Origin of the sequence: Companilactobacillus kimchii DSM 13961 = JCM 10707 (assembly GCF_001435445.1) — a bacterium.
Lineage (GTDB): Bacteria > Bacillota > Bacilli > Lactobacillales > Lactobacillaceae > Companilactobacillus > Companilactobacillus kimchii.
The window spans coordinates 57,672-173,014 of record NZ_AZDH01000005.1 but is presented as its reverse complement, the minus strand read 5'-3'; the positions used below and the strand labels follow the sequence as shown (position 1 = coordinate 173,014).

The window sequence follows — 115,343 nt, the reverse complement described above, 5'->3', positions numbered from 1 at the left end:
TAATTCTAATAAACCGGTCGATTTTCACCTTGTGTATCAACATCAGCGATACCAACAGAATCGTTTTTCAAATATTCTGGATCAGCAATAATTTTAACAATTACATCTGCCATACTTTGGCGAGAACCTGAAACACCAACATATTGGTCATTTCTGTGAGTAATCGTATATTTAACTTCATCACGATCATTCAACCATGGAAAACGTAAGGTAGTGTAAGTTAGACCAGATTCAGATAAGAGTTTGTCAGCATTAATAGCTGCGGCCAAACCACTTTGAACCATCTCATCATTCCAACGACCGAATTCACCAGGAACTTCATGATAAAGTCCTAACAAACTTGATTCGATAATACGGTCAACATTATTTTCTTTCATTGATTTGATTACGTTGTTAGTAATGACATTATCTTTAGTGTGGTCAACCATCGCAATATAAACTACGTCTTGACCTTTCATAGCAGCATTAACTGCATCGTAGTCAGCAATATCGCCGTCAACAAGTGTTACATTTTTATTATCGTCCAAATCTGCTAATCGTTGGCTATTACGTAAAAATAAAGTCAATTCTACATCTGATTGTTCTTTTAATAACCGTTCTTCAACGATACGAGCAATTTGTCCATTAGCACCTAAAATTAATACTTTTGTCATTTAAATTTCTCCTAATTACTTTAATTTAGCTAAACTTGAACCAAAGATTTGTTCAATTGTAACAGGATCACGGTGGTCAAAGAATTGACTCTCACCTTTATCCAAGTTAGCCATTGTTTGCATTTCGTCGGCAGTTAATTCGAAATCAAAGACATCAATATTTTCCTTAATTCTATTAACATGAACTGACTTAGGAATTACGACAATACCGCGTTGCAATAACCATCTTAAAATTACTTGCCCATTAGACTTGCCATACTTTTTAGCAATCTGGGCAATTGTTTCATTAGTAAAGATGTCATGTTTACCTTCAGCGAATGGTGCCCAGGCTTCAACTGTAATATCTTCTCTTTGGGCAAAGTCGACTTCTGAGTTCTGTTGATACCATGGGTTAACTTCAATTTGGTTCACAACTGGTTTGATCTCGGTCGTCAATTCCAAATTCTTCAATTGGTCAGCGTAAAAGTTTGAAACACCGATAGCACGAATCTTCCCAGCCTTATAAGCCTCTTCTAAAGCTCTCCAAGCGCCAATTGTGTCGCCATATGGTTGGTGTAAAAGATACATATCGATATAATCTACGCCTAAATTCTTCAAAGAAGTTTCAATACCCTTTTTTGCTCTGTCATAAGTGAAGTCGGAAACCCATAATTTTGAAGTGATGAACAAATCTTTGCGGTCGACACCACTTTCTTTGATAGCTTCACCTACGGCTGTTTCATTTTGATAAGCTGCGGCTGTATCGATCAAACGATAACCAGCATTAATTGCATCTAACACGGCTTGTTTACATTGCTCTAAATCTGTTACTTGGAAAACTCCAAATCCTAATTGCGGCATTTCAATTCCATTATTTAATTTAACTGTTTGCATTATTTTCTACCTCGTCGTTATTTACTTTATGAATCTTATTCTATGGCCCCAATAGCTTTTTGAAAATTACTAAATTGATATGCTAGTATACGCACTGCGTATTCTCTACCTATCAATCCTATTAAACCAACGATCAATCACCTTGTTTGAACGATCAACCATATTACCATCTACAACTAATGCTCGTTCAAAACTATTTTTTGTACTACCCTCTTGAGCAAGGATTTGCCTGATTAGATCTTCACTATCACCACTACCAAAACCACCTTGAGTCTCAAAAGGTACGATTCTCTTACCAGATAATTTAGAACCATAATTTAATAGGAAAGATTTCATCGGTTGGCTTAATGTCATGGCCCAAGTTTGATAGCCTAAAAAGACGGTTTCATACTGACTCAAATCGGGTAATTCCATATTCAATTCTGGAGGAAGATCATTTTCACGTTCAAAATTAGCGCGTGATCTGGTTTCTAGATAATCGGTAGGATATGGTTCTTTCAAAGTGATTTCTAAAATATCGCTGTTAGCTATATTGGCTATTTTACTGGCTAACAATTCAGTTGATCCTGAACGTGACCAATAAATAACAATACTTTTAGCTTTATCGGTTAATTTACGGACAGCTCCACTATTTTGATTAGTATCATCTCCATCAGAAGGAGTATAACGTCCACCTTCCCAAACTGAAAGGTCTCTACGTAATAGTTGATTTGCTCGAATATCCTGATTATTTATTTGACCTACTACCGGACCCAATTTTGACTTCATATCCATAAATGTTCCTCCTAAATGCTTATTAACTTTATGAATACATTCTATGACCAGACTTATGGTTTGAAAATTACTAGATAGATATGCTAGTATGTATGCAGCGTATACTACGAGGCATATATGATGATTGATAATTATTTACTTGAGGAATTAGTGACATTTAAAAAATATGGAACTCTGGCCGCTACGGCTGAACACTTGATGGTGACTCAACCTACTGTTACCCGAGGGATGCAAAAATTAGAAGAAGAATTAGATGTTGAAATCTTTGATCGCCAGCCTAACCGAATTACATTAACTAAAACTGGAGAGCTGGCCGCTAAAGAAGCTCAAAAAGTCATCGACCAAAACAACAGCTTTATTGATACCGTGCAAAAATACGACTATAACCACAAGAATGTCCGCATTGGTGCCGTTGCTCCTGGTCCTTTAATCCTATTACGTCACTTAAAAAGTTCTAAATTGGCTCAAGCAAAAATCGATATTGACGATAACTTAATGAATCCTAAAGACGTAACTAAAGAACTTTTGAATCACAATTACTCTTTTGTACTAACCAATCAGGAGATAATGACCGATGATATCGAGTCACGCTTTATCGGAACGGAAGAGCTTTCTGTTAATTTAAATCAATTTACTCTTTTGGCTAATAAAAAATCAGTTTCTTTTGTTGATCTTAAGGGCTTGAGCTTTATTGTCATCGCTGATATTGGTATTTGGAAAGATATTACCGAGAAACAGATCCCTGATGCTAAATTCTTGTATCAGGATCAACAAGAAGCTTTCCGGGAAATTACCAAGTATTCTGATTTCCCCTATTTCACAACTAACATTTCTAAAATTGACCGCAAATTAGAAATAGAAGGTCACGACCAAATCAACGTCCCTATTAGCGATGATGCCGCTAAAGTTGATTTTTATGCAGCCTACTTAAAAAATCAAAAGAAAAACATTAATTCTATTTTAAAAACAATGAATGAAGCTTGGGACAAACATTTAAATTAATACATTCAAAAAGACCCTTGGATCGAATCCAAGGGCCTTTTACGTATTTTTTTGTTATTCGTTGCGAATTTTTTCAAGTTTGAATTTTTCCGAATCATTATCTAACTTAATTGCTTTCAACGTTGTAACAAAGATATTCATTTCATATCCCACTAATTCCCAAAAATAATGACCTTTTTACCAGTATTTCCACCTGCTTCGAAATCTAAATGAGCTTGCTTGATATCTGGTAAATCAAATTGATAAGTCTTATCTACATGTACATCGAGTTTTCCCTGAGTATAAAGATCAATAACTTCTTCCAATTCTTTAATAGTCATAAATCCCATAGAATAAGTACCAGTAATCCCACGACGTTTTGCTTCCTCTTCATCAATCACAGCATTAACTGAAGTTATGCGACCACCTTTTTTGACAACCTGATAACTATCTGCCAATGTCTTAGGTCCTGTCAGATTAACAACCAAATCTACATCAGAGACTAACTTGGTAAAGTCTTGTGTTTGATAATCAATCGTTTCATCAGCACCTAATTGCTTCATATAGGCAATTTGTTGGGCCGATCCAGTGGCAATAACATATGCTCCAGCACTCTTGGCAAGTTGAACCGCCTTAGAACCAACTCCACCCGCTGCACCATGGATCAAAACCTTTTGTCCTGCTTTTGTCTGACCATCACGAATTGTAGCCGCATAAGCTGTAGCTACTCCTAAGTAAAAACCACCTAGTGGAACTAAATCTAAATTCTTTGGAACAGTTGCGACAACCCCCGAATCATCTAGCAAAATATATTCGGAATAAGTATTCATATAAGACATCCCAACTACATGGTCACCAACTGCAAAACGGGTTACCTTATCGCCAATCTCCGTCACTACTCCTGAGAAATCTTGTCCTAAAGAATGAGGTAGTACAGGTTTTATATCCTTAGGCATAGTTGGGAATGGACCATTGGCACGAAGAACAACATCTGGATCATTAACTCCAATTGAAGCTGTCTCAACAACTATTTGATTAGCCGCAGGTTTAGGAAGATCAACCTCAACCATATTCATAACATCTACATTTCCATAATTATTTAGCATTACTTTTTTCATAAAATCACTCGCTTTCTTTAACGTGAGTTCATTATGACTTGGTACCTTAAAATTTAAAAGTACCGATTTTTTTGATAGATACTATCTTTTTAGATTGATTTGAATCATATCAATATATTTTGAGCAAAAAAAAATTCCCGAAATATTTCGAGAATTTGATTTCTATACTTTTTCTGTTTCATACGTATCCGCAAATTTTTCTAAAGCTTTCAAAACGGGCATAAATTGTTCTCCCATTTCAGTCACTGAATATTCTACTTTTGGTGGTACTTGCGGATAAACTTTTCGATTAATTAATCCGTAACTTTCAAGCATTCGTAATTCTTTTGTTAGCTGTGCTTGTGTAACTGTTGGTAGCTTTCGACTAAGCTCACCAAAACGAAGTGTCTGTTGATGCAAGAAATACATAATAACCATATTCCATTTACCACGAACAATCTTCTGAACTCCAGCCACCGGGCAATCTATAAATACTTCTTCATCTGTCTTTTTCATAAATGTCTCTCCAATACTATCTATTTTGATAGTACCTTTATTTTCTTTGGTAACATCGAAAATATTATATACACTTATCATGGAAAACAACAAGTATCCTAACCTTAACAAAAGGCCCTTGGAATTTTACCTCCAAGGACCCTTTGTTAGATTAATGTTCCATTAAATTAGTTTTTGGAACTATTTGCATACGAATTTCTAATCCTAGACCCTGTGCATACCGATTTAATGTCGCCAAAGACGGTGTTGATTCCATTCGTTCAATTTTTGCTAATTGGGGTTGTTTCATACCAATACGTTTCGCCAGATCACGTTGGGTTAATCCCTGATTAATTCTTTCAGCTTGTAAGTAACTTAAGGTATCAATTATTGTTAATTCACTTTTAGGAATAGATGTGATGTTCTCTTTAAAATTTCTCCATGTGGTCATATTCTATCTCCCTTTCCGTTCGTACCAATCATCTAATTTATCCAAAGCCTTCTGGACTTCCTTGATATCTGTCTTATTTTGTTTCTTAGTATAATGATGTAATAGTATAAATTTATTACCTTGCCAACTAGCATAAAAAAATCGCTCTGGAATTGGTCGTAATTCCATTAGTGGGTACTTATATCCCTTTAAAAATTTTGCCTGTGGTTCATTTAATTTATTTCCTAAGAGTTCTAGCATATTTACTTGATGAATAATTTTCTTTAATAAAGCTTTATCACTTTTTTGATTGCTGTTGTCCAAATGTTGAAGAAATTCATTTACTTCACTGACACCATTCTCATCCTCATAAAAGATCACTTCATATGCCACAACTCTGCTCTCTTTCTTTTTTTGATAACTATTTTGCTATCAAAAATTATAACATATTTTCTTACTCAATAGAAAAACTACGATTCAGCTTTTTTTATAAAAATGGTACCTAAATGTAATAACAAAAAAATAATTATTCATAGCATGACTGAAATCATGAATTGAGTAATCATTTTTATATAAAATATTTTATTTATCATTTAATTAATCGTTAGCATGAACATCAAAAGCGTTCAAAAGCATTTCTTCAACGCCGTCATCATCAGGATTGTGCATTCCTTTACCATTACGATCCAAAGCACGGATGGCATCCATTTCATCTGATGTTAGAGCAAAATCAAAGATTTCCTTGTTTGATTTAATACGTGCTTCATGAACTGATTTAGGAAAGACGATCACACCTTCCTGATGTTCAAAACGAAGGATAATTTGACCGACGTCCTTGCCATATTTCTTAGCTAAATCATTCAACAATGGTTCGGCAAACAAATCTTTACTTCCTTGACCTAGTGGAGCCCAAGCTTCAAGTGTTACATGAGCATCAGCCATAATCTTACGCAATTCTTTTTGTTGAAAATAAGGATTGTATTCAATTTGATTAACACTTGGCATTGTAGCAAAGTTTGGTACCCACTTGTTCCAGATCTTAGGTGTCATATTTGAAACACCAATTGAACGAATCTTACCGGCAGCCTTAGCTTCTTCCATCGCCTTCCAAGCTTCATCAACTTTGCCGTATGGTTGGTGAATCAAGTAAAGATCCATATAGTCCAAACCTAATTTTTGAAGTGATGTATCAATAGCTTTTTTAGCATCTTCATAAGCAAAATCTTGAAGCCATAATTTTGAAGTAACCCAGATTTGATCACGAGAAATACCACTATCTTTGATAGCTTTGCCAACTTCTTGTTCGTTAAAGTAAGCTACCGCTGTATCAATGTGACGATAACCTAATTTCAAAGCATCACTAACTGCTTTATAAGTTGAACCGTCAGCGGGAATTTGGAAAGTACCGAATCCGAATGATGGAATTTCTGTACCATCGTTTAATTTAAAGTTTGTAATGTCTGTCATATGATTGAACCTCTCTTTAATTGTTCATTTCTTAATCAATGACATTAGTATAAAACCAGATCCAGAATAAAAAAATTACTAAAATGGCATAGTAGTATGCGTTATACACATACTATAATTTTTACCTTTGTATGCAATCATACTTTAGATTTAGTAACATATTTGATTTCCAATTTAGTGCCAGTGGCTATAGCAATTTCATTTAATACATCCAAACTTACATTAACTTTTCTCGTTTCAATTCGTCCTATTGTTGATTGTGGTTTACCAATATACTTTGCAAACTCTCGCTGAGACATTCCCAAAGTAGTTCTCAGATTCTTAACTGCCAGGGCCACATCAAGTCTCCTTAATTCTTCTTTATACAATTTAGAAAATTGTGGATTCTTTTCACTTCTATCTTTTATATAATCTTCCAATTTACCCATAACTTACACCGTCTTTCAAAAGGAGTGAATACTAAATATCATGATTTTTTAAGTATTCACTCCTACGTTTCTTAGCTTTCTTTATTTCAACCAAAGGAGTTTTTTGACTTTTCTTTGTAAATCCGTGTGTTATTAAATAAACATATTTTGTTTCAATTTTAAAATAAATAATTCTTTGAATATTATTATGCCAAGATGATCTTATTTCATAAAGACCATCTGTAGATTTTAATTTCTTTGTCCAGTTCATTTTCATGGATACTTCAATGCCGTGTTCTTATATCTTTTCCAACAGGTTCAAAATCTTTACAGCTTCTTGATCCGGCATCTGATCAAGATATTTTTTAAACTCCTTCCAATTAATGAAATCAAATTCAAAACCTCCACTTTTTTCATAATATTTTCCTACATATTTGAATGGCATATTTATGATATGCATGACTGCTATCATAAATCTACTTTGATGTATTACTAATTCAGCACTACTTCTAAATTACGAAAAAAAAGAAGGCCTCTCGGCCTTCCTTTTTATATTTAAAATCATTCATTCTATTTCTACTTAATACCAAGCATTAGTGTCTAAATAAACACCTTCAACTTTTTTTACCCATTCATTTGTTGCTACTCGATAATAAACATTTCCGGCTGGATCAATAGCCTCTTTATCGGCTAGCCATGAAGTGTCCTTTTGAAGCGCACGATTCTTTATAACTTCACGATCGATATTGTAAAGCTTGTAATAAGAACTAGCTTCATTGACATTGACGATACCTTTAATATTTTTAATAAAGGTTACGTCGCGTGAGTCGATCCACTCATTTGTCGCAACACGATATTGTTTAACCCCTGCACGATTTGTACGGTATTGATCTGTTAACCATGAAGATTGTTCAATTAAAGCACGCTTATTCACTGTTTCATTAGCACGATTTTTCAATGAATAATAGGCTTGTCCAATAACCGTTCTAACAACACCAGGATCTTTGTAATATGTCCAGTCATCTTCATTATCAATTAAGTATACATCGCGAGAATCAATCCATTCGTTTGTCGCAACACAATATTGTTTAACCCCTGCACGATTTGTACGATATTGATCAGTTTTCCATGAAGTATTCTTATCTAATTCACGGTTCTTAATCATTTCGTTAGCACGATTATTCAATTGATATGAATCTTGACCAGTCTTAGTTGTGACTACGCCATAATTGTCATAGTAATAGGTCCAGTCATCTTCATTTCCGACAAAGTATACATCGTTAGAATCAATCCATTCGTTTGTTGCAACGCGATATTGTTTAACTCCCTCACGATTTGTACGATATTGATCAGTTTTCCATGAAGTGTCCTTACCTAATTCACGATTCTCAATCGCTTCGTTAGCATGGTTATTCAATTGATATGAATCTTGATCAGTCTTAGTTGTGACCACACCATAATTGTCATAGTAGTAGGTCCAGTCATCTTCATCACCTGTACCAGTACTATTATTGTTATTTCCGGTATTGCTGCCAGTGTTGTTACCTGTGTTACCACCGGTATTTGATCCACCACCAGTACTTGTACTTGGTTTAACAGTAATTTCACGGATATAAGTTACTGACTTACCATCTTGAGAAACTATTCCGTCACCAAAGTCATAAGCATTATTATCATTTTCAGCTAATGGGAAAGTAACTCTTTGATAGTAAGATCCTTCTTTCAAATCACCAGTAACATTACCATCATCAGATGTAGCATTCTGAGCATTTTGCTTGGTACTGAAAATACCACTAAAGACTGGATTGCCAGAATTAATAGCATTTCCTTTGCCATCTTGCAAAGTTACTCCAGTTGGATCTTTCAAACTAGCTGCATCAGATGAAGTATTGTAACTAACACTTGGACTGTCGATAGTTGCCGTAGCAGGATTAGTTGAAGCATCAATTTTTTGAAGGAAACTAACCGTACTATCAGTCTTATTAATTTCTCCCTTAATGGCGCTAAAGTCATAGTTAGCAATTGTATTAGCTGAAACCTTGAAGATAACCCTACGGTAATAAGTACCCTTTTTGGCGATTGTATAGCCATGGGCATCGCTAGAATCAGCCGGTTTTAAGGTATTATCTTTCATAATATAGTATTCAGGACTAAAGCTAATGCCTGCAACCGCAGTTGGAGCATCAATCAAACTATTTCCGTCAGCATCAGTTAATGAATAACCAGCCTTAGAACTCAAGCTTGAATCCTCACCGTCAACATCAACCTTAACATTCTTAGTATCAGTAACAGCTTGACTTACCTTAACTCCACTTTCTTGTCCGACTGAAATTGGTTGAATATAAGTGATTACTCCATCTTTATTGGAGATAACATTTCGGTCAGTAAACGAATATTTATCAGCGTCAGCAGCCTTGAATGTAATAACACGATAGTATGTTCCAGCTGTGTCAAAACTTGTTATAGGATCACTAAGCTTTCCGGCATCGTAATTCTTATATACAGTTATTCCCGCACTTACCTCAGCTTTGATAGTCTTTCCATCAGCAGTCTTTAGAGTATATTTCTCATTAGTTGCTGGTAATGTTGATACCAAGTTACCAACTGTGGAAGTTACTTTATCAACCTTAACTGTTGCCGCTGTTACTTCTGGAGCTGTTACATTAATTGCCTGAATATAAGTAATTATTCCATCTTTATTAGAAATAACATTTGGATCAGTGAACGTATATTGATCACTATCGTTGACAACTTTGAATGTAATAACACGGTAATATGTTCCAGCTGTATCAAAGCTTGTTACAGGATCACTAAGTTGTCCAGCACTGTAACTCTTATATACAGTTGTACCTGCACTTGCTTCAGCTGCGATGTTCTTACCATCAGCAGTCAAGGTGTAGTTCTTGTTAGTTGCTGGTAATGTTGATACTGCACTACCAACTGTTGAAGTTACTGTATCGACTTTAACTGTTGCCGCAGTCACCCCCGGAGCTGTTACATTAATTGCTTGGACATATGTAATCGTTCCGTCAGAGTTTACAGTAGCATCCTTAACATTATAATAATCAGCTGGATTAGCTGTTGGAGTGAAGGTAATGGCACGATAGTAAGTTCCAGCTTCATCAAACTTATCACCAGTAACCAGTTTGGTTAAATCTTGATCTTTATAAACCTTTGTATCTGCCTTCGCATTTGCAGGAATAACTGCACTATTTGCGTCATCAGTATTTAAAGTATAACCGTCAGCACTAGGGAGATTATTAATTGAATCACCGATTTTGGCGTTAGCAACATTGACTGTTACCTTGGCATTAATCTTATTAATTGTAATTGTTTGAACGAAGGTTGCTGTATTAGCTGCTTCGTCAACTTTAAATACATTTTTATCAAAACTATTATTCTTTAATGCATTGTCTTTTAAATTAAACGTTACTGTACGATAGTATGTACCTGTTTTGGCATAAGTATCACCGCTAGTTACACCAGTAGCAATATTCTTAGCCGAGCCATTTAAAACATCAGACTCATTGTTGTCATCGGTTGAGTAGTAATTGCCAAAGGTTACACTGTTTACTATTGAGTTATCATTACTATCTTGAACATAATTTTGTTCACCATTTTGTTCATCTTTAACACTTGAACCGACTGTAACAGTGACACTTTTATCTGTTACTGGTTCAACTTGACCTGCACCAACTGTAATTGCTTGGACATATGTAATCGTTCCGTCAGAGTTTACAGTAGCGTCCTTAACATTATAGTAATCAGCTGGATTAGCTGTTGGAGTGAAGGTAATGGCACGATAGTAAGTTCCAGCTTCATCAAACTTATCACCAGTAACCAGTTTGGTTAAATCTTGATCTTTATAAACCTTTGTATCTGCCTTCGCATTTGCAGGAATAACTGCACTATTTGCGTCATCAGTATTTAAAGTATAACCGTCAGCACTAGGGAGATTATTAATTGAATCACCGATTTTGGCGTTAGCAACATTGACTGTTACCTTGGCATTAATCTTATTAATTGTAATTGTTTGAACGAAGGTTGCTGTATTAGCTGCTTCGTCAACTTTAAATATATTTTTATCAAAACTACTACTATCTAATACGTTATCTTTCAAATTAAAAGTTACTGTACGATAGTATGCACCTGTTTTGGCATAAGTATCACCACTAGTTACGCCAGTAGCAATATTCTTAGCTGAACCATTTAAAACATCAGCCTCATTATTATTAGTAGTTGAGTAGTAATTACCAAAAGTTACACTGTTTACTATTGAATTACCATTATTACCTTGAACTTTATTCTGTTCACCATTTTGCTCAGCTTTAACGCTTGAACCGACTGTAACAGTGGCACTTTTATCTGTTACTGGTTCAACTTGATTTGCACCGACTGTAATGGTTTGAACATAGGTAACTGTCCCGTCAGCAATATTTACATGTACATTACTGTCATTAAACTTGTATCCACCCAATGTACCAGCGGTTGGTTTAAAGGTTACTAAACGATAATATGTACCTGCCTTAATAAATTTGCCGCCACTAATTGCATCAGTAGCTTCATTACCACTAATACTATTTAAAGCACCATTCGATGATTTATAAAGGGAACCTAAACTGACATCGGCATTTATCTGTGTCTGTTTATCGTTAGCAAGATTCAATGTATCGTTATTTGTTGTGGTATCAAGGACATCACCAACTTTAGCATTTACCGGAGATACAGTGACCTTAGCATTTATTGAATTAATAATTACCTTTTGCACATAAGTTACAGTCTTACCGTCTTTTGAAAGCTGATGTTCAGGTGTTTCTGCCAAAGTATTGGCATCCAAAGCATCACCGTTCAAAGTAAAGGTCAATGTTCGGTAATATGTTCCAGCCTTTACATAATCACCATTTTGAACAACTTCCGGATCAACCGTAGCAGTTCCATTTAATACTTTAGTAGGATCTGAACCGTCAACGTAGTAGGTATTTCCATAATCAACATGACTTACTAATGTCTTACCATCTGAATCTTTAATATTATTCTTTTCACTATCTTGTTCAGTTTTCACACTAGATTCAGCGTCTGCCATTGCATCAACGACTGTCGGAGTTACGGTTGAACTATCAACATGAACTAGCTGAGCGTAGGAAACAGATCCATCTGAATTTTGTTTAAACTTAGGTACTGTACTTAAATCATTAGCCAATAGAGCGTTAGGTGTCAATTTGAAAGTGATTGTACGATAGTAATCACGACTCTTAAGAAACTTATTATCCTTTACACTTTGAGAAGGAGTGTCACTATACCAATCATCCTCAGAATCATAATACGATGTACCATAACTAATTCCACCATCAGCAACAATTGAACCAAAGTTTTGTGAATTATATTTACTTACAATGTCACTACCATTGGCCGTCTTCAAACTATCATCATTTGAAGGGGTTGCTGTAGTTGTTGTAATGCCCTTAATATTAGCCGTAGCAATATTATTTACAACAATAACTGGTTGTAAATATGTAACCGTATTGGTAGTAGTATTAGTTCCCGCTAGATCATTACCTAAGAATTCATCAGCTTTAGCGGCACTGGGTGTTAAAGCAAAAGTGATTGCACGATAATACGTCTTAGCTACACTAAATTTACCATCGACAATGTCAGAACTTACTTTGCCATTCTTATAGTCTTCCAAACCATCATAGAATTTACCACTGTTATCAAATTGAATTCCATTAGCAGCAATAACTGTATGTCCAGTTTTATCAGTTAACGTATTACCATTTGATTCTGGTACATCATTGACTGACGTACTGGCATTAACTGTTGAACTAATAATTTTGGCAGTTGCAGCATTTTGTTCGACATCAATCTTTTGAACATAGGTAACACTAGTAGAACCGTTTACTCTAGGTGTTACTCCATTGATTTCTTCTCCAAAGGCATCCCTGTCAATAGCTCCAGACTTTAAGTTAATAGTAACTGTCCGATAAACAGGACCGTTTTTAATGAAACTGCCATCTGAAAAGACCGTATCAGTAATTGGAGAATTACCATCCATAACATCCTGTACTTTAGCAAAATAATCTGTTCCAAATTGAATACTATTATCACCATCAGCAACAATCGAACCCGTACTATCAGTGACAGTATATCCGGTCGTATCATTTAACTTAGTATCACCAATTGGTATACCTGTTAAGGTATGCAAATCAGCAATATTAGCTTGTGTTGGTTCAGTTTGAACTTTAACCTCTTGTAAATACGTAACTGTATTGTTTGCCTTATCAACACTAACGAAGTTATCACCACTAAACTCATAAGCACTAGCTGAATTAGTTGTTAAATGAATAGTTACTTCTCTGTAATAAGGATGAACTGCAGTAAATGTATTATCGCTTCCTATATCATTAGAAGGCTTATTATTTTTAAAATCATCAATACTATCATAGTAAGTTGTTCCATACGCAACTCGACCGTCTCCATCAACAATCGAAGTTCCGTTAGCTGTAATATCACTATTTTCAAAGTTTTGAGAATCACTAGTCTTAGTGCCAGCTTGAATTCCATTAACCGGATTAATAGTTGCTGTTGCAGCTACTGGTGAAACATTAATAGTTTGAACATAAGTAATTTTGTCACCATTGATCACATAATCAGTATTCAAAGTACCTGGAGTAAAGATATTTTCAGATCCTGCTCCTGCCTTCAAATTAAAAGTGATCGTACGGTACAAATTACCACTACCGGTTATTTCACCATCACTTGTAACTCTTGCTGTTTTCTTTGAGGTATCCCCAGACAAAGCCTCTGTTGACTTATCATAATAAGTTGAACCAAAACTTATACCATTATCTGTAACAATTGAACCAGTACTATTTTCAACAGAATCACCCGTGAAATCATTATCTAAGGTTGATGTCATTGATCCTGATGTAGTATTAATAGTTCCGACATTTACAGTTGCAGAGTCTTTGTTAACCTTGATAGCTTGAATAAAGATAACTATATCGTTATCTTTATCAACTGAGTCAGCCCCTGGATATGTATAAGCATAGCCATCACCGGAATTAACTTTAATTGCAATCAGACGATAATATGTCTTATTTGGTTCAAAGAAAGTAATCTCTAAAGGATTTGTTCTATCCTTTGCATCAGTTTCAGATCCATAGTAATCACCAATGATTACACTATTTTTAGTAATAATTGATGCTTTAGTATCATCATCGTCCAGAGTATAGCTTGACGTATCAGTTAACTTTGTTCCATCTATATCTGTACCACTTGGTGTAGTTCCGGCCGCAACAGTTAAAACTTTGTTAGCAAAGGTTGCTGTTCCTGCTTGATTGACTGTAACAGATTGAACATAAGTTACTGATTTTTCAGTTGCATTGGGTTCACCATATGAACCTGGGAATGAATACTTATTATAAGCATCATCAGTCAAATAGAATTTAATTGTTCGATAGTACGTCGTTGAATTCTCTAATCGACCAGTCCTTTGAATATCAGCATCTTCTGTATTCAATTGTGGGTCATCATAATAAATTGTTCCCAACCCTATACCATTAACACCTTTATTTGTATCAAGAAGTGATGTATCACCATCCACTAAAGTATCCTTAGTATTATCGGCTACGGCTAATTTTATATCGGAGGTTTGAGTCCCCATTGGAACATTTAGATTTTCAATTTTAGGCTTAATTCCGACTGCATTTATTTTAATATGTTGAACATAAGTTACAGTACTCTCTTCTTTATTAACTCTGACATTAGGATCAACCGCATCGAAACTATTATTAGCTATTGCCCCTTTAGTCAAATAGAAGGTAATCGTACGTAAATAAGCACCAGTTTTAGCAAAATTGTTGCTAGCATCAACGACATCGGTTTCAGCAGTAGCTTTATTGTCTAGAATCAAACTGTCGTAAGCGCTATCTCCGTTATCTTTATAATATTTAGTTCCAAAACTGACTCCATTATTACCTCGAGAAGAATCAATTAAGGCAGCATTACTTAATGTATCGTCTGAAACGTCATCTGATACCGGACTTCCAACTGTTGAGTTCACACTATTTATATTAGCCGAAACACTATTTTGAACTATAACTGGCTGACTAAATGTAACAGTATTTTTGGTACTAGCAACCTTGTCACTTGAGAAACTGAGATTGCTTGTATCCCCACTTAGAGTAAAAGTTATTTTACGATAGTAGGTTTCCGCTTTGACAAATTTCCCATCGACAACTGCATCATTGGCCACATTTGTTGCAGCAGCATCAGTATAATAAGTTTCACCAGGTTCTATCTTACTTGTCGCAACTTCATTTCCATATTCATCTATCAATTTATCTCCAGAGGTATCTGATAACTTTGAATTATCAGCTAAAGAGGCGGAGGAATTTACAGTTACTTTTGGACTAGTAAAATTAAAAATAGCCTTACCAGCAACAACAATTGGTCGAACAACTGTTATCATTCCAATATATTGATCTGTTGTCCCAGATTTAAGAGACCTATTGAACGCATAATCTGTCCCATCTACTCCCTGAGTACTGCTGCCGTTAATATACGTTTCATATGGTCTAAGTACAGACTGTGTTAAGGGATCAATGGCACTGCTTATCACATTTTCAATAGCCTTATCTTTACCATTATCCAATTTATAAGAGACAGTTTGATAATAAGTCGTACCACCCTTTATAATTTTTCCTGTTGAATTTACAGTATCACCTGCATTACTCTGTGTAGAATCGGTTGGATCAAAAGTATCGCTTTTAGCATACTTTAAGGCCGCATCAGATGATGTAAAGAGACTTTTCCCGTAAATAGGTGTTCTAGCCATATCTTCGGAATCACTATATTTATTAGAATAATTGTCAGTTACAAGAAGTGAATTATTACCACTTTGTAATGGAGAGTCTGAAGTAGATGTCCCAGTAGATACTGATGTTGGCTTAGTATCTTTAGTTATATCCAGTCTACTTGTATCTATTTTGAAGTAGAAATCTTTTAAGTTATCAGGTACACCTTGCAAAGAAGGTGTTGCATAATTACCCTCACTACCTTGACGTAAGTGAACTCCGACGATTATAGGTAATTTAACTGTTCCTTTTGTAATCCTGTCCGCCAAATCTAAGATATCCTGAAGGGTACTGAGCTGTTCGTCTTCGTCTTTACCAGCACCTCTAATTGAAAAATAGCCCATAATATCGCGATAATAATAATCCGTATCTTGCCATCTAGGAGATGTTCCAAAATAATAAGGCACTTGTATTTTACTTGGATCTTGATCCTTTAATCCATTTATACCGGCATTATTTTGAATATCATAAATATGTTGAAGTTTATTAGGACTGAAGTAAAAAAAGTCTGTACTCATTTGATCCGTTTTTACTATATTTTGTAAAGCTGCTGTCAAACTATCTGTACTGGCAACATATCTATCATCGAATTGGTTCCTAAATGCCGTCAACATTTGTGTTGGCGTTAAATCTGGATTAGTAATAGCTTGTCCTGCTGCTTCAACAACAGTTGATGGAGCTATTTGATTAATAATGATTGGAGAACCGGCGGCAAGCAGTGCGACTGCAACGGCGCTACCTATATATTTAATATTTCTTTTTTTCATCACAAAATCCCCTCCGATTTTCGACGAGCAATTAATTAGCTTAATAACTTAAATTTTATCACTATCAAAAAAAAAATAACCAATATTTCGATAAACTTATATATCCCAAATAATTTGATTTTATAAGACAAACGAGATTTTGACTTAATAGGAGTTTGAATACACCATTTTTTTGAAATCATTTTATTTTTTAATGATTTTTCTTTATTATCGATTGAAATATAAACAAAGATTATTATGTTTAAATCCCTAGAATTTGAGAGTCTAATATAGAAAAAGAATGATTTTGATTATTTTTAAAGTATGTGAAAAAACATTTAAAAAAAGTGCTCCGTAATTGTTAGATTTCTCGTCTAATAATTACGGAGCACTTTCTATCTATTCTTAATATTTTAGAGTTTTCCACCAAAAACAGGAAATACACTAGCATCGCCATATTCCATTTGGTCAAGCTTTGCCAAAGTCTTCATGTCTTCATCAGAAATTTCAAAGTCAATATCAGCGTTTGATTTCATATGATCTGGATTAGCTGTCTTAGGTAGAACGACAACGTTTAATTGCCAGTCATAACGAATGCACAATTGTGGCACACTGACGTTATATTTAGCGGCCATCTTCTTGATCAAATCATTGTTCATAGCAGCACCGTGAGCAATTGGTGAAAATGCTTCAACAACGATTCCGTTATCTTGAGAATACTTGATAATATCAGTTGGCGTATCGCCAATATGAATTTGAACTTGATTAACGGCAGGTTTAGTATCACTATTCTTAATCAAATTATCCAAGTCTTCCTTTTGGAAACTTGAAACACCAATAGTCTTTAGCTTACCAGCTTTAACAGCGTCTTCCATTGCGCGCCATGTTTCCAAATTACCCTCAAAATGGCGATCGTTTCCTTGGTTAACTTCTTTCCAAGGTTGCGGATTATGAATAATCATCATATCCAAGTAGTCCAAGCCCATCTTACTTAAAGTTTCATCGATTGATTGTTTAGCTTCATCGTAATTCTTGATTTCAGCCGCAACTTTTGAATTAACGAAAAGTTGGTCACGAGGTACTCCAGCATTGCGAACACCTTCACCAACACCACGTTCATTGCCGTATGCTTGAGCAGTATCAATATGTCTGTAACCAATCTTAACTGCGCTCTTTACAGCATCAGCTGTTTGATCGTCAGGAATTTCCCAAACACCTAAAGCCAATTTAGGAATCTTTACACCATTGTTCATCGTAAATGTTTCATCAAAAATTGTCATAAAAGTCCTCCTTATTTGTAACCGTTTCTATTATAAGTTTGTTTATACTTCTTGTCCTGTAGGACGAATTACCATTTCATTTACAGCCATATTAGCTGGTGTATCAATTACAAAAGCAACTGCTTGAGCAATCTCTTCTGGTTGAAGGGCCATCATTCCTGAGCCAGGTTGCTTCATAGCTTCTTTCAAACCATTACGTACTTCATCATTATTGATGGAATCGAAAAGTTCAGTCTTAACAGAACCTGGCGCAATAATTGTCGTCTTAATATTATTCTGATGTTCTTCTTGACGAAGTCCTTCCATAATTGCACGAACGGCGTACTTAGTACCTGAATAAGCTGCATAGCCAGGCAAAACTTCATAACCTAAAACTGATGAAGTGGTGATCACATGTCCACTCTTTTGTTTCTTCATAATTGGTAAAGCCGCCGCAATGCCGTTTAGCACACCTTTAACATTGATGTCCATCATATTTTGCCATTCGTCACGGGCAATTTGATCCAAGTTATTAACTGGCATGATCCCTGCATTGTTGAATAAAGCATCAACACGACCATACTCAGCTACGGTTTTATCAATAACATTTTGGACATCATCAGCTTTAGTAACATCAGCTTCTACTACTAAAATATCACCAGCAGGATTATCTTTTTTAATTTCTTCCAAACGATTCATTCTTCTAGCAGCGATAGTTACTTTAGCACCTTCGCCAGCCAAAAGTTTTGCTGTAGCGGCACCAATACCACTAGAAGCTCCCATAATTACAACTACTTTATCTTTTAAACTCATTAATTTTCTACCTCAATTTTTCTAATAATTTTAGCTGGTACTCCAGCCACAATCGTGTTAGCAGGAACATCTTTTGTTACCACAGCTCCAGCACCTACGATTGCATTTTCACCAATAACTGTTCCCGGCGTGATAGTAACATTTGCACCTAACCAAGCATTATCATGAATGTAAACTGACTTTAAATTTAAATGCCGCCTCTGACTAGGTTCAATCCGATGATTAACCGAAACAATCGTCACATTAGGTCCAATCAAAACATTATTTCCAATATAAATTCCACCCAAATCAGTAAAAGTCACACCGGCATTAATGAAGACGTTCTTACCCAAATGTAAATTTCGTCCATAATCAGTATAAAAAGGTAAACGAATTTCAGTCGATGGATCAACCTTCTCATTAGTAATCTGACTTACCATTTTACGAACTTCGTCAGTATCATGAGCACCGGTATTCAATTCTTGAACTAATTTCTGGTTCACATCGATATTTTTTTGAATCCCATCATAGGCCGGTGTTCCCAAATCTAATTTTGATTCCAAACGACTACCTCATTTCCTAACTCATTGATTGATTTCATTATACGGATTGACTATTATAATGTTAAATACTTATTAATAATGGATTACTATAGCTTTTAGTAATACTTAAAAGAAATGGAGAAAAATACGGATTTTACAGATGTCGTCAAACAGCGTCACTCAGTTCGCGATTTCAAGGATGAACCAGTCTCTCAAGAGGTTCTAACAGAGATTATTGAATTGGCACAACAGGCTCCTTCTTGGGTCAACTCTCAACCTTGGAAAGTTTACGTTGCCACAGGCAAAACACTTCAAAGTATCAAGGATACTTATATTCAAAAGGATGCAGAAAAAGGTAATCCCGAATTTCCAGTCATGCACCGTGATGACTGGAGTCCTGAAACTCAAATTAACATGAAGCAGTGGCGCCATGAAATCGTCCACCATTTTGAAAACTTTGATGAAGCTCACGAAAAAATGAGTGGTGCCAGCACTAATCTTTATCATTCACCCACAATAATTTTTCTCACAATTCCTAAAGGTTCTTCACTTTGGTCCGTCTTCGATGCTGGTTCGTTTGCCCAGACTTTGATGTTAGCGGCTAAAGATAAGGGACTTGATACGATTCCAACTTATACCAGCGTACGTTTTCCAGACGTTATCCGCCAAGCAATGGAAATTCCTGACGATGAAACTTTAGCTATTGGTATTTCTATTGGTTATCCTAAAGATGCCACAATCAACACTTATCAATCAAAACGTGAACCTGTTGAGAAAATCCTAAAATTTAAAGACTAGAAAAGCCCAGTGTATTAGCCATATTGATGGTCTACACTGAGCTTTTTTGTACTGATTTTTTATTTATAAATAACCAAAGTTCTATGTTTTATAGTGAAAACGAGCTACACAAGGGCAACTCTCTACTGAATCGGGCTTGTTCCGCTCTCTAGAAAGAACCTCGTCGTTATATTCAATGCTTCCTGACGGGAATTTCCAATGGAAAACCCATGATCAGCATCATCTAACAAATATAACTGATCATTTTGATAAACGTCATCGTATCTAGTTGAAGCAATCTTATCGACCACGGTATCTTTCAAACCATGCAACAAACAAACTGGACCTTGATATTCTTTAGCAACGTCATAAATAGGTAGAGTTTGCGCTGTTCGAAGATAGAAACCTCCTAGTGTTAAACCCTTTTTGATTGGTAAAGTATCTGGAATGTTTTGTGGATCATATGTGTAACCTTGCGTATTACCTTTCAAAGCATCATCTTTTAAAGTTGCGGCTGGAGCTAGAAGGGCCAACTTATCGATTTTGTCATGATAATAACCAGCAATCATACTAGCGACTACTCCACCTTGAGAATGTCCCAAAAGATACAACTTCTTAACGCCTTTAATACTACGAGCATAATCTAAAATGGCCTTACCGTCACTGATTTCATTTAAGACAGTCATATCTTGAAAACGACCATCACTTTGTCCATGACCATTAAAGTCAAAACGCAAAGTAGCCATCCCCTTAGCTTCAAAACGTTGTGCTAATTGGTAAAGTAGTTGATCTGGGTCAATTCCACGATTGGAAGTAAAACCATGCATCAAAACTACTAAATTAAATTCCTCAGTTTGTGGTTTAACCAACGTCCCTCGTAAAGTTAAACCATCACGTTTTATTTCAACATCCATATTCTGACTCTCCTTTTTGATTATTTTAATCCTCCCCACTACTTCTGCCAAAGAAATTTCATAAGCGGCTACCATATTAATTGTCATGGTATACGAAATGTTTTACATTGGAAGTATAAAATAATTTTTTGGAGGATACTTTAATGTCAAAAAAATTCGATTATGATGTACTCTACATTGGTGCTGGTCATGCAACTTTTGATGGTGGTGCCCCTTTAGCAGAAACTGGTGTCTCCGTTGGCGTCATTGAGAGCGGACTCGTTGGTGGAACCTGTCCCAACCGTGGTTGTAATGCTAAAATCACAATTGACGAACCCGTCAAGATGACCCGCGAAGCTCAACGGATGAATGGTATCCTCAAAGGCGACTTAAAGATTGATTGGACTAAAAACATTGAACATAAACAGGAAATTATCGACGTCTTACCCCAAGGATTAACTGACCGTTTGGAAAATGCTGGAGCAACAATTATTCACGGGCATGCTCAATTTAAAGATAATCATACCGTGATCGTTGATGGCAAAACTGAAGTCACAGCTGAAAAGATCGTCATTGCGACTGGCCTCAGACCTCATCGTTTAGATATCCCTGGAACTGAATTGGCTCATGATAGTGAAGACTTTTTAAATCTTAAAATTTTACCTGAAAAAATCACAATTGTTGGGTCTGGCTACATCGGGATGGAATTCGCTACCATCGCCAACGAAGCTGGTGCTGACATTACCGTTATGCTCCATTCAGATAAAGTATTAAGAAAATTCTATCAACCTTATGTTGAAAAAGTAGTTAACGACTTAAAAGAACGTGGCGTTAAGTTCATTGAAAATTCCAACGTTCAAGCCTTCGCCAAAACCGATAACGGTTATCAAGTAACTTATGGCGACAATCAGACACTTGATACCGATTGGATTTTAGACGCAACCGGTCGTATCCCTAACTTAGATGAATTAGGACTTGATAAAGTTGGCGTTAAATTCGATAAAACCGGAGTCTTCGTCAATGATCATCTTCAAACAAATGTAGATAACATTTATGCTGCTGGAGATGTTGTTTCCAATGACTTACCAAAAGTCACACCAGCCGCCTATTTCGAATCCAAATATCTAATGAAACTATTCTCTGGACAAACAACCGATGCCATCAAGTATCCTGTTATCCCATCAGTTGTCTTTACCTCACCACGTATTGCCCAAGCCGGAGTTTCAGTTGATGAAGCCGAAAAGAAAGGCTATGAAGTCAGCACAAATGACCTAGCCAACTACTGGTACTACCAAGTAGACAAAGAACCAATCGCTGAAAGTAAGCAAATTCATGATAAAGACGGTCATTTAATCGGAGTGACAGAAGTCAGTGACCAAGCTCAAGATGCAGTCAACGCATTATTACCAGCCATCGAGTTCAAATTCGACCGCGAACAAATTAGCCGACTAATAGGAATCTTCCCAACAATCGGCTATGCCGCTTGGCACCGAGCATAAACAAACAGAGAGCGGAGCAGGCCCGGGAGTTTCCGAGGATTTGCCTAAGTCCTGGAATCGCCCGCGAACCGTGCGGGCAATTTCAGGACTGTAGCAAACCGGAAGAAATTGGCCTGCGTAGCTCGTTTCCACCATTAAACATAGAACAATGGTTATTGAAAAAAAACCAGTGCAGCAACCATCAAAAAAAGATGGAAACTACACTGGTTTTTATTATGAACTACCGAAAATAAATAAAAAAAATATTATCTAGTCGGTAGCGATCGTTTTGTGGATTCTCAGTAGGGAAATTCTTCTTAGCTTGCAACGCAAGATTAGAAGAAGGCCAAAATTTGAGACAATTTGGTTCATAATTGGCTCAAATTTGTGCCCCCTACGTTCCAGAATCCACAAAACCGAGCGGACGACGGAAACATACACTAATTAAAATATAGAAAGTATTTTTACTCTATCATTTCAGTCATAAGATGATCTTCCAAATAATTGTAGCCACCATAACCACTGTAAATGAAGACATACTTCAAACCTTGATACATAAAACTCATCTGATTCCAGCTCTGATACTTACCTGACGAAATATCACTAATCTCAGGTACAGAAATCTTAATATCATGCTCACGCAAATTTCCCTTCAAAGCTGAAACAGACAACACGTTCTTTGAAAAAGAAAGATCAACATAACCATACGAAACATTATTCTTACCGCTAAAAATTTGTACATATGCAAACATTTTTGTCACTTTCCTTTCTGAATTCATCCATAATGTAGACCCTCGAACGCGTTTTATAGCAAGTACTTTGTTACATATATTGATAATTTTTTTAAGACGACTAATGTTAGTCATATAAAAGAAATTATTAAACGAGGCAAAATTATGGAGAGAATTTTAGTCATCGGTGGGAATGGCAATATTGGATTTCCACTTATTAAGTATTTGAGTGCTACTAATAAAGTCGAAATTACTGCTGGAGTACACAATTTAACTAAAGATCGTCCTAAGTTCGATAACATCCCTAATTTGGAATTAAAACATTTCGATTTCTTGGATTCATCAACCTTTCCTCAAGCTTTCGAAGGTGTATCAAAAGTTTTCTTCGTCAGACCACCACAATTGGCTAATCCTAAAGTTGATATGTTGCCCTTCTTAAAATATGCTCAAAAACAGCATATTGAACAGATTGTTTTTATTTCACTCTTTGGAGTCGATAAGAATAAGCGAACACCGCATCATCAAATCGAAAACATGATTGAAGAATTAAATTTACCTTACACCTTTATTCGACCTAGCTTTTTCATGCAAAATTTGAACACAACGCACAGAGAAGATATCGTTAAGAATCATGATCTTTTCATCCCTGCTGGTAAGTCTCGTACTAGTTTCATTGATACTAGAGATATCGCCGAAGTTGCTGGAATTGCACTTTTAAACGATAGGTATCTTCACCAAAAGTTGAATATTACCGGTCCAAGCGCCCTTACATACTACGAAATAGCTGAAATTATGACTAAAGTCCTCGGCGTCAAAATAACTTACAGCAAACCTAGTTTATTGAAATTTCGCAAAACGATGTTGCAACGTGGCTTGAAAAAGGATTTCGTTAACGTAATGGTTATGCTCTACTTAACCACTCAATTAGGCAATGCCAAAACGGTTACTGATGAAACTGCCAAAATTCTTGGTCATGCACCTCGTACAATTACAAATTACGTGAAAGATTACAAAGGATACTTCATTTAAACATAATTTTTTCTACCAAAAACAAATAGCACTAGGTAATCAAACGATTACCTAGTGCTATTTTCTTAATACTCAAAAACTTTTTGCTTTTTAATACCAAGCATAATTATTGAAATGAACACCCTTTTCAGCCTTGATCCACTCATTGTCGCCAACGTGATAATAAGTATCACCATTGACATCTTGAGCTTTGTAATCAGTCTTCCAAGATGTTTCTTCACCTAGAGAATAATCTTCGATAATTTCATTCTCTCTAGAATAGAGGTCATAGAAGATATTTGTTCTATCTAGATTAATGACACCACTAACTTTACGTCCATCCCTGAAAATACCAGTATCAACGGCATCTTCATAGACAACATCATTAGCATCAACCCATTCACCTGTTGCAACTCGATATTGTTTGATTCCTTCTCGGTTAGTCCGACATTGATCGGTCTTCCATGATGAATCTTTAACCAATTCACGACCAGCAATGGCAGAATTATTTTGGTTATTCAATTGGTAATTTGCTTGATTAGGTTTAGTTGTGACGATTCCACTAATTGAAGTGTAAATCCAACCTTCATCATTCTTATTATTATTTATAAAGTCAACATCATTAGCATCAATCCATTCACCCGTTGCGACACGATATTGTTTGACTCCTGCCTCATTTGTACGGTATAGATCAGTCTTCCATGAAGTTTCTTCTTTCAAATCACGATGAGCAATAGCTTTGTTTTCTTGATCATTCAATTGATATTCAATTTGACCAGCTTTTGTCTTAACAACACCACTTACAGATTCGTATGTCCAAAAGTCTTCTTCATCTTGATTGAAGTTAACATCATCCGCATCAATCCATTCGCCGGTTGCGACACGATATTGTCTTACACCCTCTTTGTTAGTCCGATAAAGATCAGTCTTCCATGAAGTTTCTTCCTTCAAATCACGATTTGCGATAGCCGTATTTTCATGATTATTCAATTGATATTTCTTTTGATCAGTCTTAGTCGTTACAACACCTTGAACTGGAGTATAGGTCCAATCGCCATCTTCAGAACTATTTTGATTGAGCACTACATCGTCGGCGTAAATCCATTCACCTGTTGCAACACGGTATTGTGTAACTCCAGCTTTATTGACACGGATTTGATCCGTCTTCCAAGATGAATCCTGACCCAATACACGGCTAGGAATCTTATCATTATCCTGATTGTTCAATGTGTAAAATTGATGATCAGTCTTAGTTGTTACGACACCTTGAATCGGTGAGTAATTCCAATCATCATCTTCATCAGTTTCAGCACCGGTTGAACCACCAGTTTCAGTTGAAGAACCACTGTTACCGCCAGTACTGCCACCTGTATTACCGCTATTTCCACCAGTGTTACCACCTGTAGAACTTGCAGCTTTAACAGTAACTGTACGGACATAAGATACCGTGTTATTGGCTGGATCAACTTTATAACCTTTGCCAAAAGTATAAGCACTGACATCATTTGCCAACTTAACTGTAACTACTTGATTATAAGTACCAGCCGTCTTCAAGTTAGTTACTGGTCTACCTACACTATCGTAAAGAGTCGTATCAAATTTAACACCGCCATTAGCGACAATTGAGTCGCCATTCTTATCAACAATGTAGACATCATCATCATTTTGCAAAACCTCATCAGTCATCGAAGTACCATTATCTACTGTCACATTATTAATTTTGGCAATAGCTGGATTAGATGGATTAACTGGAGTAGCCGAAGCATTAATCATTTGAACAAATGTCACACTGTTGTCAGTTGCGTCATAAGTTCCACCAATACTCTCGAATTGGTTAGCGTCAGCAGCACCATTAGTTAGATAGAACTTCACAGTACGGTAATAAGTTCCGGCCTTAGAAATTCTAGCACTATTAGCATCAGTGGTCTTTTGAGTCAAGCCACTATCTGTGTAGAATGTTTGACCAAGTTCGACACCGTATGTGCCTTTAGTCTTATCAACCAAGGAGTTACCAGCAACATCTTTCAAAGAGTATTCCTTAGTGTTGATCAAAGCAGGATTATCTTTTTCAGCATTCGCTCTTAGATCTAATTCACCAACTGAAGAATTGATATTAGTAGCATTCTTTGTAACCGTAACGGCTTGAACATAACTGATAGTTCCATCAGCATTCACACGCGCATTTGGATTAGAAATACTATTAGCATCAATAGCTTTGGAAGGCTTGAAAGTGATAACACGATAATATGTGCCAGCCTTTGTGAATTGGCCGTTAACGTCAGCCAAACCAGTGTCACCTTGCTTCAAAGCACTTTGAACATCTGTATAGTACTTGTCTCCCGCGGAAACCGTAGCAAGGACAGTGCCTAAATTATTGCTCAAAGTATATCCAGTTGTCTTAGTCAATTTAGCATCATTAGTAGCAGTGTCAGCACTAACCGTGATTGTTGGAGTGACATTGATATTAACGGCTACATTAACTTTATTATCAACTGAAACAGCTTGAACAAAGGATACAGTATTGCCAGAAATATGGGCTTCACTACCAAAATCATTTTGTGCAATAGCTTCAGGACTAACCTTGAAGCTGATTACACGGTAGTATGTACCAGCCTTAGTAAAGGCACCATTAGCAATATTCTTAGTCCTAGCAGCATTTGGAGTAAAGACATCATCATAATTATCGTAATAGTCCGTTCCATATGAAACAGTTGCATCAAGTTTATTACCAGTGGCATCCATCAAAGCATTGCCAGTCGAAGTTACAGCAGTGACTGAATCACCCACGTTAGCCTTAGCATCTTCAATGGTATGTTTTGAAACGACACTATCTTTGACATTGATTTGTTGAGCATAGATTACTGTTCCATCTTTATATATCGCATTTGTAGTATCAGTCCAATTATATTTATCAGCAAAATCATTACCAACTTTGAACACTACTTGACGATAATAAGTTCCTTTATTGAAAGCACCATCAGTTACGGCGGTTACCGCATTAGGATCAACTTCATCACCATTGGATTTACCCAAAGCTCCGTTAACACTCTTGTAGTAAGTCATCCCCAATGTTGGATCAGTAAAGCTATCATCTCCAGCTCTTAGAACGTATCCATCAGTACTTGTAACCGATTGATCATTAGTTCTTGTACCAGTCTCAATATTCAATGGTCCAACGGTTATACTTGCTGCATTTTCACCAACAACTACTGATTGAACAAAGGATACAATGTTGCCAGAAACATGGGCATCAGAACCGAAATCATAATTCTTAACATCTACTGAACCATCTAGTTTGAAACTAATCTCACGATAGTAAGTTCCAGCTCTAGTGAATTGCTTACCAGCATTAATACCCTCGGTTACTTTTCCAGTACTCGAGAAGACATCATCTGCATTATCATAGTAAATTGATTCAGCGGAAACCGACGCTTTGATCTCGTTACCAGATGCATCAGTTAATGTACCAGTTGCATCAGCTATTTTATCTGTTGATTCACCAATATTGGCACTAATATCTCCGAAGTTATGTTTTACAACACCGTTAGCCTTTACATCAATCTTTTGAGCGTAAGTAACTGAACCGTCAGCATTCATCTTTGCATTTAGACCATTCAAAGTGTAATTCTTGGCAAAGTCAGAAACTGTCTTGAATGTTACCAAACGATAGTAAGTTCCCTTGTTGAAGAGACCATTAGTTGTTGCATTAATATCTACATTACTACCATCCAGAGCATCCGTAGCCTTATCATAGAAATTACTATTATCTACAATGGCCGTTCCTAATGATTTATTAGTTACATCAGTTAATGTATCTGTATTCTTAACTGAATCAACTGATGTTCCAACATTTACTGATATTGGATTTACATTGATTCTGGCCACATTTGATTGTGATACAACCACAGCTTGAACATAAGATACAGTGTTGTTATTTGTATCAACTTTGGCATTACCAAATGAGTTATTAACTATATCTGCATGACTTAAATGGAAGACAATTTCACGGTAATACGTATCTACTTTGACAAAATTGCCATCTACAACTACTCCATCTACCGGCTTAACATTTTTATCAAAAACGTCTCCCGAATTAGCATAGTAGTCTTTTCCAAAAGTAACACTGGCAGATATCTCTTTACCAGAATGATCAAATATTTGATTACCACTTGAAGTCTCGGAATCTTTTTCTGAAGAACCAACAGTTACTTTAGGTGTAGAAATATTGTACTTCGAAACTGCATTTGCACTAGCGTTAATTTCTTGAGCAAATAGTATCTTTGTACCATCTGCAGACCAAGCCAAATTAGGGTTATTCAAACTATAGTTGTCCTTATTTACCCCAGCATTTGGTGTAAAGACTAGTAGACGGTAATACTTACCCGCATTGAAACTACCACCACTAATAGCGTCACTATCAGTTTTTGTATTTTGAGCTAATGCATCGGTTAATTCTCCGTAATAAGCAATTTTATCTGATGTTGATAAAGTTCCAACGATATTACTATCGTCATCAGTTAATTTATAATCATTGGTCAATGTACTTTCAGCAGAACCAGCTGTTACGTCAACAGTTGAATCAGCATCTATATTGATATTAGTTTTAGCAGCAACGTTCACTGTTTGAACATAAGATACAGTATTACCAGAGACATGTGCATTTGCATCAAAGTTATTAGCTGCTATGGCATCATCAGTCAATGTAAAGGTGATTTTTCTATAATAGGTTCCAGCCTTCTTGAATACTCCATCAACTACATCTGTTGACTTTGTGGCATCAGTGGCAAAAACATCGTCATAATTATCATAATAATCTGACCCAAAGCTTGGATTTTCTGAAATTACCACGTTCTTGCTATCTAATAATTTATTTACTCCAGACTGAACAGTATTAATACCATTATCGACAATTACCTTTCCATTAGTAATTTCAGGCTTTGTTACTGCAGTGGAATGACTAACATTTACTGGTTGAGCATAAACCACCGTATGATTATCAAGTTGCTGCAGATTATCATCCTTTAGCTCATAATTGTTGAAGAAATCATCGCCAACTGTGAAGTACAGCAAACGATAGTAATTTCCTTCATTAAAGAATCCATCTGTTGCAGCAGTAGTTACTATATCTGTCGATTCTAGCTTCTTTGCACCATCTCGTGAACCATAGTAAATCTTTCCGACATGATCAAATGTAGCTCCTGTCAATACATATTTATTATTTTCAGTTACAAAAGGATCTTCAGTCGATGTTTTTGCTACTATATCCAAATCTTTAACAGAAGGAATTGCAGAAGCTTTTCCAACATTGATTGGTTGAGCAAATGTAACATTCTTACCGTCTTCACTAACTAGATAATCTTCCCCTGATTTTCCATCAAATTTATATGAACTAGCAGGATTCTTTAATGCGAAGGTTATTGTACGATAATATGTTCCAGCAGCAGAAACTTTATCTTGTCCTGCTCCGGTAGTACTATTCACTGCATCAGCTTTTTTACTGTAATATTTGTCGCCAAATGTAACGCCAGTCATTATCGAGTCCCCTCCGTTATCAAGAGTCAAGTCATTTTCAGTGCCTAAACTATCATTAGCAGGCAAACTTTCCCCAACCTCTCTTGTTCCTGTTCCAATAATATCATTAATATTACCGGCTGTAACGGTTACAGACTGAACAAAGGTTATTTCATTGCCATTCTCAACATGACCGACACCATTTACTAAATCAGTAAACGTATAATTACTTGCGTCAGCATTCAATTTGAATGTAATTCGACGATAGTACGTTCCTTCAGCTGTGAAAGTTGAACCTACATTCGCAATCTTATCTGTAGATTCATTTAGTGCTGCTTTAGCATCAGTGTAATAGACGTTACCAAATGTAATATCGTTTTTAGGATTATCGATTAAAGAAGTATTAGAACTATCGACAATACTGTCATCCGTTGTATCCGTGATGGTTGTTGAAGATCCGGTACTTACATGCAAGTTCGTTATATTAACAGTTGCTTTAGGGATGATGTCAACTTCTTGAACATATTCGACATATTTATTACCATCAGTGTCACTGGATACCTTACCATCAGTAAAAGTATAGTAATCGGTGTTAATATCAGAATTCAACTTAAATTTGATTACGCGATAGTAATCACCTGTCTTAGTGAATCTAGTTCCATCAGTAACGTCTTCAGTAGTTTTTCCTTCTCCATTTAAAATGTCAGTTGACTTATTATCAGCAACAGCATAATAATCACTACCAGCCTCTGGTGTTCCATCTACAATAGACTTCCCATCTATAGTCAAAGAAGTAGCGTTACCTATGCCGGCATCACTAACATTGCTTCCGACACTTGAAGAAACTTTATCTGACGTTTCCTTGGGTTGTCCAGTTACATTAATTCTTTGTAAAAACACAATAATATTTCCAGAACCATTGATACCTTTTATAGCAGGTTGACCAGTTACAGCATCATTGAAAGTATGATCTCCAGCGTCCAAAAACGCTATTAAACGATAATAAGACCCTAGATCAGAAAATACACGACTGGCACCCAGATTGGAATCGGTAAATTCTGATTCGCCCTTTAAAAATCCTTTTCCAGCTGCGATTGCATCCTCTTTATTTAGATAATATTGAGGTAACTTCCCACTACTATCTGGATAGAGTTCCAAATTGTCCTGATCAACTACAGACTTATTTGTACCCGTTAACATAAAGGTAATATTATCTTCATCGTTATCTATTGCTGATGCTTTGGTACCCGAAGGAATATTTATATCTGGAACTGTTGCCTGAACTGTATTATCAGTAACCTCAAATTTTTGAACATAAGTAGCTACATTAGTGGAAGCGCCTGATATCTTAACAGTTCTAAATTTATAATCTTCGCCTTCAACTCCAGGCCATACATAATTTACGTCATTCCCACCAATAAGTGGGGCATTAATTGGTAAATAATAAGTTTTGCCCATTTCGAAAGTTTTTTCAGATACGGGATTTTCACCGTCTAATGCATCTTTCTGACTAGCATAAAAAGTGAGGTTTTTTCCATCATCAGGTACAGGTACAGCAACAGTAACAGAGACATCACCGTCAGTTACAGATACCATCTTATAACCTTCTCCACCAATAGTAATGTTGTTATTACCATCTATCGCCATCTTCATATCCTCACCCTTGTCGGCTATGGCTGAATCTATATTCAATGTGAGATGTTGTACAGGTAATGGATTTATATACACTTCTTGAATATAACTAATGGTATCAGTATTACCATCAATTATTGGAGCATAACCATTTACTGGGTTATCGCTATTATTGTTATAAAGATCATATTTCCTATTACCATCTAAAGTAACAACACGATAGTAGGCTTCTCCTCCTTCTACATTTGTTACAGGGTCCGACTTGGTCTCAGCATTATCTGCTGTAGCATACAGTTGATTTGATGCATTACCATCACTAATTTTCTTGTTCTCGTCATCTCCTAAATACAAATATGCATCAGAAGGCATATCATTGTTTTTATAGTCTGCATAATTATAAGATACTTTATCTTCCATATAGGCCGTAGCCTCATCACCTGTTACATGAATCACTTGAGCAAAAGTAACTATTTTTCCATCAGCACTAATTATATAATCTTTACCTTCAGTACCATCGAACACATAAGAACTCGCTGGCCCATCTAATTTGAACGATACTTTACGGTAATAATCTTGAACTTTAGTAAATTCGAATCTGCCTGAATTCGGAACATCTCTATATATAGTTCCCTCACCATCAGGAACTACAAAATCATCTTCTTGCTCTTCAGCAAAGGTCCACCCATCTGCAGCTTCACCATCAGCAAGTGCATCCGCAGCAGAATCATAGTAAATATGCCCCAGTAAGGTTTTGTTCCTATCTGGAGTACTACTTGTCTCTGGATTTACAAGAGGGGTATCAGCATCGAAATTAGGATATACACCTAAGTATGCCGCATATTTGGTATCTCCACTATCAGACAATTCATTGTCCCAAAGAAATGGATTTGGCCCCGCATTGGTATAAATTGGTAAGGAAATACTATCAGAAAGCACTGCCTTAACAAGCGTGCTCTCCACATTAACCCTTTGTAGATATGTGACACTTTTGCCATCAGAGCTAATAATGGCAGGTACACCATTTACATCTGGAAATTTATAATCACTTGCTTGTAACCCATCCTTTAAAGTGAATGTTACATATCTGTAATAATAAGGAATATTTGTGGTATTTGCAGTATAACTGTATTTATCATTTGGATCATCGATGGCTCCTGATTTGTTTTCAGCATCTTCTAAACTGGTGTAATATACACTATCCTTCGTATAACTTTTACTTATTGATTCACCAGAAATTGTCAACTTCAAGTCTTCACTTGTTGCGGGTTTTACTCCAACCTGTAGATCAAGATCTGGAATAATAGGCTTAACATTGACTTCTTGAACGTTAATAGTCTGAATAAAAGTGACACTATTGTCACTAGAATCTGTAGTTCCTGTTGTTCCATTGAAATTGATTGAACCAACATCTTTATTTACATAAAACTTGATTGTACGATAATAAGTTCCAGTTTCACTAAAGTCAGTCACTGGGTCACTTAATTTACCATTACTTAATGTTTTGAAATATTGTTGACCAAAATCAATTCCGTTTTTATTACTGCCTTTAGTAGTATCAATCAAATTAGTCTTATCTGTGCCAAATGTTAAGGTATCGCCGTCAGTACTTACTAATGTTGGATCATCTGTAGCTGCACCCGTCATCAATTTTACAGAACCATAGTTAACATTCACTGAACTAAGTGGACCAACATGTACCTTTTGAACATAAGTTACAGTATTATTAGTAACATCTGTCTTATAAGTCGTACTATCAGTTCCAAAATTATTGGTATCTATAGCACTATCAACAAGATAGAAAGTAATCGTACGCAAATAGTCTCCTTCTTTAGCAAAAGAACCATCATCAACTACACCACTTACAGGAGTAGCGTTTTTATTATTATTTAAAATATCCTCTGTAGAAGTACCGATATTGTAATAATCTGAGCCAAAACTGACACCTTTATAAATTCCCTTTGTAGAATCATCTTTTGTTATATCAATTAAAGAACCTGCATTATTAGACAATGTGTTACCTGTCGTTACAGATGCGGAAACTTTATCCCCTACATTAACACTTGGTGTATCAGCACTTTCAGTTACACCATCTTTAATTGTCACTGGTTGAACATAAGTAAGTGTGTTAGTTCCAGTATCAACTGCACCGTTATTATTAGTAATATATTGTGCTTCTCCGCCGGACAATGTAAACGTTACCTTACGATAAAATGTTCCGGTCTTAGTGAATTTGCCATCCGTTACTAAATCAGTTGCTGTTGTTGTAGCACTCTTATCCGTGTAATAGGTATCGTCAAATTTCACATCATCAATTGGAATTTTTTGACCAGTATCATCCGTTAAGTAATCGTTAGTAGTGTTCGTTAAAATTGCTGAATTAGTCAAATCACCTACAGACATCGTTGGAGACTCCAAAATTGGCTTAACCGTATCGGTAACCTCAATAGGACGAATAAATGTGATCATTCCAGCACTTTGGTTGTATACAAAGTCTGTTCCATCTTTTAATTCAGTGTTATTTCCGTTAGCAAAAACTTTATAGAGACTAACTTTCTGCGAAGTTTCTGGATCTTCTGTACCCTTTAACATTGCTTCAATCGCTGCATCATTACCATTATCCAGCTTGTAAGAAACAGTCTGATAATATTTGCCAGCTTTCAAAATTTGGCCGCTAGAATTAAGAACATCAGAAGAAACATCACCACTACTTGTAGAATCTGGTTTAAATTGTACAGACTTAGCATAAGAAATGGCCGCCGTTTTACCGTCACTTGTACCAGCAAATAGACTTTTACCATAAACGGGAGTTCTAGCACCGTCACCTGCGGTATCAGCGTACTTATCAGTTACTTTGAATGCATTTTTATTATTTGTTAAAGCCGGATCTGTTAAAGAAGTTCCGGCTGTCACCATTGGAGTGGTATCATCTTCAGTTACATCAAACCTACTCATAGAAACGGAAATTTTCTTATAAGTCATATCAGATGTAACCCCTGGTGTTTCCAATGATGGTGGGTTATAGTTTCCGTATCCATCAGCAGCATTAGTCGATGAAACAAATTTGATCTCTACACTAATGGGAAATTTAATTTCATTATCAGTGAATTCTTGAATAGCTTTTTCGTAGTCATCACCACTACGAAGCATGATTTGATTTCCATTGCCATCAGTTAATGTTAATGACCCCAAGACATCACGGTAGTAATATTTTTTACTAATCGGATCCTCAAGAGGAAAACTAATTGGTTTACTTTTTAACATCTCAATAGCGGGGTCATTCTGTAAATCCAATATATGAGCTGGATTAGTTGAATCAAAATAAGAATACTGATTATTCTTTATATAAGGAAGCTTTTGCTTCAATGCAGCTACAAACACCTGTGTATTAGAAACATACTGACTACTAAATTGGTCCATAAAATCATTGAGAAATGTCGTTATCGGCAAATCTTTAGGATTTTTAGTAATTTCGCTAGTATCAGTTGTTAAATCAGCCTCAGCAACCAACGTGGGGATTGCAATAGGAGCCCCCGCAGCTAATAGAGCAGCCGCAACTGCTCCCCCTACATATTTAACATTTCTTTTCATTTAAAACCCCTCCACCTTAGATGAGCTTTCTACCTAATAATTTAAAGTTTAACACCACAAAAAATTTGTTTTTATAAAAATTAAATAAATTTATATGTAACAATTGACTTTATTATAGGCCAAAAAAAGAGTATCTTCACCACTTATAAATGAAGATACTCTTTTTTTATATTTAATATATTAAATTCCTTACCAAAAATTTATGAATTATTATTCTTAAAGGGAATATAACTAGAAAGCAGTCCTTAGACTAAGCGTTTTTCAGATTGGTCTTTAAAACACTTTATATAAATATTCTTAGAGTAAAATGTTCAAAATTAATTTTCATAATATTAAATAAGCCTTGTACTGATTATATTTTATAACATCCTTTTAATTTCTAACGAGAATATTCAACATACACAATCTCATTCACTTTTTTTACAGATTCCAAACTCAATTCTTTAGGAACAACCCGGTCAGAAAATAGTGGAATTCCCTTACCTAATATAATAGGTACAATGCCAATATGATAGATATCAATTAGATCAGCATTCACTAGTGGTGCTATCACGTTGCTACCACCGATGATCCAAATATCACCTTTGGATGATTTAGCCTTTAAGTCACTGACTAATTTTGCCACTTCGCCATTAACGAAGTGAATATTATCTTCATCTGGCAATGGATGTGTTGTCATCACATAATTTTCATAGCCGGCATATGGATAATCATTGGGCGACATGCCATTGACGATTTGGTTATATGTATGTCGACCCATGATAACAGTATTAACCCGTTTGGATAATTTTTCATACTCACGGTCTACAACACTACCTGTTGAAAATTTATCATTCCATAAGAAGTCAATCTTGCCATCAGAATTGGCAATATAGCCATCTAATGTTTGTGTAATAAATAGAATAACCTTGCGTGCCATATTTCTGACCCCCGACTTATTTTCTACAATTATATATCTATCAGAATAAATTAGTTAATAAATATGTAATAGAATACAAAAAGTATTAATAGGTTTTGAATGAAAATAAGTATCCTTTTTACATATAATCTGCTATACTTAAGTTGATACAGCATTTATAGATAACTATTCTCGGTTATCTTGTATCCAAAGAAGCGTTGGGTGTGGTCACCTAGCGCTTTTTTTGTCCTCTTTTTTATTATAAATATTATCGATAAATAAAATAATTCAAATATACATTCGAGAAACTTCTACACTGTCAAAAAAGTATAGAAGTTTTTTCATATAAAATTCCGATTACCAAAGGTATACCAATTTCATTTTGAAAGAGATTCGAATGAGTCTTGACATCCTGATACAATTGGAGTATGAGGGATTTTTTATTGATTTTATTCTCAAAACCGGTTTACATTTGAAACCGTTTGCATTAGTATAATGAATGTAACTTTTTGAAGGAGGGATTTTTATGTCAAGTGAGAGTACAGGTTCTTTTAAGGACCGAATGATTAACCTTGCCGGTAAATTTGCGGCTACTAGATTTGTTAGAGCCATCATGGATGCCGGTTATAGTGTTATTCCATTCACCATTATTGGTTCTATTTTTCTTATTTTAAATGTTCTACCCCAAGCCTTTCCAATTCCTGGATTTGCAGCTGTCTATGCAAACAGTTTGGGCCGCTTTTCAAACTTATTTCAAGCTGGCTATAACGCCACAATGGGTATTTTGGCTTTGATCTTCGCGGGTCAATTTACATTCTCTTATACTAAAATTTATGAAAAAGAAGAGAATTTGAATCTAGTTCCACTAAATGCTCTATTCATGTTTTTAATGGCATTCTTCATTACCGTTCCACAATTAATTTGGAAGAACGGTGTCGTTCAATTTCAACAATCTCTAAAACCAGATAACATTATCGGTGGTGGCTACGCCGTATCTACTGGTGGTATTACAAGAATCGCTGCTGTAGGTATTTTTACAGGTTTAGTTGTTGGTTGGATCACAGTTCAAGTTTATCGCTTCACTGTTAAACACAACTGGCAAATCAAAATGCCAGAATCAGTTCCAGCTGGTGTTTCTAACTCATTCAGTTCATTGATTCCTGGTGCTTGTGTTGCTATTGTTGTCAGTGTTCTTAACTTAGCTCTAGTTCTTGCCGGAACAGATATATTCAAGGTATTATACATTCCATTTTCATTTATCAGTGACATTACAAACACATGGTGGGGATTCTTGATTATCATCTTCCTTATCCACTTCCTATGGTGGTTCGGTATTCACGGTGCTACAATCATGAGTTCATTCTACACACCAATTATTTTGGCTAATATGGCTGCCAATGCTAAAGGTGCCGACAATTTCTTTGCTGGTGATCCATTGAACGCCTTTGTTATCATCGGTGGTTCTGGTGCTACTTTAGGTGTTGCCATTTGGTTAGCATTCTTCTCAAGATCAGCTCAACTAAAGGAAATTGGTAAAGTTGAACTTGTTCCAGCTATCTTCAATATCAATGAACCTTTACTATTCGGTTTACCTATCGTTTATAACGTTGATCTATTTATTCCATTCTTGGGTGCTCCACTAGTTTCAGGACTTGTCAGTTACTTTGCTTTCACGTCAAAACTAGTTCCTAAGATCATTACACAACAACCATGGCCTACACCAGTTGGTTTGAGTGGATTCATCGGTACTGCCAGTTGGAGAGGTGCTGTCCTTTCAATCGTCTGTGCCCTTGTATCATTCGTAGTTTGGTTCCCATTTATCAAACGTTACGACAACAGATTATTAAAACAAGAACAAGAAGCAGAAGCAGCTGCATAGAGAGCGTAGTAGGGGCGGTTAGCCTCTGAGGATTTGCCTAAGTATTGAAATTGCACGTGTACTTTACGGGCGATTCCAATATTGTAGCAAACCACAGGAATCTGTCCTGTGGAACTCATTTCCACTATTCAGCAAAGTACAATGTCTATCTTGTCTTGCAATAAAAAATGCTTTCGATGAAAAATCATCGAAAGCATTTTTTAGTACCTAAATTCTAATCTAAAGTAAAGTGAACCGTCGCTTCAATCCCCAACTTATCGGCTAAATTCTCTGCATACTTCTTAACTTCATCCTGTTTTGGTTCACTATCTTTATTCAACTTAATCAAGATAATTGATTCCTTACTCTTTGTTTTACTTGCCAATTGACCAACATAAACTTTCGAAATATCATCTGAATACTTCTTAGTTAATTGTTGCTTCAGCTTCAACAAGTTCTTATCGCTATTATCAGTTGCCGTACTCTGTGTACTGTCATTCTTTTCCTGATCAACATACTTCTTAAAGGCATTCACACTTAAGTAATTTCCTTTAGATAATTGTTGAAATTGTAATTTATAACTCCCTAATTGATAGTCGCTTAACTTATCGTCTAAGTTATTTATCTCAGCGTGACTCAAATGACTGCCGATAACAACCAATTTGATTTTCCCATTAGCGATTTGCTTATTGACGACATACAATCCTGGCAATTCATTATCGACAAAACTGGTCAATTGGGTCTCATTGTAGGTCTGTTTGACCAAAGTAGAGGCCGAAATCAAACTGGGAATAGTGATGATAATTGCTGCTGCAATAATCAATATCTGATTTTTAAGAGGTATACCAGTTGCTCTTTTGGTCCTCAAATTAAAAATCAAAGTACAAATCATCGTTGCCAAAGCAATGAAAAAAGTGTTGATCAAAAATAGATATCCAGCACTGAAAACAATGGACCATTTGAATTGACTCAATCCATATCCCACTGTTGATAGAGGCGGAATCAATGCTGTTGCAATCGCTACTCCTGGTAAAATATTTCCCGGATCTTTCTTGGCGGAACCGATAATCCCGGCAACACCACCGAAGAAGGCCACTAAAACGTCCCAAATAGCTGGTTGCGTCCGAGCAATAATTTGATCACTGGCATCTTTAATTGGCGATAGTGAAAAATAAATCGTGGCCGCCAACAGTGCAACCACCAACTCAATTAGATAGAGCGTCGCTGCTTTTCGGATCAGTTTCGTATCACGAATACCGAAACCATAACCCATTCCAATGATTGGGTCCATAATTGGTGAAATCAACATAGCTCCGATGACTACAGCTGTCGAATTCATATTCAAACCCACACAGGCTATGATTGTGGCACAAAATAAAACTGCAAAGTTAAGCCAACTGAGTCCTAAACCTTGCCGCACATGTCGATCAATAATATCTGATTTTAAAAGTTCCTCATTATCCATCATTTTTCCCCACTTCACAATTTTCAGGTCTATTTTACCAAAGATTCAACTACTATGCTTTACATATTAGATATTATTGAGTAGTATGTATTACATAATAGTGAGGTCATAAGCATGAACAATTCTCAATTACTCAAAGGTATTCTAGAAGGCTGTGTTTTATTCGTTATTTCTGATGGTGAAGTTTACGGATACGAGTTAGTCCAAAAATTAAATAAGTTGGGCTTCACTGATTTGATTGGCGGTACCGTTTATCCTCTACTTCAAAAATTGGAAAAACGCGGCGACTTAAGTAGCCAACGTAAACCCTCTTTGGAAGGACCTTCACGAAAGTATTATTCTTTGACTGATCAAGGTAAAAAGCGGATGAATGAATTTGCCAACCAATGGCAGTCACTAGAGTTAGTAGTTAACCAAATCATTTCAAGAAAAGGTGGACAAAATGACTAAATCTGACGAAGTACAGGAACTAATTTCCAGCAACAATGATTTACGTAAGAAACTCAATCCTGCTAATGAAAAATATTACAGTAAGCTATTAATTTACGTCCGCACTGCTGGGTTATTCTATGACGACTACGAAGTTGAAAGTAAGTTGTTAGAGATTCTTCAAGATATCCTCGATGCCCAAAATGATGGATCTAACGCTGAAGACTACTTTGGACAGGCTCCCACCGATACTGCCAATCAGTTGACCGCCAGCTTTACCAAAACTAGTCTTCATGACCGTTTGAAGTTTTTCGGTGGACTATTTGGTATTACGGCGATTTGGACATTAGTTATTCAACTAAATGGTCAGGAAAAGCAATTGAATCTCGTGCCTTTTATCCTAAACGGAGTTTTCATGATATGTCTTATCTTTGCGGCTTTTTGGCTCATTCATCAAACTATTTACGCCAAAATTTTTGAACACAAAGCTGTCAGTTTTGCGAGTGCCTGGATCGTCAGTCTTTTAACCGTCTTAATCTTTACCGTCATTCAATTTACTAAACCAACTATGTTAAACATCCCCATTACGAATAACTTAATTATTATTATCAACAGTCTTATTATTATCGGTTCGCTTGCTGCACTATTTTTGATTAAAGCTAAGTGGCGTCCAGTCATGATTGCGGCTGAACCGATGATTTGGGTTATTGCACTATCGAATATTTTCAAAGTTTACGCACCTGCAAGTATGAACAAAACTATTCTGGTTACAACTGCTATTTTGAGCATACTCAGTATTATTTGGTTCTTTGGTTATTTCCAGTGGAATAATCGCAAACATCAATAATTACACAAAAAACTAGACGTTTTTAGGCGTCTAGTTTTTTATTAAAGCAATGCAGTTAACTGTTTTATAAACTCATCATACGTCTTAGACTTAACCAACCGAGCAATGTTTTTAGGGTCGACGGCAATTTGTGATAAGTCATCAAAGATATTTCGATATGCTTGCTTGTTACTTTCATTTATGGCTAATAAAAACATCAAATTAACGTGATTGTTATCTTTATCCCAATTTATTCCTTTAGGATCAATTACCACATAACCTTGAGTTTTCAGAGCAATCATCTGTAGAGAATGAGGTATCGCAACTCTCCCAAAAGCAGTGCTAGACATTTTCTCTCTGGCTTCCAGCCTGTCTTTAAAATCAGTTGTCACAATCCCCTTTTGTTCCAACTCATTACAGATTGCTTTAAACAAATTTTCCCGATCAGTTTCATTATTAATAATTTTGAAATTTTCTTTTGGAAAAAATTTTTCTAAATTATTGGTAAAGTTTATTTTCTCTTGCTTATGTTTTAAAGCGACTATCAATTGACTAACTTCCTTATAGTCAATCTGTGTTAAAAATTGTGAAATATTAGCATGTCTTATTCCGGATAATGAATATTCAGAATTAACTTGTATCACAAAGTCTACTTTTCTTGGGTAATCGACTTCATTTATCATATCTGGATTATGAATTACCCTGCCTATTACAATATCCTGACTAAAAAGTCGCTCAAGTCTACTCATAAACTCATCATTATCACTTTGATAATCAGGCATTAACACTACCACATATAATTTATGCAGGTCATTAATATATTCAGATACGGCATTTCCAATATGCATTGCTATATAAGCAATTTCATCATCCTCTAAAGTAATATCTTCAATTTCTTCCATCCGATTAGAAATAAGCACTGCACATTCATAAATTATTGGCGACGACTTTCTTATTTTAGCTGTCATCGGATTCCGTTCTACATACCCACGTGATGAGCGCTCCAAAAGTCTCTGAATATGAATTGCAAATTGTTCCCTAAAATTCAGTACCCTCAAATCAATATTAAGCATAGAGTTAACGTATTTTATAAGATTATCTACTAAAACTATCGTACTGTGTTTAACATTGTCTTCTAGATCCCTATGTTTTCTAGTTATAGAGAACTGAACAATCAAAATTAAACTCTGTCTTTCGGAGTTAGAAAAATGGATATTTTCAGCTTGTTCTACAAAATCAATTAATTTATTACCAAAACTTCGTTCTTGGGTTCTTTCTCCATCATTATTCCCAATAACTGTTTTTTCATCATTATCTTTCTCCAGGTTTTGAGATTGGTAACCGTTCTTGATTCGGTGAGTGGCTATCGCAATGTGTAGCAAAATATTATTAAAATCAAAGGTATTCAAATAAATGTTCTCTATCATTGTTAATTTTTTTATAGCTTCTGAAATTTGGGTTACATTTATATCAGGAAAACTATCTTGGATCGTATCATTGCCGATAAACGTCTGTTTAGACTCTCTGTATAAAATGTCACTGATCAGCTTTCGTTTATCCATCTCACTACCTAATAGTGACCAACTATCACCATTTTGCTTTAAATCCAGATCAAACGGTTTTACGTAAAGTTGTATTTCTCTTAGCAATTTCAAAACAGTCGACTCACTCAAATAAAATTGATCAGCAAGATCATAGAGATTCAATTCTTTCTGTTGAGTAAATTCATTAATTAAAACTCTCTTTATACTTTCATAATCTGAATTTCGTTTAGTAGCACTATTTACCTTTTTTTGGTTAGCCTTATAACCTTCACTACTTACAAAAATAGCTGCAGTATCGATTAAATCTTTTGCGTAGCGCTTAATACTACGTTGAGATACACCAATTACCACAGCTAATTCATTAGAAGTATGCCATCCAGGGTTATTTTGTAAATAGTCCCATAGTTCTTTCTTATGGTCTTTACGCAAATAACTCATCTCCGTATACGTCTTCTTTTTTATATTTCTTTACCATTGGATGAAATAACATCTTTGTACCAATAGTAGCTATCTTTTAATAATCGTTTACCACTACCGTTACCTTCATCATCTTTATCTACATAGATGAATCCGTATCTCTTAGACATTTGTTGCGACGAACAACTTACAATATCAATTGGTCCCCAAGCACAATATGCAATTACTTTGGCTCCATCATGAATTGCTCTACCAACTTGCTCAATATGTGCACTTATATATTCTGAACGATAAGGATCATGAATTTCTCCATCCTCGACTTTGTCATACATACCAATCCCATTTTCAGCGATGATAATAGGTTTTTGATATCTGTCCCAATATTGACTTAACGTATTATACAAACCTTGAGGATCAACTGCCCATCCCCATGGGCTTTCCTTTAAATAAGGATTCTTACTAGTATCAGATGGACGATATCCATTTTTAGTCGAATCTACAACTTTAGAATAATAGTATGAAATTGCTAAGAAATCCATATGATTGTTAGCCAACAATTCCATATCATCATCTTCGATATCTAACTTATCTCCACGTTCAGCAAAATAATTTTTAGCATATTCAGGATAATAACCACGGAATTGAACATCTGTGAAGAAATATTGCAAACGATTTTGACGCATAGTTAAAATTACATCATCTGGTTTACAACTAGCGGGATAAGCTGTTCCGTCAGCAACCATCGTCCCAATATGAATATCTGGATTATTTAACGACTTAGCATACCCTTTGATCCATGCAGCTGCGACCATTTGATTATGAACAGCCTGATAAAGTGCCTCTTCTTCATTTTCATACTGATCTGAACAAACACCGACTGACAAGAATGGTTCGATTTGAACCATATTAATTTGATTGACAACAATCCAATAAGGTCTTACCAAATTTTTCGAACATAGGAATTACTTTTCTATTAGGCCAACCACCATATTCAATAGTTATGTTAATTGGAGTTTCATAATGGTTCATTGTAATGATTGGTTCTATTCCATAACTCAACATACAATCAATCATTTTGTCGTAGTGCTCTAGCGCTGATTTATTAGGTTCTGCGTCATCACCATTTGGAAAAACTCTTGACCAATCCAATGATGTCCTAAATGTTTTGAATCCCATATCGGCTAACAATTTAATATCTTCTGGATAAGTATGATAAAAATCAATTCCAAAACGCTTTGGGAAATAATCAGTTGTATCTTTAACGTTTTCCTTCACTTGTGCCAGAGTCATACCTTCTGTTTCAAGTTCCTGGATTTTATCATTAGATAATCCCTTCAAGTATGGTTGAACATCTGATGAGTTTAATCCTTTGCCATCTTCTTTATAGGCACCATCAGCCTGACTAGCAGCTTGAGCACCACCCCATAAAAAGTTATCTGGAAAATATGGATATTTATTGTCTTTCATAATTTATCTCCTCATTTAGACTTTTGATCACGTTTTTCAAAAACAGCAATTAGATGCTTTGCCAAATTATATTCACTCATAATAGTCATTAAAGTATCTTGAGCATGTGTGAATAGAACTGAATATTGAACTTTATCTCCTTCTGCTTCTTCTTGAAGTTTTTTAGTTTGTAAACGGTGTGCCACAACTAATTTAGCATCCGCTTTTTTTATATTTTCTTTTGCTTCTTCATAATTAAAATCACCAACATCATCCAGCGCTTCAGCAATAAATGCACGAGCATCACCAGCGTTGATAATGATGTCCATTGTGTCTTTGACTGACTTATTATCAAATTCTTCTTCTGACATGTGTCTCTTCTCCTAAACCCTTTAATTTAATTTTTTGCTTCTTCCTTAACTACTTGGCCATCATAAACTTTAAAGAATGGGAACCAGATGACCCAAGCTACAACAAAGATAACTGCCATTAAAATAATTGCTCCAACAGAAGAACTAACAATCCATGTTGAAATTGGGAATGGAATGTACCACATTTGCATTAAAGCCTTTGGAATAGCAGCCAATCCCATTTTTAAACCTAGCCATGTAATAATTGGAATTACAATACCGTTGATCCATAGAGGAATCATCAAGTATGGATTCCAAACGACAGTACCGAAAACAAGCGGTTCATTGATATTGAAAAGTGATGGAACAATACATGCTTTTCCTAAAGCCTTTAAACGTTGAGACTTTGCCATTAACAACATCATTAAGGCCAATGGCATCGTACATCCAACACCACCAATCCATGCCCATCCACTGTATATAACTTCACTAGTAAATACATGTGTTGCGGGATTTCCAGCGGCTACCGCAGCAACGTTTGCAGCAATACCACCCAACATTAAAGGTTGCGTAATTGGTGATAAAACCCAACCTGAAATACCCATTGAGTAAATAAAACAATCTAAGAACAGAATAAATGTAAATCCATAAATCGTGTCAGCACCCGTTGCTAATGGTGCAAATATTGATTGAATTGCGTTATACATATTGAAATGAGCTACATCAACTAATACCCAGCCCACGATAATGATGATTCCTATTGGTAGCATTGAATCGAACCACGACGTAACAAAATCGGGAATCACTGTATCTTCGCTAAAGAAGGAAAATCTTCCAAATCCTTCCATAATTAGGCTGACGAAAATAGCAACAATAATGGCAACAAACATACCACCAGCACCAAATTCGCTAAAACTAAATGAAGCAGTAGCTCCCGAGTTAGTAAACTTAGGGTTAATCAACATTAAGAACAAAGCTACTGATGTTAATCCAGCAATAATTCTTTGTTTCTTTAGTTTTTTGAACTCCATATAATTAAACGGAACTAGAAATGCCACAAAAATAGACAATAATCCAAAGGTAAAATTACTTACTGGTGAAAAATCAGGCCACCATTTCCAAAAGTTACCCGGAATATTTAATAGACTGACTACTGAACCAACTAGAATGAAAGGCAATACTTCAAGTACGGAATTTTTTAACGTTACGATCCATTGATTATTCCCAACAACTTGAGCTTTTGGCGCAAATTTATTATTGAGAAAATCCATAAATTTATTCATTTTGGCACACTCCCCAATTTACTTTTCCTTTTACTAATCTCCTAATTCTTCTTTCAGATGTGCAATAGCACCTTTACCATCAAGAATTGAGTAATAATCAGAATGCATTAAAACTACTGTTACATTTTCGGGGACACGTGCTTTGATAGCATCAAATTCAGCCTTTAAATGTGGACCAACCATTAAAGCGTCAATATCATCCATATAATCGCCTAATTCTGATTCACTACGAGCCTTAATTTTGTAATCAAGACCTTCTTTCTTAGCTGCCTTTCTCATATTAGCTGCCATAAAACCTGATGATGCTCCTGAACCACAAATCAATAGAATACTTTTACTCATAATACTTACCTCCGTAATATTTTTTAATTTATATGCTTTGTTATCTGTTTCTCTTTACGGTTATATAGTAAGTTATTTCTGAATACGGTTACATTTAGTTTTGTCACCCTCCTAGTGACAAACTTTCTAGACAAAAAAAGCCGAGGATAACCTCGACTCTTTTACTAACTATTTATTTTCCCAATACAGTTCTAACATCTGCTAGAGCTTGAGAAATATCTCCTTTAATAGCTTGACCTTTATCTTTAATTTCCTCTGGTAAAAATTGATGATCACGGTTGATCATGACATCATATGAACCTTCAAGACTTCCTGTTAGGGCCCAGAATGGTTCTTGAATAAACATTGGTGTCATACGACCAACTCCTAATTCGATCATGAGAAGATGATTGTCATGTAGATGTGTCAAAACATCATCTGAAACCTTTTGATATTCCTGATGATATCTAGTACCTTCCAAGAAGTTTCCATAACCTCTGACCCAAGGAAAAGCTTCCGCTCCGCAATTAGGACAACGAGGTATTAGTTCTGTTGGCACTTTAGTGTCATCCCCCATAGCTTGGACCATTTCCTCAACTGGTTTGACCGCATCCCACACTTCATCACTACATTGTGCAGAACACTGAAAGAAACGATGATCCCCTTGAATCTGAGCAACTTTGTCCTCTGGAAAAGCTTTTATTGCTTGAGTATCTTGATTCGTGGTCAAAATAAAGTAGTCTTTATCTTGCAAAATAGCTTGCAAATCTTTATATGGTTTTCTTATTTCCGCATGTTGCGTCGTATGAAGAAAAGTTGCCAAATAGCCCCAATACTCTTCACGGCTTGGCCAACGATATTGCATTCCAGAGAAGGCCCCTTTTATACCATATTTCTCGGCAAATTTTCCGAAATATTTTCTAAAAGATTCGTTATCTTCATAATAGAAGTCACCACCACCTGCAGCGGATAATCCTGAAGCTCCACCTACCAAAATATGATCCGCTTCATTAATTTTTTTGGCTAAAATATTGATTTGTTCCTCATATGGCAAAGGTGCTCTACTAGTCAATTTAACCGGTGTTTTGCCACTGGCGTATACATTAAAAAATTGTGAATAGTTGGTTTGTGTCTTCATTACTAATTGTTCATAAAAAGATAAGCTCATTTAATTTTCCTCCAATAATTCTTTAAAAGTAGTATCAATATTTCCTGGCAAGGCTACAGATTGATGCTCAATTTTAGGATCAATATAAATTTCTTGCGGCATATTCAAAGTTAGATAATTCCAAGCTGGATGATCTGCCACCATATCCATTAATGGAGCCTTAATCATTTTATTTTTAGAACCTATACCTAACTCCAGTTGTAAGATTTTCTTATTTTTATTCTTTTGAGCAAATTCAACGAACCTATTTCGTTGTTCATTCCAAGCTTCAGAATTCATATTCAATCCATCAAAGTTACCTTCAATTTCCCAAATGTTTTCATCGGAAAAACCGTTTAATTGAAAATGTTTATCGGCGTTTGATGTCAGAATGAAATAATCTTTTGGTTTAAGTATTTTATTGAGACTTTGAAATGTTTCTGTCGGCTTATAATCCTCAATTAAATATTGATGAACTTTTCTCATGAATTCTTGATGATTTGGCGCCGGCAATTGTGCAAAAACACCTTGAATCAAACTGCTAATGCCGTAAACAATCTTGAAATGATTAAAGTAATTTTCAAAATTTTCGTCATCAGCAAATATGTTGTATCCTTCTGAAATAGACAGGCCATTGCTTGCACTAACAAGAATTGCATCACTTTCATCAATCAATTTGCGAGCTTGCTCTATCCGTTTTTCCATTTTATCTCCTTTAACAAATTAATTAACATAATGTATAATTATGTACACACTGTATTGAATATATTTAAAATACATGAGAACGAATTCAAACTTAAGTACACATTTTGAATTTAATTCATGTTATAAACAGTTTTTAAATTGTGTTAAGGAGTTTATATGCAAAAAAATCGTAAGCCAGACCGTCGAACTATTTATACTATTAATATTATTAAGGATTCTTTTTTAGAATTGATTAAACACGAGCCATACAATCAACTCAATGTGGCCAAATTATGTCGTGAAGCGGAAATCACCCGTTCTACTTTCTACTTACACTTCGATAATCTGACTGACGTTTTAAATTCTGTTTTGGACGACGCCTTATTATTCAAGGATGAAACGAATCGTAGTGATAACATTGACCCTTCTAATCTCAGCATTGACTTATTACGAGAAAATGAATCAATGTTACCGGCTTGTCAAAGAATCGCTGATTCTTCCAAATATCGCAAACTCTTAATGGATTCTACCCTGAGCGATTATATTATTGGTCGTATCGTTGCCCACGAAAAATCACGGATGATTCCGTCTATTCAGCGAAGAACTGGTCTTAATGAAGCGGATGCCGAATTACTCTTCATCTACTCAATTCACGGATCATTTGCCATTAATAAACGACACCATTTTGTAAAAAATGACTCTTGGTATCATGAACTCCAACTGTTAAATAAATTTACTGGTGCTGGTTATAATTCTTTAAAAAATTAATAGTGCAAAAAAAGCCGAGGATAACCTCGACTTCTTTAATTAAGAATAATTTTCAATTTTACTTCCGGCATCTGAGCCATAAACAATCTTCTGTACATTCTTTGTGATTTCAGCAATCCTTGAAAAGCCACTCAAACCACTTTGATTATGGCCATTTGTCATAACTACTAAAATATATTTTTGTCCATTTGGCAACGTCACAATACCGGCATCATTGTTCGTATCATTTAGAAAACCAACTTTATCTTGGACAGTTGTTCCACTATCGGCGGCGGATGCTCCAGCAGGGATTCCGGTTCGATAAATTTGCTGGCCCATTAAATTCAAAATCTTCGCTTGATCAGATTCATTTTCATAGGCACCTTTTCCGGTAGCTAAATCTTCTAGCAACAGTTGCAGACTGTAACTAGTTGTTTTGGCAGCCTGTCCATCTTGGAAAACTGATGGATACCAACCTTGTTTTTTAATGAAGGTACTGATCGTACTAGCACCATACTTGTCAATTTGTGTTTCCGCAAAATCATTCTCACTATTAACGATCATCTTGTCAAAACTATCAGTATTCTCAGTCGTCCAACTAAAATTACCATTCGCCTTTTGATTCATCAAGTAAGCTGTTAAATACAATTTATATGTACTAGCAGCTGTTTTAACTGCATGGGCATTTGATTCAGTTTCCAAACTACCCGTTTGATAAAGTTTGGCATATTTACTATTAGCCGCGGCACTGCCACTTTCTGCACCTAAATTGTAAAAACTAACACTAGCAGTACCATCCTTGGTAACTGTATTCAGGTAGTTAGTCAGATTGGTTTGAATAATTTTTTGTTTCTTTTTAATTGCTTGCTCAGTTTTAAAATTGTCAATAATAGTTGATGCATATGAATTATTGAAGAAATAACTCAGACTACCAACGATTATTATTGTTGCAATCAAAAGAACCCTCAAATATTTTTTGAACTTTCTTCTTTTGACTCGTATAAGATTACCTCATCCCATTAATTGTAAAAATTTAATAAAGTCAATTATACGAGCTATTTATGAATTTTCTTTATACGATTTCATTACAACTCTTTTAACAATTTGTAAATTTTGTTACATCACTGAAATAAAAATCAAAAACCAATTTGCTTAAATTCCCAATTCTTACTACAGACTAGATAGTATTTTACTTATTCTTCTGAGATAAGTATATTTAATTCATAATTTTATAAAATGTTTAGCCTAATAAAACAAGAACGACCTCTATTAAGAGATTCAAGTAAAGAATATATCTTGAATACTTAATAGAGGTCGTTCTTTTGATTTAAATTTCTTCAAAAGTTTTAAAACATCAATAATATTAGAATCAGGAAATCGGTCAGTAGTATGTTTATCCCCCAAAGATTCCCAGCGAAATTCGAGCATACCGACTCATTCTGGAAATATCCCAAGTTGGATACCAGACTAACTCAACTTCACATTCACTGATTCCCTCAACTGTTTCGGCAGCCTCTACAATCGAATCATGTAACATATCGCTCAAAGGACATCCCATTGTGGTCAAGGTCATTGTCACTACGGCTTTATTTTCATGTTCAATGCTTACTCCATAGATCAAACCTAAGTTCACAATGTCGATTCCTAATTCCGGATCGATCACATCCTCTAAGGCCTCCATAACTAGATCCTTTTTTTCTGTCATAATCTTATCCTTTAACCAATTGAACCTTCCATCTCAAAACTGATCAAACGGTTTAATTCGACGGCATATTCCATTGGGAGTTTTTTTGTAAATGGCTCCACGAATCCCATGACAATCATTTCAGTAGCTTTTTCCTCAGAAATCCCTCGACTCATCAAATAATAAAGCTGTTCTTCTGAAATTTTAGAAACTCGAGCCTCATGTTCCATTGAAACGTTAGCATTATCAATTTCATTATAAGGTATTGTATCAGATGAAGACTGATCATCCATAATAATCGTGTCGCATTCAACGTGGGCTTTTGATCCATCAGAGTGTTTGCCAAAGCGAACTGTACCACGATAGTCAACTGAACCACCAGTTTTAGCGATTGATTTAGAAACGATTGAACTAGAAGTATTCTTAGCATTATGAATCATTCTGGCACCAGAATCCTGATGAATCCCGTTACTTGCCACCGCAATTGACAGCATTGTGCCACGGGCATTCTCCCCATTCAAGTAAACACTTGGATACTTCATCGTGACCTTAGAACCTAAGTTACCATCGACCCATTCCATTGTGGCGTTCTCTTCAGCAGCAGCACGTTTAGTTTCCAGGCTGTAAACATTATCGGACCAATTCTGAATCGTAGTATAACGGCAATAAGCATCCTTTTGCACGTTAACTTCAACTACTGCCGCATGCAAACTATCAGATGAGTAATTTGGTGCCGTGCAACCTTCAACATAGTCAACTTTGGCTCCTTCATCAACAATGATCAATGTTCTTTCAAACTGACCAGAGTTTTCCGAATTCAAACGAAAATACGATTGAATTGGAATATCAGTTCTGACACCCTTTGGTACGTAAATGAATGAACCACCTGACCAAACAGCTCCATTCAAAGCTGCAAATTTGTTATCAGTTGGTTTCACTAATTTTCCAAACCATTTCTTGAATAGCTCTGGATATTCCTTCAAAGCTGTATCTGAATCAGTAAAGATAATCCCCAACTTAGCAAATTCTTCACGCATATTGTGATAAACCACTTCAGATTCATACTGCGCTGAAGACCCACCCAAGTATTTTCTTTCGGCTTCTGGTACACCCAAGCGGTCAAAAGTTTCTTTCATTTTATCGGGAACATCTTCCCAATCACGATATTTTCTATCAGTCATTTTTTGATAATAAAGCATATTCTTCAGATCAAGTTTGGAAAGATCTGGACCATATGTTGGCATTGGCAGCTTTTTGTAAGCTTCATAGGATTTCAGACGATAATCTAACATCCACTGTGGTTCATTTTTTTCGGCTGAAATTTGTCTGACCGTTTCTTCAGTTAAACCGCGGCCTGTCGAATACTTTGGTTTGATGTCATCATGAAAACCATACTCGTAATCTGAATCATTTAAATCAATCATCGTCTTCATCTCCTAACGACTTTCTCAATGCCCACCAACATAAGGTGGCACATTTAATTCTAGCGGGAAACTGCATAATACTGGACAAAATTGCAGCATCACCTAATTTATCTAAATCACTTTGAGAGTGTTTTTTACCCATGATCATATCTGAAAAGATATGTGCCATCTCCAAACTCTCAGTTGTTGTTTTATTGAGAACCGCATCGGTCATCATACTAGCGGAAGACTGACTGATCGTACAACCTTCACCAGTAAAGCCAATATCAGTTATCTTATCGCCATCTAATTTAATTTCTAAATTGATCACATCACCACAAGTTGGATTCTTCAAAGTAATCTTGTTCGTTGCTTCAGACAAACTTTGCTTATGATGTGGATGTTCAGAATGATCCAAGATAACTTCACGGTACAAACTGTTTAATCCATTTAAACTCATACTTTGAAAAACTCCTTTGTGTCACAGATTGCCTGAATCAATTCATCAGCATCCTGCTTATTGTTGTAAATGTAAAAACTAGCTCGAGCTGTGGCTACTAAATCCAAATATTTCATCAGTGGTTGAGCACAATGATGGCCAGCTCGAATCGCTACTCCATCCATATCCAAAGCAGTGGCTACATCATGTGGATGTAACCCTTTAAGATTAAATGAAATGACTCCACTGTGATGATCAGCATCTTGTGGTCCATAAACTGTTAATCCATCGATCTCAAGCAATTTGGGTAAGACATACGATACTAATTCTTTCTCATAGTTTTCAACATTTTCCATGCCGATACCACTTAAATAATCAATCGCTTTACTTAATCCGACAGCACCAGATACATTTTGTGTTCCGGCTTCAAATTTCCAAGGAATATCGGTCCAGGTACTTTGATATTTCTCAACGAAATCAATCATTTCACCACCATATTGATAAGGCGACATGGCTTTCAACAAATCAGCTTTACCATACAAAACACCGATCCCCATTGGAGCCAACATTTTGTGTCCTGAAAAGGCGTAGAAATCAACATCTAAGTCCTGAACATCAACTGACATATGGGGAACTGCCTGTGCACCATCAGCTACCATAATAGCGTTATGAGCATGAGCAATTTTAGCCAGCTGTTTAATATCATTAGTAACGCCAAGAACGTTGCTGGCATGGACAATAGAAACAATTTTTGTTTTATCAGTAATTTGCTTTCTTGCATCAGCCATATCTAATTGACCGTCAGCTGTTAAACCGATATATTTCAAGACAGCCTTTTTACGATTTGCCAATTGTTGCCAAGGAATCAAATTGCTGTGATGTTCCATAACGGAAATGACGATTTCGTCACCAGCTTCGATATTGTCCTCACCATAAGTACTTGCGACTAAATTCAAACTGTCAGTTGCACCCTTAGTGAAAATAATTTCTCGACTCTCTTTAGCATTGATAAACTGTTGCACCTTTTGACGGGCAGCTTCAAATTCTTCAGTAGCTCTCTCACCTAAGGTATGCACACCTCGACGAGTATTAGCGTTATCATTTTGATAATAACGAACGATTTCATCGATAACCTGATTAGGTTTCTGACTAGTAGCAGCATTATCCAAATATACTAGTGGTTCATCGTTTACTTTTTGATTAAGGATTGGAAAATCCTTACGAATTTGTTGCAACTGTTTGTCCATCGGCCAATTTCCTCTCAATCGTTTGGATTAATTCCTTACGGATAGCTTTAGAAGGAATTGAAACTAGTACATCACCTAAGAATCCTCGAATAACCATCCGTTGAGCTGTTTTACGATCAATCCCACGACTCATCAAATAGTAGAGTTGTCTCTGATCGACCTGACCAACACTTGCTGCATGTCCAGCCAAAACATCATTTTCATCAATCAAAAGAATTGGATTAGCATCACCATGGGCTTCACTTGACATCATCATAACTCGGTTCTGCTGTTCCGCATTGGCCCCTGAAGCACCTTTGATAATATGACCAATACCATTAAAAATCAGACGTGAACGATCCATGATAACTCCACGTTGATTAATATTACCAATGGAATGTTTGCCATAATTAGTAACTCGAGTATTCACACCTTCTTGCTGTTGTCCTGAAGTGATATCAACAACTTTAATTTCTGAATGAGCACCTTCACCAAACAAATCGGTGTCAAAATCAGCTACCGTATTGCCAGAATTCATCAGCCCAATTGACCAATCAACGTAAGCATTTTGATCGACGTAGGCACGACGGCTTAAATAGGAAGTAACATTCTCACCCATTTCATCGACTGCCGCATATCTCACTTCACTATTAGGCATCGCCATTACTTCAACTACACAGTTAGCAACACTTTTCGCGTCACCTTCAGTTCTAGTTCTTTGAATAAAGGAGAACTTTGAATTTTCACCTGCCACAATTAAAACGTGTGAAATAAAAGGTTGGTGGGAATCTTGTTTTAGCTCAATTTCGATTGGTTTTTGAACTACAGTATTTTCAGGCACATACAGAAAAATACCTTGATTCATGAATGCTGTATGGTACGCTGTCATTTTATTTTCGTCAGATTTTATAACTTTATTCATGAAGTACTTTTGAACCATTTCTGGGTACGCTGTCATAGCATCAAAAATATCCATCAAAATATAATCATCACAAGCTGTTGGCACATTGGTCTTAATAATCGTCTCGGTTGATGGTGTTAATTGCCAACTACTGAAATTAAAACGTTGCATCTTAGGCAAAGACAACTTATCCATCAGCTCAAAAGATGCCTGTCTTTTTTGAGTAAACCAAGTTGGTTCATCTGTTGTCGTCGCAAATTTTTCTAGTGTCATAATATCCCCTTAGTCGTCAATCAGATTCACATCAAGTCCTAATTCATCACGCAAGCCAGCATAACCCTCATCTTCAAGTTTTTGAGCTAACTGCGCATCACCAGTCTTTACAATTCTTCCGTCCATCATAATATGAACCACATCTGGTTTGATATAATTCAATAGTCTTTGATAGTGAGTGATAATCAAAGCTCCAAAATTATCGCCACGCATGGAGTTGACACCTTTTGAAACAACTTTAAGTGCATCGATATCAAGTCCAGAATCAATTTCATCCAATAAGGCAAAACTTGGTTTAATCATCAATAATTGCAAAATTTCATTACGTTTCTTTTCACCACCGGAAAAACCCTCATTCAAGTAACGCTCTGTCATTGCCTCACTCATATCTAATAATTCCAAATTCTTATCTAATTCCTTAATAAAGTCCATAACTGAAATCTTGTCGTTTTCTGGTCGTCTAGCATTGATTGCAGCGCGTAAGAATTCAGCATTAGTAACACCTTGAATTTCGGCCGGATATTGCATTGCCAAGAATAATCCTTTACGTGCACGTTCGTCGACTGGCATGTCCAAAATACTTTGACCATCTAGCAGAATATCACCGTGAGTCATATGATAATTCTTTTGACCCATAATGGTTTGTGACAAAGTCGATTTACCCGTTCCGTTAGGTCCCATGATGGCATGGATTTCACCGGTCTTCATTTCTAAATTAACGCCTTTGAGAATTTCCTTGCTAGTTTTTTTCTCTTCATCTGTAACTTCTACATGAAGTTCTTTTATTAACAATTCTGCCATTTTTATTCTCCCAAATATTAATTAATATTCCTTTATATCACTCGTTGATTAGTATTCTACAGCATTATTAAACATAGAAAAACAGTTATCAATACTAAAAGAGCATCCCTGACTTCAATCAGAGATGCTCTTATTTTTTTACTTACTATATTCAAGATAGGCGATACCGTTAACTTTTTTAGCTGATATCAAATTTAGTTCTTTAAACTTTGTTTTATCTGAGAATAAAGGAATACCTTTTCCCAAAATAATTGGAACAATTCCTATTTGATAAACATCGATTAGGTCACTGTTAACTAATGGAGCAATGATACTGCTGCCACCAATGATCCAAATATCTTTATTCGATGACCTATTCTTCAACCCCTTAACCAAATCAACAATATCACCATCTACAAAATGCAAATTACCGACATCATCAATTGGCTGGCGAGTCATTATGTAATTATCAAAATCATCATAAGGATAACTATCCGGCGATAATTTATTAGCCACCTGATCATAAGTTTTGCGCCCCATGACTACTGAATCCACATGCTTAACTAATTTCTCATATTCACGATCATTGTCTTCACCAGATGTAAAATCATTATCAATCAAATAGTCAATGTTGCCATTTTCTTCTGCAATATATCCATCTAAAGTTTCCGCGATGAATAGAATAACTTTACGTGTCATATGTCTATCCTCCGGTTCTTCTGGTTAAACATATTGTATATTCTTGCAGTTGAAGTTACTAATAAAAGGCTATTCCAAAAATCATCTCCAGTTAATTTAGACCTATGAATTTCTAATATTAGATCGTCTATCAATCATTTTTTTAATTGAATTCATAGCTTGATCATAAACAGATCTATCTATGCCATACTCATCAAGAACAACTTTATTGAAACTAATCCAGTCTTTATCTTCTAATTGATCTTTTATATTCATAACAATTTTTTTACTTACTATTTTCCATGATTTCAAGATTCTATTCTCTTGATTTATATCCAACAAATCTGGATTCAAAATACTAAATTGTTGCAATGAATCTGCTGTCAAATCAACAACACCTTTACCACGTGCAAAGCCACTACCACACAATATGAATAACGGTATTATCGAATTTAATAATGCATGTATTAGACTTTTTCTTTGATAAAATCTATTATTCAAAGAAAGCGCCACAACTCTTTGATTAATGGCACTGGGTTCATCAAATGCTGACCAAAAAAAACGTTTATCTGGATTCAACGATGTAATAAAATCACCATATTTGGGTTTATCCTCAGCCATATACCATTTGTCACTATGTTTTTCTTTTTGAATAATTGCCCTACGAGTATTTTCTATCGATTTTATATATTTTTAAGTAACTAAATGTTTCTTATTCTTTAAAGATTCTATAGAATCCTTTGTATAAAAAAAGTACAAACCTGACGGTTTAGCGTATAAACTGGTAATTTCTTTAATCGACTTAACATAAGGAGACGAATCAGTTTTATCTGTTTTGATACCATCAGTTATAAAAATCGAATCTCCACCTGTTCTAGTACCACGTTGAATCTTTCCAATATTATTTATTGAGCATAAAATATTAGAGTCCAATATTTTACCATACCAATCAAGATTATCGAATAAGGCCTCCATACAAATTCCACTATGTATCATTTTTTTAATATTATCTGTTGAATACTCATACATTCTAAATAATTTAGAATTCGTTCCAGCCATTATTTGATCAGACAACTTTTCAATATCATCATACGATGATACACGAATATCAGTTTCCAATGATATAAATTTTGATTTTTCACTACAATCAGATTTAGGAGACAATATTAAAATACATGCCACCACAGAAGCATTATTAAACCACCTTGATACATCAGAATATATTATTTCCTTTACATCAAATTCTTTGATCAGGATCTCAAAAAATGAAGATGATTTCAAATTTTTAAACCATGAATTAGATACTATAACCCCTATTCTAGAACTACTACAATTTTTTATAAGACCTTTAAAATATAAGATTAAGCCCTGATATAAATCAGTTTTAGCATTCATATGATATTCTTTTAATATTTTAGATAGTAATTCTTTATCTTCTTTTGATTTATTATTGCTGCTCACAAATGGGAGATTAGAAATTATAGCATCCATTTGTGGCAATCGCAGAGATTCATTTTTACCTGTTTGTGGATTAACGATTTTTACTGTTTCATTCACCTTTAAATTCAATGCATTATGTTGAAAAACAATATTCTTAAGATTAAATGAATCGCTCGATGTCATATTAAAATTGGCAATTTGCAAAGGGTATGAATATTTATCTGATGCCCAAATCTGATTATGAATTTTTTCTATACTATTAAACTCTCTTAATTTATCTATCATTGCTTTGACAATTGTTCCAGAACCAACCGTAAAATCTGCATAATTCCCATTAGTATTTATCATTGTTAAATTCACCAGTAACTGAGCTAACCGTGGGGGTGTTGTATACAATCCCATTAACTGACGCTTAGTTTCTTTAACTATGGATTCTAATACTTTAGATACAAAATTTTCATCTGTTTGAGACAAATTTATATTCCATAAGTATCTACTAAATTCTGCCAAACTACTCGTAACACTATTAGGAATATTAATTTCATCTTTATCCACATACAATATGGTATAAAAATCTGTGATTTTTACCGTCATATTAAGGGATACTTGAAAGGCCTCAATATTTTCAGTCATATTAAAATCATTTAAGATATCAGAAAATACATTTTTATTTTTCCTAGCAAGATTACAAAAAATAATTCTATTTACCCATCTAATTATTAAGTTTTTAGAAAATAATAGAGAAGCCTCTTTATTATTTACCATATTATTTTTTATATCCGAAAACTCAGCATTTTCGTTTCGCACCCACTCCCTAATTCTAGCCATTAGTTGAAAGTCGCCTAGACCCAACAGGTATTCAGATGTAATAGGAGTTAACAAATCAGAAATAGTTGAAACATAGTTTGAAATATTAAATTGTATTGGTGCGACGTTATAAAGATCATTAATCATATCTGAATTTAAATCAGACATTACTTTTTCCAATTGCTTATGCCATACATTAAAGTTATCGTGGACTGATTTTCGATTGATTAAAATTGATGAATATTCATCGTATTCTCTAGCTGGTATTTTAGACCACGTTTTATCAGGTAATCTATAATAAACTTTACAATATTGAAAATTCCATAGAACAAAAACATTCGTTCCTAATCTATCCGCCTTATCACGAGCATTAGCATAATACTCATCATTATCAATCGATACGTCTGGCATTTTAAATTCCCATCCCATAATTGGAAGAAGTTTTGCTTCATCAGAAAATACAATGGCATCCGGATAAAGCGTAGTATTACGATCATCCATACTCCCTCTAGTACTTACAGATAATTCACCAATTGCTGATTTAAAACGCCAATCGTTCTCTTGAAAAAGTAAATTCATTTGGGTTATAAGTTCCCCACCTTCGCTACGTTCGTTAGCTTTAATACTAGTCTTCATTATTTTAATAACCATGTCCTCAATTAAAATGCCCTCTTACTCATATATTAATAGTATGAATAAGAGAGTAATTAAAATCAAAGATTATTTCTTAGAAAAACATTAGCCTAATAAACGGTTGATGCAAAAAATACATCCAATCTCATTAATTAAATCCATGAATACCAGCTGTCAAATTAACATCAATAACCTTATTTAAAACATCCTTATCGAGTAATCCCATATCTTCAATAACAGCATTGACGCGTTCCTTTGTAACCTCTATATAATCAACAGGTGCATGCTTAAACAGAGCAACATCTTTATTTTTTTCTATACCAACAAAATTTCTTCCTTCTAGTAATGCTGAAATAAGAAAAGAACCAGATCCGGATGTATTATCCAATACTACATCCCCTGGATTAGTAAAAGTTCTAATTAAATATCTACCTAATGCCACAGGTTTTTGAGTTGGATGTACTACAGGCCCCTCTGATTCGGCGGTTTTAAAATAAATTACATCCACGGGATATCTTGCTCCTTTACTTTCAACTAATGTAGGATCAAAATCTCCATAAGAGCCCGTTACTTGATTTTTTCTAATTCCTTTTGAATATGCATTTCCTTTTGTCATCTGCGGATTGTACGTTGGTTGTTTTCTATAAAATACAAGTATGTCTTCATGTTTTCTAAGTGGTTGTTTTTTTGCATTTAAAAAATTGGTTGCTTTAGATTTCTCCCAAACATATTTATATTTGTATTCACTTGTATTCGACATCATTAATTGTGCTGTAAACAATCCTGATGCAGTAAAAACCATTGCACCATTTCTTTTAACAATTCTATGATATTGATCCCATAATTTATCTAATGGAATCACACTATCCCATTTATTTTGAGTAGAACCATACGGTAAATCTGCTAAAACCATATCAATCGAATTATCAGGTATCAATTCCATTTGTTCTAAAGAATCGCCCTGAATAACGTTATTGATAAACTTACTTTTATACAATTCTTTTTTTCCACAAAGATCATCATCATGCATCAATACTCACCCTTTTCACAATTAATTATTTTACATTACTAAATGAATAATTTCTAAAGGAACCAAATATCTTGTTTTATTAATATAATCTTACATACAAAATTACGTTATGAAATTGTATATTTTATATAAGATAATAAAAACCGTGTAAACCAATGTTGATTTACGCGGCTTTTCATTTAGTATATTTTCTACAGAATATTATTCCCACTCAATAGTTGCGGGCGGCTTAGAAGTAATATCATAAACTACACGATTGACATGATCTACTTCGTTTACGATTCTAACTGAGATCTTTTGCAATACATCCCAAGGAATCTTAGCAAAGTCAGCTGTCATACCATCAATAGATGTAACGGCACGAATTCCGATTGTGTAATCGTATGTTCTACCATCACCCATGACACCAACTGAACGAATACCTGGCAAGACTGTGAAGTATTGCCAAATCTTTTCGTCTAAACCATTCTTAGCAATTTCGTCACGTAAGACCCAATCACTATCACGAACGATTTGAAGTTTGTCTTCGGTAACTTCACCAATAACACGAATTCCAAGACCTGGGCCTGGGAATGGTTGACGCCATACTAATTCATGTGGCATACCTAGTTTTTCACCTAATTCACGGGTTTCATCCTTGAACAATGTACGTAGAGGTTCAATCAACTTGAAGTGCATGTCTTCTGGAAGTCCACCAACGTTATGGTGAGATTTAATTGTTTGAGCAGTACTTGTACCACTTTCGATAACATCAGTATAAAGTGTACCTTGTGCTAAGAAGTCAATACCATCAAGCTTTTGAGCTTCATCATTAAACACTTGGATAAACTCGTTACCAATAATCTTACGTTTCTTTTCTGGATCAGTTACACCAGCTAGTTTGTCTAGGAAACGTTTTTGAGCATCAACTTTGATGATGTTCAAACCAAACTTGCCTTTCAAACTGTCCATAACTTGATCGGCTTCGTTCTTACGAAGAAGACCATGATCAACGAAGATACTTGTCAATTGTGTACCGATAGCTTTGTGTAGTAAAACACCAACAACAGAAGAATCAACACCACCGGATAAACCAAGAAGAACCTTCTTGTCACCAACAGTTTCACGAATCTTTTGAATTTGTTGATCAATGAAATCATCCATTGACCAGTTAGCTTTTGCTTCACAAACGTCGAATGCGAAATGCTTCAAGATTTCTGAACCGAATTCAGTATTTCTAACCTCGGTATGGAATTGTACACCGTACATCTTACGTTCATCATCAGCAATTGATGAAATAGGTGCATTCTTACTTGTAGCAACTACTTTAAAGCCTTTTGGAGCTTCTTTAACAAGATCACCATGACTCATCCAAACGTATTGTTTTTCAGGTAAGTCTTTGAATAATACAGCATCTTTATCAGTAACTGTAATATCAGCGTGACCATATTCACGGTTGCTTGCTGATTCGACTTTACCGCCAAGGTTATAAGACATCAATTGCATACCATAACAAATACCAAGGATAGGAATACCTAACTTGTAAATGTCTTGGTCGATTGTAAAGGCGCCTTCGTCGTAGACACTATCAGGTCCACCAGAAAGGATAATACCTTTAGGATTGATTTCTTTAACTTCTGCAGCAGTAATAGTATTTGGTAGTAATTCAGAGTATATGCCAATATCTCTGATTCTACGAGTAATCAATTGATTGTATTGACTACCGTAGTCTAGAACAATGATGCTATCAGCATCTGGCCATTGCTTGCTCAAATCAATTTCCCCCACTTTTTTTATTTATTCTATTGTATACGAAAATTAGTTCCATGTCATATATTGTTAACGCTTAATATTTCCTGAGATAAATTTTATCGATCTGGTGATCCTCAGATTTGTGCAAAATAAGGTCAGCTCGGTTCATAGTTGGCTTGATATAATCACGCAAATTAGGGTAATTAATCGTATTCCACACATTTTTCGCCATTTCCATCGCTTCAGTTTCAGGAATCTGAGTGAATTGATAGTAATAACTGTTAGGATCATTTCTCGCTAAATCTAAAAGCGTCTCAAATCGATTTAAGAACCATTCCTCAATATCATTGACCTCTGCATCAATATAAATTGAAAAATCAAAGAAATCACTGACATAGATCTGTTCGTTCTGAGGCAATTGTAATACATTTATCCCTTCAACGATCAAAATATCTGGATTATCTAACTCTTCGTATTTTCCAGGAATAATATCATAAATGTTATGTGAATATAAAGGATATCGTATTTTGCCACCGCGAGTTTTGACTTCACCTAAGAAATCTAACAGTTTGGACATATCATATGTTTCTGGAAATCCCTTTTTATCCATTAAATGACGTTCTTTTAAAATTTTACTGGGATACAAAAAACCATCCGTTGTCATCTGTGCCACTTTATATTGTGGATAAGAACGCTCTAACATAATCTTCAACAATCGAGCGGTCGTACTCTTACCCACAGCAACTGAACCGGAAACACCTATTACAAATGGAACCTTGCGTGTTTTATTATTTAAAAATTCATTCTTTAACTTGGTTAATTTGCGATAGTTCTTTAAGTAAATATGTAGTAAATGGCGAATCGGAGCATACACTGAACGGACGTCATCAATTGAAATTTCATCGTCTAAAGACTTGATCTTCCGCAATTCTCCATCAGTAATGGCTTGTTTCTTGTATTCACCATGAAAGTTTTCCCACTCTTTTCTTGAGAACTCATCATAGTTAGCTAAACTTTGCATATTGTTAAACCTACCTAATATAGTAATTAACTTTTATTTATTTTCTGGTATTCTAGTATAGTATAGAACTTTTTTAAAAAAGGAAATAATATATGAAGAGAATAGTATTATTTGGGGACTCAACCCTGATGGGTCTACGCGATGGCAAGGCTACCGATACGTTGGCTAAGCGCATTCGCAAAGACTTTCCAGGTTACGAGGTTATTAATATGTCGATTGCCGACTACAAAACCAATAATGCTATGACACGAGTTGATCGCGTGAGAAAATTAGATCCTAGAATCGTTATTTTAGGATTTGGTATCAACGATATTTCGGTAGACGATGAAATTAAGCCTGGCAAATTTGCTGCCAACTTAATGAGTATGATTGATACATTAGGCAGTCAAAAAGTTATTCTACTTTCTCCACCATTTGCGGATTGGCGCAAGAATCCTAAACGACCTTGGACTCGCCAACTCCAATTTGAATTGGTGACGGAACATTTGAGTAAACAACTAGACGTATCGTATATCGATTTGCTTCACGATATGGCAAATAGCGCTAATCTGAACGATTTGCTGCAGAATGACGGTTTGCACTTTACCAAACAAGGTTATAATCTTTTAGAAGACGAATTAATACCAGAAATTAAAGCCACACTGGCCAAACAAAATGAGTTAGTGTCGAATTGAAGGAGCACTTTATGGAGTTAAATATTCCTCAAAAATATTTTATTTTATCGTGTAATGAAAAAGGTAGTATCCGAATCTTTAAGAATACCAGACGTCGTGCCTATCTAGCTGAAAGCTCATTTTTCGATTTAGCTTTAAACGATATCATCGATCTAACTGATAACAGTGTCATCATTAACAAAGTTTTGCCTGACGACAAGAAGTACCTCAACGAGTTCTTCCAGATCATCAACAAGAATCAAGGTAAAAGTGTCACTCATGTTTTGAGAGCCATGGCTACGAATGAAAAAATCACACGAATCATTTACAACGAAATTGGTGACTCACTCGTCAACAAAGTCGATGTAACTAAAGCAGTTACCGGATTAGTTTTTAAAACAAATAACTACTTACCTAACCGCAGTGTAAAACGTGAATTGGTAGCTGATCTTCGAAAGGAAATCCTGACGGCAGATAAAATTTCTCCTGAAGCCTTTGCTTTATTAGCTACCCTCTATGGTAACCACGACTTGAAATTCTACTTCTCACAATTCGAACAGAAACAATTGAAAGATAAGATTGCTCTTTATCAAAAAGACCCAACTTATGACAAATTGTTTGAACTGTCGAAACGTTTGAATCGTGTCACATTAACCTTATTAAGTTAAACAAAAAGCGAAGTCACGTGACTTCGCTTTTTTAGTATTCACTATTTTCATAATCTATGAATGTTTTATTTCTCCTTGTTTTTGTAAGGAAAAGTTAAAAATACTAATACAAGTACAATTAATTGAATTAGTATTTTTACTACAATTGGGAATGATTGGACAATAATCATGAATTTATACCCAAATAATTCGGGAAGAAATGTATTAATGAAACTGCCAATTAAGCTAAAAGATACAGTTAACCAAAATATATATTTTTTCATGGAATTCATATATCGAGTTTTCCCTCTCATCAATTTATCGTCAGAATAACATTGCAGTAAGTTTTGTAGCAACGAATTTTATCAAAAAGATTCAACTTATGATAAATTGTTTAAATTGTCGAAACGTTTGAATCGTGTCACTCTAACCTTATTAAGTTAAACAAAACTGCTTTATTGATCAATATATGCAGCATAAACGTGGAACATAACATAACTTTTTCCGCTTAAAACAAATAGGACCAGGTAATCAAAATACGATTACCTGGTCCTATTTCCTTTAATGCTCGAAAGCTGAACATGTTATGTCCCGCTCTCTTTTTTAGTATCCATTATTCTCAATTTTATCAATAACTTTACGGGCATCATCAGTTGTCTTAGTTTGCATCAAATCATTTCTAATTTCAGCAGCATGTTTCATTCCACGAACATAAATCTTGAAGAAACGTTGCAATGGTGCAAAATGACCAGGAATTCCTTTAGCCACAAATTCATCGTACAAATCAAGTTGGTAACGCAACAAATTCAAGAGTTCAGTACTTGAATGTTGTTGTGGTTCTTTTTCAAAGGCAAATGGATCAGAGAAAATTCCTCGTCCAATCATAATTCCATCCACACCAGGATGTTCTTGAGCTAATTTGATTCCTTCTTGATAATTCATAATGTCACCATTAATTTGCAACAACGTATCTGGTGCAATTTCATCACGCATCTTAACTAAATCGTCGATCAACTCATAGTGAGCCGGAACTTTACTCATTTCTTCCTTAGTTCTGACATGAACTGTTAAAACGGGAACTTGTTGTTCCAATAAGAAAGGAATCCATTCCTTATATTCAGAAATTTCACTGAAGCCTAAACGAGTTTTGACACTGACTGGTAATCCAGCTTCACGAGCGCCCTCGATAACTTCTTTGGCGGTATCAAAATGACGAATTAAGTCACTTCCACTATGATTTTTGATTACGGCAATATCAGGACAACCAGTGTTGATGTCAATTGCCTCATAACCTTGCTTTTTGACTTCTACAGCTGCTTTGGCGAAATCTTCACCAGAGTTACCCCATAGTTGAACAATTGGTTTAGGGTCCTCTTTAGGGTCAATATACAATCTTCCCTTAGTTGCTTCTTTAGCCAAAGGATGATTAATAGCTAAAGCATTAGTAAATTCAGTATAAAATACATCCGGAGCAGCAGCTTTTTGAACTACTCTTCTAAAGACTGATCCGGTTACAGCCTCCATTGGTGCCAAACTGAAGAAAGGACGATTTTCCTTCTTAGCTTTTTCGGCAATGCGATTCCAGTAAGTTGACTGGGTCACTCTCTCACTTCCAATCAAAATTTTCAATTACAATACTCTCAACTATACCTATTTCGAAAGGTTGAGTGCAAGTTTTTAATCCTTTAAATATTTTAGAAAATATACATGCAAAGCCCTAAAATGTTATAATGTAAGCGTTAACAATTAAACTATTTATTTATATTTGAGGGGGAAAAAGCCATGGAAAATAAAGAAACAAATTCAGAAAGAATCACAAGACTAGCGATTACTTACATTTTTGTTTTCGTGGCAGTATTCCTAGGATTATTTGCACTTTACTTCCACTTCACAACTAATATGTCAGTCACATGGTTAGTTCAGTTATTGTTTGTGGATTTATTGTTATTAATCTTAGCTATTTTAAAGCCATTATTCGATATTACTGTTGACTTCTTTAAGGATATTATTAAGAACAACTAGTGATTTTAGACGGTGTAGTTATTGTTATTGTTAGTTAAGTATGCCGTCCTCCGCAACAAGAAAATTTGGCTGGAACGCCATGGGCCGACTGGAAGCTAATAAATTTGCACTTTGTGCAAATTCATGGATCTTCAAGTTCGGCCTTTATCTAAGCAATAAATTGCTAAGATAAACTTCATGGCTGAGCCAATTTTCTTGTTGCTCCGGTCTAAATGTTAGTTCTATTGAAATTTAATATTCTAAATTTTTAATCCAAAATAATAGCATCTATTCTGAATTCCAATCCCTGCTAAAAAGCAGAGGTCAGTATTCCAGAATAGATGCTATTTTGATTTCTGAATTGATTAAGATATAAGGATAAAATTCGTTATTCAGTCCTAAAAGAAATTTTGGAATACGTTCAGCACTAAATTTGAATTCTATATAAGTTTGATCTTCCAAATTTTATTCCAAAATAATAGCACCTATTCTGAATTTCAATCCCTGTTAAAAAATAGAGATTTACATTTCAAAATAGATGCCACTTTAATTTTCGAATTAATTGAGATAAAGGATAAAACTCGTTATTCAGTCTGGAGCGGAAATTGGGAATGCGTTCAGCTATGAAATTATTGTTACCGGCTTTGCCGGTTACAATAAGGCCGACTTTGGAAATCCATTATTTTGCACGAAGTGTAAAATAATTAGTTTCAAATCGTGCCCATGGCGTTCCAATGCATTCCCAAATTCCGCGGAGGACGGCATCTTCCATCCCAACAAACTATAGAACCTCGGTTATTTCATCAACTGATAATACTTTTCTGGTACTCGTTGAAGTAATTGTGAAAATTCACCGATCGATGTAATAGTCAACTTGTGCATTGCACGTGAAGCAATTGTGTAAACTAACTGTTGCTCATCTTCAGAAAACTTGTCCTTTGAAGCATCCCACATAATAACTGCGTCAAACTCCAAACCTTTAGCCAAGAATGATGGCAAGACAATAGTTCCAGCGGCTAAACGTTGATTTTCTGAACGAATCAAAGTAGATTTAACGCCATTTTCTTTGAGTTGATCGTGTAAATGCTCAGCATCTTCCAAAGTTTTGGCAATAATAGCCGTTGTGAAATTGTGTTCGTCATTTTCAGCCAATTGTGCTTTAACTTGTTGCAACGATTCCTGTTCATCTTTCGCACAATACATGTTAGGCAAGTCCCCATCACGATTGAATGGTTCGATTTTTTGACCATTTGTCAAAATTGCCTTCGTAAAGTCCGTAATTTGTTTTGTCGAACGATATGAGTGAACCAACTGAACAACTCGAGTTTCGTCAGCGTCAAATAATTTTTGAGCTTCAGAAAGCAGAGTTTGACTGTTCTTCTTAGTAAAGATCGACTGATTCAAATCCCCTAACATGGTATAGCGAGCACGTGGGAATTTGAATTTCATATAAGCCAACTGGAATGGTGTGTAATCTTGAATTTCATCCATAAAGACAAACTTCATTTCCAATTCACCATGACGACCAGTTACTAAGTCATACAAGTACAAATATGGGCTTAAATTATTCATTGAAATTTGTTTGTTAGTAAATGATTTAACAAAGTTATCAACGTAATTCTTCCATTGTTCTGCGGTAATATCCCACTTATTTAAATCTGTAATTTGCGGAACGGCTTTTAAGAAATTCAAGTAGTTAGCTGCCACATTCAAGAATCTCAAACGTTTAATATTCTTGTAGACACCCTGCAACATAGCTGTGACAATCTTACGAGCCAAAAATCTATTTTCTTCATCACCATTTTTAAATTCTTGGTCAGCTGTACTGTAGAGTGCCTGTAGTTGTTCCTTACTCAAGTTTTCAATTCTTTCAGCAACCCATTTAGAACGCATTTCTGCACCAATCTTACGGTGAAGTAATTTGATCAAACGGTCAACGGTCGCATCTAGTCGATTACCCAAATTGTATTGGGGACCGTAACTATAATAGATTTCTTGAATCTTTTCTTTAGAAATGAAGACTTTCCCTTGAAATTTGATGTCCTTGAATGCCATTCCACTTTGGTCTAACAACTTACTGTAATTCGTCATAATATTAAAGAATTCAACATCTGAAACAAATTTACCGATATTTTTATTGTCAGCATCAACAACCGTTTCAAATTGTTGAGCCAAACTTTCAACGGTCAAATTAGGCAAACGACGTGCTAAGAATTGTTTGTAAGTCATTTGCACCATGTTCTGTTCACCCATTTCAGGCAAAACATCTTTGATATAATCGTTGAAAAGTGAATTTGGTGAGAACATAACAACTTGGCTAGAAGTTAACGTTCCACGATACCTATATAATAGGAACGCGATTCTTTGCAAAATAGCCGAAGTCTTACCAGAGCCGGCGGCACCTTGAACAAACAAAAGTTTCGACTTAGTATCACGAATAATCTTGTTTTGTTCCTTTTGAATTGTCTTAACGATACCCTTCATATGAGTAGAAGATTTACCGTCCAAAACTTCCAGCAACATTTGGTCACCGATAGTTTCTTGGGTATCGAAGTAAGCTCTGATCTTGCCGTTTTCAACTAGAAATTGACGCTTCAAAAAGAGATCAACTTCTTGTTCCCCATCGGGTGTCATATATGTGACTTTTCCCAATTTACCATCGTAGTAAATCGAAGAAATCGGAGCACGCCAATCGTAAACTAAGAAATGATCGTTTTTATCAGTAAAAGAACTTAAACCGATATAAACAGTTTCCTTCTTAGGTTCTCCTTTTTCTTGGAAATCTAAGCGGGCGAAGAATGGATTCTTTTCCAACTTCTTCAAAATACCCAAACGTTGTTTGGATTGTTGCCAACTATTGTTTCTTTCGTCCAACATCTGTTGTTGCTGATGAATAGAAAGTGCGGCATCCATAGAGATTGAGTCTCCATCCATGCCTAAGTGAATGTCATCAAAAGCATTATTGATAACTTTTAAATCTTCTTCAGCAACTTCCATGTGTTCACGGAGTTGGCCCTCAGACTTTTTAATCTTTCCAACCACATCTTCTAAATGTGCTTGTTCAAGCTTTTTTTCGTCTAGTTCATTAACCATAGATTTATCTGTCATAATAACCTCTTAAATTAAAGTTATATAATGTTACCACTATTTTTTTAGTAATTCAAAAATATTAAATTATCATATATGGCTTGCTCAAGTTTATATTTTTTGGAGCAAATGTTTGTATAAAATGAGTAAATTGATTAACGTAACAGTGTAAATTATTTAGCAATAGGAGGATTTTTAATGGATAAGATTAATGCTACTAACGCAGGTACTTTCAAATTTGATGATGACTTTATCGTCAATCGTTTAGGTTACGGTACCATGCAATTAACTGGTAATGGCGTTTGGGGACCATACAAAGATCCTGCTCAAGCTGTTGAATTGATCAAAAGTGCTTTTGATTTGGGTGTTAATTTCGTAGATACTGCAGATTCTTACGGACCTTGGAATGCCGATTCATATTTGGCAAAAGCATTGAAAGAATATTCTGATTCAGATAAGATTTTTATCTCAGATAAAGTTGGTCAAGTTAGAACTGGTGAAAACGAATGGGTTCCTGTTGGAACTCCAGCCTTCCTTCGCCAAGAAGTAGAACTTTCATTACGTATGTTCAACCGTGATCACGAAGATTTATTATTCTTGCACAGAATTGACTCACACATTCCAATCGAGGATCAAATTGGTGAATTAAAGAAGATGCAAGATGAGGGTAAAATTAAGCACATCGGTATCAGCCAAGTATCACTTGACGAATTAAAGGCTGCTCAAAAGATAGCTAAGATTGATGCTGTAGAAAATATGTACAACGTTGGTCATCATAAAGATGATGATGCCATTGTCGATTATGCTGAAAAGAACCATATGGCTTTCCTACCTTGGTTCCCTCTCGATACTGGTAATCTTGTTCAAGCCAATAGTCCATTAAACGATATTGCTAAGAAATATAACGCCAGCCCTGCACAAATTGCTTTAGCTTGGTTATTGAAACGTTCTGATAATATTATCCCTATTCCCGGAACTAGTTCATTAGACCACTTGAAGGACAATTTAAGTGCCGCTAACGTAAAATTAAGCGATGAAGATTTCGAAAAATTATCTGACTTGCAAAAATAGTAGACTTGCAAAAATAGTAATAGAAGCAAAAACCTCGTGTCCTAAAAATGGACCGAGGTTTTTTCGTTATTCATCTAAAGCTGAACCATTTGTTTCTATAATATGTTTCATCCAGTTGTAAGACTTTTTAGGTGTACGTTTCAAGGTACCATGGCCCTTGTCATCCATATCGACATAGACAAAACCGTAACGCTTCTTCATTTCTCCGGTTGAGAGTGAAACTAAATCAATTGGAGCCCACATTGTATAGCCTAAACATGGTACGTGATCAATGTTGATAGCATCAGCCATGGCTGACAAGTGATCTTTGAGATAATCAATTCGATAATCATCCTCAACATAATCATTTTCATCAGCCTTATCGACTGCACCCATTCCGTTTTCAACAATAAAGATTGGCTTTTGAATACGATCATAAACCTCATTCATTGTATATCTCAATCCCAGTGGATCAACAGGCCAACCCCATGGAGTTTCTTTCAAATATGGATTGGAGTCGCCACCAACATTAAACCAATCATCACCGGCTTTTGTCGTATTAGAACGGTAATAACTGAAGGCGATGTAATCCAATTGTCCCTCTTTCAAAATCTGAGCATCTTCTGGTTCCATATGTAATTCTTTAACATTATGGCGTTGCAAAAGTTCAGCTGCATATTCTGGATAATAGCCGCGTCCCATGATATCAATGAAGTACCAGTTCTCACGTTTTTCTTGGAGGTAATGGAACATGTCTTCTGGTTTACATGTAGCTGGATAAGCGCCACTCATTGCAAACATTGTTCCAAATTGACTACCAGGAATCAATTTGTGACCCAATTTAACAGCCTTAGCAGAGGCTACGAACATATTATGATCAGCTTGATAACGATCTTGTCCTTCAGAATTTCTAACTCCAGTAGGTCCAAAACCACGTACAGCATTGATTTCATTGAAGGTTAACCAATACTTACAACGATTACCAAAGTGTTCAAATAATGTTTTAGCATATTTAACATAGGCATCGATAACTTTTCGAGAAGTCCAACCATTATATTTCAAAGCTAAATTCATGGGCATTTCATCATGGCAAATGGTAATTAATGGTTCCATATTATATTTAGCCATTTCATTAATAACATCATCGTAAAATTTCAATCCCGCTGCATTAGGTTCTGCCTCTTCACCAGTTGGAAAAATTCGACTCCAACAGACGGAGAATCTGAAGATATTGAAACCCATACCGGCCATCAATTTAATATCCTCTTTGTAATGATGGTAGAAATCAACCGCATTGTGACTAGGATAATATTCGTCATCCAAAAAGACAGGCTCTGCTTCTGTAGGTACTGAATCGGCTAAAATAAATGAACTTTTGGGCTCAATAATTGATCCATCTGGCATCTTCATCGTGTGATGACGTGGATGTTCCTTTGAACCATCAGTTTCATAATCGTGAGAAAGTAGACCTCGTCCGCTTTCATTGAAACCACCCTCATATTGAAAATCAGCTGTAGCACCGCCCCAAAGAAAGCCTTTTGGTAATTTTTTTGACATATTTTTATCCTCCAATATTATTTTTAAATAAGTAATGTTCCAACGTTGACGTTTCCTGATTCTTTCAAATCAATTTCTTGATTATTTGCATTCGTAATTACCAACATCGTAGTTAAATCGTATCCTGCTTTTTCCAATTTAGCTCTATCTACTCTAACAATTGGTTGACCAGCACGTACTTTTTCACCCTGCTTAACTAAAACATCGAATCCATCCCCTTTGGCTTTTACAGTATCTAAGCCAATGTGAACTAGTAGTTCTACTCCTTCATTAGTCAAGACCCCAAAGGCATGACCAGTTGGAAACATCGTCTCCAAAGTACCATTAGCAGGTGAACAAACAAAATCATTCTTCAATTTAATAGCAATTCCATCGCCTAAAAGCTTCTGTGAGAAGGCTTCATCATTAACATTCTCAATGTTCATCAAAGTTCCATCACTAACTGAAACAATGGCATCATCAGGATACGTTTCTTGAACAGGATCAGTAACTTTTTTAGCGGATTTTTCATCAATGCCTAAAACAAACGTTACAACGGCTGATGTTGCAATAGCTGCAATAATACCAACGACCATTGCCATAATTGTATTTTGGAAAATTGGTAGAGCTAAAACATTCGAATAACCCATAACATAAGCTTTGGCACCTAATAAACTGGCCAAGAATCCTCCAACGAAACCACCGGCCATAACACCATACATCGGGCGACGATACTTCAAATTAACACCATAAATAGCGGGTTCAGTAACCCCAGCAACAATACAGCCAATTGCTAGAGATAAGCATTCACTTCTAAATTTAGCATCCTTCGTTCTTGCCGCAACACCTAAGTTGGCACCACCTTCGGCCATATTATGAATTAAGAATGCCGGACGCAAAATGGCATCATAGCCTGGATTGCTTAACAATTGTGGCATGAATGGCGTCAAAACCGTGTGCATTCCTGCCATTACCATCCAAGGTAGACATGCAGCTAATAACCCTACTGCCAATGGTCCAACAGTACTATTTAAGAACATAAATCCTGAAGCAATTCCTTGACCTAATAAATTACCCAAAGGTCCTAAGATTAAGAATCCTAAAGATCCAGCAATAAAAATAGTTCCTAAGCCTACAAAGACGGATCGAAAAATTCCCGGTACAATCTTGTTAAAAAATTTTTCAGCATAATATGCCGTGATAGCGATTAATAAGGCCGGTAATAATGTGCTTCCATAATTAAGCATTGGTACGTTGATTCCAAACAAAGTAGCGTGTTTTGCAGCAGTTACTAAGGAAGTGAAATTCCCATGTAACAAAGAAGCCGTAGCAACCATTGCATAAACTGGTGTACCTCCTAACTTTGTAGCTGCACCATAAGCAACAATAATTGGCATGAAATAAAATGGTGCGTCTGCAATTGCCGAGAGTAAAGCGTAAGAACTAGAGTTAGCATATTGTGGATTGAAGAAAGTCACAACAAGTAAAAGAGCAACTTTCATCATACCTCCAGCAATAAGTCCAGGCAGTAATGGTGTAACTGAGGCTGAAATGAATCCTATCACCTTACTACCAACATTTTTCCAAGTTAATGGATCTTTTTTCTTATCCATGTCATCAAGGTTCTCATCTACATTACTGCCCGCTGTAAGATTAAAATCCTTAACTACAGCATTATAAGTAGGAATTAAATTCTGGCCTAAAATAACCATGTATTGTTCACCAGCATAAACGACACCTAAAACACCATCAAGGTCTTCCAAGTTTTCTTTATTAGCCTTGGATACATCCTTCAAATTGAATCTTAGACGCGTCATACAATGATTAACAATTTCAATATTACTTTCGCCACCGACATTCTCTACAATATCTGCGGCCAATTTTTTGTAATCCATAGTTAGCCTCTTTCTTGACAATTTTGTCAAAATGAATTGATAAAATTATTGTATGCCGTTATATTAGCACCGTTTTGTAAACGCTGTCAATGGTTTTTAAAATAATTGCCATAGATAATTGACAATTTTATCATTAATATTTAAAGTTAAATTAGCATGAATTAAACGAGGACACCCATGGATATAATTGAAAGCATAAAAAAGCAACATTTAGAACTTTCCAAATCTGAGCAAAAAGTCAGTTCATACATTATTAAACATCCTGATAATATTGAAACCTTTACCATTACCAAATTGGCCAGTGAAGCTAAAACCTCGACATCAGCTGTTTTAAGATTCTGCCAATCGTTGGGATTCCAGGGTTATAAAGAATTTCGTTTCGAAATTCTCAATTACTTACACAATCGCCGTCAGAAAGCTAACCCTAATGATCTTATTAACAATTATTTGACGGATTACGCAAAAGTCATCAATCAAATGCAACAAATTGACCACAAACAGATTGATTACCTAATTGATTGTTTAATGAATGACGAGCTTAATTACTTGTTAGGTATTTACTATTCATCTTTTCCGGCCAAAGAACTTTATTATGGTTTAAGTGACCTAGGAAAACCGTCTTTATATTCCAATGACTATATCAATTCGGCTCATATCACTAGAACCATGAAAAATTCTTCAACCTTGGTACTCTTCTCTGTCAGTGGTAACAAACAAGACTTCTCAAATTTTTTACCTGATCTAACAAACGACATGCCTCCACATTCATTTTTGATAACTCTGAATCCGAAAGCCGAACTATCCAAAATTTTTCCTGAAACAATTGTTCTACCAGGATCTGTCTTTTCAAACCGATCCGTGACTGATGGTCAATCAATTCCAATTTTATTTGTAGAAATGTTATTAAATTTAATTCATGAAAAAGTTTAAAAAAGACACTGACAAAATTTGTCAGTGTCTTATTTATCTTTCTTATAACTGAGGTAGTAGAATCCAGCGACAAAAACTAATCCGCCGATGATGTTACCCAAGTAAACTGGAATAAAATTTTGCAAGAACAAACTCCATGTACTTCCACCTTCAAAAATTGCTGCAGGAATAATGAAACAATTAGCAATACTATGTTGAAAACCAACCGCTACAAAAATCATGATTGGAAACCAGATACCAAGAATCTTACCAGCTCCATCTTTAGCCCCAAATGAGAGCCAAACAGCTAAACCAACTAGCCAGTTACAACCGATACCCGAAACAAATGCTGACCAAAATCCGGCGCTAGTTTTACCAGCAGCTACCGCAATTACAGCTTGTCTAAATGGTTCAGCATGAGTCAATCCGACCACATGACCAAAGAAATAAGCGACAAAAATTGCCCCGATAAAATTGAATAACGTAATTATTAGTAAATTCTTCACGTAATCTAGTATTGAAGCTTTCTTTGATAAAAACGATGCTCCAACTGCCATCATATTCCCCGTAGCCAATTCTCCACCAGCTAATAAGATAACGATCAAACCGATAGGAAAAACTGTTCCACCGACTAATGATTTAACACTAGCCAAGTCTTTCGGAATTGAAGCAGTAACTCTAACATAAGCCAAAAATCCAATGGAGATCATGGCTCCACCGATAAAACCAAGTATCATTTTGGCAATCAATGTTTTTCTTAACTTTCCTACACCAGCATTAATACTCTTCTCTAAGATCTCCTCAGGGGTAAACATAGATAAATTCCCTACCTTTTTTGATTTGTTGAATTAAAGATAGCATCTATTTACGAACTATGTCAATTGAATTTCTGTTATTGTTCGTGTTATTAAATAATATAAAAATATGTATAATCAACCACCCTTTTAACTGATTGGCTTATCAGTACTAAAAAAGACTTTCATACTGGCCAATAAATGGCTGATATGAAAGTCTTTTGATTTAAGAATATTTTATATTATTTCGTGAAGGTATGAAATTACAACAATTACTTCAAATTTAAATTCTCATAAGTTAACCCAAACATCTTACTCAAATCTGTTATTTGTTCAGAGTCTACTGCGAATGAAAGAACTGTATGGTGTCCACCACCAGCTGTTAGCCATTCTTCAGCACCTCTTCTCCAACCTTGTTTAGGTGTCCAAAGTTGTTTAGCAATTGGTAGATGTGGAGTTTCCTTTTCTGGCTTATTTCCTTCGACATCATAAGAAATCAATTTGAATTCCTTACCGAAGTCAGCCATAGTTACATCAATTGCATCCCCCTGTGAACCAGTAAATACTAGTCTTGCAGGATCAGCTTTGTTACCAATATCTAGTGGATGTACTTCAACTCTAGGTTTAGTAGAAGCAATTGTAGGGTCAACTTCCAACATGTGTGAGCCTAAAATAGCTTCATGACCCTTACGTAAGTCTAGTGTGTAATCTTCCATGAATCCTGTTTGCTTATTGTGAGCGGCAATCTTAAGCAATCTGTCCAATGCGGCAGTCTTCCAATCACCTTCACCAGCAAATCCATAACCTTCTTTATTCAAGAGTTGAACGGCTAGTCCAGGTAATTGTTCCAAGCCCTCTAGGTCTTCAAAGTTAGTAGTGAAGGCTGTATAACCTCTGTCATCCATAAACTTCTTAATACCAAAGTATTCTCTGATTTGATACTTAGTATTGTGTTCGAATTTTTCAGAATCATTGTCTCCTTCATTGAAGTCATATTCTTCTTGAAGTTTTTTATATTTATTATCGATATCGCTCTCTGAAACAGCATTGACTTCTTTTACTAAGTCGGCAACACCCCAATAATCAACAGTCCAGCCAAATTTAATTTGAGCTTCGATTCTATCACCATCAGTTACTGCAACATTTCTCATCTTGCCACCGAATGTAACGACTTTGATATTGAATGATTCATTGTAAGCAACGGCTACGTCCATCCATTTGGCAATAGATTTTTGAATATCTTCGTCACCCCAGTAACCAGAGATAATCTTATTATTCTTGTGCAAACGTGCGTTGATAAAGGCATATTCACGATCACCATGAGCTGACTGATTCAAATTCATATAATCGAAATCAATTGTATCGTATGGAATATAATTTAATTTTTGTGTAGCTAGATGCAATAAAGGCTTTTGCAACAATTTAGTTCCACGAATCCAATTCTTGGCAGGTGAGAATGTATGCATCCAAGTAATGACACCTGCAACTTTATCGTTGTAGTTAACTTCCTTCATAATCTTAATGATATTCTCAGCAGTTGTAGCAACTAATTTGAATTTAATAGGATAAGGTAATTGCTTTGATTCATTCAACTTATCGACAATTTCTTTAGCATCACTTTCAACTGACTTCAAAGTTTCAGGTCCATATAAAAATTGACTTCCAGTAATAAACCAAAATTCGTAATCTTTAATATCTTTCATAGTGTATTCTCTCCCTGTTTTAATTGTTTAAAACTTTTTTAGCATGTGATTTTGATTTTGCATTATTTTGTCCGTAATAAGCATTCTTACCATGCTTGCGATAATAGTGTTTATCTAACAAATATTGAGGAACTCGAATGTTGTCTCTAGTTAATTGCAAAGCATGATAACTAATTTCCGCGGCAACTTCCAAAACCTTAGCGTTATAAACTGCTTTGTCCGGTGTCTTGCCCCAAGCGAATGGGCCATGTTGACTTACTAATACAGCTGGAACTGCCTCTGGATCAATTCCTCGTTCTTTAAAGGTACGAACGATAACCTTTCCAGTATTCTTCTCATATCCTTCTTCTATTTCTTGTTCTGTTAAAGGATCAGATACCGGAACGTCTCCATAAAACGTATCAGCATGAGTAGTGCTAGCAGCTGGAACATCCATGTTGGCAGAAGCAAACGATACCGCCCAAGGTGAATGCGTATGAACAATACCACCAATATCAGGAAACTCATTATATAAAACCGTATGAGTTGGAGTATCACTAGAAGGATTCAAGTTACCTTCCACTACTTCACCTTTCAAATTAACAACGACCATATCTTGAGGTGTTAATGATCCATATTCAACACCAGATGGTTTGATAACAAACAAACCTTTATCTCGATCAATTCCTGAAACATTTCCCCAAGTAAATGTAACTAAGTCTAAGGCTGGTAGGCGCATGTTAGCGTCGTAAACTTCTTGTTTTAACTTTTCAAGCATCGTTTTCTCCCTTCAAATTTCCAGCAACTTTTTCAATAGATAATCCTGATACATATTGCTGTATAAATTGTTCATATCCTTTAGATCCTTCTGGTTCAGGACTTAGAGTCATACTTTCTGAATCTGTAAAGACGTTTTTATCTAAGTAATCGCTTAGTTTCAATCCATGATTATCTTTGGCATATAGTGCCAGAATTGCCATTCCCCAAGGACCACCTTCACTTGCATTATCCATAACTGTAATTGGTAGATTTAAAGCATTTGATAGAACCTGCTGTGCCATTATTTGTGTTTTGAATAATCCACCTTGAGCAATCATTACATCTGTTTTGATGTGTTCTTCATTACTTAAAGAGTCCATGCCTATTTTCAGAGGAGCAAAGGCTGAATAAAGTTGTGTCAAAATGAAATTAGGTAAATTAAATTTACTATTCGGTGTTCTGACAAATAATGGACGACCATTTTTAATATCAGTAATATTTTCTCCTGATTGATATCCGTAATTTACTAACCCACCAGCATCAGGATCAGACTTGGCGGCTTCTAAGAAAAGAGCCTCATATAGTTTATCTGCAGGTAAATGAACTCCTAATCTAGTAGCAAACTCTTTAAATAACTTGGCCCAAGCATTAATGTCTGATGAACAATTATTTACGTGAACCATTGCCACATCTGAACCATCAGGTGTCATAACGACATCAATATTGCGATGAACTTTCTTTAATGGCTTCTCAAGTACAACCATGGAAAAAGCTGATGTCCCAACAGAAATATTACCTGTGCGTTCACGAACACTATTTGTTCCTACCATTCCAGTCCCAGCATCTCCCTCAGGAGGTGCAACAATACTACCTGCTTCTAACTTATTAGTAGGATCAAGTAAACTAGCTCCTTGTGCGGACAAACTTCCAGCTACTTCACCGGCTTTTTTTACTTCTGGTAATAAATCCTCAATTTGCCAAGAATATTTTTTGACTAGTTCCAAATTATTAAATTTATCTATCATTTCTTGTGAGTAAGAACCGGTCTTCTCATCAATTGGAAACATTCCCGAGGCATCACCGATTCCTAAAACTTTGCTTCCAGAAATTTTCCAAGTAACATATCCCGCCAAAGTCGTTATGAAATCAACTTTAGAAACATGTGACTCATTATTTAAAATTGCTTGATACAAATGAGCAACGCTCCATCTTTGCGGAATATTAAAGTTAAATTCTTTGGTTAATTTTTCTGCTGCATCTTCGGTAATGTTATTACGCCAAGTTCTAAATGGTACTAACAACTTATCTGATTTATCAAAGGCCAAATATCCATGCATCATGGCACTAATTCCGATTGAACCTATTTTTGTAACCGACTTGTGATATTTGCTTTGTATCTCAGCCGACATTTCAGAATAACTACTTTGGATTCCCTTCCAGACATTTTCAAGTGAATAAGTCCAAACACCATTTTGATATTGGTTTTCCCAGTTATAACTACCTGATGCGATTGTTTTAAAATTTTCTGTAATCAAAACTGTCTTAATTCTCGTCGATCCTAATTCAATTCCTAACGAAATATGACCTGTTTCAATTGCATTAGATATATCGATTAAATTCATTCAAATCGCCCCTTAATAACTGTTAATAGTAGTATCTTTCATAGATTTATTTTTGATATCGTTTTCTTTAAAAACACCTTGCTTCTCAATTTCTTCCAAAGTATGTCCCTTAGTTTCTGGAACTCTAGTTCTAATAAATAGGACACCTAACAAACAAATTATTCCAAAAATAGCGAACACGATTTCTTGAGACATATTTTCTGTCATTATCGGGAATAATAGACCAATCAAGAATGATCCTATCCAATTTGCTGAAGAAGCAATCCCTGATGCTTTACCTCTAACAGCCAAGGGGAACATCTCTCCTACGATCACCCAGGTTAACGGAGCCCAAGTGAATGAGTAAAATGCTACGTAGATACATAAGAAGAGAACGATCATCATTGGACTCATACTTGGAAATAGGAACTTCAAGATTGCTGGGAGAATAAAGGATAATCCCATAACTGTTCCACCAAGTGTTAACAAAGTTCTACGATTGAATTTGTCTGCGATAACCAAGAATAACAATGATCCCAATACCAACAAAATTCCTTGTACGATCGGCCACATTAGAACAGAACTTGCAGCTTTACCAGTGGCCTTTTCAATTATTAATGGAATGTAATAAAAAATTGCGTTAGCACCTTGAAATTGTTGAAATGCTGCTACACCAATACCAGCAATTACTAAATAACGATATTTGCCACTGAATAATGTTTTAACAGAAGTATTTTTTGAAACTTCTTTATCATCGATCGCTGTTTCTTGAATATTTTTCAACTCTGATTCAACTTGATCTGCTGGTCTAATGTATGAAAGAACTAATTTAGCTTCAGCCAATCGATTATTTTTAACTAAAAATCTTGGGGATTCTGGAAGTTTTAAAACGCCTAAGAATAAAATCACTGCGGGAACAGCTGCCAATCCAAGCATTAATCGCCAAGCCAATTGTTCCGGAAGACCTTTAAGCAAGAAGTCCATTACATATGAAATCAACATTCCTAAACAAATCATGGTTTGATTGATTCCCGATAATCGACCTCTTAAATTAGCAGGTGCCATTTCTGACATATAAGCCGGCACCAAGGCTGAAGAAGCACCAACTGCTAGGCCTAAAAAGATACGGACAACTATTAAATAATATTGACCATTATTAGGGGAAATTCCTGACAAAACGGAACCTAGTGCAAAAACCAATGAAGAAATCAAAATCATTTTTCTTCTTCCTAATTTATCAGACCAATTACCTGCTAAGACTCCGCCAAAGATAGCACCAAACATTACGGCCGATGTAATCCAACCAACAACCCCAGCACTATTCTGAAGATTCCAATCGTGCTGTAAGAATGGCAAAGCACCAGTCATCACTCCGATATCATAACCAAACAGAATGCCTCCAAAGGAGCCGAAAAAATAAATAAATCCTTGTGGAATCTTTTTTCTAGTATCCATATGATCTTATCCTCCCTATTTAATTAACTTTTAGAAAGCGTTTTCTTTATCAACAGTGCTTATTCTAATTTATTTGTCCGTACAATTCAAGAGCTAAATTATTGTATGACCATTATTTGTACTGATAAATGTTACTATTTCAGCATTCATCAGCATTAATTTTTTTAAGTAAAAAAGAGTATCCATTAAAGATATGATTAATCTTCAATGGATACCCGTATTTATTTAAAATATTCACACTACTTGTCGGATTTGATTTCTTTTGCGGATTCTCTCAACATAAGTTCAGGTTTGTACTTTATAAATGGTGGTACTTTCTTACCACTCATCAAATCAAACAACATTTTGGCTGCTTCTCGTCCCATCTTCTCTTTTGGATGTTCAACTGTACTTAACTTTGGAGCAATATACTTTGATAATTGATAGTTATCAAAGGCCATTATTGAAACATCTTCGGGAACTTTCAATTTTAATGATCGTATTAAATCAATCAATTGTATAGCAAGCTGATCGTTATAACACACAACCGCCGTAGGACGATCTTCACGTTTAAAAATTTCACCTATCCGTTTGAAAAGTGAGTGTAGATTATCTGTGGACTGATACATAACTATTTCACTTAAATAAGAATACTGACTATGTGTTTGATAGGATTTCACGTAACCATTCATTCTGTGAACGCCTTGACTGTCATCTATTTTGAATATCCCTAAAATTCGTTTATGTCCCATCTCAAAAAGTGCATCAGTAACAGCTTTTCCTGAGGCCACATCATCCATTTCAATGTAATTGAACTTTAGGTTAGGATAGTGAGAATTAATAAAAACTGTTGGCAAACCTGATTCCAATAATTTATCAAATAAATCTTTATTAGGATTATTTAAGGCACTCTGAGTAGGCTCAATAATCAAGCCCGAAATATTACTATTAAGCATTCCCTTTAAACTCGTTCGCTCTTTTTCGGGATCATTTTGAGTATTACTAAGTAATATTGTATAACCTTCATTTGATATATAGCGGTCGATTCCTGTAATTATATTAGGGAAAATATAGTCGGCAATATGTGTCGTTATAACGCCAATTTGCTTATTCTCTAAAGGTTCTCGTTTTATTTTCTTTTGCCAGTCATCAACGAACATTCCACCACCTTGAACCGTATAGATAAACTGTTCATGTTCAAGATCACTAATTGCTCTTCTAATCGTATATCGACTAACGTTATAATCCTTCATCATGATTGACTCTGTGGGCAACTTATCATTAATGGCATACGAACCCGCTAGAATCTTTTCTTTAATGTCATTTTTAACCACTTCATATTTTGTAGCCATTAATAATGCCCTCCTGCCAATCTGATTAACTATTTTTATTTTATCATTATTTCTTATTGGTACGGATAACTGTTGATATAAATATTATAAAAAAGGACACAGATTTTTTTGTCTGTGTCCTTTTTGAGCTACTTTTTATTTAGAAATAACCATTGTGCTTTGCAATATAGTGGAAACGAGCTACGCAGGGGCAACTCCTTCCGGTCAAGTCAACTATCTCTGCCGACGCTTCGCCGTCGACTGAGATAGTAGTCTTGATCCTCGGGAGCTGGACGCCCCTGCTTCGCTCTCTAATCGATCATCATTAATCGATCTGCATCCAAAATTTTAAATTTATTATTACTAATCTTTTCAATCATACCTTGTTTAGTCAAAGCACTTAGCTTCCGGCTAATTGTTTCGGGGGTGGTTCCAAGGTAAGTGGCGATATCTTTTTTCTTAAGTGGCAGGGTAAAGACGTCTTCGTCTAATCCGGCACTGGTTTCTAACAAGTAATTAGCTAAGCGGCTCTCAACACTTGCTGTAGTAACTTCGGCGGTCTGTTGCTCTAATTGAACGATTCTGCGACCTAGTGCATTGACCATATTAACAGCTAAGGTTGGAGCTTTTTGCATTAACTTTTGAAAGTCTGGACGAGAAATCTGGCACACGTCTGTATCCATCAAGGCTTGAGAAAAATTACTGTGCTCGGCATCGGAGAATAGTGTTGCTTCGCCATCAAAATCACCTGTCTGCAAAACTCGTAACATCTGCTCTTTACCACTCGTGGACATTTGAAAAACCTTGGCCTGTCCGTGGGCCACAATAATCAATGAATCAGCGACATCCCCAGCGGAAAAGATATACTCACCACTTTTGTAGTGATGATGAGTAACTAAAGTAGCCACTGTTTCGATATCTTTTTGTGACAAAGTTTTAAATATTGGAACTAACTCAACACAATCTTCTGCTGTATGATCATGCGCTAATTTTGCCATTAATTATCTCTCCTTAATCGAAATCTTCATCGTCTTCTTCTTCAAAGCCTTCTTTAGCTGAATTACCAAGAAGTGCTTGATAGATTCTGATTTGGTGATTGTTAAAGCCAAGTAATTGAACTAGAACTTGAGCCATGAATGGACGATCTTCGTTTTCAGCTAATTTGATAGCACGTGTAACGAACATATTATCTGTAGCAAAGTCATTAACGACTGTTTGAATCATATCTTCAGCCTTCATGTACTTATTCTTACCGTCTTCTTCAAGCATTGAATATTCAGTATATTCCTTCATTGTTGATGGTGGCAATTCACCCTCATCTAGCAATTCATCGGCTATCTTATCATACCAAGCGTTATTTTCATCAATAGTTTGTTTTAAAACAGCCTTGTAGTTTTCAGCATTGGCACCCTTAATGAACCATTTGATTTGGTGCAACTTGATATTTAGCAAGAAATGATTAGAAACGATATGTCCTGTCATTGCCCCTGCGGTTGGTTTGTGGTGATCTACATCAGCTTGCTTTTGTTCTGCTGCAAACTTTTCGTCAATTGTTAGTTCTGCCATTATTTACTCTCCTTAACTTTAACCTTTTTAACTTCATATCCTAAATCTGTAATTACATTGGAAATTTGATCTGCGGAAGTCTTATCTTCATCAAAATCTGCTCTAACTTTACCAGCGTTGAAGAGAACCTTGACATTTGAGACACCATCTTGGTTTTCAACACCCTTTTGAATCTTTGTTAAACATGATGGGCATGTTAATTCACCTAATTGTAAAATTGCTTTTGCCATAATTGATTCCTCCATATTTCTTAAATCTTTCGCCAGTATTGTCGTCGAATACTTACGAGCTATAAATGCTCCAAGTTGAAACACTTATAGCTCGCAAGTAATCTCTAACAATTACTTGCTCAACTAACTTACAAGTACCATCTTACTTAGTTTGCTGTTTTAAGAACTTGATTTGAATCAAGTTTTGAAGATTTATTTTGAATTAATCTCATTGCGTTGAAAATAACTACCAAGATACTTAATTCATGGACAAACATTCCACTACCCATATGAATTACTCCGACAATTAAACCGAGTAATAGTAAGGCAACTGTTCCAACCGCAATAATGATATTTTCTTTTGTGTTAGCGACAGTCTTCTTAGATAACTTGTAGGCATGTGCTAAAGCATCAAAGCTAGACTTAACCAAAATAATATCTGATGTTTCAATGGCAACGTCCGTTCCAGTACCCATACCAATTCCGATATTGGCTGTTGCAAGTGAAGGACTATCGTTAATACCATCACCAACAAAGGCTACGGTACTACCTTGTTCTTTAAACTTCTTAACAAATTCGACTTTATCTTCGGGTAATAATTCGGCATGCACTTCATCGATTGGCAATCTTTCAGCAACACGTTGAGCAGCGACCTTATTATCACCAGTTAGCATTACGATTCGTTTCAATCCAGCATCTTTTAATGCTTGAAGTCCTTCTCTAGCGTCTGGTCTCAATTGATCATTTACACCAACTACTAAACGTAATTCTTGATCAAGAGCCATCAATACGACAGAATCCCCATCATTCATCCGAGCGTTAATAGCTTTTCTTTGTTCTTTAGTGATTTGGACGTTATTAGCTTTCATCAAACGTTCGTTACCAACTAAAATCTTGAATTCATCACTTTGACCGACTAAACCTTGACCCTTAACAGTATCTAATTCAGGTAACTTAACATCATCTGTGACACCTAAATCATGAGTGTATTTCACGATAGCTTGGCCCAAAGGATGGTCTGAAGTATTTTCAACGGCTGAAAGTAGAGCCATCATTTCATTTTTGTTCTTACCAAAATTAGTTACATCAGTAACTGACATTTTTCCAGTTGTTAAAGTACCCGTCTTATCTAAGACCAAAGTATCAACATGTGAGAAGGTGTTTACGGCATTGCCACCCTTCATCAAAATACCATTTTTGGCACCATTACCAATTCCGGCAACGTTTGAAACGGGGGCACCGATAACCAAGGCACCAGGGCATCCTAAAACTAGAACGGTGATAGCTAATGGAAAGTTTTGTGTGATTGCCCAAACTAAGATACCAATAATCAACACAGCTGGTGTGTAATACGTCGCAAATTTATCAATAAAACGAGCAGCAGGTGACTGACTATCTTGTGCTTCCTCAACTAATTCGATGATCTTACCAAAGGTAGTATCTTCACCCACGGATGTCGTCTCGATAGTTATTGTTCCGTTATCAGTGATCGAACCAGCAAAAACATTATCACCAATACTCTTTTCAACTGGAGTTGATTCACCAGTAATTGAAGCTTCATTCATATAACCTGTACCATCGATGATTTTTCCATCAACAGGAATTTGACCACCGGGCTTAACAACAACGTGATCACCCTCATCCAAATCATCAACGTCGACTTCTTCAGTTGTTCCGTCTTCATTAACCAATTCGGCTGTAGTTGGTGCCATCTTCGTTAAACTTTTAACTGAAGAACGAGTCTTCTCTAAAGTCTTTTGTTCCAAGAAATTACCAAAGAGGAATAGGAATGTAACCACCGCTGACTCCTCATATTCTCCGATGATAAAGGCTCCAACAACCGCAATTGTTACTAGTAATTCAATACTGATAACTTTATTCTGCAATGCGGATATTGCATGTAAAGCCACTGGAATAGCTCCGATAATACTGGCCACAATCATCGCAACTGTACTAAGTGTTGGTAGTTTCAATAAAAATTTAGCAATCAAACTTACCGCAATTAAAATAGCGATTGAAGCAGTCATTTTATTTTGATGTTTCTGTATCCATATATTTAACTTATTCATTTTAATTTTCCCTTCTCGTATTTATCTAATCTTCCTAGAGAATCCTCAAGAGCTGAGCATCTTTGCTTCGCTCTCTCATCAAACGAGCTACGCAAAAATAACTCTCTGCGGTTTACCTAATATTCGGTCTCGCCCACTTCGTGTGCAATTCCAAATATCATGTAAATCCTCAAGAGCTGAGCATCTTTGCTTCGCTCTCTCAACTTACAAGACATATTCTACTGGCTATGGTGATTAAAAAACTTGATGTTCATCAAGTTTGCCTAAATTTATCTAAAATCTTTAATTAAAATTTATTTATGATTTCCATTAGTTATTTGTGGACAAGTTCACAAGTAATTCTTTAAGATGAATTTATAAACAAAAGGAAATGGTAATTTCCTTGAAAGAAAGGGATGGTTAAAGTGCTACATACTATATGGGTCATTATAGTTGGCGCCGTTATTGGGGCTATTGCTAGTGTGATTATCAACCGAGATATGCCTTGGGGCTGGGTTGGTAACATTATTGGAGGTTTAGTTGGGGCTTGGCTCGGTGAAACACTTCTCGGAGCTTGGGGTCCAAATATTGCAGGTATGGCAATCGTACCAGCTATTGTTGGAGCTATAGTCGTTGTATTATTAACCACTTGGCTTTTCAGTAGTATGAGAAGAAGTTAGTAAGGGGAAACTTATGAAAAAAATATCGAAAGGTATTCTAATAGTTGCTTCGATACTAGGATTACTACAAGTACTTTGGTTCGTTGCCTTGGCTTATCCGCTTAAACCAGTGGTAGAAGTAATCAAAGGTTTTCAACTTCCAAGAGACTTTCTACTCTACACTTCACTGGTTCTAGCCGGTATCTCCACTCTGATCTTCTTGGTTCTACTGATGTATGGAATTTTCGTACCTGTTAAACATCAGGAAGTTCGTTTCGACTCTGCTAATGGTAAATTACGAATTTCTAAGGCTTCCATTGAAAAAATGGTCAAAAACAAAGTCAAAGAAATCCCTAACCTTACTGACGTAGATGTTGATCTCAAGATCTTAGGCAAGAATCGTCAGGCAAAGATGTTCATTTCAGCGCTTAGTACTGAAGAACAAAACCTACATCGACAAGGTGAAAATATTAAGCGTATCGCTAATGAACAATTGGCCAAACATTTAAGTATTCCTATTAAGAAAACAACTGTTGATTTAAAACCTAATTTAAATCATGGCAAAGTAAAAGTTGTGTGAGGATAAGAATATGAAAAGAGGCATAATTGGTTCCATTATCGGAAGCGTACTAGTCGCCATTTGGATAATTCTCGGCTTTGGAAATTTACTATTAATAGTCTTGGCTGGGATGGTCGGCTACTTAATCGCTACCATAACTGGATCTGCAGAAGACAAATCTTCATTAAGATCTAAAATTACCAAAATTTTACAAATAAAGGAGTAATAACATGGCAGTACAACCGCTAAACGCCGATTTAATAAAGAATAGTAAATTAAAATTCAATGAAGACGTAATTGCTAAAATTGCTGGTATGGCAATCCGCGATATCGACGGTATTCTCTCCATGAATGGTAATGTCTTCGACAATATTGCTGACAAGATTCGCAGTAAAGAAGATATCACTAAAGGTATCGATGTTGATGTCGGCGAGAAACAAACTGCTTTAGACTTAGAAATCATTCTTGAATATGGTAAAGACGCACATCAGGTCTTTGAAAATATTCTCCATGAAGTTAGTTCTGCCATCGAAAGTATGACTGGACTTAAAGTAATCGAAACTAATGTTTACATCAGTGATGTCATGACTAAAAAAGAATGGCAACAACAGAATAAAAATAACGAAAATAACCGTGTAAATTAGAAAAGAGGAATAAAATATGACTAACGCTCAAGCAAACAATCATCAAGAAAATTCAATTCAAAAAGAATTAAACTTCTCAGATAAAGTTTTAGAAAAAATCGCTAGCCAAACAGCTCATTCAATTGATGGGGTACTCTCTCTAAATGGCGGTGCTATCAGTAATCTAACTGACCGTTTTATTGATAATCCTACCAAAGGTGTGAACGTTGATAATGACGATGATAAATTATCATTCGAATTGAAAGCCATTTTAGAATATGGCAAACCAGCACCTCAAATTTTTGATAGAATCGTGAATAGTATTTCTCGATCAGTCAAAGAAATGACTGGTAAAGAAGTCGACAAAATCACTTTAAACGTTGATGATTTGATGACTAATGCTGAATGGAAGAAACAACAATCTAACAATAATAAGAGTGACGATTCTAAGGAATCCGAATAACAAATTTCCCCCTTCAGGAAAATAAAAACCGCTGACATAATATCAGCGGTTTTTTTGTTCTAAATATTTTTTTAAAGGTGGGTAAATTTTATTCGAAATAGCCTCGGCAATAATGAATCCAATTGCTAAAGACAATCCAACTGTTAATGCTTTAATCAATCCATGCGCGGCTAAATTATCATATCCTAAAGTAAAATTTTTCATACTGTCATAAATAATTGCTCCTGGCACCAGTGAAACTAAACAAGGTACGTAGAAAATATTAACCGGTGCCCTGACTAAAATAGCAGCCAAGTTACCTAATAAACCAATCACAATTGCCGACAAAAGATTAGGCATAATTACTCCATGATCGTACCAACCAGCGACAATATAAATGACCCAAGCAATTGCTCCAATCCACCCCGCTGGCATCAAAGTTCTTCTGGGATTATTGGTCACAATGCCAAAACCAACACTAGATAAAAAGCCAAAAACAAATCCTAGTAATATTTGCATTCTATCCTCCCAAAACAACTTTAATCAAAATTTGACCAATGACCACACCACTACCAATTGAAATTCCAGCCATGATAGCATCAGTTGCTCTGACTAAACCAGAAATAGTGTTTTTTTCAATAATTTCTCTCAGTGAATTAGTCATTGGAACCCCTGGTACCAAAGGCATTAAAGCACTAATAATAATATTGTTAGCACTTGATGCAATTCCTATATCCAATAAAACATGTGCCAAAATACTAATACTCAAACCACCCATAGCCACAGCAATATAAGGAATCTTGGAGTGTTGTCCAACAACTCTTGCTACCAGATATCCTAAGATACCGACAAAAAATGACAGAAACAGATCAAACCAAGTTGCCTTGAATAACAACATTGGTGCCACTGAAACTAAACCTGCTCCCAAACACTTCTCAAACAAGTTAAAATCTGACGTATCGTACTCAACTTCAGTCACAGCCTCTTTTAATTCTTTAAAAGTCAATTTTTGTTGTGAAAATTCTCGAGACAAAGTATTGATACGATCAACCTTTTGAAGATTGAAATCACCCACACGAACCTTAAAGATTCTAGTAGTAGCGCTCTTTTCCGAGTTCACAAAAACAGCCGTCATCGTTGCATGGCAAACTATCGGTAAATTCACTGCTCGACCGATATATTCAACAGTATTCTCCACTCGCGAAGTCTCAGCTCCATTTTCTAGAAGCACTGCTCCTACTTGACCACATAGGGCCACAACATCTTTTTCATCTAAAACATCCATCGCAGTACCTTCAAATTGATTTTTTCTTAATCATACAATTTTATGTAAAAAAATTGGACCATGACTACTTTATTGACTCAAAAATTTAAAATAGCATCCATTTAGGCGCACAGTATGTCCTAAACAGATGCCATCATTTTATTTCAAAAACTTAGAAAGAAGATAATAAATAGAACTGCTCACTAATCTGAAACAAAAATTTTAATCAAAGATTATTTTTTTAAATACGTTGCTTTCAATAAAACAATCCAGAGTATCAAAAGCAGACCACCGATAACACCCAAAGCTGCATTCGTTTGTTCCCCGGTTTGAGGTAACGTACTAAGTACTTTATTGTCGTTAGTGGTTTTGTCAGTTTTGATATTCTTAGAATTACTTAAGCTGCTTAAATCTGACAACAATCCAGAAACATCGGAACTACTTACGATTCCTGAAATATCTGAAGAATTAAACCCATCAAAATTTAAATCAAAATTCAAGTCCTTATCAAGATTAAAATCCGGTAAATTCAAAGTTGCATTACCAGAGATTACTTTGCCTAAATCACCTAAATTATTAATTGGAAAATCAAATTTGAGATAATTACTGTCCCCTGAACTAGTAAAACTCAAATTAATTGGTTTCTCATTATTAATATAATTTAGTTGAATTGCGTTGTTTCCAAACTTCTTCGGATACTTGATTGTCATCTCTACATAATAGGTACCGTCAGGGTTTTGCATCACTCTAGCCGTATTCGTAAAGTATGGTGAAATCATCGACCCGTCACCATCGTTTTTGGCAACTTTATAAGTTAATTCTTTAATAACCGTTTTATTATTGGTTGTTTGATTGCTGTTAGTAGTAGTAGTGTTCGTTGTTTGTGAACTAGTAGTATCAGGCGTAGTAATAATATCATTAGCACCGTTCAAATCGTCTTTGATATTATTAGCTGTGTTTTGCGCATCATTTAAAACTGATTTAGTCTCATCTTCTGCATCGGTGATCGATTTCAAACTATTCAAAAATGTATTAGATTTTTGACCATCTAAGCTGCTGGAATCAAATTTAAAATTGACCGTTGCCTTATCAACATTAAGATTTAACAATTTTGTCTGTACAGTTCCTGAAATCGGCTTGTCCAATTCATTCAAACTCTTGATATTAAAACTAATATCAACATATTTTTTAGCATTTTTAGTATAAGTACTTGAAACACTTGGTTGTTGATTATCAATTGCGGTTACTTTTAGGCTAGTTAAATTGGAAACTTCCGCCGTTAATGTAACCTTGTAGCTACCATCATCATTGGATGTTATATCTGCACTTTTAGTAAAAAAAGCATCCATTGGTGAGAGCAAACTAGAATTTCCCCGATAAACCACATAATTAATTGTTCGTTCAGTATTACTATTAGTATCTGCTTGAACTGTTTCTTCAACCGTATTTGGTGAATCCGAATCACTAATTCCTGACACGCCAAATATTCCCAAAAGCATCCCCACAGACAATAGACTAATAACCCACTTTTTCATCATATCGCCCCTTTATAAACGTATACCAATTTTATCATATATGTTATATCCATTTAAAATATTTACACTATAATTTCTCATAATAAAAATAAGATTTTCGTTAGAATCATTAAAATTATATTATAGAATATTTGAAATAACCTTAGATATAGATATATACTTATAACTATCATTTGCAGGAAGGTGACTTATCTTATGAAACAAGGAACAACAATTTTAACATTAGACAATGGCTACCATCTTTGGACTAACACTCAAGGTCATGGCGACATTAAATTGCTATGCCTCCACGGTGGACCCGGTGGAAACCACGAATATTGGGAAAACTTCAGTGAAAAATTAGCCGACTTAGGCGTTCAAGTAACCATGTACGACCAACTAGGATCATGGTATTCAGATCAACCCGACTATAGCGACCCCGAAATCGCTAAAAAATATCTGACATACGATTACTTCCTAGAAGAAGTTGAAGAAGTTAGACAAAAACTAGGTTTAGATAACTTTTATCTAATCGGACAATCATGGGGTGGCGCATTAGTTCAAATGTATGCTGCTAAATATGGACAACACCTTAAGGGTGCCATTATTTCAAGTATGGTCGACGAAATTGACGAATACGTTAAGAGCGTTAACCAATGTCGTTTAGACACATTAGGTCCTGACAAAGTTAAATATATGCAAGATATCGAAGCTAAAAATGACTTATCAGATCCTACATATCAAAGCTACGTTGATATTTTAAATGCTGAATACGTTGATCGTAAACAACCAACAGCCATCAGACATTTAATTGATACGACAGCCACAGCCGTTTACAACACATTCCAAGGTGACAACGAATTCGTTATCACAGGTAAGTTAAAAGATTGGCACTTCAGAAAACACCTTAAAGAAATCACAGTACCAACATTGTTGACATTCGGTGAACACGAAACAATGCCAATCGCAACAGCTAAGATTATGCAAAAAGAAATTCCACATGCACGTCTAGTAACAACACCAAATGGTGGACATCACCATATGATCGATAATGCTCCAGTTTACTTCGACCATTTGGAACAATTCATTAAAGACGTCGAAAGCGGCAATTTCAAAGACTAGAGCGTTAGAGCGTAGAACAAGGGCGCTCAGCCTTCGAGGATTTGCCTAGATATCGGAATTACACGTGCACTTGGCGTGTGATTTCGGTATCGTAGCAAACCACAGGAGGTTGCCCTTGTGGAACGCGTTTCCACTATCTTGCATAGAAGTTTGGTTATTAACTAAAGTACATCCGTTATTAAACAAAAAAATCCAAACTTAGCAATAACTAAGAAAACATGTTAAACTTAGTCTTTCAAATCTAACAAAAATAGCCACCCAGAAATGGGTGGTTATTTTTATACAATCAATTAAAAAGAGCAAAAAAAATAGAACTCATGACGAATTCTATAAAAATCCCCAAATTTTAATTTGTTTTAATGTACTTTCTCCACTTCAAGCGACTTAACCAAGTCTGTTGTGCAGAAATTCCATTATCTTTCTCTTCTTTGACATAATCACCATCGGAATCTAACCAATAAGAATTCTCTGTATCCTTCAGGAAGGTATTGATAATCTTATTTAATTTCAATTTTGATTTTTCCTCAACGATTGGAACAGCCAATTCAACACGACGATCCAAGTTTCTGGTCATCATATCTGCTGATGAAATCCAAACATCAGTATGATCATTACCATATTGAAATTTAAAAATCCGACTGTGCTCCAATAATTGCCCCACAATGCTCTTTACACGGATATCTTCTTTTGGTCCACAGATACCGATTTTCAATGAACATGGTCCTCTGACAATCATTCTAAAAGGTAATCCTTGTCGAGCAGCCTTGTAGATTGCATTAATAATTTCAACATCAGTTAAACCGTTAACTTTCATGAAGACTCCACCTTGACCATCACGTAAGTATGCTTCAGTAGCCAAGCAAATATTCTCAATTATCATGTTTTTAATACCATCTGGTGATGTCACTAATAGATTGTATTCAACTTTGGTCTCATTAATAAGGTGGTCAAAAAATCTTGTTGCATCGTCGATATACATTTGATTGCTTGTAAAATAACTCAAATCGGAAAAACCATTAGCAGTGATTGCATTATAGTTTCCCGTTCCAACTTGAACATACCCTCTATTGTCGCCATGTAGTACCAAACAAATCTTCGAATGGACTTTATTAACTTTGTCACCGAATAATACTTGAACGCCAGCTTCGCGTAAGAATTTGGTTACTTCAATATTATGAACCTCATCAAATCTAGCCTTCAGTTCAACAATAGCGGTAACCTTAATACCTTTTTCCGCAGCTTCTTTCAAAAGTCTCAATAAGTCAGAATCTTTTTCGGTACGATAAATCGTGATAAGAATCTTAGTTGTTTTCGGATCGTGGACAGCTGCTTCCAAGTAATCAATGAAAACACTGTAAGAATCATAGGGATATTGAACTAGCAATGAGGAATGTCTCAAATAATCCAATATGTTCTTAGATGGATTCCACTTCAATGCCTTAAAAGGTGGAAAAACTAAATCCTCATGATCACGATAACGTTTGAAAAGTGTATTCAAAAACTTAATATCAACGGGACCAGGTATCTTATAAACACTCTTCTTGCTGACATCAAATAATTTGGCGAAATACTCACGACTGTGACTTTCACCGTTGCAAGCAAATTCTACTCGCATGATATTACGCAATTCTCTAGTATCAACGTAATTAATCATCTTGTTCAGATATTCATCATCGGTCATATCTTTACTTAAAAAGTCATATGGCTTGTTTTGATCGTAAGTAACTCGGAAAACGTAAGTTTTTTTGATCTTATATTTTCTGATCAAATCAGTTGCAACATTACGAATAACGTCTTCAATCAAAATATAGTGATTATCGACACCCGTTTCCACTAGACGGTCCAAATCCTCTGGAATCGGACTAGTATAAATATGATGTGGTGTTTCCATCAATAAATTCAAGTTACGACGATATTTGTAAGTCTTGGAAAATCTTTGCATATCAAGTCGTGGCAAAATCTTTTTATTAAAGTATTTTTTGACAGTTTTCTTTTCAGAATCCTTTAATTCATCGTACTTTAATATATAGAATAATTTTCTATCACGCGCATCCTGCATTGATGCTTCATATTTTTTGTACTGCTTAGCAATATTTCTAGAATTAAATTCATAAACCAGATTAAGAACTTCGTCACCAGTTAAATCTGTTCTCTTTTCCGTTTTATTATTAATAACCATACTATCAATATTGTGCATTCTTACTCGGAAAAATTCATCTAAGTTATTTGAAGCAATGGACAAAAAACGTAGTCTTTCTAAAAGTGGCACATCACTATCATAGGCCTGATCAATTACTCGATTATCAAATAGTATCCAGCTTAAATCGCGATTATAAAATTTCCTTTTCATTAAAATGACTACCCTTCATCTTTTAAATCCTTCTGGAATGATTCAAAGTCGTACTCCACTTGTTGAGCATAACTGTTGGTGAAATTCATCAATGAATTAGCTATATCAGCATATTCTTCACCAAATCCTATAATCAAAGGATAATTTGGTGAATGTGAATGCGCTCTGGCAAGGAGAATAACACAGACTTTTGTATAATCCTTAAAAGATTCAAAATCTAGTTTATCTAAGTTAATAGATGATTTCATATCCTTGAATTGACGCATATAAAAACTATATTGTTCAGTATCAAAAGCTCCCAGAAATGGATCTGAAGCACTTTGTAAGATCAATTGACTGTTAACAATATTCTGACCCTGACTAACTTTGCTATCAAAATACAACTCGTCATTATTATAGATAGGTAAAGCCTGTTTAGCCTGCAAAACTAAGTAGTTACTATCTAGGTCCCTCAATAAAATCAAATAGCAAAGTGTACCAACACTGCCGACTCCGACACTATGGCGAACAATATCAATAATTTTAAAGTCTTCTAGGAACAGTCTAACATCACTACGTTGGTTTTTCTTATACTTTTCGTATCCATGCGCAACACTCTTATAATCCTTCTTACTTATGTGTTGTGTGACCGGTTTATTCTCAACGAAACGACGTTGACCATCATTTACTTCAGTATATTTTTCAATAACTAATTTAGAATTACTTTTTTGAGCTTTCTTGATACTTTTAGCAATCATATTGTTAAAAGATTCTTGGAAATACTCTTCATTATCTTTAAGTTTACCGAATATTTCCGTAATATTTTGAAGTGTGTTAGGCAAAATAAAACGTTTCATCTCTGAAATTTTTGTCATGTGCTTCAACGTATCAAAATAAGTATCAACAACTGTTAAGAGATACTCTTGAACGTCATTTTCATCAAAGCCGTGTGAGCGAGCAACTAAAAGCGCACTTACCAATAGGCGTTTTAAATCATATTCCCAATGGCCCAAATGAGCCTCATCAAAATCATTCATATCAAATAATAATTGACCCTCAGAGGAACCGTAGAAACCAAAATTCCCTAAATGAGCATCCCCACCGACCAGAACACGAATGCCACTATTCTCATTTCGTGAAAGATCATAATGCATCACATCGACAGTTCCACGGAAGAATGCAAAAACAGACTTGGACATTCTTTGGCGTTTGACTTCCAGTAGTTCGGGAACTAACAACTTATTTTTGATATTTAATATTTTATGAATATTTCTTTTTTTAGGTTTAAATGTATTAAACGAATCCGAAACTGCAGTCGCAAAAAAGCGACCCTTAATAATTAAACGCTCAGTACTCTTAAACGCATCAGTATCCTGAAAAGTATATGGTGTATTAATCATGCCTTTATCACCTCAGTTTGTATTATACAATAGCTAACACTGATAACTATTGTCTTTAAACACTTTTTTCTAAAAATATTATATTAGCCAAATATATTTTTTAAGTATAGTTTAACTTTTATATAAAAAACTACTTAATAATATTTCTCTCCATCATGAGTGTTAAAGGTGGACAAACGGTGAATTGTTTGTAAAATTTTGATATTTTTAAATTTATCTTCTCCATTATGTACATTATTAAACTTTTGAACTTAAAACGTGTCATCATAATGTCGCATCAAGAAGGGTGTGATCATATGTTCAAAATTTCTGAAGCTAGTAAAAAAGTTGATTTACCAATTGCTACGATTCGTTACTATGCAGAATTGAATATGATTCCCTCTTTAAAGAGAAACATCGAAAATCAGCGTATGTTCGATGATGAATCGATAACTTGGCTCAAAGGTATCAAATTTTTCCGTGAACTAGGCATGCCTATTGCTGAAATCAAAGAATACATTGAACTAAGTCAAAAACATGGCAAGGCAGCTTTAATTAAACGGCATAAATTACTTATTAAACAGGAACAAAAAGCTCAAGACAATGTCGTTCAAGCCCAAAATAACTTGGATGAATTAAAACGTCGAATCACCTTAGAAAATGAAATCATTAAAGGACACAAGCAAGATAGCTTGAACCCCGCTCGAAGATTCAATCAATAAAAAAATCGGTCACAATTAGGCCGATTTTTTTATTTTTAGCCAACTTGGCTTGTTCCATCTGCGTAATTTATAGTAACGCCTGATTGAACATTAAATATATAAACGTTGAAATGAACTGCATTGTCACCAACGGATTGAGCCTCCATTTGGACACCACGAGCCAACAATTCATCTCCTCTAAAGATTGGCGTGACACGATATCTAATATAATGTGAACTACTTTGTTTCAAATAATAAGCAATATCCATTTCATGAGCCAACATTTCTGGACTATTCAATGAACGTGTACCTGTCATCAAATTCTTAGGATTATTATTTTGACCTGTTAATTGGTAACCAATCAAATGACTGCGATTGTATAACCAACCACCTTTAATCCGCTTATTATGCCAACCAGTCGGATTCCAATGTAATGCTTCTCTCTTGGTTGATGGCATTTTTGATACGTTCAGCAAAGCATTAGCAGCTGTTACCCGATTCAAATTATCCAAGTCACCATACTGATCCCAAGCACCTTTAGATGTGCTCAAATCTTCTTGCGAAAAATTAGGTTTATTATCATTGACGATAATTTCTTGAGTTCCGTTGTAATTTAGATTAGCTAAATCAGACGTATTGGATGTACTTTGAGTTGTCTTATTATTGTGTTCATCGATAAATTTTTGATCATCAGAAATTTTATTTTGTAACGATTCAATCGATTTTTTGAGTTTCTTATTCTTAGTTACTAATTTCTTAGTTTTCTTTTGATAAGAATAATTCTTTACTATTTCTACTTTACTATGACTGTTTTCTGCAGCCTGACTTTCATTGACACAAGCTGTTACAGAAGGAACTAATGCCAATAAAATCAACAATTTAGCTAATTTTTTCATTAGACTTTAGACCTCCTATAACCGGCATTGATAGCATCCTGTTCTGTATTGAAACGGACAGCATTAGACGAATTCATATTGTATCCTCGCTGACCAGGCACGTGATAAATGTGACTTCTTGAATTACCAATAATTGTTCCCGTCTCAGCAGTATTCATATCCCCTTGTTGTGAAGTAGACTGTTGTTGTTGAGTCTGCTGTGACTGCTGAGCTTGTTGCTGTTTCTGTGCTTCTTGAGCCTGTTTTTGTTGTTGCTTTTGAGCAGCCTCTTGTTGTTTTTGAGCTTCTTTGGCCTGCTTTTTCTCTTGCTTCTTAGCAGCGGCTTGCTCCTCTTCAGCTTTTTGTTTAGCTTCGGCCTCTTTAGTCTCTATATCATCCCGTTGATTCTGTAGCTTATCCTCTTGCTTAGACAATTTCTTCTCTTTAGCAATCAAAGCCACATTCTCTTTCTTGGCAATATTGTATTTGTCTTTGCCAACATATTCGGTTTTCTTAGACACCTTCTCCGTCTTAGTGGAACTATCAGAACTAGAACTCTTTTCTGTACTATCCCCTGTAACTCCAACTGCGATAAAAGAAATAACCATAATAGCAACACTGATCAATAATTTCTTTTGATCACGTTTTCTGACTCTAGTATTTTGTCTATGCTTGAACCATTTAAAAGCATAAACAAAAATAGCAACTAAAGATGCCATCAAAATTAATACCATGACGGTTTCCATCCCCTTAACCCCCTTTTACTTGTATATCTACAATGATATAGGAGTAAAAAGCGCTAAACAAGGCAAAAAAATAGGGCATTTTGATATGTTTAATTACAAAATATTTTATTATTAATAACAAGAAAAAACGATCACCACTATAAACGTGATAATCGTTTTTTAAATATATTTATTAATGCACTTAAAACCATCTTCCATCATTTCTAATGAAGTTCCCAAACTTTGTGATTCTGGTTCAACTACTAACCATTTTGTTTTTGAAATTCTAGACGCTTCGATAATTGAAGACCAATCATTTTCATCTAATGATGAATCAAATTTTATCTCATATCTTTTTGCTTTAGAATATGGCTTGCAGTGAACAAATGGACTACGTCCAGACAATTTTAAAATTTCTTTCTGTGGATATAATCCACCCTCCAAACAATTACCGCTATCTATTTCAAAATTAACCATGGGTAAAACATTTTGTTTCAAAATTTCAAAAGAAGTTTCTTTCCGTTCCACCTTTTCACCAAAGTCATATGAATGTGTATGATATGTTAAATCCATTCCCTGCATAGATAACTCTTTACACATTTCATTAATTCTCAGTGCATGTTTTTTCCAAGTGCTAATAGTATTTTCGCTTACTTTATGCCCTGATTCCCAAGGTCCTCCCAAAGCTGCGATAATAATATGTTTATTATGTAAAGATTTTTGATACTTTATAACATCTTTCAATCCACCATTTTGCATTAATCTCCATGGTACTTGATAACCCGTTATTTGTAATCCACTTTGTTCTACCATAAATCTTAATTTATCAGCATCTATAGTTGGATTGCCATATAATTCAATACCAGTAAATCCAATTTTTCCTAAACTCTGTAGTGTAGTTTGAGGATTAGAGTTAAATAGTTCAAGAACTGGAAATAGTTCCGCTGAAATTTTCATTAAAACATCTCCTAATCCAAATCATCTTTAATTCTATTTGCTGCATAAACAAATGGTAGGTAAACAAATACTCCGACAGTAATAATAACGATTTGTAGTACTGACGCACGCCAATCACCGCCAGTTGCTAAGAATCCAGAAAGAACAGCTGGCGTAACCCAAGGTACTACCACGTAAGTTTTGGCTACTAAACCAAATGCTGTTGCAAAATAAGCCAATGTCGATGAAAAAATTGGAACTACTACATAAGGAATTGCCAAAATAGGGTTAAATACAATAGGTAAACCAAATAGTAATGGCTCTCCAATATTGAATATAGCTGGCACTGCACCTAATTTTGCAATAGAACGATAATTCTTCTTATGTGATGCAATAAGAATTGCAATTACTAATGAAAACATTGTGATATAAATATAACAATCAACATATGGTTGTGTAACGATATTTGGAGCTGGTTTATTTGCTTGAACAGCTGACATATTTTGTTGGAAAGCTGTAAGTAAAATAGGACTTGAAACAGCTCCTAAAACGGAGGATCCGTGAATACCAAAAGCAAATAATAAACATGTTAAGAAGCCGTATAAAGTAATACCAAAATAATTTTGGAAACCTCCAACTAATGGAGCTTGCAATACTTTAATAATTAAATCTGGAACATTTGATCCACTTAGAGCAACAACAGTTTCTTCAAAAATACCAAATAACGCAACAACAATTAAGGCTGGAATTAATCCATTAAACGAATTGGCAATTGCTGGTGGGACACTGTCAGGCATTGAGATCTTTAACTTTTTATTTTTACTAATTTTTTCCAATAATTCAGTAGCTACGATTGAAGCGAAAATACCTAGAAACATCCCTTCAGCTGATGTTTGTGATTGTGTCAATACGGCCGAAGCCTTGAATGCTTTTCCACTATTACTTGTTACAGTAATAATATTAGGAATTAAAGTAACTAAAGCTGCAACTGAAATTACACCGTCTAGAACTCCGTCTGAACCAAGTTGCTTACCTAAAAAATAACCAATCAGGAATGTAACAAGAAGACCCATCATGCCCAATGTACCGTTATATGCTTGAATTCCGACATTGGTAATGAATTGATGCCCTGGAATATTTTTCAAAACTCCAATTTTGGGATCTAGTAACAAATTATTAATTAAAACAAAAAATGATGCAATTATAGATAAGGGTAATGCTGCTCCAAAAGCATCACGAATAGAAACAATAAATTTATTACCCATTAATTTACCAGAAATAGCTGATAATTTTGTAATAAATGCTGATTCTGAACCATCTTTAGCCATGATCGTACCTCTTCCCTTTAATAACCTATTTTATTAATTCTGAAACTGTCGATAACCATTTAGTAGCTGCCACTATCCATACTTCTTTATATGTTGCATTATTGAATTGTGGCCAATATGGAACATCTTCATCATCTTTCGTTTCAATACCGACAGGTAATTCTCCAACCATATCCCCTGATGAATTGGAATATTCTTGCTGATAATTATTTCCTTCACCAAACATCAAAGATTGGTCAAAAGGATTGTTTCCAATAATCCAACGTAATTGAGCATTCGCTAGATTCATTAATTCTTCATTTTTTAATAATCTCCCCATAATAGCGGCCGAATTGGCTGTTGAAAGAATTACGGAATCATTACCCCTAAATGAGAACCAAACTGGAAATCTTCTTACATAAGCATGTTTAGATATTTGTACACCTGCTTTAAGTTGAGTTTCATATTCTGAATATGCAGAATCATCTATTAACAGATGCTGTACATCAAAGCTTTCTTTATCTGTGTTTTCGCTATCTAAGTACACACCGCTTGAAATCATTGGGTAAGGATAAGTAAACTTTCTTAAATAAAGTAGATATGCACCATAATCTCTGGCACGATATTTCCAAATATCACGTAATACATCAGAAATTGGCAATTTAAGCGCCGTCGAGAATGCCTGAGCAAACAACATCTCTCTAGCTTGATGATTGAAATGCTGCAAAACTTTGTGGCTTGCATCTCTATAAAACATTCCTTTTAGGATTGTTCCATCAAATAATTCCAATCCTTTACTTTCTTGACAATTAATCATTCGATTCATGAACTCTATAACTGTGCTTAAATATTTTTCATTCTTTGTTACGGAATAACAATTACCAGCTGCAATAACAATCGTTGCATTATAAATTGCCTTAGATGTGTTGTAAGTGTGTTCCCACATTATTGGTTCTTTTTCATAAGGCGCCTGTTTGAACCTCTTTAGAGCAATTTCAAAATAACTAACTGAAAGTTGCTCTAATCTTTTTTTCATATCTTGGCCAATTATTTTTTGTTGTGAAATATCAGCCAAAATACTGCTTAAAAGAAAATTCTCATATGGATTATCATGAACTCTAGCCAAAGCATCATCCATAGTTCCAATCATGTTATCGGTCCATCTTGAAACACCTGCACTTGTAGCGTGGAATCCATTACCAAAGTCTGTCTTGAATATAAAATCAAGACCCCAGTTTCCTTCTTCTAATAATCTTTCAGATAATTTCTGATTGTCTGTAGCATTTGCAATTCTGAATAATGCCTGTGTTGCTTCAGCGGAATGAATAAGTTGTTGTGATAAATCACCTGCATCATGCCACCCGCCGTTATAACTTATAGTTTTTCCATCTTTTTTGGCAATGACATCTTCATGACATGTTCCATGAATTCCGAGTACTGGATAACCACATCTTTCGCCATAGATAAAGTTCAAAACTTTAGGAATACTTTTAACCCAAATATCCTCGTAGGTACCGATTTTAAACGGAGCTGTAATTTTATCTCCTAACTTAATTTGATAGATTCCTGACTGATCAAAATCTGAAAAATCTAATATTTTAAAATTTCCCAACCCATTGCTCAGATTTTTAATTTTTTTATTGAGAACTGTGTTTTTCGTTTCGGCATCAATTATTGAAAATTCAACATTACTATCATCGGCGGAAACAATCGCTACTTTTCTTTCATCATTCTGATATCCATCGTGAGAATAACTGATTTTGTTAGGTTCCCATCCATGTGTAGGTGTTACATCTAGAACCTTTTGAAGAGAAATATTTTTCAATTCAACTTTGTACTCGCCTGGAATATCCATATAAGATCCGTTTATTTCGTAGCTGAATCCAATTTCTGTTATCTTTTCTCTAGGTAAATCCGAAATATTAAGAAAATACGTTTTTTCACAGTTGTTAATCAGATTTATTACATGGTAACCTTCCCGATTATATTGATCAGGTATTTTTTGTTTACCATCGTTATGTATTTCAAAAATTATATTAGGATTTATAACTTCAGAACATTTCGTATTAATTTTAAAAGCCAAGCGATCATATTCTTGCCAATTTTCGTTATCAATCTTTAACGATGCTTTAGTATTTCCATATCCTACATAGTCCCCATCCGTTGGATCTCCGGGAGCCCAAGAATCATATCTAGATGGTGCTTCCAAAGTAAATCCATCTTTAGAAACGTTAGTTAAACTTCCTCTTTTAGAGTGTTTCCATTGATTCTTTTCAGATGCTCTTACACTCTTTTTAGCAATAACTTTCTTATTATTTTCATTACTATCAAAATCTTTCGGAATACTAATTAACTTATGTAATAAGTTAGTTTGATCTAGCAAGTCATCCACTACTGTCATTTTCTTCTCCTCAACTAAGCAATTTTGCTAAAGGCAAACAAAGCACAACCTTGTAATGCTATTAAATTCGGATCTAATTCTGTATTTTTAACTCCATATTTAACGAAACGCATTGTTTGTAAATCCAGCAACTCTTGTAAATGGTCCACATACCATCCGCCTGTTGTTACACCGCCACCAAATCTCACGGCTTTTGGATTAATAATTCGAACCAAGTTCATCACCATATTACTTGTTGCTTTAAGTGATTGATTTACTACCGCCACAGCCAACGGATCATTTTGATCGTAAGCTTCAAAAAGTTCTTTGGCTCCAACGCGATGATTAGGTAGCACTTTTAAATTGGTAGCATTAAATTTCTTCAATTGATGGGCCTGGTTAGACATGCCCAATCCTGAAGCCAAAGGTTCGACGCATCCATATCTTCCACAAATGCATTTAACTCTACTCTCAGAATCGACAACCATATGTCCAAATTCACCAGAATCATAATCTTCTCCCAGTACCATTTTTCCATTTACAACCATGCGTCCTGCAATACCAGTACCTACGCTAAGATAAATGAAATTTTTGGTAACGTTACCAATCCCGAGCAAATTTTCAGCCTCAGTTGCAGCAGCCAAATCATTAATTACAAAACAAGGTAAATTAAATCTTTTTCCCAATTCTTTTGAAACATTTATCTCATTTTTCTCTGCCGGATCAATTTCATACCAGACGCCCTTGTCACTGTTGACTCTACCAACGATATCAACTGCAATAGCTTTAATATCACCGATAATATTTTTAGAAAAGTAATCAATAATTGCATCAATAATTTGATTTAATGCCGCTTCTTGAGATGAAATATCAGATTTAAATTTATTTTGACTTAAAACATTGCCTTCCTTGTCAACTTCACCAATCAAAACCTTGGTTCCACCAACATCTACAGCTAATACTGTATCTTTCTTCATAACATTTTCCTTTTTGATAACGTTTCTATTTTGTTAAGCGCTTTCTTTTTACACTCAAATACTAATTCCTAGCCTTTAATATGTCAACACCAATTTTGGAAACCTTACCAAAAAATCTTGTTAATTTTTTATCTTTGTTTTACACTTTAGTTAATTTAACGGGGTGACAATATGAAAAACAAAATCACAATCAAAGACATCGCTAAGCTAGCTGGTACTTCAGTATCAACAGTTTCCAGAGTAATAAATGACAGTCCTTCTGTATCAGACAAAAAAAGAAATCATATTAAACAGATCATCGCTGATAATAATTTTCAACCTAATATGTTGGCACGTGGTATGGTTTCCAATAAAACCCAAACTTTGGCTGTCGTGGTTTCCGATATCAATAATCCATATTTCACAGATCTCATATCTCAAATTGAAGTAATCAGTAGAAATGCGGGTTATACCCTTTTATTGATAAATACGATGACTGCCGGAAAAATGAATAAAGATAACAGTACCCAATTAGAAATCAACGCTTTCAAAAATATCCTTGAACGACATGTCGACGGCGTTCTTATTCTTGGTGGAGAAATTGACCGTGAGTCAGTTGCAGATAATTATTTAACAGCTCTCAATGAATTAAACGATCAAATACCTGTAGTAATTATTGGTCAAAAGATTGATGGTTGTAATGCTCTTTTCGTTGAACGTGACCAGTTCCGTAGTGCAGAAATCATTACTCAGCATTTACTAGCTCTTGGTAACAGAAGGATTGCCTTCATCGGTGGTGAGCCTGGAATAAGAATAACATCTCAACGTCTTGCCGCCTTTAAAGAAACAATGAATATTTATTCTAAAGTCGATGAGCATTTAGTAATATTAAATGATTATTATCCTCAGTCTGGTTACGATGGAATGAATTCTTTACTCAATTCCGAAGAGAAATTGCCCGATGCTGTTGTAGCTATTAATGATCGTGTCGCTTGGGGGGTTTTTAGAGCTCTTCATGATCATGGCCTAAACTCACCTGACGACATTGCAGTTGGTAGTTGTGATGCATTTCCAAATGGTGAATTTATGACACCTAGAATTACTACTGTTAATCAACATAATGAATCTTTAGGAAAAATTGCATTACACTTTCTCTTTCAACTTATTGACAATAAAGAACTAAATCGAACTGAAGAAACTCACTTACCTGAATTAATTATCCGTGAATCTTGTGGTGCAAAGAAGCGAGATGAAAAAAATGACTAAAAATTTAGTATTCATGGACATAGATGATACTTTGGTAAACAATCATCAAGAAATATCAAAGTTTACTAAAGATACCATCAAACAAAATCAACCTAATACTATCTTTTACGTTGCCACAGGAAGAATGTTTACTTCCGCTAAGGTAATTGCTGATGAGATAAACGCTAAAGTCGTGGCATCAAATGGTGGAATTTTCCAAAATGGATCTCAAATAATTCAATCCTATTTAGGGAAAGATAACTTAACGAATATCTATCATATTTTAGAAGAAAAAGATCTTTCAGCATTTTTCTTTAGTAATCATCAAGTCTTCTATAATTGTTCTCTTCCTAAATATTTCAAACATAGTACAAATAATCGTATAGCCAGTCCCAATCCAGATGACTATCTAAAAGTAGATTTACATTTACTATTGCAACACAGTGACGAAATAATTAACGGAATAATTATTGAAGATACCAATATAGATATTCTTGAATCGGCAAAAAAGGAATTGAGGGATACTACCGATCTAAACGTATCTTCATCATTTAAAAATAATATCGAATTGATTCCTGACAATGTTAGTAAGGCAACTGCCATTCATCAAATTCAAAATGAATACAATATTACTCCAGAGAATACATTCACTTTTGGAGATGGAGAAAACGATATTGAAATGTTCAACACGTCAAAATACTCCGTCGCTATGGGCAATGCCAGTGATTTCGTCAAATCACATGCAAATTTTATAACCGATTCCTACTTAAATGATGGAATAGCCAAATTTTTACAAGAACACCTAAGTTAAAAGGAGAAAAACAATGAATAACCCAACAATGTTAACCTACATAAATCAAGAAGCCTCAGTAATGACTAAAATCTTGGATACCTATCCTCAACAAATTGATGCTGTAATTGACAGCAAATTATTAACTAGCCAATCTTGGTTGTTATTAGGAATTGGTTCTAGCTATAACGCCGCTTTAAGCGCTAAATATTACATCGAGAAAAAGGCCAATGTGCTTGTTGATTTGCAACAACCCTATAACTACAGCAATTACGACATGGTTGACCCTAACTTAGAGGTTGCTGTTGGAATCTCACAAAGTGGGCAAAGCACTTCTACTATTGATGCTATCAAGAAATTATCCGAGGAAAATATCTACACTATCGGTGTAACTAGCCAACCAGGAAAAGAGTTGTCAGATGCTTGTCAAAGAACACTTGATATACTTACTGGACGCGAACAAGTTGGTTATGTCTCACTAGGATTTACTGCTACTGTTTTAAGTCTGATGCTTTTGGGATTGAGAGTTGGTGTCAAAAAGGGTCTAATCTCTACAGATCAAGAAACTGCAGAACTAGAAGAATTCAGGAATATCGTCGCTCATTTTGATGAAACAATTACTAAAACAACTGATTTCTTCAAAGAAAATGAATCTGATTTTCAAAAGGCTTATCAATTTTCTGGCATCGCCTATGGACCTAGTGTGGGATCAATTAAAGAGTTGGAGACTAAGTTTACAGAAACAGTCCGCATTCCGGCGGATGGTAATGAACTTGAAGCCTTCATGCATGGGCCTTATCTCTCAATCAATCCCGAACACCGATTATTTTTCATCACGACTAATGCTAAAGAAAATATCAAAAGTAAAGCCGATTCATTAATTAGATACGAGAGTCAATATACTAAACATATTTTTGAAATCAATTATACTGACCAACCAAATAGTTCAGAAAAAGTTTTGAATCTTATGAACATTGCTGATGAAACGAAAGTTCCATTCTTGGGCGGGCTTCCTATTCAAGTTTTATCTTGGTACATCACAAAGAGCCGTGGAATTGATTTATCAAAACAAATCTTTACTGATTTCTCTGAAAAAGTTCATAACAAAACTGAATTTCAAAACTACGTATAAAATAAATAGGGCGTGATAATCAAAATTGATTATCACGCCCTATTTATTATTTTAAACTCTTTAAAACATAATCTGCTAATTGATCAACTCGTTTGAAATCATCTTCATCAGGATCTTGATCGATCTTCACTGAATCAGCGACTTGCTCACCATTGCTGGAATTGAGTTGCATTGTAAAGTAATCGACAGCTCGTCCAAAATGAAGGTGCTGTTTAGAACTAGAACCTAAAACCGCAAATTTTGTATGATTCAAATCGACATCTTTCAAATCGTCATAGAAATCTTGCGCCTCATCTGGAATTTCACCATCGTTATAGGTATAGGTTTCAACTATAACGGCGTCATAACTATCCAATGCAAAAGCATCTGTTTCAATCATTTGTTCCAAGGTTACATCAGCATTGTGTTCTTCCAAATAATCAACAAGGTATTTAGCAATTTTTTCATTGCGTCCTGTCATACTAATATAAGTCACAAGAATATTCATTTTTTACCTACCATCTAACGCTAATGCGTTCTTTTTGATGTTTTGCATTAATAATTTCATCGACCATAGCGATTGCAAAATCTGCATAACTGATTTCACATTTGCCATTTTTATCAAAGGTCAATTCTTCACCTGCCAAAACATACTTACCTCTGCATTCACCTTTGGCATCAAAAGTGGCTGCCGGACTAATGAAAGTCCAATTAATTGAACTTTGACGTAATTCATCTAATGATTTGCCCATTTCCTCACTCAAAGGCTTAACGGCTTCAGGAAAATCATCTTGTTCGTAAAGTTGTTTTGTATGATCTGAATCAAGATAGAGTGACCCTGCCCCACCAACAACTAATAATCTTGTTTTACTACCATTTAGAATTTCAATTAAATGCTTCGTGGCTGGTACATATTCTTTAACATTAGGACCAAAGAAACCTAAAGCATCGACTAATACATCAAAGTCTTTAACATCAGCAGTCTTCAAACTATAGACATCCCTAACTAAATACTTATCAGTCGGTGATTTCTTGCTATCACGAACGATGGAAGTGACATCCAATCCACGTTCCTGGGCTTCTTTAACAATTAAGGAACCTTCCTTACCATTTGCTCCAATCACAGCTATTTTCATATGATTACCTCCAAATCCACTCATAAGATTACTTTACACAATCACGAGCAAAATTACTAAAAATGAGCTTCATTTATAGTAGAATTGTCGTACTAGGAGGCATGTATAATGGCATATCAAATTTATTTAGTTAGACATGGAAGAACTTGGTATAACGAATATCAGAAAATGCAAGGTTGGTCCGATACACCCTTGACTAACGATGGCGTTGAAGTTGCGCAAAAGGCTGCTGAATCACTGAAAAATGTGAACTTTGCAGCAGCACTGACTTCAGATATGAAACGTGCTGTCGACACTTGTCGTATTATTACCAGAAGAAATCGGAATGATTTAGTACCTCAAGAACTATCAGAGTTCAGAGAACAATTTTATGGTTTCTACGAAGGCCGTGGAATTGATGAATCATGGTTTGTCATTGGTAAGCCACACCATGCCAAAAGTTTTGCTCAAATCGTTCATAATTATGGTTTTGACGCCACAATGGATTTCGTCAAAGAAGCTGATCCCTTGCATGATGCCGAAGATGCTACTGAATATTGGAATCGAATCGAACGCGGATTTAAAAAAATTGATCAAATTGCCAAAGATGGTGACAAAATCTTATTAGTTACGCACAGTATCACTATTTTAGGATTAGCTTATCGCTATAAAGCTGGTGATTTTGAATTAAATGACGTCCCTGCAAATGCTAGTTTGACAATGTTAGAACGTGATAATGGTGTTAATCGAGTTACAAAATACAATCAATCTCTTCTCTAGTGTAGTAAAATTAACTTACAAACTTTGAGGAGGGCACTAATGGCTAAATACCAAATTTACATGATTCGCCATGGTAAAACTTGGTTTAATAAATACAATAAAATGCAAGGTTGGTCTGATACTCCCCTTGCACCTGAAGGATTAGAGGTTGCTAAAAAAGCTGCTAAAGCTTTGAAAGATGTTGACTTCAACGCTGCTTTTTCATCAGATGCACGTCGAGCAATTGACACTTGTAAGTTGATTGTTGACGATAACAAGAATCGTGAACAGCTTAATCCCACTAAATTGATGGAATTCAGAGAACAATTCTACGGCTACTTCGAAGGCATGAACTCTTCTGAAGCTTGGTTCATCGTTGGTCAACCACATGGTGAAAGAACTTTTGGTGATATCCTTTCCAAATATGGACTTGATGCTACAAGAGATTTCATGAAAGACGCTGATCCATTCCATGACGCTGAAAACGCTGAAGAATATTGGACTAGAGTTGATCGTGGTTTTGAAAAAATTGATCAAGTTGCCAAAGATGGCGACAAAATTCTATTAGTTACACATGGAACAACTATTCGTTCTATTACAGAGCGTTATGGTCATGGCAAATTCGACTTAACACAAAGCCCTAAAAATTCCAGTTTAACAATGCTCGAACGTGATAATGGTGTTAATACCGTTACAAGTTACAGCCAAGTTTTGGGTGAATAATCAATTCAAATTACTATTTAACTCAAATAATTCAGAAATTTAAAACAACATCCATTTAGAATCGTAATACAATGTGCTTATTCTAAATGGATGTTGTTTTTTTATTGTAAAAAATCTCTATTTTAAGTTTTTGAAAGCATTACATGTTTTCTAATAAAATAATCTTTTTCTTCGAATAAAATATTTTTCCATGTTGTATTCCCTACACAACGGTTATAAGATGATATTTTCATTAAATTGATTTTAATTTTATACTACCAGTTTACAGACTATTAATATAAACTGTTACTTAAGTTCATGAATTGAAAGGAGAACCTAGTATGTCAGAATTATCATCCAAGGCTGTTGAATCTAACGCCTTTTACATAAATCCAGACCGTTCAGTCGCCGTGATTAATTACAATGAGGAATACATTCAAGACGTTTTTCAATTAATTAATAGTCGGGGATTTTATAATCTCGTTCATTTATATTTAGACGAAAGTCAATTAGCTGTTACCAATAGGGTCGAAGGCTTAGATGCCAACAACTACATCAATATTTTGAAAGCCATTTTGATCGACGATAAAGATAACTATGAAAAATATGGTAATGAGCAAATTCTGAAAAGTATCGAAGATTTTTATTCATACTATCGTTCCTATTTCAGAGTCTCTTTAATCAATAAACACGATAGTGCTATTGCTAAAGGTGACTTTATGAATATCGATAATCATTTTAACGAAATCGTTATTCACCTTTACCGTGCAATTGAAGAAAAGCTTCAAGGCTTTACTAACCGCACTTATCGTCAAGTAAATGCCGGAACCAACGCTTGTGTTCTTACACAAACGATCAAATGGGATACTCCTCAAAAGTATCAGTCACTAGAAAGTATTAGATTCCTAGATACTTTAATGCTTCGTCCTCCAATGATGATGCATACTAAAAGTAACAAACGTGAAGGTACTTTCAGTGAAGTATTTGATAATCCTATTGAAAAATTCGATGGCACTCAGAAAGATTGGTACTGCTTCCCTGCCAAAATTGGTGAGAGTCTAACCTTCATTTATTTCCATCGCGATTATTTCGTTAGTGGCATTGCTTTAGCTAACTTATTCGAAGTCGCTGATAGAGAAAGCATTGCTGGTAAAAAACCAGATGAAATTCTTTTATTCGGTTTAAACAAAACTGAGGGTAATGTCAGTCATTATTATCATGATAAGGCTAACAATATTTGGGTCGGTGAAGTTCCTTATAACGATAAAACGACTTATTTCGGTTACATGAAGAAAATGTGTTTAACTCTCCATAATCTCCATATGATTTACGAGAATCGTCTACCAATTCACGGTTCAATGGTCAAAATCAGTTTCTCAAATGGTAAAACTAAATCAGTCGTCTTCTTTGGAGATTCCGGTGCTGGCAAATCTGAATCAATCGAAGCTCTACAAGAAGTAGCCGACGATAAAATTATCAATATCGAAACAATTTTTGACGATATGGGAAGTTTTGCCTTTGATGAAAAAGGTAATGTTTACGCTCAAGGTACCGAAACAGGTGCCTTCGTCCGCCTTGATGATTTAAGCAGTTCCGTGGCCTTCAACAATATGGATCGAGGTATCTACTTGAATCCAGAGTTAAAGAATGCCCGTGTTATCTTACCCGCTAATACCTACAAACATATAGTTGAACATCATTCCATCGACATGTGGGTTTACGCTAATAATTACGATGCTGAAATTGGCTTACATCAATTCCCTGATGAAGAAAAAGCTAAAGCCACCTTCATTTCTGGAAAACGTAAAGCTTTAGGAACAACTGACGAAATCGGCATGAGTACTACTTTCTTCGCTAATCCATTTGGACCAGTACAAGAAGAAGAACGTACGCGTCCAATTATCGATAAAGTCTTTAACAAACTCTATCAAAATAAAGTTTATGTTGGAGAAATTTACACTCATTTGGGCTATGACAAATCCAAAGACAGCCTTCACGAATCAGCTAAAGAATTACTAAACGAACTAATGAACAACTAAATAAAGAGCATCAGTAATCATAGATTACTGGTGCTCTTTTGGTTTTTCATCGTTAAATTTTCTGTTAATTTCTTTAGTCAATTGTTGTAAGGATTCCGTTAAATAATCACCATTAACGGTCTTCTTTCGTAATGTTGGATTATTTAAACGATACTCTTTAGCATTGGGCCCCTTTACCCAAAAATTATACTGTGGTGTATTGATGGCAAAAGAATTCTTACTAGTAAAACCACTTCGTTTTAGATCGTTATTCAATTCAATCGGTTCATCTAAATTGTTGGGAATCAGACCAGTAATAATTTTAGATCCAATTACCGGCAACGGAAATTCATCATTTTTAACAAGCATATTGTGACCATACGCTTTATGTTTACTCTCACTATGCCAATCGTCGAAGGAGACCAACCCACCATCTAAGGCTAAATAAATCGTCTTATTTTTCAAAGATTCATCACCACTAATAACTTCATCGATATGAACTGACGCCTTAGTGTAAGCCATACTTTCTGGGCTTCGCATCTTCTCTAAATTATAAATAGTCCCTTTGATGACAGCCTTATTGTAATTTTTTAGATTATCCAAAGAAATTCCAACAGGAACTTTCTCCCTACTATTACCCTCGCTGTGAACAATATCGGCTTTAGCAGTTTGCCTTTTCCATTTACGCTGGTTTTCTCTTATCATAATGTAACTATCTTTAGACTCATGATATAAAGAATTTTTAATTGTATTAACACTGTACGCAGAAAGCGGTAATACGAATACTAACAAGGTCAAAATCATTAGTGTTTTTCTCATCGCAATTTCTCCTCGCACCAATTATCGCACGGAAGAAAGCGTTATTGTACCGCTTTTTGTTTATATAAAATACAGAATTATTTGTTAGAAATTCATAAGGAAAAAGTTTTATTTGTTATATTTTTCATTGAGTTGATCGGTCAATTTTTGGAATTGAGCCGCACAATATTCTTCCGAAATTTCTTGCTGATTTTCATATAAACTATTAGCCAAGACAAATTCTTTTAAACTCGGATTTTTGATCCAATAATTGAACTATTACACGCAGACAATGGAAAACTAATGTTACGAAAGCCAAAAACAAAAGTACTTTTTTCATTATCTCATGGACTGCAGCAAAAAAGCCAAGGCAATCTGCCCTGACTTTTATAATTCAATTATTTGATAGGAAAAACCAATACTCTTCAGAAATTTAAACAAATCTTCTGGTTTTAACAACATTGTTTTCGTATTGTCATTCGGATGAAATGTCAGTGGCAATCTACCCACGACTGATTTTTCAAAATAAATTTGTACATCTTTAGTTTCATTATTCAACAGACTAAAAATAGAAACGGAACCCGATTCAATTCCTAGTTTCTCTAACAAAGACTGATCTGATGCAAACTTGAGATGCTTTTTGCCTACTGTCTGTGCAAATTTTTTCATATCCAAACGTTGATCATCCTTCACAAAAACTAGGTAATAAGTCGTCTTTTTCTTATCAGTTAAAAATAATGACTTAGTTTTCATGCAAGGAATATCAGCAACATACCTATCAGCCTCTTCAGCCGTAAATACTGCTGGATGTTCAATCAATTGGAAGTGAATATGCAAACAGTCCAATTGTGCTTTAATTTGCGAATAATCATTCATTTACTTTACCCTTTAAAACAGTGATAGAACAAACACAATTGCTGCCAAAACTGTTATCTTAATTTTATCAGACTGTGGTACTTCCAGAGTTTTCCAGTTGAGAAGTGCTAAACCACCCAAACTGATAAATCCAACAATACCGTTGACCCAGATATTACTTTTACCAGCAATAAGATAAACTATCGCTGACAACAATCCACCTAGAGCCAAGCATAGCGACATATTAACTAATAAAGCGGGCTTATAATTGCTATTATTCTTTAGCAATAGGACAAACAATCCATAGATAATTGCAAAGATTACCAATGCTCCTACAGCAAAGAGAACCAATTTCAAATATTTACCCATTGTTGGCATTTGGCTCAAGTTAGAGTCAGTCACCAACATACTAGCAACGGTCATAAAAAAGTATATCAGGAATATCCCGAAACGCGATACCTTATCTAATTCATATAATCTTTTCATATTTTCCCCTATTCTTCTTTCAAGAGTCCTACTAATTCTGATTTGGCAGCTTTATTTGATGGAATAAATCCGAAAATCAATCCAACTGCAGTCGAAACTGACAAGGAAAGAATCAATGCATACGCCGTTATAACGGCCTTGAATGGTAAGAAGGCATTAATAATCGCTACTAATAAGTATCCGAAAATAATCCCGATAACTCCCCCAATTACACATAAAACAACACTTTCAATCAAAAATTGATTTCTTATATCATTCGAAGTAGCACCGAAAGCTCGACGAATTCCGATTTCTTTACGGCGTTCTGATACCGTTATGTACATCACATTCATAACCCCAATACCAGCGATTAACAATGATATCCCAGCAATAAAGGCGATGAAATAAGTAATATCATTTAAGATTTTCGTAAATTGTTTACTTACTTGATCTGGATTAGAAACTTCATAAGTACCGATATTCTTTTGTTCACCCATCTTCTTCATCTGTTTAACTGCTCTTTTACCAATCCACTTTTTATTAGCTTTAGGTCCAACTGATAAACGAGCTTCATCTTTAGAAATTTGATTAGCAAAAAGTTGTTTAAAGACCGTCTTAGAAACATAAGCATCTGGGCGATAATTTATATCACTGATATGATAAATCCCTTGAACAACAAAAACCGTACCATCAATTGAAATCAAACGATTTAGCACATTCTTTTTAAACAGTTTATGAGCTAAATCTTCTGAAATATAAACTCCATTTGAGGCTCCACTCATTTGAAAATAATTACCCTTAACTAATTTCAAATGCTTTGGTTGCTTGTTCAAACTCATTGTTACGTTCTTAGTTTTATATTGAGCTTTGGCACCAGCTTCAACTACACTACTAGTCAGCTTAACGTGCTCAACCCCAGGAATCTTTTCCAAAACGGCTTCATCATTATTAGTGAATCCCCCGTCAGTATTATCTTCGGTAGTTGGTTGATACATAATAACGACTTTGTTACGAGTATTGTGATTACCCATCCCTTTAGTCACAGTATGCGCAAAACCATCTCCAATTGCCAAAATACAAATAACACTAGCAATTCCAATGATGATTCCTAACATGGTTAGAAAATTACGATTCTTATTCTTCCCAATAGACTTAAAAGCGATCAAAATTTTATCTGTCATGATTTTTTCACGCTCTTTTCATCGTTATATAGACGACCATCACGGATATATACAGTTCTCATAGCATATTCAGCCACTTCACTATCGTGAGTTACCATGATAATCGTTGTGCCATCTTGATTAAGTTTAGTAAAGATATCCATGATTTCCTTACTAGTCTTTGAATCCAAGGCACCAGTTGGCTCATCCGCAATTACTAAATTAGGATGATTGACAATCGCTCTAGCAATCGCAACTCTTTGTTGTTGACCACCAGATAATTCAGAGGGACGATTCTTCTCTTTTCCCTTCAAACCAACTTTTTCAATCACATCTTCAACTAATTCACGCTTATTATTTTGTTCCTTCTTACTATAAATAAGCGGTATTTCAATATTTTCGTAAACATTATAAGTCGTCAACAATTTAAAATTCTGAAAAACGAATCCTAATTGGTCACCTCGAATACGTGACAGAAAGTTATCACTGACCGTTTTATAATTTTTATTTTTCAGCAAATATTCACCAGTATAACTTTGATCCAATAATCCTAAGATATTGATCAAAGTTGACTTACCTGATCCAGAAGGGCCCATGATAGCTAAGAATTCTCCATCGGCTACTTCCAGATTGATATTTTTTAGAGCAGTGAATTTGCCATAAGTTTTACCTATATTAGTAACTTTTAGCATTACTCCACCGTCCTATTTCAAAACTAATTTGTCGCCAGTTTTAATTCCATCCATTACATAGTAATAGTGGCCTTTTTTCGTCATAGTAAGAATACGTTTATGTTTCTTATCATTCTTCAAAAGATAAACCGTATCACCTGACCAAACAGCACTCTCTGGAATCTTGTAGCCATCTGATTCAGTCTTTAATTGAACGTGCATCCCATATGG

General features: G+C 35.3%; 97 protein-coding genes and 1 pseudogene (1 of these 98 only partly in view). 26 read left to right on the top strand and 72 right to left on the bottom strand.

Annotated features, from left to right (window positions below; translation table 11 throughout):
• Window positions 1–5: 5 nt before the first annotated feature.
• The 3 genes from FC97_RS03380 to FC97_RS03370 all read right to left on the bottom strand — a co-directional run bounded on the left by FC97_RS03380 (window position 6) and on the right by FC97_RS03370 (window position 2,300).
• Window positions 6–653, bottom strand: coding sequence for an NAD(P)H-binding protein (locus FC97_RS03380; RefSeq protein WP_054643930.1), 648 nt, complete (start codon window positions 651–653; stop codon window positions 6–8).
• Between the two features lie 15 nt (window positions 654–668).
• Window positions 669–1,526 carry an aldo/keto reductase gene (locus tag FC97_RS03375; RefSeq protein ID WP_054643929.1) on the bottom strand — a complete coding sequence of 286 codons (858 nt, stop codon included), beginning with the start codon at window positions 1,524–1,526 and terminating at the stop codon, window positions 669–671.
• Window positions 1,527–1,631: 105 nt separating this feature from the next.
• Window positions 1,632–2,300, bottom strand: a complete 669-nt coding sequence (locus FC97_RS03370) for a flavodoxin (protein ID WP_054643928.1) — start codon at window positions 2,298–2,300, stop codon at window positions 1,632–1,634.
• A 120-nt stretch (window positions 2,301–2,420) separates the two neighbouring features.
• Between FC97_RS03370 and FC97_RS03365 the strand changes: the two genes are divergently transcribed.
• Window positions 2,421–3,302 carry a LysR family transcriptional regulator gene (locus tag FC97_RS03365; RefSeq protein WP_054643927.1) on the top strand — a complete coding sequence of 294 codons (882 nt, stop codon included), beginning with the start codon at window positions 2,421–2,423 and terminating at the stop codon, window positions 3,300–3,302.
• 152 nt (window positions 3,303–3,454) lie between these two features.
• Here FC97_RS03365 and FC97_RS03360 read toward each other — a convergent pair whose 3' ends face one another.
• From FC97_RS03360 to FC97_RS03310, 11 genes are all read right to left on the bottom strand, one after another.
• The gene (locus FC97_RS03360) at window positions 3,455–4,399 is read right to left on the bottom strand and encodes an NADP-dependent oxidoreductase (RefSeq protein WP_054643926.1); all 945 of its coding nucleotides are present in this window, start codon (window positions 4,397–4,399) and stop codon (window positions 3,455–3,457) included.
• Between the two features lie 162 nt (window positions 4,400–4,561).
• Window positions 4,562–4,894: a winged helix-turn-helix transcriptional regulator gene (locus FC97_RS03355; RefSeq protein ID WP_054643952.1), complete on the bottom strand. Its 333-nt coding sequence runs from the start codon at window positions 4,892–4,894 to the stop codon at window positions 4,562–4,564.
• Between the two features lie 151 nt (window positions 4,895–5,045).
• Window positions 5,046–5,324, bottom strand: coding sequence for a helix-turn-helix domain-containing protein (locus tag FC97_RS03350; protein WP_054643925.1), 279 nt, complete (start codon window positions 5,322–5,324; stop codon window positions 5,046–5,048).
• Window positions 5,325–5,327: 3 nt separating this feature from the next.
• Window positions 5,328–5,696 carry a type II toxin-antitoxin system RelE/ParE family toxin gene (locus FC97_RS03345; protein ID WP_054643924.1) on the bottom strand — a complete coding sequence of 123 codons (369 nt, stop codon included), beginning with the start codon at window positions 5,694–5,696 and terminating at the stop codon, window positions 5,328–5,330.
• A gap of 204 nt (window positions 5,697–5,900) precedes the next feature.
• Window positions 5,901–6,770, bottom strand: a complete 870-nt coding sequence (locus FC97_RS03340; protein WP_054643923.1) for an aldo/keto reductase — start codon at window positions 6,768–6,770, stop codon at window positions 5,901–5,903.
• 137 nt (window positions 6,771–6,907) lie between these two features.
• Window positions 6,908–7,198 (bottom strand): helix-turn-helix domain-containing protein, encoded by a 291-nt coding sequence (locus FC97_RS03335; protein WP_054643922.1) that lies wholly within the window; start codon window positions 7,196–7,198, stop codon window positions 6,908–6,910.
• A 31-nt stretch (window positions 7,199–7,229) separates the two neighbouring features.
• Window positions 7,230–7,454 carry a type II toxin-antitoxin system RelE/ParE family toxin gene (locus FC97_RS13200; RefSeq protein ID WP_338025148.1) on the bottom strand — a complete coding sequence of 75 codons (225 nt, stop codon included), beginning with the start codon at window positions 7,452–7,454 and terminating at the stop codon, window positions 7,230–7,232.
• Window positions 7,455–7,757: 303 nt separating this feature from the next.
• Complete coding sequence (locus FC97_RS03325) at window positions 7,758–16,799, bottom strand: beta strand repeat-containing protein (protein WP_056967797.1); 9,042 nt, start codon at window positions 16,797–16,799, stop codon at window positions 7,758–7,760.
• Window positions 16,800–17,191: 392 nt separating this feature from the next.
• Entirely contained in the window at window positions 17,192–18,058 is an 867-nt protein-coding gene (locus FC97_RS03320; RefSeq protein ID WP_054643026.1) for an aldo/keto reductase, read from the bottom strand.
• Window positions 18,059–18,100: 42 nt separating this feature from the next.
• Window positions 18,101–18,850 carry an SDR family oxidoreductase gene (locus tag FC97_RS03315; protein WP_054643025.1) on the bottom strand — a complete coding sequence of 250 codons (750 nt, stop codon included), beginning with the start codon at window positions 18,848–18,850 and terminating at the stop codon, window positions 18,101–18,103.
• On the bottom strand, window positions 18,850–19,392 hold the full coding sequence (locus FC97_RS03310) for a sugar O-acetyltransferase (RefSeq protein ID WP_054643024.1): 543 nt from the start codon (window positions 19,390–19,392) through the stop codon (window positions 18,850–18,852). The genes FC97_RS03315 and FC97_RS03310 overlap by 1 nt, the downstream gene beginning before the upstream one ends.
• A gap of 114 nt (window positions 19,393–19,506) precedes the next feature.
• Between FC97_RS03310 and FC97_RS03305 the strand changes: the two genes are divergently transcribed.
• On the top strand, window positions 19,507–20,169 hold the full coding sequence (locus FC97_RS03305; protein ID WP_054643023.1) for a nitroreductase: 663 nt from the start codon (window positions 19,507–19,509) through the stop codon (window positions 20,167–20,169).
• A gap of 122 nt (window positions 20,170–20,291) precedes the next feature.
• Here FC97_RS03305 and FC97_RS03300 read toward each other — a convergent pair whose 3' ends face one another.
• On the bottom strand, window positions 20,292–21,062 hold the full coding sequence (locus tag FC97_RS03300; protein ID WP_054643022.1) for an alpha/beta hydrolase: 771 nt from the start codon (window positions 21,060–21,062) through the stop codon (window positions 20,292–20,294).
• A 143-nt stretch (window positions 21,063–21,205) separates the two neighbouring features.
• Between FC97_RS03300 and FC97_RS03295 the strand changes: the two genes are divergently transcribed.
• On the top strand, window positions 21,206–22,540 hold the full coding sequence (locus tag FC97_RS03295; protein ID WP_054643021.1) for a dihydrolipoyl dehydrogenase family protein: 1,335 nt from the start codon (window positions 21,206–21,208) through the stop codon (window positions 22,538–22,540).
• A 443-nt stretch (window positions 22,541–22,983) separates the two neighbouring features.
• On the opposite strand, the gene FC97_RS03290 is transcribed toward FC97_RS03295, so the two are convergent.
• Window positions 22,984–23,271, bottom strand: coding sequence for a hypothetical protein (locus tag FC97_RS03290; protein ID WP_054643020.1), 288 nt, complete (start codon window positions 23,269–23,271; stop codon window positions 22,984–22,986).
• Between the two features lie 144 nt (window positions 23,272–23,415).
• Here FC97_RS03290 and FC97_RS03285 point away from each other — a divergent pair, with 144 nt between their 5' ends.
• Entirely contained in the window at window positions 23,416–24,279 is an 864-nt protein-coding gene (locus FC97_RS03285) for an NmrA family NAD(P)-binding protein (protein ID WP_054643019.1), read from the top strand.
• Between the two features lie 90 nt (window positions 24,280–24,369).
• Here the strand turns inward: FC97_RS03285 and FC97_RS03280 are convergent, their stop codons facing one another.
• On the bottom strand, window positions 24,370–34,989 hold the full coding sequence (locus FC97_RS03280; protein ID WP_056967793.1) for a hypothetical protein: 10,620 nt from the start codon (window positions 34,987–34,989) through the stop codon (window positions 24,370–24,372).
• Between the two features lie 379 nt (window positions 34,990–35,368).
• Window positions 35,369–35,908 (bottom strand): dihydrofolate reductase family protein, encoded by a 540-nt coding sequence (locus FC97_RS03275; protein WP_054643016.1) that lies wholly within the window; start codon window positions 35,906–35,908, stop codon window positions 35,369–35,371.
• A gap of 505 nt (window positions 35,909–36,413) precedes the next feature.
• Here FC97_RS03275 and celB point away from each other — a divergent pair.
• The gene (gene celB, locus FC97_RS03270) at window positions 36,414–37,766 is read left to right on the top strand and encodes a PTS cellobiose transporter subunit IIC (protein WP_054643015.1); all 1,353 of its coding nucleotides are present in this window, start codon (window positions 36,414–36,416) and stop codon (window positions 37,764–37,766) included.
• Window positions 37,767–37,980: 214 nt separating this feature from the next.
• On the opposite strand, the gene FC97_RS03265 is transcribed toward celB, so the two are convergent.
• Window positions 37,981–39,213, bottom strand: coding sequence for a DUF389 domain-containing protein (locus FC97_RS03265; RefSeq protein ID WP_082397536.1), 1,233 nt, complete (start codon window positions 39,211–39,213; stop codon window positions 37,981–37,983).
• A 111-nt stretch (window positions 39,214–39,324) separates the two neighbouring features.
• On the opposite strand from FC97_RS03265, the gene FC97_RS03260 reads away from it, so the two are divergent.
• Both FC97_RS03260 and FC97_RS03255 read left to right on the top strand, forming a co-directional pair.
• Window positions 39,325–39,660 carry a PadR family transcriptional regulator gene (locus FC97_RS03260; protein ID WP_056967791.1) on the top strand — a complete coding sequence of 112 codons (336 nt, stop codon included), beginning with the start codon at window positions 39,325–39,327 and terminating at the stop codon, window positions 39,658–39,660.
• Window positions 39,653–40,486: a hypothetical protein gene (locus tag FC97_RS03255; RefSeq protein ID WP_056967790.1), complete on the top strand. Its 834-nt coding sequence runs from the start codon at window positions 39,653–39,655 to the stop codon at window positions 40,484–40,486. The genes FC97_RS03260 and FC97_RS03255 overlap by 8 nt, the downstream gene beginning before the upstream one ends.
• A 41-nt stretch (window positions 40,487–40,527) precedes the next feature.
• Here FC97_RS03255 and FC97_RS03250 read toward each other — a convergent pair whose 3' ends face one another.
• The 7 genes and pseudogenes from FC97_RS03250 to FC97_RS03220 form a co-directional block, all read right to left on the bottom strand.
• Window positions 40,528–42,438: a BglG family transcription antiterminator gene (locus tag FC97_RS03250; protein WP_056967788.1), complete on the bottom strand. Its 1,911-nt coding sequence runs from the start codon at window positions 42,436–42,438 to the stop codon at window positions 40,528–40,530.
• 29 nt (window positions 42,439–42,467) lie between these two features.
• A pseudogene (locus tag FC97_RS03245) lies at window positions 42,468–43,893 on the bottom strand (glycoside hydrolase family 1 protein).
• A gap of 11 nt (window positions 43,894–43,904) precedes the next feature.
• Window positions 43,905–44,243, bottom strand: coding sequence for a PTS sugar transporter subunit IIA (locus tag FC97_RS03240; protein WP_054643008.1), 339 nt, complete (start codon window positions 44,241–44,243; stop codon window positions 43,905–43,907).
• 26 nt (window positions 44,244–44,269) lie between these two features.
• The gene (locus tag FC97_RS03235; protein WP_056967786.1) at window positions 44,270–45,505 is read right to left on the bottom strand and encodes a PTS sugar transporter subunit IIC; all 1,236 of its coding nucleotides are present in this window, start codon (window positions 45,503–45,505) and stop codon (window positions 44,270–44,272) included.
• 33 nt (window positions 45,506–45,538) lie between these two features.
• Window positions 45,539–45,847: a PTS sugar transporter subunit IIB gene (locus FC97_RS03230; RefSeq protein ID WP_054643007.1), complete on the bottom strand. Its 309-nt coding sequence runs from the start codon at window positions 45,845–45,847 to the stop codon at window positions 45,539–45,541.
• A gap of 172 nt (window positions 45,848–46,019) precedes the next feature.
• On the bottom strand, window positions 46,020–46,994 hold the full coding sequence (locus tag FC97_RS03225) for an SIR2 family NAD-dependent protein deacylase (RefSeq protein ID WP_054643006.1): 975 nt from the start codon (window positions 46,992–46,994) through the stop codon (window positions 46,020–46,022).
• Window positions 46,995–47,678, bottom strand: coding sequence for a hypothetical protein (locus tag FC97_RS03220; protein ID WP_054643005.1), 684 nt, complete (start codon window positions 47,676–47,678; stop codon window positions 46,995–46,997). It abuts the gene before it with no gap.
• A 156-nt stretch (window positions 47,679–47,834) separates the two neighbouring features.
• On the opposite strand from FC97_RS03220, the gene FC97_RS03215 reads away from it, so the two are divergent.
• Window positions 47,835–48,425 carry a TetR/AcrR family transcriptional regulator gene (locus FC97_RS03215; RefSeq protein WP_054643004.1) on the top strand — a complete coding sequence of 197 codons (591 nt, stop codon included), beginning with the start codon at window positions 47,835–47,837 and terminating at the stop codon, window positions 48,423–48,425.
• A 39-nt stretch (window positions 48,426–48,464) separates the two neighbouring features.
• Here the strand turns inward: FC97_RS03215 and FC97_RS03210 are convergent, their stop codons facing one another.
• The 13 genes from FC97_RS03210 to coaA all read right to left on the bottom strand — a co-directional run bounded on the left by FC97_RS03210 (window position 48,465) and on the right by coaA (window position 62,450).
• Entirely contained in the window at window positions 48,465–49,361 is an 897-nt protein-coding gene (locus FC97_RS03210) for a serine hydrolase (protein ID WP_225868736.1), read from the bottom strand.
• Window positions 49,362–49,797: 436 nt separating this feature from the next.
• A complete protein-coding gene (locus FC97_RS03205) occupies window positions 49,798–50,109 on the bottom strand; it encodes a metal-sulfur cluster assembly factor (protein ID WP_054643003.1) in 312 nt (103 codons plus the stop codon).
• Between the two features lie 11 nt (window positions 50,110–50,120).
• A complete protein-coding gene (gene sufB / locus FC97_RS03200; RefSeq protein ID WP_371125776.1) occupies window positions 50,121–51,512 on the bottom strand; it encodes a Fe-S cluster assembly protein SufB in 1,392 nt (463 codons plus the stop codon).
• Window positions 51,505–51,951, bottom strand: a complete 447-nt coding sequence (sufU, locus tag FC97_RS03195; RefSeq protein ID WP_054643001.1) for a Fe-S cluster assembly sulfur transfer protein SufU — start codon at window positions 51,949–51,951, stop codon at window positions 51,505–51,507. The genes sufB and sufU overlap by 8 nt, the downstream gene beginning before the upstream one ends.
• Window positions 51,948–53,177, bottom strand: coding sequence for an aminotransferase class V-fold PLP-dependent enzyme (locus FC97_RS03190; RefSeq protein WP_054643000.1), 1,230 nt, complete (start codon window positions 53,175–53,177; stop codon window positions 51,948–51,950). The genes sufU and FC97_RS03190 overlap by 4 nt, the downstream gene beginning before the upstream one ends.
• Window positions 53,149–54,330 carry a Fe-S cluster assembly protein SufD gene (gene sufD, locus FC97_RS03185; protein ID WP_054642999.1) on the bottom strand — a complete coding sequence of 394 codons (1,182 nt, stop codon included), beginning with the start codon at window positions 54,328–54,330 and terminating at the stop codon, window positions 53,149–53,151. Before sufD ends, FC97_RS03190 begins: the two co-directional genes overlap by 29 nt.
• A gap of 9 nt (window positions 54,331–54,339) precedes the next feature.
• Entirely contained in the window at window positions 54,340–55,131 is a 792-nt protein-coding gene (sufC, locus tag FC97_RS03180) for a Fe-S cluster assembly ATPase SufC (protein ID WP_054642998.1), read from the bottom strand.
• Window positions 55,132–55,269: 138 nt separating this feature from the next.
• Window positions 55,270–55,809: a dihydrofolate reductase family protein gene (locus tag FC97_RS03175; protein WP_054642997.1), complete on the bottom strand. Its 540-nt coding sequence runs from the start codon at window positions 55,807–55,809 to the stop codon at window positions 55,270–55,272.
• A 102-nt stretch (window positions 55,810–55,911) separates the two neighbouring features.
• Complete coding sequence (locus FC97_RS03170) at window positions 55,912–56,409, bottom strand: hypothetical protein (protein WP_056967784.1); 498 nt, start codon at window positions 56,407–56,409, stop codon at window positions 55,912–55,914.
• A gap of 72 nt (window positions 56,410–56,481) precedes the next feature.
• Entirely contained in the window at window positions 56,482–58,671 is a 2,190-nt protein-coding gene (locus tag FC97_RS03165; protein WP_158163576.1) for an N-6 DNA methylase, read from the bottom strand.
• Between the two features lie 145 nt (window positions 58,672–58,816).
• Window positions 58,817–59,698, bottom strand: coding sequence for a DNA-methyltransferase (locus tag FC97_RS03160; RefSeq protein WP_054642994.1), 882 nt, complete (start codon window positions 59,696–59,698; stop codon window positions 58,817–58,819).
• A 201-nt stretch (window positions 59,699–59,899) separates the two neighbouring features.
• On the bottom strand, window positions 59,900–61,450 hold the full coding sequence (gene guaA, locus FC97_RS03155) for a glutamine-hydrolyzing GMP synthase (RefSeq protein WP_054642993.1): 1,551 nt from the start codon (window positions 61,448–61,450) through the stop codon (window positions 59,900–59,902).
• 73 nt (window positions 61,451–61,523) lie between these two features.
• Window positions 61,524–62,450 carry a type I pantothenate kinase gene (gene coaA / locus FC97_RS03150; protein WP_054642992.1) on the bottom strand — a complete coding sequence of 309 codons (927 nt, stop codon included), beginning with the start codon at window positions 62,448–62,450 and terminating at the stop codon, window positions 61,524–61,526.
• 92 nt (window positions 62,451–62,542) lie between these two features.
• Here coaA and FC97_RS03145 point away from each other — a divergent pair, with 92 nt between their 5' ends.
• A complete protein-coding gene (locus tag FC97_RS03145; RefSeq protein WP_082397534.1) occupies window positions 62,543–63,124 on the top strand; it encodes an SGNH/GDSL hydrolase family protein in 582 nt (193 codons plus the stop codon).
• 11 nt (window positions 63,125–63,135) lie between these two features.
• Window positions 63,136–63,771 carry a GPP34 family phosphoprotein gene (locus FC97_RS03140; protein ID WP_025085550.1) on the top strand — a complete coding sequence of 212 codons (636 nt, stop codon included), beginning with the start codon at window positions 63,136–63,138 and terminating at the stop codon, window positions 63,769–63,771.
• Window positions 63,772–64,353: 582 nt separating this feature from the next.
• On the opposite strand, the gene FC97_RS03130 is transcribed toward FC97_RS03140, so the two are convergent.
• Window positions 64,354–65,352 carry a tRNA dihydrouridine synthase gene (locus FC97_RS03130; RefSeq protein WP_054643031.1) on the bottom strand — a complete coding sequence of 333 codons (999 nt, stop codon included), beginning with the start codon at window positions 65,350–65,352 and terminating at the stop codon, window positions 64,354–64,356.
• A 180-nt stretch (window positions 65,353–65,532) separates the two neighbouring features.
• On the opposite strand from FC97_RS03130, the gene FC97_RS03125 reads away from it, so the two are divergent.
• Window positions 65,533–65,772: a hypothetical protein gene (locus FC97_RS03125; protein ID WP_025085553.1), complete on the top strand. Its 240-nt coding sequence runs from the start codon at window positions 65,533–65,535 to the stop codon at window positions 65,770–65,772.
• A gap of 774 nt (window positions 65,773–66,546) precedes the next feature.
• Here FC97_RS03125 and helD read toward each other — a convergent pair.
• Window positions 66,547–68,859, bottom strand: a complete 2,313-nt coding sequence (helD, locus tag FC97_RS03120) for an RNA polymerase recycling motor HelD (protein WP_173585307.1) — start codon at window positions 68,857–68,859, stop codon at window positions 66,547–66,549.
• A gap of 177 nt (window positions 68,860–69,036) precedes the next feature.
• Between helD and FC97_RS03115 the strand changes: the two genes are divergently transcribed.
• Complete coding sequence (locus FC97_RS03115; protein WP_054642990.1) at window positions 69,037–69,909, top strand: aldo/keto reductase; 873 nt, start codon at window positions 69,037–69,039, stop codon at window positions 69,907–69,909.
• A gap of 66 nt (window positions 69,910–69,975) precedes the next feature.
• Here the strand turns inward: FC97_RS03115 and FC97_RS03110 are convergent, their stop codons facing one another.
• Both FC97_RS03110 and FC97_RS03105 read right to left on the bottom strand, forming a co-directional pair.
• Window positions 69,976–71,445: a glycoside hydrolase family 1 protein gene (locus FC97_RS03110; protein WP_054642989.1), complete on the bottom strand. Its 1,470-nt coding sequence runs from the start codon at window positions 71,443–71,445 to the stop codon at window positions 69,976–69,978.
• Between the two features lie 23 nt (window positions 71,446–71,468).
• Entirely contained in the window at window positions 71,469–73,319 is a 1,851-nt protein-coding gene (locus tag FC97_RS03105; protein WP_054642988.1) for a glucose PTS transporter subunit IIA, read from the bottom strand.
• A 177-nt stretch (window positions 73,320–73,496) separates the two neighbouring features.
• On the opposite strand from FC97_RS03105, the gene FC97_RS03100 reads away from it, so the two are divergent.
• Window positions 73,497–74,249 carry a MurR/RpiR family transcriptional regulator gene (locus FC97_RS03100; protein ID WP_054642987.1) on the top strand — a complete coding sequence of 251 codons (753 nt, stop codon included), beginning with the start codon at window positions 73,497–73,499 and terminating at the stop codon, window positions 74,247–74,249.
• A 29-nt stretch (window positions 74,250–74,278) separates the two neighbouring features.
• On the opposite strand, the gene FC97_RS03095 is transcribed toward FC97_RS03100, so the two are convergent.
• The 10 genes from FC97_RS03095 to FC97_RS03050 all read right to left on the bottom strand — a co-directional run bounded on the left by FC97_RS03095 (window position 74,279) and on the right by FC97_RS03050 (window position 85,673).
• Window positions 74,279–75,043, bottom strand: a complete 765-nt coding sequence (locus FC97_RS03095) for a formate/nitrite transporter family protein (protein ID WP_054642986.1) — start codon at window positions 75,041–75,043, stop codon at window positions 74,279–74,281.
• A gap of 251 nt (window positions 75,044–75,294) precedes the next feature.
• Window positions 75,295–76,725 (bottom strand): L-arabinose isomerase, encoded by a 1,431-nt coding sequence (araA, locus tag FC97_RS03090; RefSeq protein WP_056967780.1) that lies wholly within the window; start codon window positions 76,723–76,725, stop codon window positions 75,295–75,297.
• Between the two features lie 19 nt (window positions 76,726–76,744).
• The gene (locus FC97_RS03085) at window positions 76,745–77,482 is read right to left on the bottom strand and encodes an L-ribulose-5-phosphate 4-epimerase (protein WP_054642985.1); all 738 of its coding nucleotides are present in this window, start codon (window positions 77,480–77,482) and stop codon (window positions 76,745–76,747) included.
• Window positions 77,475–79,085, bottom strand: a complete 1,611-nt coding sequence (locus tag FC97_RS03080) for a xylulokinase (protein WP_054642984.1) — start codon at window positions 79,083–79,085, stop codon at window positions 77,475–77,477. The genes FC97_RS03085 and FC97_RS03080 overlap by 8 nt, the downstream gene beginning before the upstream one ends.
• Window positions 79,086–79,097: 12 nt before the next feature.
• On the bottom strand, window positions 79,098–80,519 hold the full coding sequence (locus FC97_RS03075; RefSeq protein ID WP_054642983.1) for a sugar porter family MFS transporter: 1,422 nt from the start codon (window positions 80,517–80,519) through the stop codon (window positions 79,098–79,100).
• A gap of 239 nt (window positions 80,520–80,758) precedes the next feature.
• A complete protein-coding gene (locus FC97_RS03070; protein ID WP_054642982.1) occupies window positions 80,759–81,850 on the bottom strand; it encodes a GntR family transcriptional regulator in 1,092 nt (363 codons plus the stop codon).
• Between the two features lie 290 nt (window positions 81,851–82,140).
• Window positions 82,141–82,827, bottom strand: a complete 687-nt coding sequence (locus FC97_RS03065) for a Crp/Fnr family transcriptional regulator (protein WP_054642981.1) — start codon at window positions 82,825–82,827, stop codon at window positions 82,141–82,143.
• Window positions 82,828–82,840: 13 nt separating this feature from the next.
• Window positions 82,841–83,395, bottom strand: coding sequence for a ferritin-like domain-containing protein (locus FC97_RS03060; protein ID WP_054642980.1), 555 nt, complete (start codon window positions 83,393–83,395; stop codon window positions 82,841–82,843).
• A complete protein-coding gene (locus FC97_RS03055) occupies window positions 83,395–83,625 on the bottom strand; it encodes a heavy-metal-associated domain-containing protein (protein WP_025085558.1) in 231 nt (76 codons plus the stop codon). Before FC97_RS03055 ends, FC97_RS03060 begins: the two co-directional genes overlap by 1 nt.
• 146 nt (window positions 83,626–83,771) lie before the next feature.
• Window positions 83,772–85,673 carry a heavy metal translocating P-type ATPase gene (locus FC97_RS03050; protein WP_056967778.1) on the bottom strand — a complete coding sequence of 634 codons (1,902 nt, stop codon included), beginning with the start codon at window positions 85,671–85,673 and terminating at the stop codon, window positions 83,772–83,774.
• Window positions 85,674–86,077: 404 nt separating this feature from the next.
• On the opposite strand from FC97_RS03050, the gene FC97_RS03045 reads away from it, so the two are divergent.
• The 5 genes from FC97_RS03045 to FC97_RS03025 are packed head-to-tail and all read left to right on the top strand — an operon-like array spanning window position 86,078 to window position 87,956.
• Window positions 86,078–86,332, top strand: a complete 255-nt coding sequence (locus FC97_RS03045; protein ID WP_054643030.1) for a GlsB/YeaQ/YmgE family stress response membrane protein — start codon at window positions 86,078–86,080, stop codon at window positions 86,330–86,332.
• A 13-nt stretch (window positions 86,333–86,345) separates the two neighbouring features.
• Window positions 86,346–86,891, top strand: a complete 546-nt coding sequence (amaP, locus tag FC97_RS03040; RefSeq protein WP_054642979.1) for an alkaline shock response membrane anchor protein AmaP — start codon at window positions 86,346–86,348, stop codon at window positions 86,889–86,891.
• 10 nt (window positions 86,892–86,901) lie between these two features.
• Window positions 86,902–87,096 (top strand): hypothetical protein, encoded by a 195-nt coding sequence (locus FC97_RS03035; RefSeq protein WP_025085562.1) that lies wholly within the window; start codon window positions 86,902–86,904, stop codon window positions 87,094–87,096.
• 4 nt (window positions 87,097–87,100) lie between these two features.
• The gene (locus FC97_RS03030) at window positions 87,101–87,514 is read left to right on the top strand and encodes an Asp23/Gls24 family envelope stress response protein (RefSeq protein ID WP_054642978.1); all 414 of its coding nucleotides are present in this window, start codon (window positions 87,101–87,103) and stop codon (window positions 87,512–87,514) included.
• 16 nt (window positions 87,515–87,530) lie between these two features.
• Window positions 87,531–87,956: an Asp23/Gls24 family envelope stress response protein gene (locus FC97_RS03025; RefSeq protein ID WP_054642977.1), complete on the top strand. Its 426-nt coding sequence runs from the start codon at window positions 87,531–87,533 to the stop codon at window positions 87,954–87,956.
• A 42-nt stretch (window positions 87,957–87,998) separates the two neighbouring features.
• Here the strand turns inward: FC97_RS03025 and FC97_RS03020 are convergent, their stop codons facing one another.
• From FC97_RS03020 to FC97_RS03010, 3 genes are all read right to left on the bottom strand, one after another.
• Window positions 87,999–88,454, bottom strand: a complete 456-nt coding sequence (locus FC97_RS03020) for a threonine/serine exporter family protein (protein ID WP_056967776.1) — start codon at window positions 88,452–88,454, stop codon at window positions 87,999–88,001.
• Between the two features lies 1 nt (window position 88,455).
• On the bottom strand, window positions 88,456–89,220 hold the full coding sequence (locus tag FC97_RS03015; protein ID WP_054642976.1) for a threonine/serine exporter family protein: 765 nt from the start codon (window positions 89,218–89,220) through the stop codon (window positions 88,456–88,458).
• Between the two features lie 212 nt (window positions 89,221–89,432).
• The gene (locus FC97_RS03010) at window positions 89,433–90,737 is read right to left on the bottom strand and encodes an LPXTG cell wall anchor domain-containing protein (RefSeq protein ID WP_082397533.1); all 1,305 of its coding nucleotides are present in this window, start codon (window positions 90,735–90,737) and stop codon (window positions 89,433–89,435) included.
• A 192-nt stretch (window positions 90,738–90,929) separates the two neighbouring features.
• On the opposite strand from FC97_RS03010, the gene FC97_RS03005 reads away from it, so the two are divergent.
• Complete coding sequence (locus tag FC97_RS03005; RefSeq protein ID WP_054642974.1) at window positions 90,930–91,835, top strand: proline-specific peptidase family protein; 906 nt, start codon at window positions 90,930–90,932, stop codon at window positions 91,833–91,835.
• A 346-nt stretch (window positions 91,836–92,181) separates the two neighbouring features.
• Here FC97_RS03005 and ppk1 read toward each other — a convergent pair whose 3' ends face one another.
• Both ppk1 and FC97_RS02995 read right to left on the bottom strand, forming a co-directional pair.
• Window positions 92,182–94,185, bottom strand: a complete 2,004-nt coding sequence (ppk1, locus tag FC97_RS03000; protein WP_054642973.1) for a polyphosphate kinase 1 — start codon at window positions 94,183–94,185, stop codon at window positions 92,182–92,184.
• Between the two features lie 8 nt (window positions 94,186–94,193).
• On the bottom strand, window positions 94,194–95,564 hold the full coding sequence (locus FC97_RS02995) for a DUF2252 domain-containing protein (RefSeq protein ID WP_056950973.1): 1,371 nt from the start codon (window positions 95,562–95,564) through the stop codon (window positions 94,194–94,196).
• Window positions 95,565–95,860: 296 nt separating this feature from the next.
• On the opposite strand from FC97_RS02995, the gene FC97_RS02990 reads away from it, so the two are divergent.
• The gene (locus FC97_RS02990; protein WP_054642972.1) at window positions 95,861–96,265 is read left to right on the top strand and encodes a MerR family transcriptional regulator; all 405 of its coding nucleotides are present in this window, start codon (window positions 95,861–95,863) and stop codon (window positions 96,263–96,265) included.
• Between the two features lie 35 nt (window positions 96,266–96,300).
• Here FC97_RS02990 and FC97_RS02985 read toward each other — a convergent pair whose 3' ends face one another.
• The 6 genes from FC97_RS02985 to FC97_RS02960 form a co-directional block, all read right to left on the bottom strand.
• The gene (locus FC97_RS02985; RefSeq protein ID WP_054642971.1) at window positions 96,301–97,140 is read right to left on the bottom strand and encodes a DNA/RNA non-specific endonuclease; all 840 of its coding nucleotides are present in this window, start codon (window positions 97,138–97,140) and stop codon (window positions 96,301–96,303) included.
• Window positions 97,140–97,865 carry a sunset domain-containing protein gene (locus tag FC97_RS02980; protein ID WP_054642970.1) on the bottom strand — a complete coding sequence of 242 codons (726 nt, stop codon included), beginning with the start codon at window positions 97,863–97,865 and terminating at the stop codon, window positions 97,140–97,142. The genes FC97_RS02985 and FC97_RS02980 overlap by 1 nt, the downstream gene beginning before the upstream one ends.
• Window positions 97,866–98,024: 159 nt before the next feature.
• Window positions 98,025–98,801 (bottom strand): sugar phosphate isomerase/epimerase family protein, encoded by a 777-nt coding sequence (locus tag FC97_RS02975; RefSeq protein WP_054642969.1) that lies wholly within the window; start codon window positions 98,799–98,801, stop codon window positions 98,025–98,027.
• Window positions 98,802–98,812: 11 nt separating this feature from the next.
• Window positions 98,813–100,108 carry a PTS sugar transporter subunit IIC gene (locus FC97_RS02970; protein ID WP_054642968.1) on the bottom strand — a complete coding sequence of 432 codons (1,296 nt, stop codon included), beginning with the start codon at window positions 100,106–100,108 and terminating at the stop codon, window positions 98,813–98,815.
• A gap of 25 nt (window positions 100,109–100,133) precedes the next feature.
• Window positions 100,134–102,488, bottom strand: coding sequence for a glycoside hydrolase family 9 protein (locus FC97_RS02965; protein WP_056967774.1), 2,355 nt, complete (start codon window positions 102,486–102,488; stop codon window positions 100,134–100,136).
• A gap of 14 nt (window positions 102,489–102,502) precedes the next feature.
• Entirely contained in the window at window positions 102,503–103,444 is a 942-nt protein-coding gene (locus FC97_RS02960; protein ID WP_054642967.1) for an ROK family protein, read from the bottom strand.
• 171 nt (window positions 103,445–103,615) lie between these two features.
• Between FC97_RS02960 and FC97_RS02955 the strand changes: the two genes are divergently transcribed.
• Genes FC97_RS02955 through FC97_RS02945 form a run of 3 tightly spaced genes read left to right on the top strand, consistent with a single transcriptional unit; the run spans window position 103,616 to window position 106,590 of the window.
• Entirely contained in the window at window positions 103,616–104,689 is a 1,074-nt protein-coding gene (locus FC97_RS02955) for a LacI family DNA-binding transcriptional regulator (protein ID WP_054642966.1), read from the top strand.
• Complete coding sequence (locus FC97_RS02950; protein WP_054643029.1) at window positions 104,682–105,479, top strand: HAD family hydrolase; 798 nt, start codon at window positions 104,682–104,684, stop codon at window positions 105,477–105,479. Before FC97_RS02955 ends, FC97_RS02950 begins: the two co-directional genes overlap by 8 nt.
• Window positions 105,480–105,492: 13 nt before the next feature.
• Window positions 105,493–106,590: an SIS domain-containing protein gene (locus tag FC97_RS02945; RefSeq protein ID WP_054642965.1), complete on the top strand. Its 1,098-nt coding sequence runs from the start codon at window positions 105,493–105,495 to the stop codon at window positions 106,588–106,590.
• A 46-nt stretch (window positions 106,591–106,636) separates the two neighbouring features.
• Here FC97_RS02945 and FC97_RS02940 read toward each other — a convergent pair whose 3' ends face one another.
• Entirely contained in the window at window positions 106,637–107,065 is a 429-nt protein-coding gene (locus FC97_RS02940) for a flavodoxin domain-containing protein (protein WP_235628553.1), read from the bottom strand.
• A 19-nt stretch (window positions 107,066–107,084) separates the two neighbouring features.
• A complete protein-coding gene (locus tag FC97_RS02935) occupies window positions 107,085–107,705 on the bottom strand; it encodes an NAD(P)-dependent oxidoreductase (RefSeq protein ID WP_054642963.1) in 621 nt (206 codons plus the stop codon).
• A 108-nt stretch (window positions 107,706–107,813) separates the two neighbouring features.
• Here FC97_RS02935 and FC97_RS02930 point away from each other — a divergent pair, with 108 nt between their 5' ends.
• The 3 genes from FC97_RS02930 to FC97_RS02920 all read left to right on the top strand — a co-directional run bounded on the left by FC97_RS02930 (window position 107,814) and on the right by FC97_RS02920 (window position 111,184).
• Window positions 107,814–108,464 (top strand): histidine phosphatase family protein, encoded by a 651-nt coding sequence (locus FC97_RS02930; RefSeq protein ID WP_054642962.1) that lies wholly within the window; start codon window positions 107,814–107,816, stop codon window positions 108,462–108,464.
• Between the two features lie 39 nt (window positions 108,465–108,503).
• A complete protein-coding gene (locus FC97_RS02925; RefSeq protein WP_054642961.1) occupies window positions 108,504–109,166 on the top strand; it encodes a histidine phosphatase family protein in 663 nt (220 codons plus the stop codon).
• Between the two features lie 320 nt (window positions 109,167–109,486).
• Entirely contained in the window at window positions 109,487–111,184 is a 1,698-nt protein-coding gene (locus tag FC97_RS02920; protein WP_054642960.1) for a phosphoenolpyruvate carboxykinase (ATP), read from the top strand.
• Between the two features lie 24 nt (window positions 111,185–111,208).
• On the opposite strand, the gene FC97_RS02915 is transcribed toward FC97_RS02920, so the two are convergent.
• From FC97_RS02915 to FC97_RS02890, 6 genes are all read right to left on the bottom strand, one after another.
• On the bottom strand, window positions 111,209–111,982 hold the full coding sequence (locus FC97_RS02915; protein WP_054642959.1) for a hypothetical protein: 774 nt from the start codon (window positions 111,980–111,982) through the stop codon (window positions 111,209–111,211).
• Window positions 111,983–112,348: 366 nt separating this feature from the next.
• Window positions 112,349–112,837 (bottom strand): prolyl-tRNA synthetase associated domain-containing protein, encoded by a 489-nt coding sequence (locus FC97_RS02910; protein WP_054642958.1) that lies wholly within the window; start codon window positions 112,835–112,837, stop codon window positions 112,349–112,351.
• Between the two features lie 12 nt (window positions 112,838–112,849).
• Window positions 112,850–113,302: a hypothetical protein gene (locus FC97_RS02905; RefSeq protein ID WP_054642957.1), complete on the bottom strand. Its 453-nt coding sequence runs from the start codon at window positions 113,300–113,302 to the stop codon at window positions 112,850–112,852.
• Window positions 113,303–113,310: 8 nt separating this feature from the next.
• The gene (locus FC97_RS02900; RefSeq protein ID WP_056967772.1) at window positions 113,311–114,462 is read right to left on the bottom strand and encodes an ABC transporter permease; all 1,152 of its coding nucleotides are present in this window, start codon (window positions 114,460–114,462) and stop codon (window positions 113,311–113,313) included.
• Entirely contained in the window at window positions 114,459–115,133 is a 675-nt protein-coding gene (locus tag FC97_RS02895) for an ABC transporter ATP-binding protein (RefSeq protein WP_054642956.1), read from the bottom strand. The genes FC97_RS02900 and FC97_RS02895 overlap by 4 nt, the downstream gene beginning before the upstream one ends.
• A gap of 12 nt (window positions 115,134–115,145) precedes the next feature.
• Window positions 115,146–115,343: the 3' end of an efflux RND transporter periplasmic adaptor subunit gene (locus tag FC97_RS02890; RefSeq protein ID WP_054642955.1), read on the bottom strand. 714 nt of this gene lie beyond the right edge of the window; the window shows 198 of its 912 coding nt (coding positions 715–912); the start codon falls outside the window, past its right edge; it ends in the stop codon at window positions 115,146–115,148.

Bases quoted from the DNA above. Each gene is read 5' to 3' on its own strand.
- FC97_RS03380 (WP_054643930.1), bottom strand. From the start codon at position 653: ATGACAAAAGTATTAATTTTAGGTGCTAATGGACAAATTGCTCGTATC.
- FC97_RS03375 (WP_054643929.1), bottom strand. From the start codon at position 1,526: ATGCAAACAGTTAAATTAAATAATGGAATTGAAATGCCGCAATTAGGA.
- FC97_RS03370 (WP_054643928.1), bottom strand. From the start codon at position 2,300: ATGGATATGAAGTCAAAATTGGGTCCGGTAGTAGGTCAAATAAATAAT.
- FC97_RS03365 (WP_054643927.1), top strand. From the start codon at position 2,421: ATGATTGATAATTATTTACTTGAGGAATTAGTGACATTTAAAAAATAT.
- FC97_RS03360 (WP_054643926.1), bottom strand. From the start codon at position 4,399: ATGAAAAAAGTAATGCTAAATAATTATGGAAATGTAGATGTTATGAAT.
- FC97_RS03355 (WP_054643952.1), bottom strand. From the start codon at position 4,894: ATGAAAAAGACAGATGAAGAAGTATTTATAGATTGCCCGGTGGCTGGA.
- FC97_RS03350 (WP_054643925.1), bottom strand. From the start codon at position 5,324: ATGACCACATGGAGAAATTTTAAAGAGAACATCACATCTATTCCTAAA.
- FC97_RS03340 (WP_054643923.1), bottom strand. From the start codon at position 6,770: ATGACAGACATTACAAACTTTAAATTAAACGATGGTACAGAAATTCCA.
- FC97_RS03335 (WP_054643922.1), bottom strand. From the start codon at position 7,198: ATGGGTAAATTGGAAGATTATATAAAAGATAGAAGTGAAAAGAATCCA.
- FC97_RS13200 (WP_338025148.1), bottom strand. From the start codon at position 7,454: ATGAAAATGAACTGGACAAAGAAATTAAAATCTACAGATGGTCTTTAT.
- FC97_RS03325 (WP_056967797.1), bottom strand. From the start codon at position 16,799: ATGAAAAAAAGAAATATTAAATATATAGGTAGCGCCGTTGCAGTCGCA.
- FC97_RS03320 (WP_054643026.1), bottom strand. From the start codon at position 18,058: ATGACAATTTTTGATGAAACATTTACGATGAACAATGGTGTAAAGATT.
- FC97_RS03315 (WP_054643025.1), bottom strand. From the start codon at position 18,850: ATGAGTTTAAAAGATAAAGTAGTTGTAATTATGGGAGCTTCTAGTGGT.
- FC97_RS03305 (WP_054643023.1), top strand. From the start codon at position 19,507: ATGGAGAAAAATACGGATTTTACAGATGTCGTCAAACAGCGTCACTCA.
- FC97_RS03300 (WP_054643022.1), bottom strand. From the start codon at position 21,062: ATGGATGTTGAAATAAAACGTGATGGTTTAACTTTACGAGGGACGTTG.
- FC97_RS03295 (WP_054643021.1), top strand. From the start codon at position 21,206: ATGTCAAAAAAATTCGATTATGATGTACTCTACATTGGTGCTGGTCAT.
- FC97_RS03290 (WP_054643020.1), bottom strand. From the start codon at position 23,271: ATGTTTGCATATGTACAAATTTTTAGCGGTAAGAATAATGTTTCGTAT.
- FC97_RS03285 (WP_054643019.1), top strand. From the start codon at position 23,416: ATGGAGAGAATTTTAGTCATCGGTGGGAATGGCAATATTGGATTTCCA.
- FC97_RS03280 (WP_056967793.1), bottom strand. From the start codon at position 34,989: ATGAAAAGAAATGTTAAATATGTAGGGGGAGCAGTTGCGGCTGCTCTA.
- FC97_RS03275 (WP_054643016.1), bottom strand. From the start codon at position 35,908: ATGGCACGCAAGGTTATTCTATTTATTACACAAACATTAGATGGCTAT.
- celB (WP_054643015.1), top strand. From the start codon at position 36,414: ATGTCAAGTGAGAGTACAGGTTCTTTTAAGGACCGAATGATTAACCTT.
- FC97_RS03265 (WP_082397536.1), bottom strand. From the start codon at position 39,213: ATGATGGATAATGAGGAACTTTTAAAATCAGATATTATTGATCGACAT.
- FC97_RS03260 (WP_056967791.1), top strand. From the start codon at position 39,325: ATGAACAATTCTCAATTACTCAAAGGTATTCTAGAAGGCTGTGTTTTA.
- FC97_RS03255 (WP_056967790.1), top strand. From the start codon at position 39,653: ATGACTAAATCTGACGAAGTACAGGAACTAATTTCCAGCAACAATGAT.
- FC97_RS03240 (WP_054643008.1), bottom strand. From the start codon at position 44,243: ATGTCAGAAGAAGAATTTGATAATAAGTCAGTCAAAGACACAATGGAC.
- FC97_RS03235 (WP_056967786.1), bottom strand. From the start codon at position 45,505: ATGAATAAATTTATGGATTTTCTCAATAATAAATTTGCGCCAAAAGCT.
- FC97_RS03230 (WP_054643007.1), bottom strand. From the start codon at position 45,847: ATGAGTAAAAGTATTCTATTGATTTGTGGTTCAGGAGCATCATCAGGT.
- FC97_RS03225 (WP_054643006.1), bottom strand. From the start codon at position 46,994: ATGAGCTTATCTTTTTATGAACAATTAGTAATGAAGACACAAACCAAC.
- FC97_RS03220 (WP_054643005.1), bottom strand. From the start codon at position 47,678: ATGGAAAAACGGATAGAGCAAGCTCGCAAATTGATTGATGAAAGTGAT.
- FC97_RS03215 (WP_054643004.1), top strand. From the start codon at position 47,835: ATGCAAAAAAATCGTAAGCCAGACCGTCGAACTATTTATACTATTAAT.
- FC97_RS03205 (WP_054643003.1), bottom strand. From the start codon at position 50,109: ATGACAGAAAAAAAGGATCTAGTTATGGAGGCCTTAGAGGATGTGATC.
- sufB (WP_371125776.1), bottom strand. From the start codon at position 51,512: ATGATTGATTTAAATGATTCAGATTACGAGTATGGTTTTCATGATGAC.
- sufU (WP_054643001.1), bottom strand. From the start codon at position 51,951: ATGAGTTTAAATGGATTAAACAGTTTGTACCGTGAAGTTATCTTGGAT.
- FC97_RS03190 (WP_054643000.1), bottom strand. From the start codon at position 53,177: ATGGACAAACAGTTGCAACAAATTCGTAAGGATTTTCCAATCCTTAAT.
- sufD (WP_054642999.1), bottom strand. From the start codon at position 54,330: ATGACACTAGAAAAATTTGCGACGACAACAGATGAACCAACTTGGTTT.
- sufC (WP_054642998.1), bottom strand. From the start codon at position 55,131: ATGGCAGAATTGTTAATAAAAGAACTTCATGTAGAAGTTACAGATGAA.
- FC97_RS03175 (WP_054642997.1), bottom strand. From the start codon at position 55,809: ATGACACGTAAAGTTATTCTATTCATCGCGGAAACTTTAGATGGATAT.
- FC97_RS03170 (WP_056967784.1), bottom strand. From the start codon at position 56,409: ATGGCTGAGGATAAACCCAAATATGGTGATTTTATTACATCGTTGAAT.
- FC97_RS03165 (WP_158163576.1), bottom strand. From the start codon at position 58,671: ATGAAGACTAGTATTAAAGCTAACGAACGTAGCGAAGGTGGGGAACTT.
- FC97_RS03160 (WP_054642994.1), bottom strand. From the start codon at position 59,698: ATGCATGATGATGATCTTTGTGGAAAAAAAGAATTGTATAAAAGTAAG.
- coaA (WP_054642992.1), bottom strand. From the start codon at position 62,450: ATGCAAAGTTTAGCTAACTATGATGAGTTCTCAAGAAAAGAGTGGGAA.
- FC97_RS03145 (WP_082397534.1), top strand. From the start codon at position 62,543: ATGAAGAGAATAGTATTATTTGGGGACTCAACCCTGATGGGTCTACGC.
- FC97_RS03140 (WP_025085550.1), top strand. From the start codon at position 63,136: ATGGAGTTAAATATTCCTCAAAAATATTTTATTTTATCGTGTAATGAA.
- FC97_RS03125 (WP_025085553.1), top strand. From the start codon at position 65,533: ATGGAAAATAAAGAAACAAATTCAGAAAGAATCACAAGACTAGCGATT.
- helD (WP_173585307.1), bottom strand. From the start codon at position 68,859: ATGACAGATAAATCTATGGTTAATGAACTAGACGAAAAAAAGCTTGAA.
- FC97_RS03115 (WP_054642990.1), top strand. From the start codon at position 69,037: ATGGATAAGATTAATGCTACTAACGCAGGTACTTTCAAATTTGATGAT.
- FC97_RS03110 (WP_054642989.1), bottom strand. From the start codon at position 71,445: ATGTCAAAAAAATTACCAAAAGGCTTTCTTTGGGGCGGTGCTACAGCT.
- FC97_RS03105 (WP_054642988.1), bottom strand. From the start codon at position 73,319: ATGGATTACAAAAAATTGGCCGCAGATATTGTAGAGAATGTCGGTGGC.
- FC97_RS03100 (WP_054642987.1), top strand. From the start codon at position 73,497: ATGGATATAATTGAAAGCATAAAAAAGCAACATTTAGAACTTTCCAAA.
- FC97_RS03095 (WP_054642986.1), bottom strand. From the start codon at position 75,043: ATGTTTACCCCTGAGGAGATCTTAGAGAAGAGTATTAATGCTGGTGTA.
- araA (WP_056967780.1), bottom strand. From the start codon at position 76,725: ATGAAAGATATTAAAGATTACGAATTTTGGTTTATTACTGGAAGTCAA.
- FC97_RS03085 (WP_054642985.1), bottom strand. From the start codon at position 77,482: ATGCTTGAAAAGTTAAAACAAGAAGTTTACGACGCTAACATGCGCCTA.
- FC97_RS03080 (WP_054642984.1), bottom strand. From the start codon at position 79,085: ATGAATTTAATCGATATATCTAATGCAATTGAAACAGGTCATATTTCG.
- FC97_RS03075 (WP_054642983.1), bottom strand. From the start codon at position 80,519: ATGGATACTAGAAAAAAGATTCCACAAGGATTTATTTATTTTTTCGGC.
- FC97_RS03070 (WP_054642982.1), bottom strand. From the start codon at position 81,850: ATGGCTACAAAATATGAAGTGGTTAAAAATGACATTAAAGAAAAGATT.
- FC97_RS03065 (WP_054642981.1), bottom strand. From the start codon at position 82,827: ATGGCAAAATTAGCGCATGATCATACAGCAGAAGATTGTGTTGAGTTA.
- FC97_RS03060 (WP_054642980.1), bottom strand. From the start codon at position 83,395: ATGGCAGAACTAACAATTGACGAAAAGTTTGCAGCAGAACAAAAGCAA.
- FC97_RS03055 (WP_025085558.1), bottom strand. From the start codon at position 83,625: ATGGCAAAAGCAATTTTACAATTAGGTGAATTAACATGCCCATCATGT.
- FC97_RS03050 (WP_056967778.1), bottom strand. From the start codon at position 85,673: ATGAATAAGTTAAATATATGGATACAGAAACATCAAAATAAAATGACT.
- amaP (WP_054642979.1), top strand. From the start codon at position 86,346: ATGAAAAAAATATCGAAAGGTATTCTAATAGTTGCTTCGATACTAGGA.
- FC97_RS03035 (WP_025085562.1), top strand. From the start codon at position 86,902: ATGAAAAGAGGCATAATTGGTTCCATTATCGGAAGCGTACTAGTCGCC.
- FC97_RS03030 (WP_054642978.1), top strand. From the start codon at position 87,101: ATGGCAGTACAACCGCTAAACGCCGATTTAATAAAGAATAGTAAATTA.
- FC97_RS03025 (WP_054642977.1), top strand. From the start codon at position 87,531: ATGACTAACGCTCAAGCAAACAATCATCAAGAAAATTCAATTCAAAAA.
- FC97_RS03020 (WP_056967776.1), bottom strand. From the start codon at position 88,454: ATGCAAATATTACTAGGATTTGTTTTTGGCTTTTTATCTAGTGTTGGT.
- FC97_RS03015 (WP_054642976.1), bottom strand. From the start codon at position 89,220: ATGGATGTTTTAGATGAAAAAGATGTTGTGGCCCTATGTGGTCAAGTA.
- FC97_RS03010 (WP_082397533.1), bottom strand. From the start codon at position 90,737: ATGATGAAAAAGTGGGTTATTAGTCTATTGTCTGTGGGGATGCTTTTG.
- FC97_RS03005 (WP_054642974.1), top strand. From the start codon at position 90,930: ATGAAACAAGGAACAACAATTTTAACATTAGACAATGGCTACCATCTT.
- ppk1 (WP_054642973.1), bottom strand. From the start codon at position 94,185: ATGAAAAGGAAATTTTATAATCGCGATTTAAGCTGGATACTATTTGAT.
- FC97_RS02995 (WP_056950973.1), bottom strand. From the start codon at position 95,564: ATGATTAATACACCATATACTTTTCAGGATACTGATGCGTTTAAGAGT.
- FC97_RS02990 (WP_054642972.1), top strand. From the start codon at position 95,861: ATGTTCAAAATTTCTGAAGCTAGTAAAAAAGTTGATTTACCAATTGCT.
- FC97_RS02985 (WP_054642971.1), bottom strand. From the start codon at position 97,140: ATGAAAAAATTAGCTAAATTGTTGATTTTATTGGCATTAGTTCCTTCT.
- FC97_RS02980 (WP_054642970.1), bottom strand. From the start codon at position 97,865: ATGGAAACCGTCATGGTATTAATTTTGATGGCATCTTTAGTTGCTATT.
- FC97_RS02975 (WP_054642969.1), bottom strand. From the start codon at position 98,801: ATGAAAATTTCAGCGGAACTATTTCCAGTTCTTGAACTATTTAACTCT.
- FC97_RS02970 (WP_054642968.1), bottom strand. From the start codon at position 100,108: ATGGCTAAAGATGGTTCAGAATCAGCATTTATTACAAAATTATCAGCT.
- FC97_RS02965 (WP_056967774.1), bottom strand. From the start codon at position 102,488: ATGACAGTAGTGGATGACTTGCTAGATCAAACTAACTTATTACATAAG.
- FC97_RS02960 (WP_054642967.1), bottom strand. From the start codon at position 103,444: ATGAAGAAAGATACAGTATTAGCTGTAGATGTTGGTGGAACCAAGGTT.
- FC97_RS02955 (WP_054642966.1), top strand. From the start codon at position 103,616: ATGAAAAACAAAATCACAATCAAAGACATCGCTAAGCTAGCTGGTACT.
- FC97_RS02950 (WP_054643029.1), top strand. From the start codon at position 104,682: ATGACTAAAAATTTAGTATTCATGGACATAGATGATACTTTGGTAAAC.
- FC97_RS02945 (WP_054642965.1), top strand. From the start codon at position 105,493: ATGAATAACCCAACAATGTTAACCTACATAAATCAAGAAGCCTCAGTA.
- FC97_RS02935 (WP_054642963.1), bottom strand. From the start codon at position 107,705: ATGAAAATAGCTGTGATTGGAGCAAATGGTAAGGAAGGTTCCTTAATT.
- FC97_RS02930 (WP_054642962.1), top strand. From the start codon at position 107,814: ATGGCATATCAAATTTATTTAGTTAGACATGGAAGAACTTGGTATAAC.
- FC97_RS02925 (WP_054642961.1), top strand. From the start codon at position 108,504: ATGGCTAAATACCAAATTTACATGATTCGCCATGGTAAAACTTGGTTT.
- FC97_RS02920 (WP_054642960.1), top strand. From the start codon at position 109,487: ATGTCAGAATTATCATCCAAGGCTGTTGAATCTAACGCCTTTTACATA.
- FC97_RS02915 (WP_054642959.1), bottom strand. From the start codon at position 111,982: ATGAGAAAAACACTAATGATTTTGACCTTGTTAGTATTCGTATTACCG.
- FC97_RS02910 (WP_054642958.1), bottom strand. From the start codon at position 112,837: ATGAATGATTATTCGCAAATTAAAGCACAATTGGACTGTTTGCATATT.
- FC97_RS02905 (WP_054642957.1), bottom strand. From the start codon at position 113,302: ATGAAAAGATTATATGAATTAGATAAGGTATCGCGTTTCGGGATATTC.
- FC97_RS02900 (WP_056967772.1), bottom strand. From the start codon at position 114,462: ATGACAGATAAAATTTTGATCGCTTTTAAGTCTATTGGGAAGAATAAG.
- FC97_RS02895 (WP_054642956.1), bottom strand. From the start codon at position 115,133: ATGCTAAAAGTTACTAATATAGGTAAAACTTATGGCAAATTCACTGCT.